We start from the raw sequence: 115,343 nt of genomic DNA, 5'->3' as shown, positions 1-115,343 counted from the left end.
CAGGTGCTAACGTGTTAATTGCTTCCACTGCATCTGCTAAAGTGTCAGCAACATAAATTGCTCCGAATTTTTCTATGGAAGCCCGTGCCACTTCTTGACGTGGTAAAGTCTTCAATTGCTTGTCTACTTCCTCAGCAACCTTTTTCGCTAGTTGTTCCGAAGTCGTTACGAGTATGGCACAAGCTAATACATCATGCTCTGCCTGTGATAAAAGATCAGCAGCAATTTCATCAGGGTAGGCTGTGTCGTCAGCCAACACCGCAATTTCACTAGGTCCCGCAATCATATCAATCGCTACCTCACCAAACACCTCCCGTTTGGCCAGAGCTACGAAAATATTGCCAGGGCCTGTAATTTTATCGACTGGAGCAATTGTTTCTGTACCGTATGCAAGTGCAGCAATCGCTTGTGCTCCACCAACTTTATAGATTTCATTTATGCCTAAAAGATGAGCTGCTACAAGTACACCTGCTGGTAATTTCCCGCTCTGATTAGCAGGAGAAGTAATGACAATACGCTGCACGCCTGCAACCTGAGCCGGAATCACATTCATTAATACCGATGATGGATATGCTGCAGTACCACCTGGAACATACAACCCTACTGCATCCAAAGCAGTCACTCGTTGTCCTAACCAAGAACCATCTCCCAACTCCATATGGTAGCCTGTACGTATTTGTTGTTCATGGTATAATCGAATATTTTCAGCAGCCTCTGCTAAATCGCTATACAGTTGTTGATCAAGAGCATTTACGGCTTCTGCAATTTCCTTCTCTGTAACACGCAAGCTTTCAGGAGCATAGCCATCCCATTTTTCAGTATAGAATCGTATCGCTGCATCTCCCTGTTTCTTCACCTCAGATAAGACTTGTCTCACAACATTTAGCTGTTCCTCATTTCCTCCTTCAAGTGGCCTTTTTAAAGAAATACCTTTTGCAAGCTTTGTTATTTTCATCGAATTAAACCCCTTTAGTCCCTTATATGTAACTAAATTTGATTATTTTTGTGCTCATTCACACATTTTTTCAATCGCTTGACAAGATCCATAATACGCTCACCCTTCATACGATAACTTACAGGGTTTGCTATTAATCGTGAAGAAACGGCAGTAATAAATTCGTACTCTACTAAACCATTTTCTTTTAGTGTACGCCCAGTAGAAACAATATCGACAATACGATCCGCTAAACCAATCATCGGTGCTAATTCAATAGATCCATTAAGTTCGATAATTTCTACTTGCTCTCCAATTCCCTTATAATATTTCATAGCGATATTCGGATATTTCGTAGCAATTCGAGGTGCAATTTCATTCATTGATGTATTTGGCAAACCTGCAGATGCGATATAGCAATTACTAATTTTTAAATCGAGTAATTCATGAACCTCACGCTGCTGTTCTAACAAAACATCCTTTCCAGCAATCCCAATATCAGCAACACCATGTTCAACATAGACAGGAACGTCCATTGGCTTTGATAAAATAAAGCGAATTTTTTCCTCTGGTATTTCAATCATTAATTTACGTGACATTTCTACTTCTGCTGGTAAATTAAAACCTGCCTCTAATAGCATTCGATAGGCCTCTTCAAAGATTCGCCCTTTTGGCATTGCAATCGTTAATTCATTCACTGCCAATTTCCTCCTGTCCTACAACCACCACTTCTGTAAAGTAAGCTAAATAGGCTGCTTCATCTACTAGGCTGCTACGTAACTGTAAAGTAGCCAATTTCCCTGCTGCTCGCAATGCTTTGACCTTTAACAATGCTGCCTCGAATTGTTCTTCCTCAAAGAGCACAACGGTTGCTTCCTGTTGTTTCTCTGACTCCCCATTTAACGTTTCTAATAATCGGTCAACTCGAATGCTAAAACCTGTCGCACCAACCTTTGAACCAAATACCCCTAGCAAGCCATCATAACGGCCACCATTCCCTAACGGAAAACCGCTCCCTACCGCAAATACTTCAAAAAGCATGCCAGTGTAATAGCTCATATGACTCGAAAGTGTGAAATCAAAAGTAACATGTTCAGCTAAGTCAGCCATTTCTAGTAGCTGAGCAAGCTGCTGCATATACTCTAACGCATCATTTTTACGTACATATTTTTCAATATCCCGAATATCCCTTACATTCATTGCTTCTTCTATAAACTGGAGGAGAGCATCGGTTTTAGCTTTTGGCAAATCAAATGACTCCACCGCTTCTTCAAACCCTACATAATTCCGTTGGACAAGCAAAGCTCTTAGTATTGCTTGTTGCTCGTTACTCTCTGTGTAATCTTGTAAAATGCAATGAAGGATGCCTGCATGACCAATTGTCACTTTAAATTCCTCTAATTTAAAATGCTTCAATAGCTCCATTGCTGTAACAATGACTTCTGCATCAGCAAATACGGATTGATCACCTATTAACTCAATCCCCATCTGGTCGAACTCTGCTGGTCTTCCTCCCTCAGCTTCTTGAGCACGAAAAACACTTGCGAAATACGCAAGGCGTAGTGGAATCATTTCTTTCAATAATTTCGATGTTGCTACTCGAGCAATAGGCGTTGTCATATCTGGTCGCAATACTAGTGTGTTCCCCTGACTATCCACCAATTTAAATAAATGAGCATCCGCTATCGCTGAAGCTTTCCCGACCGTATCGAAATATTCCACAGCAGGTGTTTTAATAAACTCATAACCCCTTTTATATAAAAAGTCTCTGCCTGCATGTCTAACGGCTTCAACCTTCTCATAGATTTGCGGGAATGTATCACGCATTCCAAGTGGTTTTTCAAACATTTTTAATGAAGACATATGGTCACATCCTTATATCACACTTTAATTCACTAGAGTATTAGAGAATTAGATTATGAAAGAATTCTAACTTATTTTGCTTAAACAGTCAACGTTATCTTCTCTATTTTCACAATCTTTAAATACTTATTTTTCTGTTAATTATATACATTGTATGGTGTACGAACCCATAACATCATTTCTTTAAATTTAAACAATATGTGTATTTGGACTATATTATGACGAAGCACTTTCATGGACCATCACAATAAAAGCTATGCCTACAAGTGTTCTGGATAGCCTTTATACTAAAAAAACTCACGAAGTATGTCTCCATACAACGTGAGTTTTTCTACTTTTGTGGCGTACTCCACTCTACAACTTCATTACGCTTACGCTCTGCCATTTGTTCAGCAGTATAAATAATTCTCATAGGGTTTCCTCCTGCTAAACAACCTGCTGGTACATCCTTATGTACGAGGGAGGCGGCTGAAACAATAGCACCATCTCCAATTGTTACACCAGGTAAAATCGTTGAATTTGCTCCAATCATGACTTCATTACCAATATAAACATCACCTAAACGGTATTCTTCTATTAAATATTCATGCGCTAAAATGGTCGTATTAAAACCAATTACCGTATTTTCTCCAATGAAAATACGTTCAGGAAACATAGTGTCTGGCATAACCATCAACGCTAATGAAGTTCGCTCGCCAATTGTCATATTTAAAAATGTACGATATAACCAGTTTTTCACACGTAAAAATGGTGTGAAGCGTCCGATTTGAATGACAATGAAACACTTCATCACCTTCCAAAAGGACACCGTGTCATAAATATTCCAAAGCGAATTAGCTCCTTCAACACGGTAACGTTCTGTTTTACGCGCCATCTAACTTACCCCTCTTTCACAATATCAAATAAATCCGTCATATGCTGAAGCATATATTCTGGTTGATATTGCTGTAAGTATGCCTCACCTTTAATCGCCCAAGCAACACCTGCTGCTCTTACTCCTGCACGATGACCCGCTTCAATATCATGCGAATTATCTCCAATCATAATTGCGTCTTCCTTGTCTATCCCTAAGCGCTCCAAAGCTAGTAGGACTGGCTCTGGATCAGGCTTTACATTTTTCACATCGTCTGTGCCAATACGGACATCAAATAGATGTGTAGCACCTAGTATTGAAAGTCCTCGATCAATGGTATCATTACGTTTCGTCGAAACAATGGCCAAGCGAATACCTTGTGCTTTTAATTGTTCTAGCGTTGTTACTACATCAGGGTATTGGCTCACAAGTTCATCATGATGTTCTATATTCCAAGCGCGATATTTTGCTATTAAAGCCTCCTCTTCACCTGGAGCAATGTCATTAAATGTCTGTTTCAGGGATGGACCAATGAATTTCAAGCAGTCTTTTGGCGAATATTGCCCGGGAAATCGCTCATTTAACACATGCATAAATGTTTGAATGATTAAATCATTTGTATTAAGTAAAGTTCCATCAAAGTCGAATAGTAGAGCTTTTACAGCCATATTTTTTACATCCCCTTATTTGTTATCCAAGTATTTCACGGCTGGTTTTACCTTTATTCTGCGATAAATAATCGCTCCAAGTCCAACGATAATCCCAATAATAGATACAACCTGCGCTGAGCGTAAATCGCCTACAAGATACAGACTATCTGTACGCATTCCTTCAATAAAGAAACGACCAATTGAATACCAAATTAAATAACTAAAGAAAATTTCCCCACGATTTAAATTTACTTTGCGTAAAACAAGTAAAATAATAAGCCCAATAAGGTTCCAGACGGATTCATATAAAAACGTCGGATGTACATACGAACCTAATTCTTCGATATACATTTGATTGATAATCCAATCTGGCAGCATGAGATTTTCTAAAAATGCTTTAGATACCTCTCCACCATAGGCCTCTTGGTTCATAAAGTTGCCCCATCGACCAATAATCTGACCGATTAAAATACTTGGTGCTGCAATATCCGCTACTCGTAAAAAGCTTACATTTTTTATACGAGTATATATGTAAGCTGTGACAAATGCCCCGATGAGGGCACCATGAATGGCAATACCGCCATTCCATATTTCAATGATTTTCCCGGGATTTTCACTATAGTAATCCCATCGCATTGACACATAGTAAATACGTGCACAGATGATGGATATTGGCACTGCCCATAATAACAAGTCTGCAAGGAAGTCTTCAGGCAATCCTCTCTTAACAGCCTCTCTCTGCCCGACAACATAGGCTAAAATGATTCCCGACACAATCAGCAATCCATACCAACGCACTGGAATTGGCCCTAAATGGAAAGCAATCGGGTTAATCTGTAATAGTAATAAATCCATCTTCTACCCCTCTCAATATGTCATTAATCATGGATGGTTTGTTTGTATTAATCGTCTAACACATCATTCGACGAAATGACTTCATCTAAGCGTCTTGAAAATTCCTCAGCTGCATTAACCCCCATTTTCTTCAAGCGATAATTCATCGCAGCTACTTCAATAATAACGGAGACATTGCGCCCTGGGCGTACTGGGATTGTTAATTTTGTCAGCTCAGTATCAATTATTTTCATTTTCTCTTCTTCTAAGCCTAATCGATCATAAACTTTTTGCGGGTCCCAAATTTCCAGCTCAATGATCAGTGTAATACGTTTATATGGACGCACTGCACTCGCACCAAATAGTGTCATAATGTCAATAATCCCAATACCACGTATTTCTAATAAATGTTCCAACAAAGGTGGTGGACTACCAATTAATAAGTTTTCCGATTCTTGACGAATTTCTACACAGTCATCTGCTACTAATCGATGACCTTTTTTTACAAGCTCAAGTGCTGTTTCACTTTTACCTACGCCACTTTTCCCAATAATTAAAATACCAATTCCATACACATCGACGAGTACACCATGGGCTGCTGTCATTGGTGCTAGGCGTCCCTCTAAGTAGTTTGTCAATCTACTCGAAAATTTTGTTGTCGTCATATGTGTTTTAAAAACTGGAACATGCTTTTCGTTGGAAGCTTGTATAAGCTCCTCTGGCACTTCTAAATCTCGAGAAATAATAATAGCAGGCGTATCTTGCGAACAAAGCAAACGCATACGCTCTAGCTTGACATCTGCTGGCAGCATTTCAAAAAAAGATAGCTCTGTTTTGCCAAGCAATTGTACACGATTAGCAGGATAATGTGTAAAATAACCTGCCATTTCAAGTCCAGGTCTTGAAATATCACTTGTCACTATTGTTCTGCCGATCCCTTCCTCACCAGCTAATAACTCTAACTTAAATTTCTCCATAACATCTCTTGTTAATACTACGACCAATGAAAAAGCCTCCAATCAATGGATAAGGTTCTCCTTATTTTAGCATGTCTATGTATAAAAGAAATGTATTTACTCTTAACAAAAAAACTAGCGGCTCTCCAGTCCGCTAGTTTTGAATAGTATTATTTCTGAGTAGCTAACCATTTAGCAACTGCCTCAGCATCTGCCCCTTTAACAACTCCAGGAGGCATGCCACCTTTACCATTATTAATAATATCTAAAATTTCTGATTCTGATAAACGAGAACCTACATCGTTTAATGCTGGTCCAGTCGCACCTTGTAGCTCGCCACCATGACAAGAAACACAAGATTTCATAGCAATTGCTTCACCATCCGGAGCAGCGGCACTTTCATTGTTAGTTGCCTCTTTATCTCCGCCGCCACATGCAGCTAAAAAGATTGCTGATCCGAACACTAATGTTAACATTGCTTTTTTCATTAGTACCCCTCCTCATAATAATTATCTTACGCCGCCATTATACCAAAATTATGCACGTTTGAAACCTTCTCCTAATACCTCATACGCATCAGAAACGATAACAAACGCTGATGGGTCAACGCTTTTAATGAGTTGTTTCAGCTTTGTGAATTCTGTTTGATAAACAACAACCATAAGAACTGGTCGTGCTTCTCCCGTATAACCTCCGATGGCTTGTAACTTCGTGACTCCACGATTGATTTCAGCATAAATGGCTTGCCGAACTTCATCTTGTTTCACCGTAATAATATAGACCATTTTAGATTGACTAAAACCTAGCTGAATGATATCAATTGTTTTTGTCGTTACATAAAGTCCAATCAAGGCATACAAACCTTTCTCTAAATCAAAAACAACTGCTGCACTAATCGCAATGATTCCATCTATTAATAGCACACTCGTACCAAGCGATAATCCAGTAAATTTCGTAATGATTTGCGCTAGTAAATCAGTGCCACCAGTTGAAGCATTCCCTTTAAAGACCAGTCCTATTCCTAATCCAACAACAATTCCACCAAAAAGAGCTCCAAGTAAAGAATTATCAGTCCAAGGTTCCCAGCTATTTGTTAACAAGACAATAAACGGTAACGTAATCGTACCGATAAATGATTTAATACCAAATTTTTTGCCCAGCAACAACACTCCAGCAATAAATAGTGGAATATTAAACGCATATTGAACAATTCCCGGATTCCAACCAAATAAACCATGCAAAATCGTACTAATTCCACTGACCCCACCTGAAGCGACTTGATTTGGTAATAAAAAGACATTAAAACCAATAGCTATTATTGCCGCTCCTACTATCACATACACATACTCCACAATGCTTTCTCTCACATCATGCTTCATTTCCCCACGCCCACTTCAACTATCAGAATTTTTTAAAGACGTGATGATTATAGCAAATACTTTTCACATTGAGAACTTCATCTTGATGAAGAAAGCACTGTCTTGTAGACATACAAAAGAAGCTAACTCACCTGAAAATAAGATAGCTTCTTAACAAGAGTACAGTCATTTAAAATGATTTTTCTGCCCATTCCATGGCCTCATAATATAATTGATCAATATCAACTAATTGGATATTCAATTGTGTAGCTAGCTCCTCTAATCGCTCCCAGTCTAATTTACTTAAAGCGATACTAAACTCCAAATAAGGTGTCATGTCCGTTTCATTACCTAATATTGTATTCGTGATATCCTCCGAAAATGGAAGCTGGTGTAGAATAGCTTCCATCGGTCTTTGAAGTAATGTATCAATTAGTGAAAACATGCCCACTAAGAAATATTCCGAGAAATTCTTTTTGTAGGAAAGCTTCGCTAATTTCTCACAGACCTTTGCACGGAATAAAGATGTACACATCACTTCTTTAAATAAATCAGAGTCGGCATCTATATCCATTTCTCGCATAGCCAATAAATAAATCCATTTTCGTAAATTCGAAATCCCAAGGAGGACAATGGCTTGTTTAATAGAGCGTACTTTAGATTTTGAGCGCTTAGAAGAATTATTAATCATTTGTAATAATTTATACGTCAATGAGATGTCCCGTTCAATATTTTCTGCTAGTAGTTGAATATTTGGCTCTTCTTCTTTTAGTAATGAGATGATATGAATGTATTGGATCGTATTCGCTGGAATGTCTGTTGCGTGTATTATTTGAGGTTGTTCAAAAAAATAGCCTTGAAACAATACATACCCAGAGGATTTAGCCACTTCAAATTGATGGCGAGTTTCTACTTTTTCAGCGAGTAATTGAATATGTGGAAATCTTTCCTTTACTTCACTTTCAATCTCCATTCTTTTTACGATAGATGAAGCTAAAAAGTCTACTTTAATATAGTCGACTTGTTCGAACAGTTCATCATAAACTTCTACATGTTCTTCCATAATAAAATCATCTAATGCTATTTGGAATCCATATTTTTTCAGCTCAATCACCCGTTCAACTAACTGTGGGGTAAGCGGAACATCTTCTAATATCTCAATCACAACCTGTGAGGGATTTAAAAATTCATGAATTGAGCTCATCAATAAGTTTTCTGTAAAATTAACAAAACCCGGTTTACCTTTTGTTACTTCTTCAAAACCAATTGAAAGAAATGAGTTCACAAGTACGTCAATAGTTGCTGCATCTGAATCAACCATTGGAAAGGCATTTACGTTTTTGCCACGATATAATAATTCATACGCAACAACCTGCTCATGAAGATTAAAGATAGGCTGTCTGCCAATAAATACTTCCATTTCGATACCCCCATTTCTCCATATTCTAGTAATTCTAAGTATAGCATTTTTTACAACCTGATGCTTATACTTCAATATAATTTAACACGGTCCTACTAATCCAAAAAAAGACAGTCCAAGTGATTTTTTCATCACAAGGACTGTCCTTATTATTTACCAACTTTGGATTTAATGGCTCCGATTACTGCAGGTACAACAGAGATAAAGATAATCAATATAAGTACTATTGAGAAGTTATCTTTGATAATAGGAATATTCCCAAAGAAATAGCCTAGTAATGTACAGCTGAAAACCCATAAAACGGCACCAAGAATATTATAAAGAAGGAAGTAGCTATAGTTCATTTTACTTGCACCGGCTACAAACGGAATGAATGTACGAATAAATGGCATAAAACGGGCTATAACAATCGTTTTCCCACCATGAGTATTAAAGAATTTTTCTGCTGCCTCCATGCGTTCTTTCTTCACAACTCTACCAAGAAGGCTCTTTGGAGGTATAGATGTTCCTACCTTATGACCAATATGATAGTTCATCGTATCTCCTAAAATAGCTGCTGCTAAAAATACAGGGATTAGAATCCACATATCAAAGGCTCCCATTGCAGCTGCTAGTGTACCACTTGCAAATAGCAATGAATCACCAGGTAAGAACGGGAAAATAACAACGCCTGTCTCTACAAAAACAATCGCAAATAAAATAAGATAACTCCAATTGCCAAAATCACGAATAATTTCTTCTAAATGTACATCAATATGGATAATAAAGCTTATTAACTCTTTAATGAGTTCAATCATGTTTTTGTATGCTCTCTTTCAATAGTATTTTTACTAAAAGCTTTGACGTAGCTCCACATCAAAGGGTTCCAAGTTTTGTACGTCTTTTTACATTACTTCCTCACTATATGACAAGCTCTTGAAAAGTATGTAGAAGATTTCACAAGTTTGATTTTATCACTTACAGATAGTTACGCTCAACTGATTTTACTATTATACGAATAATGTACAAAAAAAGAGCTACCATTTTTCAATAGTAGCTTTTCTCGTTTAAACTTTTTCTTTTAATGAACGACGTAGTATTTTTCCTGTCGTGTTCTTCGGAAGTTCGTCTAAAATCTCGATTACTTTTGGAACTTTATACTTTACCATATGCTTAGCACAATAAGAAAGGAGGTCCTCTGTAGACGTGGCTGCTACTTCTTTTAGTACAACATATGCATGAACGGCTTCCCCTAAGTTAGGATCTGGGAACCCTACAACTGCTGCCTCCACAATATTATTATGTGTAAACAAGACTTCCTCCACTTCTCGAGGATAAACATTATAGCCCCCAACAATAATCATATCTTTTTTGCGATCAACAATATAAAAATACCCTTCCTCATCTACTCTTGCTAAATCTCCTGTATAAAGCCAGCCATCCCGTATCGCCATCGCTGTTTCTTCTGGCATTTTATAATAGCCCTTCATTACGTTAGGACCACGTACAATTAGCTCCCCTACTTCGCCAACAGGCACTTCCTGACCGTTCACATCAACCACTTTATTCTCTACATTACTAATGGAAGTACCAATAGAGCCGGCTTTTCGATCACGATCTAGCGGATTAAAGCATGTAACGGGTGAAGCTTCTGATAAGCCATACCCCTCGGACACACGCACATTAAATTTCTGCTCGAAATTATGTAGTAGTGCAACAGGTAAAGAGGCACCACCTGAAATGGCCAAACGAATTGTCGAGAAATCTTCTGGATTGCCCTCAGGTAATTGATATAAGAAATTATACATAGTTGGAACACCAGCAAATACTGTTGCTTTTTGTTCTCTCGCTAGTGCAAAAATTTCTGTAGGACTAAATCTTGGTGTAAGTAAAACTGTAGCTCCGCTTAATAAAGGCGCATTGACTACAACCGTTAAGGCAAATACATGGAATACCGGTAAAGTAGCGATAACACGATCATCCGCCTTAATTCCTAAATAATGGGCAACATCACGAGCATTTGAATAGACATTGCCATGTGTCAGCATGGCACCCTTTGGACTGCCTGTTGTACCAGAAGTATACAAAATGATAGCATTATCGTCATCTGCAACTTCAATAGGCTGTAAAGATTGAGAAGCATTAGTGATAACTTGTGTAAATAAATGTGTCTTTTCTTGTGCTTGTGGTGATAAAGCAGCCACTTTTTCTACTACATCTGGCGTTGTTTCACAAATAACGAATGATGCTACTTGCGGAAAAGCTTGTACACCCTTTTCAACAAGTGGTAGCAAAGCATCCAGCGCAATAACTACTTTTACATCCCCATTATGCAAAATATATGAAATTTCATCAGGTGTATAGATTGGATTGACTGGTATTGCTGTTGCCCCTAAGCGCATTGTTGCATACAAAGCAATTAAATAATGAGGCGTATTGCCGAGTAAAAACGCCACATGATCCCCTTTTTCAACGCCTAAATCTTGTAACCCCTTTGCAAAGCGACCAACTGTAAGCTCAAATTCCCCGTAAGTAGTATCCTTCCCCATAAAATGATACGCAACTTTTTCCGGTTGTTCTGTTGCCTGTTGGTGAACACGTGAAACTAAATTCAATTACACCATCCCCTTATCGTATAAAATGAATCGTTATTCAGTAATATTATATAAGAAATATATCTAAAAGACAATGAGTCTTTTTATTTCATGTCGTAAATTACGTCAAATAATTCATTTTTTGCTCTTTTAAACAAATACATCATGAACGAATATGAGAGATGTAGCGCCAACGAATTAAATAAAAGTAGACGACTTGTATTAACACAAAAAAGCCAAAAGCAAAGAACACTTCTTTTACAATCGAAATATTTGCAATGTCTCTCAAAATGCCTTGAACCATTAGAAAAGCAAAGGCACTATGCATCATCGCAACACCCCATGGTAAGAAGAATTGAGGAAATAAATGACGATTAACAAGCTTTTTAAGCTCTGCATCGGTTAAACCCATACGCTTTAATACATCAAATTTGCGCTTTTCTCGTTCAAGTGACGTATGCAATTTGAAATAGATAAAGCTCCCAGCTGCAAGTAGAAAGACAGTGGCAACTAAAACACCTACTAATGTAAAGAGTGAGTAAGTAGCTAGTATATAAGAATAATTTAATCCAGCATTCTCAAAGTAAAAAGGACTAAATTTATCCTTCTTAATAAAATACAAATTAGACTCTAGATAATCTATATTTTTACCGATTTCCTTAGTCTCCATCCACTGTGGAATCACAAACGTAAATAAATGATAGCTTGGTTGAATAATGTCTTGATCAGCAATTGGACGAACAAGCTTAGCAAAATCTTCATCACTGATGACGATGGAATTGACACTTACAATCGAACCAGGGAATACTATTTTTGGATAGACACTATCAATCGTTATCGGTATATTATTTTCCTCTAGCACGGTATGCACGATTCTATTTTTTAATTTTTTTAGTGAATCCTCTGAATAAGGGATAAACACTGCCTCTCCAGATCCTAAATTCAACAAAGGATAGCTGTAAGAAGAAAGTAAGACATTCATATCGGACTCTCGAAAGACCTCAACCTCATTGCGTGTAAAAGAAGAGGTTTGCTTCACTACAATAAAACGAGAAAGCTGATAGGATAAACCCTTCTCCTCTAATTGTAGCCTTAATGAATTGATATGCTCTCGTTCATATGGATTGTCGACATCCCCTTTATAAACGAGCCCCAATGGATTTAGCCGATCATATTGGGTTGTATAGGAGGACATAGTCGCTAAAACACCAACAGATAAAAATGCAAGGGTTGATACCATCGTTACAACGAAAAACATTTTTACATTATCCATCATAATATGAGTTTGTTCAGCAAGAGATAGTAGACGATACCGCTGCCAATGATATTTGCGTTTTCCCCGGGCTAAATCTAAAAAGCAAGGAACGGAATCACTAAAAAAATAATATGTTCCAAATGTTGCGGAAAATGGGATTAACAGGGTTAAACCGATCAAAGAAGTATGTCCTACAACAAACGCTAAAATATATGTCGTTAAAATTAAAGCAACACCATAGACAGCTCGGATTTTTGAATAGGTAGCTAGGCTATTTAAATAATCACTACCTTTTAAAAGATCACGTAATTTTCGCTCTCGTGTGAAGTACACACTAATAAATGAAATTACTACAAACGCACTTGTGAACACTCCAATTGTCAGTAAAAATGGCTCCCAGGAAACGTAAAGGGGTAAATCATCTAAATGCAAAATTTCTCGTACAATCATAAAAAAGAATTTGGAAAACGAGAAGCCAAACACAATCCCTACAATGATGGAGCCAGATCCAATGATCATTGTTTCTAAAAAAACAAGTCGATTCATCTGGCGCTTTTCCATTCCCAAATGCAATAAAATAGCGAATTCTTGGGATCTAGCCTCTAAAAAGGCACTCATGGAATAATATAAAAAGAATAATGTAAAGAGGACGAGTACAATTTCTGCACCCACCATTCCTATCAGGGATACTTCGCCTAATATCCCTCGTTCAATATCTGGATGAAACATTAACATGGAATAGATAAAAAATACAGCCACCGAAAAAAAGCTTGCCATGAAAAAGGCACCATAGATACGGCTGTTCCGCACGACATTACGGTAAGCGAATTGTCGAAAGGTCACCTACTTGCCCTCCTCCTAGTAAGCTCAAAACATTTAATATGCGTTGGAAAAACATTTGACGACGATCATCACGATAAATTTCATTGAAAAATTCACCATCTTTAATGAATAACACTCGATCACAATAGCTTGCTGCAATCGGATCATGCGTGACCATCACAATCGTTGTTTGTTTCTCACGATTAACTTTCGTTAAAAGTTCTAGCACATCACGTGAAGAATTAGAATCTAAATTACCCGTTGGCTCATCTGCTAAAATAAGGCTAGGATTATGAATAAGTGCTCGCCCAATGGCAGTTCTTTGTGCCTGTCCACCAGAAATTTCATTTGGACGTTTATGAAGAAAAGAAGTTAAGTCTAGCTTTTCAACAATACTAGCTAGACGTTCCTCCATTACTTCTAGCGGCTGCTGATCTAAAGTTAATGGCAGCACGATATTTTCTTCAACCGTCAGCATATGCAAAAGATTGAAATCTTGAAAGACAAAACCGAGCTGTCTTCTTCTGAAGTAAGCAAGCTCTGTTGCATTCAGCTTATGTGGATTCATTCCATCCAGTATGATTTCTCCACTTGTCGGTTCATCAATGGTTGAAATAATATTCAGTAATGTTGTTTTACCGCTTCCTGAAGGCCCCATAACAGCTAGAAACTCACCTTCTTCAACATCAAAGCTCAATTGATTTAAAGCACGGTGCGTGACCTTACCTTCATACACTTTCGTCACATCTTTAATTTGTAAAATAGGCATCCTTCATTCACCTTATTTCTTCATTAATTCTAATGGCTGTGGTAAAAGCCACTCTAATACTACCTCAAAGCCAATTTGAAAATGAGGCTCTATCAATGCTATTACGGACTCTTCCTCTACCAAACTAAAGCAATGTTCTCCAATAATGACATCCCAAGCATCCATTTCTCCATCTACAATCTCACCACATACCGTATAATACCCACTGTACATAATCTTTTGACCTTCGACAGGAAATGCATTCAATAATGTCGGTTGTTGTAAGTTTAACCCAAGCATATTTGAAAAATGCAGTAGTTCTACGCCTAGCTTTTCATTTGCTATGAGAAAATTTTGATAAGCTAATGTATCTCCCTCTTGCATATGAGTCATATAAAGAGCTTTTGTTTTCTCCTTATCAATCGTTAATACCCAATCTTCAATACGTACTTCTACCATTCTAGCGCCCCCTAGTTTGTAAATGTCACAGTCACAATCGTCCCTTTTCCTACCTCTGACGTAATAGCCAAATCATGTCCTAGTTTTTCACAGATTTCTTTGGCTAAATACAGGCCCATCCCAGTAGATTCCCCTGTTTTTCGCCCATTTTCACCGGTAAAAAAGGCCTTCGTCACACGTGACAGATCGGAAGCTGGAATTCCAATTCCCTCATCACAAATGGCTAGCTGTACAAAGTCATCCTTCGTTATGGCAGAAATTGTAATTTTTTTATTAGCTTCAAAGGTATATTTCACAGCATTTGTAATAAATTGTCCTAGAATGAAGCGAAGCCATTTTGAATCACTCGCAACAATAAGATTATCGTCTATATGAATTTCTGGGAAAACTCTTTTCGTAATAAATAAACGTTTATTTTCATTAACAGTTGCAGTAACAATTGCTTTAAGCGCAACCTGCTCAACTTGCATATCGTCCTCAAAATTTTCTAAACGCGCATTGACTAGTACCATGTCCAAGCCTCTACGCAAGCGATCTATTTCCTCCTGTATATTCTTTTTATCAAGAGGTCGGTCATCCTGTAATAATAGCTCCATGACAGAAATTGGTGTTTTCATTTGATGTACCCATTGATTCATAAACTGATCATGTCTCTTTTGACTGGCATATAATGCATGTAGCTCATGCTGATAAAGACGATACAATTCATGCATATATTTCTCAGTTTGCATAGCTTCTGGGGTCTTCGCATTTTTTTGGAGCACATCCTCCATCGCTGTTGGAAGCTGGGTTATTTTCACTAAGTATCGTTGTCGCATTAAATAACGGACAAGTAAAAAGGAAGCTAATAGTACAAGGCTAATACAAAAGGAATATATAGCCGTATCAATATTTCGGAAACCGTCTAGTCCATAGATGACCATGATAAAGCCAACTAATAAAAGCTGGAACACTATAAATGAAGCATAATCACGTAAAAATAATTTCCAGCCCACTACAGTTCACCCGCACTTAATATAAATCGATAACCAGCGCCACGTACGGTTTCAATAGTTGACGATATGTTATAATCGGTTAATTTTTTACGTACTCGGGTCATATTAACATTCAATGTGTTCTCATCAACAAATGCCTGATCGTCCCACAGCTCCTCTAAAAGTTGCTCACGTGTCACGACTTTTGGCGCATTCCCCATCAGTAATTCTAGAATGATACATTCTTTTTTCTGAAGTGGAATTTCTAAATCATTTTTATGTAGCTCCATTCTTTCTAAATGAAGTACAAGCTGTCCTTGCTTAATTGTCCGCTCCTCTTGCCTTGCTGCATACTCACCATATGTACGGCGTAGATGACTGCGAATTTTAGCTAAAACAATCTCATAGTTGAACGGCTTTGTAATGAAATCGTCTCCCCCATTTTCAAGTGCGAAAATTTGGTCCATTTCTCCTGAGCGAGCAGAAATAAAAATAATTGGGCACGTTGTATGCTGGCGTAGCTGACGACACCAATAGTAGCCATCATAGGCTGGTAAATTTATATCAAGCAGCACCATATGTGGATTAAATGCTGTAAATTCTTCAATAAGATGATCAAATTCTTGAATTGTTGCAACTTCGTATTGATATTTTCTAAGCGTTTCCGCTAGTAACGATGCAATTTTAATATCATCTTCGACTATGAATATTCGATGCTTTTCCATATCAACACTCCTTTCTTTCTATATTGTATCAAAAAAAGGTTCGACGACATAATTGTCAGCGAACCTTTAGGCTAAAATAGTACACGAAACCGAATTTTCCTTAATAAATTAATTGTAAAAAGTCCTCAGTTGAAATTCCACCAAAATATGTAGGAATATCAATGTCTGCTAATACATTAGCAATGGCCGCTCGATCATAGTTTGTCCCAATTAGGCGCTGCTCTATATCAGCCATATCACCTACACCAAAGAAATCACCAAAAATATGTGCTTCTTCAATTACTCCATGGTTCACTTCTAGGCGGATGTCAATACCACCTGTTGGGAAACGATGTGTTTTTTGAATGTTAAAGCGCGGTGATTTCCCAAAGTTCCATTCCCATGTTTGATAACGCTCTGCTGATAGCTTGTGAATATTTGCCCAATCTTCCTCTGTTAACTCATAATAACGAATATTTTCTTCTCCACCGAAAATGGATTTCAAAATCTCAAGGCGAAACTCTTCTATCGTCATGTTCTCCTTTAAAAACTCTGAAATGTTTGCTACTCGGGAACGTATAGATTTAATACCTTTCGATTCAATCTTATCCTTTTTGACTTTTAATGCAGAGACAACCGCATCAATTTCTGTATCGAACATCAATGTGCCGTGGCTGAACATACGCCCTCTTGTAGAAAACTGAGCATTTCCAGAAACTTTACGCCCCTCTGCAAGAATGTCATTGCGTCCTGAAAGCTCTGCATTCACACCCATTTTTGCTAGAGCATCTACCACTGGCTGTGTGAATTTTTTATAATTCATAAAACTATTGCCATCATCATTTGTAATAAAGCTGAAGTTAAGATTCCCTAAATCATGATAAACAGCTCCTCCCCCTGATAAACGGCGCACTACAATAATGCCATTGTCCTCTACATAGTCTGTATTGATTTCCTCAATTGTATTTTGGTTTTTCCCGATGATGATGGACGGTTGATTGATGTAAAAAAGAAGCACAGGCTCTTTCTCAACGTCCATTGTTTTTAACAAATACTCCTCAATAGCAAGATTAATACGTGGATCATGGATCCCTTTATTATCAACGAAAATCATAGTTTACGTTTCCTCCTTCACAAAATATCCATTTTAATTTTAACGTAAATTAGGCATTTTGTGTTGACGAAACGCATCTGTTATAATACACTAGAAAATATAGAAACAGTAATAGTACAGATGAACTTAAAGGAGGAGTCCACAATGTTAGAAAACGTAGTTGAATTTTTCAAGAATTTACCTGCAAAGCAATGTACTGAGTGCGGTGAAAAGATGGAAGAACAAAGCGAATGCTACAGCAACACTTGTGAAAAATGTAACCACCTATAAGCATTTGCCTATTCTGTAATTGTCATATACGTGCCCCACACGTAGCAATATTGACACCCTTCATCATATTTTGATGAACCCTTAATTAAATCTCTTACACTTACAAAACACCAGCTGATACGCTCATATCAGCTGGTGTTTTATGTTGTCGATAAGATTCATTGACAATCCTTTAACATGAACAAAAAGCACTCACCAACTTTGGTGAGTGCTTTATGAATTAGTTTTCTTCTGCTACTTTAGAGTAACGTTTATTGTGAAGTAGCATGAAGTAACCGAAAGTGATTGCTAAGAATGCTACTAAGAATCCAGCTAGAACACCATAGTTTTGCATTAAGAATGATGTATCGCCAGTAGAAATGCTTGATTTAAATGCTTGAACCGTATATGTCATCGGTAATAGCTTGTTAAATACTTGTAATGGTGATGGGATTAATTCTAGTGGGAACGTACCTGCACTTGTTGTTAATTGTAAAATTAACACGACAATTGCCATGAAACGTCCAGGGTCACCAAAAATTGAAACTAGCATTTGAATTAAAGCTAAGAATACATAGCTAGTTAATAATGCTGTTACGATAAAGTAGCCCATGTTATTCACTTCAAGTCCTAGACCCCATTTAACAATAACTACCGTTAACAATGTTTGTATTAAACCTACAACTGCTAATACAGTTACTTTACTTGTAAACCAAGTTGCTCCATTTTTTGGGCGAATTGCTGGTTCAACAAGTGGGAACACAATCGAAATTAATAATGCTCCTACGAATAAGCCAAGAGAAATGAAGTATGGTGCGAAACCTGTACCATAGTTAGGAACATGGTTAACAGATTCTTTTTCAACTTCAACTGGACTACCTACCATATCATAAGTGTCTTGATTTGCTTTTACTTCATTTGCTTTTTCACTTGCTTCACCTAATTTGCCAGATAAAGTAGATGTACCATCTGCTAATTCAGTAGAACCATCTGCAAGTGTTGCTGAACCCTGTGCTAGCTCACCAGATTTTGACGCAAGTGTAGAAGTACCTTGATTTAATGTTGTTGTACCACTCGCTAATTCATTTAATCCTGATGCTAACGTTTTTGAACCTGTTACAGCTGTATTCACACCTGCGTGTAATTCACCTAATTTTGCCGCTAATGTCGCATTACCTGCTTGTAAGCCTTTGGCACCTTCCATTAAAGCACTGCTTTTCGCTGTTAATGCATTAGCCCCTGCTAATACTTCTGCTTGACCTGCTGCAATTTGACTTGCACCAGAGCTTACTTGATTAGCACCCGCTTGAAGTTTTTCTGTTCCAGCAGATAATGATGATAAACCATTATGCACACTAGCACTTCCTGCTTGTAGTTCTGTTAATGTTTGTTTTAATACAGCTGCTTGCTCTTCAGGCATTGAAGCCATCATACCTTGTAATTGATTTGCTAAAGCTGTAATACCTTCTTCAACTTTTGCAGAACCAGCTGTAAGTTGATTTGCTGCACCGTTTAAGGCACCTGCATTTTCAGCAATAGATGCTGCCCCTGCACTAATTTGTTGTTGTTTGTCGTTTAAAGTGTTTAAACCTGCACCAACTTTTGCAACACCTTGTGTGTATTGCGATAACCCTTGTTCTAGACTAGAAGCACCATTTGCTGCTTGCTGTGCACCTTGTTGTAATTGAACAGTACCATCTTGTAGTTTGACTAAACCACTAGATAAATCATTCGCACCTTTTGCAGCATCTCCAGCACCTTTTGTTAGTTTATCTGTACCATTAGATAATTCAACTGTACTTGATGCCAATTGCTCTAAGTACCCTTTTAAATCTTTTGCACCATTTGCTACTTTTTGTGCACCCTCATCTAGCTTATGGGAGCCATCTGCCGCCTCTGTAAAGCCATCTCCAAGTGTTGCAATAGAATCAAATAATTTTTCAGCATAAGTCGCTGATACTTGTGCATTTACTTCTGCCCGTACACGATCCATGGCTGTTTCACCAATTTGAGCACCAAGGAAGTTTAGTCCCTCGTTTGGAATGTAATTCATCACTAATTTTGATGGTTTGTCATCTAATAGCGTTGTAGCATGTTCAGAGAAATTTGTTGGAATTTCTAGAATCATATAATAATCACGACCATTTAAACCTTTTTCAGCCTCATCCTTTGAAACTTCTATAAAGTTAAATTGTTCGCTATCCATCAACTTATCGACTAAGGTGTTCCCTAAATCTAATTTAACGCCATCCATCTCAGCACCAGTATCTTCATTTACAACAGCTACTGGTAGATTAGGCAGCCCTGCATAAGGATCCCAAAACGCCCATAAAAACATACCCGCATACATTACTGGGATAAAGAGCACAGCAATGATTGAGACAAGCATTTTTCTCGTTTTAAAGATCTTCAGCCATTCAGCTTTAATCATATAATATCCTCACTCCTAAACTATTTGACCGAAAACGTCATTTGGTCATTTTCATTCAAAAAAAATAATCAACCTCAACAATTTTGCAAAAACTTACTGGATTCAATATTTCTTTATCTGTTAATAATCGAATCAATTTACAATTAAGCCTCGAAAAATGGTTTCCTTAAAAAGATTAAGAATCCTCTCTTCAGGAATCACATCACCGTGTAACTCATGCCAATCGACAACAAAAGCAAGATATGCCTTTAACAATAAGTAACTAACAAGCTCTGCGTCACATTCTCTAATTTCACCTTTATTAATACGTCTTTGTATTAACTCTGCAACATACGATAAAATTTCTGTCTCTATCTGTAGTAGCACCTGTTTAACAGCTGGTGTTCGTAATTCTTTTTCTTCTTCGATAAGCTTTGCAAATAAAAGATGTTTTTCACGGAACTGTAGCATTTTCATTAAAGCATTATGCGCATTATCCATAAAGCTTGCTGATGCATCCAACACTGCATCCGCTTCCGCCTTCATTTCACGTACAAGTGACATTGCAATCTCTTGAAATAAAATTTCTTTATTTGCAAAGAATGTATAAATCGTACCTTTACCGACATTGGCAATTTTCGCCACTTGCTCCATCGTCGTAGCCTTGTAGCCAAACAATGTAAAAGACTTTGCAGCTGCTTCAATAATTTCCTGCCTACGATCCATTAGTAACATCCTTTCTTGTTGGGTTATGTACATCTAACGTACACTTCATAAAAATGACCAGAAAACCATTTCGGTCATCTGGTCATTATCATATTCCTATTTTATAAAAAAAGCAAGCATTTAATGATGATTTTTTTCATCTTTTTTTTCGTCATCATGTTCTGTATTATCTGACGAATTATTACTATGATTCATCATGTTATTATCAATGCTGTTATTGGATTTTTCATCCTCTGGTAAAACCTGTGTCATATCAGGGCTTCCAGCAATAATTTGTTGCTTTGGCATATTATGAACACCGTTTGCTGTAGTATGTGCATACATATAGTAAACACCGTCATGATCAAATGTTGTCGATGCTTTATAAACACCATCTTTTTCTAATTTCCCATTAATCATTTGTCCTTCATCACGTTTCCCTGATTCCCAAACCTCAAACTCTACCACAGCATCATCAACATTTTGCCCACCTTGTTCTACATGTGCTGCCAGCTCAATTGTTTCATTAAGCGATACTTCTTTTGGTGTTAAAATTTCTACATCTGGAATTTGCGGCACTTCTGGTTCTGGTAAAGCCTCTTTTTTTTCTCCACATCCTACTAATAATGTAGGTACTGCAATTAGTGCGAATAACCATCTTTTCATCTTTTAATCCTCCATTAATGGCAACTGTATCTTAACAGTTGTGCCTTTTTCTACAACACTTTCAATTTCTAACGATCCCTGTAACTGCTTTAGTAGCTGCTCAACAATGGATAATCCTAATCCACTACCACCGTCTGCACGACTCCTTGCTTTGTTAACTCGATAAAATCGCTCTGTGACATGTGCTAAATCCTCGGACGGGATACCGATACCATAATCCTTAATGGTAATGAGTGCACTCCCCGTCTTTTCAACAGCAACAATTTCCACAATAGAATTTTCATGTGAGTAATTAATCGCATTTTCAATAATGTTAATAAAAATTTGCTTTAGCTTTACTTCATCAGCTTCAATAATTAGCGCATCATCTACATCCACATGTAATGTTATGTTCTTTTTATCTGCTTGATGTGTTAGTATTTTTTGAACTTCCCTTAAAGTCTCACCAAGCGGAATAGGATATAAAGCAATGTCGGTTTGTTCATTTTCTGTTCTTGCTAGTTGAAGTAATTCGTTTGTTAACCTCTCCATTCGATTCGCCTCACGGACAATCAACTGAATAGTTTCTTCTTTTTTGCTTTCTGTAATAATGCCATTTTGCATAGCTTCACTATAGCCTTTAACATAGCTTATTGGTGTCCGTAATTCATGCGAAACTGTTGCCAGAAATGTTTTTTGGGCTTCATCCTCTAGCTGAATCGACTCTGCCATTTTATTAAAGGTACTAGATAATTTACCGATTTCATCCCGTGAATTGACAGGTACACGTGTCTCATAATTCCCGTGGGACATCTGTTCTACTGCACGTTGTAAATCGTTTAATGGTCGCATAATATGTCGAATACCTTTATAAATCAAATAGCTAGCTACCACTAAAAATATAAAGGCACTAATGAACAGGAGAATAACTCCACTATTAGCTAACTCACTAATTTTAGCTAGCGGGAAGTAAATATAAATAATACCCTCTAATCGATTTTGATCAACGAGTGGTATCACTACTGAAATTAGTTGTCGATCAAACCTGGGCTCATAGCCAATTTTTTGCACGTATTTTCCTGATAATAATTTCTGTCTTTCTTCTGGTCCAATCAGTGTCTCATAATCTATATCAAACGGAACACAGGCACTTAACTCCCGAGGATTTCTTACTGCAAATATATTTAAATTTGAATAATCGTTAAATTGTTCAATATCTGCAATAAATTCATCCGTAACCTTGCCATTGTTATACATTGTCTGTAGCTTCAAGCCAACTTCCACCATTGTCTCTTCAGTATCTTGGACATATAAACGTTGATACAAAAAATTTGTGAGAACGTACATAAATACAACGGTAATGATGAGAAATGCGAAAATCAACAACCAAATGCGAGTAGCAATCTTTTTCATTCGCCAGGATCAAAGCGGTAGCCCACTCCCCAAACGGTTTGAATATGCGCAGCCGCATCCTTTCCAAGCTTTATTCGTAAAGTTTTGATATGGGTATCAACGGTGCGCGTACCACCTACATAATCAATATCCCAAATACGTTCTAATAATTGCTCTCTTGTATAGGCATTACCCGGATTTTTCATAAATAAATGCAACAATTCAAATTCCTTTAAAGTAAGTGGAATACTCTTACCATCAACAGATACTTTACGTGCAATCTCGTCTATTTTAATAGGACCAAAAATTACGTACTTTTGCTGTAGCTCTGTAATATTCGCCCCACTTCTTCTTAAAACAGCATAAATCCTTGCTACAAGTTCATCATGTGTAAATGGCTTAACTATATAGTCATCTCCACCAAGTGTAAGGCCTTTTACCTTATCCTCATTGGCATCACGTGCTGTTAGAAAAATAATCGGTACATTGGACATCGCACGAATACTTTGACAAACAACAAAGCCATCCTCATGGGGCATCATGACATCGAGCAATACTAAATCAATTTTTTCTCGTACGATCACATCATATGCCTCTGTACCATTTGCGGCTGTAAATGTCTCAATATCAGAGTTATTGAGCATCATTTCTATTAATTTACGCATATCCTGCTCATCATCGACTATTAATACAGTTGTCATCATTGTTCCTCCCTTACTAACAGCTGAAAAGCACCTTTTCCTACATCAACTGTTTTTTCCTTCTGGCCGTCCTTTATAAAGTACAATGTATGATCATCATAGCCAGCGACAACAATATAGTTTTTAAACTGGTTTACTACAAATGGATTTGCGCCAACCTCTTGATGCCATTTGATCTGGCCATCAAAACTAGCAACATATAACTCATTATGACCATGACTAACAACAAGGACAGCATCTTTTGTCTTTTTTAATCCTACAGGCATCAGAGGCATGTCAATCTCTCCATGCAGTTGGCCAGTAGATAAATCATATTTTTTAACAGAACTATTTGGCTTACTGCCTTCTCCATGTCCACCAATCCACAGCTCATGTGCTTCTTCAAGAATGGCTATTCCATGTGAGGATTTTTGAATGGGCCATTCCTGTTCAATGGACAAATCCTTCATATTTAACACCGATAATTTTGTATCTTTAAAATTTATAACATACAGTTTATCTTTATACGATGCCATAGACATAGGATAATTGCCAAGCTGCTGTGAACCAAGCTCATTTCCTTCTCGATCAAAGCTTGTCACTGTATTGGTTTTACTATTTGTTATAAAAAATTGTTGGATGTTGTCATCATAGTATACATTTGTTGTACCTATCTCTACTTTTTTTGAATAGAGCTTTTCTCCGGTTGATATTGTATAGACGTCAATATTATTTAATTGGTGTCCATACAATAATACTTGATCATTTCCTAATAGTATTGCCCCTGAATAAGCTTTATCAAATAACCATGTTGCAAAAACATTCCCATCCTCATCAATAAAATCTAATGATGGTTCTTGTATGTTTAATGAAGCTATAAAATTTCGATCTCTCTCAATGGGTTCATATGATTTTTCAGCGCAACCCGCTAACCATATTATTTGTAGTAACGAAAAAATGAAGAATGCCCATTTTTTCAACTTTATCACCTCTGCCCCTCTACTATACTTCACAATTGTGAAATTCGGGTGAAACTTGGAAGGTGAATTTATGACAAACCATAAAAATACATTTCACATTTTTTGCGTCGATTCCCTCCGTTCAATCATCTAACCAATTTTTTCTTTGTTACATATAGTACTAAGATAATGGTAAGGAGGTATAACATGATTTCCATCAGCTTATGTATGATTGTAAAAAATGAAGAAGATGTTATTGGTAGATGTCTTGAATCCGTTAAAGATTTAGTAGATGAAATTAATATCGTTGATACGGGCTCAACGGATAGCACGAAACAAGTCGTTGCACAATTTACAGATCGAATTTTTGACTTTAAATGGATTCATCATTTTGCAGCTGCACGGAACTTTTCCTTTCAGCAAGCAACAAAGGAATATATTCTCTGGCTAGATGCGGACGATGTTTTATTAGAGGAAGATCGAGAAAAATTTAAGGCGCTAAAAGAATCTCTGACTTCTGATATTGATGCTATTTCAATGAATTATCATTTAAGTTTTGATCATGAAGGTAATGTAGACGCCTTAATAAGAAGATATCGCCTTGTAAGAAGAGATAAGAAATTTCAGTGGATTGGAGCAGTGCATGAATATTTAGAAGTGGGTGGTATGCTGTTTGATAGTGATGTCGCCGTAAGTCACTTACCATTAACGCATGATCATACACGTAATATTGAGATTTATAAACAACTAGTCGAATCTGGAGAAACATTATCACCACGAGATACATTTTATTTTGCCAATGAATTACTAGATCATGGTTATTATGAAGAAGCCATTCATTATTACGAATTATTTTTAACCTCAAAATTAGGCTGGGTGGAAGATAATATTCGAGCTTGTTTCAAATTAGCAGATTGCTTTTCTCATTTAAACGATACTGAAAACAACTTCAGTGCTATTTTACGAAGCTTTGAATATGATGTACCTCGCCCTGAAGCTTGCTGCCGATTAGGTTATCATTTCATGGAGCAAAATAGAAATGATGAAGCCATTTTTTGGTACGAACAAGCACTTGTCATTAAACAAAAACCAAACGCTCCTTTTCAAAATAAAAGCTATACTACTTGGCTCCCCCACTTACAGCTTTGTGTGCTTTATGACCGTTTGCAACAATACGAATTAGCAAACGCACACAATGAATTAGCTAGCTCCTTCATTCCGAATGACCCTAAAATTTTACACAATAAAAGGTATTTCGAAAGTATTTTAGCTAATGGACTAGACGATATCTAAATTACACTAGATACTCTAACTTAAGAAATTTAGGCAAATTGTAGCTAAGCATTCTAGTAGAATACATGCTGTTAAAAATAACTCTCGAAGTTTTAAAAATAACTCTATGTTTTAAAGGGAATAAGTAGTTATGTGTCTACCTCCTCTCTCATTCACAGAATACGATACTTGAGAGAGGAGGTGAAACTATGCATTTTGGGAAATTTCTAGATCGAGTTTGTAATAAATGCCATTCCTTTCCCTGTTGTTGTAAAACAGGGCCTATACCAGGTTGTCCAATTTGGCCGGTAAAACCTACCGGACCTACTGGATGTATTACAGGACCAACTGGACCTACGGGTATGACAGGTGTTACAGGTGTTACAGGTGTTACAGGGGCTACTGGGGCTACTGGGGCTACTGGGGCTACTGGGGCTACTGGGGCTACTGGGGCTACTGGGGCTACTGGACCTGCCGGCGTGACTGGACCTGCCGGCGTGACTGGACCTACTGGTGCAATTGGACCGGCTGGCGCTACTGGGGCTACTGGCGTTACTGGGGCTACTGGCGGTATCGGGCCTGCCGGCGTGACTGGGCCTACTGGGGCTACCGGAGCGATTGGACCTGCCGGCATGACTGGGCCTACTGGGGCAATTGGACCGGCTGGCGCTACTGGGGCTACTGGCGCTACTGGTGAGATCGGACCTACTGGCGTAACTGGACCTACTGGTGCCATTGGGCCTGCCGGCGTGACTGGGCCTACTGGTGCCATTGGGCCTACCGGCGTGACTGGGCCTACTGGGGCTACCGGAGCGATTGGGCCTGCGGGCGTGACTGGGGCTACTGGTGCCATTGGACCTGCCGGCATTACTGGTGCTACTGGTTCGACTGGTGCTACTGGTTCGACTGGTGCTACTGGTGCTACTGGACCTGCGGGCGTGACTGGGCCTACTGGGGCTACTGGCGATATCGGGCCTGCCGGCGTGACTGGGCCTACTGGGGCTACCGGAGCGATTGGACCTGCTGGCGTAACTGGACCTACTGGGGCTACTGGTTCGACTGGTGCTACTGGACCTGCCGGCGTGACTGGGTCTACTGGGGCTACCGGAGCGATTGGACCTGCTGGCGTAACTGGACCTACTGGCGCTATTGGTGAGATCGGACCTACTGGCGTAACTGGACCTACTGGTGCCATCGGACCTGCCGGCATTACTGGTGCTACTGGGGCTACTGGACCTGCCGGCGTGACTGGGCCTACTGGCGCTATTGGACCGGCTGGCGTAACTGGACCTACTGGCGCTACTGGTGAGATCGGACCTGCCGGCGTGACTGGGCCTACTGGGGCTACTGGGCCTACTGGGCCTACTGGGCCTACTGGCGATATCGGGCCTGCCGGCATTACTGGTGCTACTGGTTCGACTGGTGCTACTGGACCTACTGGCGCTACTGGTGAGATCGGACCTACTGGCGTGACTGGGGCTACTGGTGCCATTGGACCTGCCGGCATTACTGGTGCTACTGGTTCGACTGGTGCTACTGGACCTGCCGGCGTGACTGGGCCTACTGGGGCTACCGGAGCGATTGGACCTGCGGGCGTGACTGGACCTACTGGCGTAACTGGACCTACTGGCGCAATTGGGCCTGTGGGCGTGACTGGACCTACTGGTGAGATCGGACCTACTGGCGTAACTGGACCTACTGGTGCCATTGGGCCTGCCGGCGTGACTGGGCCTACTGGCGCTATTGGACCTGCCGGCGTGACTGGGCCTACTGGGGCTACCGGAGCGATTGGGCTTGCTGGCGTAACTGGACCTACTGGGGCTACTGGTGAGATCGGACCTGCCGGCGTAACTGGACCTACTGGCGCTATTGGTGAGATCGGACCTACTGGCGTGACTGGGGCTACTGGTGCCATTGGACCTGCCGGCATTACTGGTGCTACTGGTTCGACTGGTGCTACTGGACCTGCCGGCGTGACTGGGCCTACTGGCGCTATTGGACCTGCCGGCGTGACTGGGCCTACTGGCGCTATTGGACCTGCCGGCGTGACTGGGGCTACCGGAGCGATTGGGCCTGCTGGCGTAACTGGACCTACTGGTGCCATTGGACCTGCCGGCATTACTGGTGCTACTGGGGCTACCGGAGCGATTGGGCCTGCTGGTGTGACTGGACCTACTGGGGCTACTGGACTTGCCGGCGTGACTGGGCCTACTGGGGCTACCGGAGCGATTGGGCTTGCTGGCGTAACTGGACCTACTGGCGCTACTGGTGAGATCGGACCTGCCGGCGTGACTGGGCCTACTGGGGCTACTGGCGATATCGGGCCTGCCGGCGTGACTGGACCTACTGGGGCTACCGGAGCGATTGGGCCTGCTGGCGTAACTGGACCTACTGGCGCTATTGGTGAGATCGGACCTACTGGCGTGACTGGGCCTACTGGCGTGACTGGGCCTACTGGCGCTATTGGACCTGCCGGCGTACCTGGACCTACTGGCGCTACTGGTGATATTGGACCTACTGGCGTAACTGGCGCTACCGGGGCTACTGGTGCCATTGGACCTGCTGGTGTGACTGGACCTACTGGACCTACTGGGGCTACTGGTGCTACTGGACCTGCGCTTACCGAAGGATTCTCAGCATTTAAAAACACACTAACTGTTAATGCTTCTACCTCTATTGCTGACTGGAGTGTAGCATCACCTTACTTTACAACGCCTGCTTTTAATCCAGCAACGGGGATTTTCACTGTACCAACTACAGGAAGATACTCCTTTGAAGCAACTATAAATTACTCTACTACTGCGGCCATTAGTGTTACTTTAGGGGGTGGAATCAATCCTTCATTTGCAATACGAAGAAATGCAACAACAAATCTAATTAGCGGCTTGTTCCCTGTATTGAATGTAAACGTCGCACTGGTATTAACTTTACGTGCAATACTTGGAAATGGTACTATCACTTTGGCAGGTGAAGTAGAATTAGTAGCTGGGGATACAATTGACTTGTTCTATGAAGCCAATGGTTTGACAATTGGACTTACGCTAGGTGGAGCTAACTCCGGTGGTATCGTTTGGTCATGTCATCGAATATCTTAAGTCTAATTATCTATTAGCTTTTTAAAGCAATTAGTAATCGAAATAGCAAACTATCTATATTAGTTTGCTATTTCTTATTCATCATTCAAAACATACATAAAAAAATAGTACAAACATTGATAGCTCATGTTTTGTACTATTTCTTTTTATTGCTGAAACATTTCCCTTACCACATCTTCTGCAATATGTTTCCCTTGCTGCACACATTCTGGTATAGATATTCCTTCAAATGAGCTTCCTGCAAGTTTTACAGTTGGAAAATGTTCATACAATTCCTGTTTTATTCGCTGGACCTTGGCTTCATGTCCTACTGTATATTGTGGCATTGCATTTTTCCAACGAGTTACTACTGTCATCATTGGTTCGCCATTTACCCCAATGGTTTTATTTAAATCCTGAAGTACAGTTTTTTCTATTTCAGTATCAGATAATGCTACAATGGCTTCGTCTCCAACACGCCCAATATAGCTACGTAATAATACATAATCGTCTGGAGAGGTACCTGGCCATTTTCGGTTCATCCAAGTACAAGAAGTAATTGAAAAATCACTATTTCGAGAGACATAAAAAGAAAGTGCATCCAAATCGCCAAGCTGTTCCTTTTTAAAGGCCATTGTGACAGTTGCAATGGTTGCTGCCTTCATCGTCCCTAATTCATTTAACAGACTATGCTTACTAAACATTTTTTCTGCCACATTAAATGGTGTAGCGATAATAACAGCATCTGCTTTTATATGGGAAAAATTGTTTAACATCACTTGAACGGTTCCGTCCTTGCCATGTTCAATTTCCTCCACTTTCACACCCTTCATAACTGTCCCTGGAAGTAGTGATTCTTCTATACTTTCAATCAGTGTTTCAAGGCCATTACTAAAGGTCTGAAAAATCCCTTTATTTTCATCAATCAAATGATTGCTTAAGAAATTTGTTCCTGCCTTTTTCATGCCGATTAGTAAGCTACGATATTTTTGCTCTAAACTGTAAAGCTGCGGGAAAGTGGAGCTCATACTTAATTGCTCGATATCACCTGCAAATGTACCTGCCAGTAAAGGTTCTACTAAGTTTTCCACGATCTCTGCACCAAATCTTCTTCTAAAAAAGGCACCTAACGGTTGATCGTCATCTTGTGCTGAACGGGGAATGAAAAAATCCCCCGCAGCACGCACTTTTCCGCTAAGTGAAAATAACCCTGATGTTATGAATGACGAGATATGAGGCGTTTCTCCAGATAAAAGTTGACTAGGAATAGGGTATAACTGGCTACCTACTGCAACATAAGTCGGTCCTGCATTACTCGTTTGTATTTTCTGCTCGATACCGAGATCCTTTGCTAAAGCACTAACATAGTTTTCACGATCAAAAAAAGATTCTGGCCCGCGCTCAATAATAAAACCATCTTTTCTCAATGTTTGAATTTTTCCGCCAAGACGTAATGACGACTCGACAAGTACGATATCTAATGGCAATTCTTTTGCGCTTGCTTCTTTTTGCATATAGAACGCAGCTGTAAGGCCTGTAATGCCAGCGCCTATGACAACTACCTTTCGTCTTTTCTGAGTCACCAACATCATCACTTTCTTTTCGCTTAGCTTAATTTTTTATGAATTGCATCTACCATCGCATCGATAAATAATGGGTGTGTATTTGGCATCGCTGGGCGATAGTATTTTGCGTCAAGTTCATCACAAACAACTTTACACTCAAAATCATTATCATATAATACTTCTAAATGCTCCGTTACAAAACCTACTGGTGTATAAACAAATGAACGGTAACCTTTTTCTTCAAATAGTTCACGAGTTAAGTCTTGGACATCTGGACCAATCCAAGGCTCTGGTGTTTGCCCTGCTGATTGCCAGCCCACCTCAACATTTTTTAAACCTGTTGCTTCTTGAATAAGTCGAGCTGTTTCGATTAATTGATCCTCATAAGGATCTCCTAAATCTTTAATCTTTTCAGGAAGTGAATGTGCTGACACGATTAAACATGCTTTTTCACGTTCTTCCTCAGACATAGACTCAAACGTAGCATTCACTTGTTGTTTCCAATACTCGATGAATTTTGGCTCATCGTACCAAGACTCTACAGAAGTAATCGTTAAACGATCACCTGCCGCCTCTACAGCACGACCGTTATAGGATTTAATAGAGAACGTAGAGAAATGAGGAGCTAAAACAATAGAAACCGCTTCTTTGATGCCCTCTGCCACCATTTGCTCAACTGCATCTTCAATAAATGGATGAATATGCTTTAAACCAATAAACAATTTATATTCCACTGTATCTTGAACTTCATTTAACCGTGCACATAAAGCTTCAGCTTGTGCCTGTGTTGCTGCTGCTAATGGTGATAAACCACCAATTGCTTCATAGCGGCTACGAAGATCTTCTAAATGCTCTTCAGAAGGTTTGCGGCCATGACGAATATGTGTATAGTAAGGTTCGATATCTTCTTCTTTATAAGGTGTTCCGTATGCCATTACCAATAAGCCTTTAACTTCTTTCATTACCCATTCACCTCAAAAATTGTTTTATATTTTATACATTATGTGATAAAAAGAAGCTGCCCAGTCTTTCATATTGGACAGCTCCCTTTCTATGATAAAATCATTCATCCATAGAAAAGGGATTTTCACATTTAATTTGTTTGTTATTAGGAACGTGCTTGAATTTGCTGTGCACTATACTCATGAATAAATGTAGTCAGACGTTTTAATACATCTGGATCTACTTCTGGGAAAACTCCATGCCCCAGGTTAAAAATATGTCCTGGCATTTCTAAGCCTTGGTCAATAATATCTTTGGCTCTTTTTTCAATAACAGACCAATCCGCAAGTAATAGAGATGGGTCTAAGTTACCTTGAACAGGTTTTGTAATGCCATTTGCACGTGCCTCTTTAATAGGTAAACGCCAGTCTAAGCCAACAACATCAATCGGTAAATCATTCCATTCTTTTGCTAAATGGCTAGCACCGACACCAAATTGAATTAATGGCACATTTTCTTTTTGCAACTCTGCAAAAATTCGCGTCATAATTGGTTTTATAAACACACGGTAATCTTCAACATTTAATGCACCAACCCAAGAATCGAAGACTTGTATTGCTTTTGCACCCGCTTTAATTTGAGCAGTTACATCTGCAATAATCATATCAGCTAGTTTATCCATTAATGCAAACCATGCTTGAGGTTCTGATACCATAAATGATTTTGTTTTATTATAGTTTTTTGACGGACCGCCTTCAATCATGTAGCTTGCAAGTGTAAATGGTGCGCCAGCAAAACCGATTAAAGGAACATTTAATTGCTCTTCTGTCAGCAACTTAATCGTTTCTAATACAAAGGGTGTATGCTCTTTAGCATTAAATTCACCTAATTTTTCTACATCCGCAACTGAACGAATAGGATTTGAAATAACAGGACCAACGCCTGCTTTGATTTTTACATCTATCCCAATGCCAGGAAGAGGTGTGACAATATCTTTGTATAAAATAGCAGCATCGACATTGTAATTTTCTACAGGTAGACGAGTGACATACGCACATAGCTCAGGTTGATGTGTAATTTCCTCTAAGGAATATTTTTCTTTTATAGCACGGTATTCTGGCTGTGAACGTCCTGCCTGACGCATATACCATACTGGCGTGTGTGCTGTCCTTTCTCCACGTGCAGCTCGCAGAAGTGTATCATTAAAAGTTGTCATGAAATTTCCTTCCCCTCAAAAAATCATTTTTCTCCTTTATACCTGTTGTTTCACTTTCGGTACAAAAAATATTTGGTGAATCAAGTTAAAAATGTCTTGTTTATTCCTTTATTATTGATATCCGTTTCCAATAGTAAACGCTTCCTCTGTTATTGTATAGTTTTCCTAGTGAAATGTCATAAAATTGTTCTTTCTCGGCAGATTCTTTTTGGTCAAAGCGTTAGACTTATGCTTAAAAGGGTATAATCACGCTATAATTAATAAGATTCATAAGGGGGATAAATTGATGTATATTTATTTAACTTCTGGTACTGGTGATTTTTTAGAACAGGTAAAAAATAAGTATCCAAATGAGCATATGATCTTAATCCACGGAGACGGAAACTCTGTCTTGATACATGAAACAGAAGGAAAAACAGTGTTTGCAACGCCTCGTAAATTCGAAGTTTTGGATTCAGTAAATGACCTAGAGGAACGAGGCTTCTTTGTTTTTAATAATATTCCTGTGACAGACGAGGGACGTCCTGTATTCGAACACCGCTTTTTAGAGCGTTCGCGAGCCATTGAGGAGGAGCCGGGCTTTGTTGCCTTCCGTTTATTAAGACCCATCAAGAGTGATACTTACATTGTCATGACACAATGGAATGGGCCACATTCATTTGAAGCATGGAAGAGTTCTAAAGCCTTTGAAAATGCCCATGCTAAAAAAGATGATTCAACTGGAGTACGCCAGCAGAACATCTTTTCAGCAGCTTCTTATGTAACAACCTATAGCGCAATACCGAAGGAAGAAGATTCACAATAAGCCTAAATAATTAAAAGCTCATTTATCCAACAATAGCATTGGGTGAATGAGCTTTTTAATTTATCAATAGTATTCTATTCTACTTAGAAACCTTCGATGTCAATTCACTAATAACCAAAACAACGATGACAGTAATATAAAACATTGGTTGTGTCATGGCACATAAGCCCACAATAATAGCTTGTGTAATCATTGCTAAACGCACAACCTGCTTCACAGCTAATGGACGGGCATTATCGGGTAATGGATAGAGCATATCCATTCGAAATTCACCGCTTGATAGTAATGCTTGCTTTAACTGAATGGTTGTCGCAAAGCTCAGTGCACCAGCAGCAATCCATGTAACGACAGGAATGTCTACAAATGCAGCAATGATTGCTGAAATAGCTGTAAGACGAAGCCATAAATAGAAATGGTCATCTGTTCGAACAAAGGTACGAAATACCAGATACTTTTGAGCATTGCCCTTACCGTATGGTACAAATTTATAGAGCCAGTCCATCCAACTACGGCGACGGATGCTTCCATGTAAATGGGGTACGTCTGTAAAATAATTAGCAAAACGGTAAAAGCTCATCATACGATTCTGTTCAAGCTTTACAAAATGTTCATAAGGCACAGGTTCACCGGTCGATTTTTTTCTAAAGACAATGATATAAATAACGCTGATAACTGTAACGACTACTGCTAATAGGAGCTGAGCATGGAGTCCCAAATAGATTGCAGCTGCAAATACGATAGCTCGAATAAGCCTGTCCACCCAGACCATATTGCCTCGTTCACTATAACGATAGTTGAATTCTCCTTGAACACTTATATATTTCAAAACAATGACAAGTAAAAATACAGTCCATATGTCGATCGTTGTTAATTCCGTTACTGCTTTTAATAATGGAATACAAACAATATAGACAATCGCTACTATCCACACTTGAGACCAATAAGTCCAAGCCAATGCCTTATTAAAATACTGTGATATTTTTGATTCTAAAGGCAATAGGTATACTTGGTCTGGCTCTCTCAAGAGCGTAGTAGGGCGGCTAAAGGCCAATAAAATCCCTACGATTAGAGCAATGATGATTTCTGCTGGAAAGTCTGTTTGTACAACTTTCAGCCATTCACTATATTGATAGCCCCCAGCTCCAATAAGAAAAACAAGTACAATCGCAATATGCCCTGTAAATATAAATTGCATATATTTTTGTACTTCTCCTATATAATGCATGAAGCGAGAGGACCATACATCACGCAAGTTCTTCATGGTCCCGCTCCTTTGTCATGGCAATATAGAGATCGTCCAATGTCGCATTCGGCATTGCAAACGATTTGCGTAAATCAGCCATTGTTCCCTGCGCTCGAACTCTTCCTTCGTGCAATAAAATAATTCGATCACAATGCTTTTCAGCTGTCGATAGTATGTGTGTAGACATTAATATAGAAGCACCTTCTTTTTTCTTTTCATCCATCTGGTCTAATAATGATTGAATACCTAGGGGATCTAAGCCCACAAAAGGCTCATCAATAATATAAAGACTTGGATTCACTAAAAAGGCACACATAATCATGACTTTTTGACGCATTCCCTTTGAAAAATGCGAAGGGAACCAATTTAATCTTTTCTCCATTCGAAATTCTTTTAATAGCACCTCTGAACGAGCATCAAGGGTTGCCTTATCAATACCATATGCCATCGCTGTTAACTCTAAATGCTCTCTTAATGTAAGCTCATCATATAGCACAGGGGTTTCGGGAATATAGGAAAAGGCTGTTCGATACTTGTCCGTATCTTCCTTTAATGTTACCCCGTTTAGTCGAATGTCCCCTTCCTTTGGTAACATTGTTCCTATAATATGTTTAATTGTTGTACTTTTACCAGCTCCATTTAAACCGATTAAGCCAACTAATTCCCCTTTTCCAATAGTAAAAGATAAATCTTTAATAACAGGTTTTCTAGTATATCCACCCGTCACATGCTGTACCTCTAATACTGACATATCCTCACTCCTCTTCTTGTTTTATATTTTATCAAAAATTAGCAAATGATACAGGTTTGAGTATGATAGAATGTATTTACACATACGTTAAGGGGGAAATTCTCATGAGCGATTGCCTATTCTGCAAAATTATCGATGGATCCATTCCAAGTACAAAAATCTACGAGGATGACCATGTCTATGCCTTTACAGATATTTCACCTGTTGCTAAAGGCCACACATTATTAATACCAAAGCATCACTGCCAAGATCTATTTGAAATGCCAGAGGAAGTGGCACGTAATCTATATGCTGTTGCACCAAAAATCGCCAATGCTATTAAAGTAGCATTTCAGCCGATTGGTTTGAATACGATTAATAATAATGGCGCTGCAGCTGGACAGACTGTTTTCCACTACCACTTACATTTTATTCCGCGTTACGACGAAAAAGAAGGGCTTGGCCTAATTTGGCAAACGCAAAAATATTCAACAGAGCAGTTAGCTGAAGTAGCAGAAAGTATTAAAGCGAATCTGTAAAGGATTGGAATTTTTAACACAAAAAGATTCAGAATATTGTATTGCAAATAGAAACATTTTAGCGTACAATCACAAATAAGTTTCGCTAACGGTCAGGAGGACACGTTAGGTGACAAATAGATTAGCTTAGCTGAGGAGAGATTCAAATGAATACGAAGAATTTAGTTTTAATGGCACTATTAGTTGGTGTCGGTGCAGCCCTTTATGTGGTTACACCAGGAATGGTAAATGGTATGAAACCTGATTTCATGTTAACAATGATGTTTATTGGAATATTATTGTTCCCGACTGTGAAAGAAACGTTCTTACTATCACTTTCAACAGGTGTACTTTCAGGTTTATTTACAACATTCCCAGCAGGTCTTGTCCCGAATATTATCGATAAAGCTGTTACAGGCTTTGTATTTTTAGCCTGTTTATTGATTCTAAAAAAAATGGCAAGTCATTTCGCTTTTTCTGCTGTTTTAGTTGGTTTAGGTACTATTCTATCAGGAACTGTATTTTTAAGCGTCGCGCTTTTTGTATTCAATGCAAATGTCGGTGCAACCTTTACAATGCTATTTATTGGCGTTGTCCTGCCAGCTGTTGCATTTAACGTCGTTGCTTTTGCTGTCATTTATCCAATTGTCGCAAAATTAGTAAAGCGCTCTAAATTCAATACAGCTATTTCTCAAATTTCATAAATACTCACTTTAAATAATCAAAAGAAACTAAACCGTGATAGTAAATCACTCGTTTAGTTTCTTTTTTCTTTTTGTATTCGGGCATTTCATGGTTTAATAGTAGATAAACATGACTAGAAATGAGGTAAACAATATGAAAGCAAAACCATTTTTACTTGGACTAACAACAGGGATTATAGGTGGGACAATCGCTGTGCTTTTCTCAACACCACAATCAGGGCAACAAGTACGTGCTACTCTTAAACAAAATCTTGACCAAACAAAAGGTATGCTCCTTGATGTAAAACAACAAGTAGGGACTGTTAAGCACTCGGTCAATACTTTAACAAATGAAGTGAAAAATAATATCCCACAAATAATAAATGATTTAAAGCAAACAATCACAACTTTTACTGAAGAAATCGAACCAACGAAAAATAATTTACAACAAGAATTAGATGCTTTACAGAATTCGATTAGCGAAATCGAGAAAAACATTGCACAAATCACCGAAAACAAGAAAAAACCGCAAGAAAAAGTTAGCGACTAAAGTCCTTTCAAAGCAGTTAAAAATCTATTTTTTTACCAAAAATTATTGCTATAATATTATTTTTTAACCACTTTTCAATTTTTTAATTTTTCTAACTTTAAACTTTTTTCTCTTTACTGCTATAATATTTTTAAAAATGTGAAAGAAAGCAGTAGGTGATGGCTTTGTCAGAGGAATTATACACACAAAAAGAAGCGATGCTTTATAGTCAAAGAATCGCACAATTATCAAAGGCGCTATGGAAAGCGGTTGAAAAGGATTGGCAACAATGGATTAAACCCTATGATTTAAATATTAATGAACACCATATTTTATGGATTTCTTATCATTTAAAAGGGGCTTCCATTTCTGATGTAGCAAAATTCGGAGTGATGCATGTTTCTACAGCATTTAACTTCTCCAAAAAATTAGAAGAGCGTGGCTTCCTTAAGTTTTCGAAGCGTGATGACGATAAACGAAATACGTATGTTGAGCTTACTGAAGCTGGTACAGAGCTTATTGTAGAGATGAATAAGAACTACCATAATACGTATCATTCCGTACTGGAGGGATCCCTTGCCTTAAAAGATTTATATGGCCGTTTCCCAGATTTTTTAGATGTAATGGCTGTTATTCGCAATATTTATGGCGAGGATTTCATCGATATTTTCGAACGCTCCTTCCAACATTTCCGTGATTCCTTTGACACGCTAGAAGAAAGAACACCTGTAAAGGGATAGGACGAAGCTTCAAACTACTCGTAATTTTTTCTGGATGAACGATTTAGTATTCCTGCTCATTCGAATGTAAATCATGTGAAAGGAGGTATTTCAGAAATATTTCTGAAGTACCTCCTTTTTCTTGCATTCTAACATAATTCAATTTACATTAAATAGGACACTTCCTATTTTGGAGTTGATATAAAACCATGCATTGTTGGAAAATTTTAAACTTAGAACATCATTATGGTACGACGCGTATTATTATAATGGGTGTTATTACTTTTCTATTGGTCTTTTCTGTTTCATATGTAATGTTTAATTTATTTAACGAAGAGCATTACACAGATCGGTTATTCTGGCTTTTTGTAATTGCTGTACTCACTCTTTATCCAGTTCATAAATTTTTGCACTTTCTTGCACTATATGATTTGCGCCAGCATTTAAAATTACGTGTACGTACCCAATTTTATATAATTCCTGTTTTGCATATGCGAATTCGTGAACCTTTATCTAAAAATCGTTACATCTTAGCATTACTTACGCCTTTTATCGTTCTAAACACAAGTATTATAGTAGGAACTTGGCTATTACCAGCCTATACACACTACGGAACATTGCTGTTAGCTTATCACTGTAGTTTATGTTTGATTGATATCCTTTACGTGAAATACTTACTAAATTCACCTAAAAACTCCCAAATAGAAGAAACACCTAAAGGCTATGAAATTTTAGTTCCACCAACTGTTCACTAAAATGCTTGTACTTGTTTTTTATTGGCGTTCTTTGTTATGCTATTACTATTGAAAGAGGGGAGGAATAGACTTGCTATTAATGATTGTAGTTCTATTCTCGGTATTCTATTTATTTCAAATTAATCGCATGACATATGCTTTATGCATGCGACGTGAAATTCCCGAAGAAAACCAACCAAAAATATTCCGAACTATAAATATACTAATTACCATTTTACTTGTCTCATTTTATGTGGAAATTTTATATGCAGTTTAATGGAAGTATCCTTTACGCCTCGGCGTAAAGGCATCCATATCGGTTCAAAACATTGACAAAATAAATTGAAAGACATCCGCGTTCGTCCGCACACTCAAAATAAGTTGAGCCCCCCATGCAACAACTTTTTCTAACCAATAAATTTGGTAGAACTAAGCTTGCGGCGCGAATGTCTACCATTGTTAAGAAAAGCTAAGAGTTGAGCTCTTAGCTTTTCACTGTTTTATTAATTAGTATAGGTACGCTGCGCCAACAATAATTAATAAAATAAATAACACAACTAATAAAGCAAAGCCTGAGCCGTAGCCACCGCCACCGTATCCTCCGTTGCCCATAACTTCACCCCCTTTCTTTTCTATATCCTATGCGCTTCAAAATTTGAAATATAGGCAATACTCAAGGGGGAACCATTTTGTTTTTAAAACGTTTATGTTATAGTAAAAAATGGACGAAACCATGTTAGGAGAGAATATCCACTATGAAAAAAACAGTTTTATCTTTAACTTTAGCTGCTTCTGTATTAGCTCTTGGTGCTTGTAGCGGCGGAGATAGCAAAGCAATCGTTACTTCTAAAGTGGGCGATATATCAGTAGCTGATTTTAATGAAAAGGCAAAAGCTTTAACAGGCTCATATGTAATGCAACAACTTGTGACTGAAAAAGTTTTAGCTGACAAATATGAGGTAACAGATAAAGAAATTAAAGAAGCTTACGACACTACAGCATCACAATTTGGTGATGGCTTTACACAAGCACTTGCTGAAAGTGGTTTAACAGAACAAGGCTTTAAAGATTCTTTACGTGTTCAGCTTCTTCAAGAAAAAGCTTTAAAAGATCAAGCAATTAAAGAAGAAGATGTGAAAAAATACTACGAACAAATGAAAACAGAACTAAATGGTCGTCATATTTTAGTAGCAGATGAGAAAACAGCGAAAGAAGTCATTGCAAAAATTAAAGGCGGTGCTAAATTTGCTGATGTAGCGAAAGAATATTCTACAGATACAGGTTCTGCGAAAAACGGTGGAGAGCTTGGATGGTTCTCTGTTGGTTCAATGGTTGATGAATTTAACGATGCTGCTTACGCTCTTGAATTAAATACATTAAGCGAGCCAGTAAAATCAAGCTTTGGATATCATGTTATTGAAATTACGGACAAGCGTGACGTAAAAGGTGTTGGTGAATTTAAAGATGAAGAAGACAACATCCGTTCAACAATGATAAACAAGCTAAACCAAACTGGTGAAGCGCAAACGATTTTAAAAGACATCGTTGCAAAAATGGCAAAAGATGCAGATGTGAAAACATCAGATAAAGATTTAAAAGAATCACTTAAATTCTTTACAACAACAAGTGAAGAACAAGCCAAAGCGGCTGAAGAAGCAGCTAAAAAAGCAGAAGATAATGCTGCTAAAGATTCTGAAGACAAAGCAGAAGATACTGACAAGGAATCTAAATAGTCTGGATAAATATTAGTTCATCTTATAATGACAGTATCCTCAGCGAAAAGGAGCATCTGATTTTTCAGATGCTCCCTTTCTTTTTGCATTATTCTTTATGCCTGAAGACCGTTTTTGAACTACTATCTATATGAATTTACTTTTTCTATATAGTTGGTTTATAGAACGAGCGGTTATCCAGCGGGAAGAGTCGCTCTGTAAATTCCCCTGGAGCTGTTTTCCCTAATGCCCTTGTGAGCATATTCATTTTTGCATCTATGTTATCAATATAGTGCAAGATTTCCGCTTCTTGGAGCATAGGTTTTTTCGGGCTACCCCACTCTTCTTTTCCATGATGAGACAGAACCATATGTTGTAATAGCATGACTTCTTCCCCATCAATTTCAAGTTCACTAGCAATTTTAGCAATTTCATTCACCATAATCGTAATGTGTCCTAATAAATTACCTTCAACTGTATACATCGTGGCAACTGGACCAGATAACTCTACAACCTTGCCTATGTCATGCAAAATAATTCCTGCATATAATAAATCGCGATTAAGCGTTGGATATAAATCGGCAATCGCTTTACCTAGTTTTAGCATAGATACCATATGATCTAATAAACCAGATGCATAGTCATGATGGTTTTTCGTTGCTGCTGGGAAGACTAAAATAGCATCCTGATGCTTTTTAATAGCTGCTCTCGTAATACGTGAGATATTTGGATTTTTAATATCAAAGAAAAATTGTGTCAATTCTTCATATAGTTGTTCTTTGGGCGTTGCTGAGGAGGGAACTAAATCATGAATTGCGATTCCTTCCTCTGGCTTTGCAACACGTATCGATTTAATACGTAATTGATTTTTTCCTCTATAGTCATGAATCTCTCCGCCAACACGCACAATCGCTTCAGCATGATACATTTTTTCATGATCCTCATTCGTGTCCCATAATTTTGCCTCAATATCCCCACTTTTATCTTGTAATAATAGCGACATAAATGGCTTTCCAACGGTTGTAACACCTTTTGTCGCTTGTTTTATCAATAAAAATTGATCTACTGCTTCTCCAACTTGAAGCGTCGTAATCCCTTTCATGTTGACGCCACTCCCCTTTCATTTGCTAGTGCTCCGATATCGACAATTTGCTCTTTCTGCCAATGTTCGAGCATTGCGTCATGACAAGTAAAATATAAAATTTGACGTTCATATCCTACTTCTTTCATCAATTGTACCATTTTGTCTGTACGGTTTCGATCAAAATGGACAAATGGATCGTCCATAATGATTGGAAATGGGGCAGAGTCCATCAGTGTTTTTGCAAGGGCCATACGTAATGCAATATAGGCTTGCTCTTTTGTCGCCTGTGACAATTCAATCATTTGGTAACGTATTCCTGCAACATCTTGTGCAACAAAATAGCCTTCATCATGAATCGAAATTCTCTCATATCGTCCACCTGTCAGTAAACTGAATATCGCATTCACCTTCGAAAGAACATGAGGTAATTTTTCTTCTCGAAGGCGGAATAATGCTTCATGAATGGCAGTAGCTACAGCCTTTTTAGTTGCCCATTGCTCAATCAGCTGCTGTAATTCTGTTTTCTCCTGCTCAAACTGTTGAAGTAATTGCCCATACTTTTCATCATTTAATAGCTGCTCTTTTTCAATAAGCAATGAAGCACGGTGTTCAAGACATTTGTCTATCTCTTGCTGTAACGAGCTTTGCTCCAGTTCCAAAGCATGTAGAGCTTCTATAATAGAATCCTCCATCAGATTTTCTTGCTGTGGCAGGTTGAGTGAAGCCAATTGTGCTTGAACCGTTTGCAATTCTGCTATGATTTTTCTTTGTTGCTCAAACTGTTCATATATTTCATAATAAGCTTGCTCGTTTTGCACTTGTGCCTCACTAAATAACAGAGCTATTTCAGATGTATATTGGTCAATTCTAGATTGGCCACCCTCTAGTTTTATTTTAAGGCTGGCTAACTGGTCCTTCGTTTGTTGTACTTGTTGTTGATGCTTTTGTGCTTCCAGGTAGGCTGTTCGTAAATACATATATATTTCATGTTCATTGTAGGCTCCATCTAAGACCTGTTGGAGCTGTTCATAAATACTGTTCTTTTCCATCTGAGCTTCTTGTAGAAGGCTCAGTGTACTATTCCTTTTTGCTGCAAGCTCTTGAACGCCACGAATTCGCATAAATAACTCAGGCATTAAAGTTCTGGCTATTGATCCTTGTAATCGATAACGCTTTAAAAAAAGCTGAAGTGCCTGTGTGGCCTCTTCACTCTCTAACTCTGCTTGTTGAATTTTATATTCAAGTTGAACGTATTGCTGTTCTTTTTCTTTTTGCTGTTCATTGACATGTAACCAACGATCCTCATATCGTTGCTTTTTTAATAGCACAGCTTGTACTGTCATTTCTTCTTGTTCTAACTCTCGTAGGAGATAACTTTGCTCTTTATTTATAGGCTCCTCTGCTTGTTTACTATGTCTCATATACAAAATGCTAAGCAATGACAAAAATGCTCCGACAATGATCACAACCACATTCTTTTCAAACACTCCATAAGCAAATGACAATAAACCAATTAGTAGTATAAGCCAGATAAAATACAAAGGTTGTGTTTGCTTATTTCGTAGTGACTTAGCAGCACGTAATTGCTCAAGCCTTCGTTTTTGCTGGGGCCACTGTGCTAAAATATGTTCTTCTTCACTTGTTAATGATTCCTGTACAATCCGTTGCTTTTGTTTAGCAATTGCATCTATTTCTAGATGTATTTGTTCAAGGGATCGTAAATGAAACTTAAGCTCCTCCTCTGCATCCTGCAGCTTACTTAATTGAAATTGAAACTGCTGTTCCTGCTGAAGTGAAACAGTCTCCCCAAGAAGATTTTCCTGTTCCTCTTTTTCTTGAACGCCTAATAAACGAAACTGTGCTTCCATTTCTTGTTCAAGCATAAAGAGATCATCTTGTAAATTTTGCACCTTCACCAGCAATTGATGCCAGGTTGCCTCTTTTTGTATAAGGCGAGCCATCTCATTAACCGTTTGCTCATTCACTGATGCTAGTACTTTATCTTGTAACGTTTGAAATTGCTCTTTTAATTGCAACAGCTGTTGGTTTTCATGCATTAGTCGATCTTTTAACTGTTCATATCGTCTAATACCTTCTGGTGGAAATTGTATATCTTGATAGTTGGCTAAAGTTTGTTGCAAAGCCTGTTGCTGCTTCATTAGAGGTAGTGCTTGTTTTTGTATAGTTAGCTGTTGCCACTGTTGTTGTTGCATTTTTTGTGTCTCATAAAGCCGCTCTAAATTTTGCTCTAGGAGTTGTAGCTGCTTTAATTTATCTTCAAAGGTTTGAATTTTCCCTTGTTCCTGTTTAATCGTTCGTTCAAGCTGCTTTAAATGCTCTATTTTTTGATTAATTACTGGAACTTTACCGGTTTTCCTAAATAATTCATTTGCCTCTTTATCCATTTTCTTCTCAAGGGTCGATAAATGTTGAATACCTGTCGTACCAGAGGCTAGTAGCAAATGTGTTAGTTCCTCCTCTGACATTTTCTCAATCCCTTGTAGCTCATGTAATGAAAATGAAAAAATAGACTCAAAGCTGGCTCTTGAATAGCCATATAATAGTTTTGCTAACAGTTCCTCTTGTCCAGTTGTACCATCCTCTAAAAAGACAGTAACATCGCCCGTTGCCTTCCCTTTCACACGTTCAATGGTACATTGGCCATAAATCGGATGCTTGAGTATCAGCTGACCACCATACTTTGTCGAAGCTTTTGGTTCATATTTGCGCTGTGTCTGCTGCCTCGTGGGGAAACCAAAAAGCATTTGTAGAATAAATTGCTGAATTGTTGTTTTTCCCGCTTCATTTAATCCATAAAAAATGGTAACACCATCGCTTAACGAAATGGTCATATTTTCATGCTTACCAAAGCCATAAATTTGGATTTTTTGTATTGTCAGCATGTGATCACGCCCTTTGAATTTCTTCTGCCAATAATGCCTGTGCGCTATTCGTTAAATTCTCTATATCCTTGTCTGTAAGTGGCTCTATCAGCCTTGCGCCCCCAGCATATTGGTATAAATCTTTAAGTATATCCTTCCATTCATTACTATCCCATTGTTCCATTAAGCTGACAACTGATTGAGTTGTTGCAGTATGTTCATAAAATTTCCTAGTCTTCTGCAACACCAATTTTTGTACCCAACACATTGGCTCAATGCCTTCTTCAGCTTCCCGAACGGTCTCTAACCATGCATCTACTGTGGCATGCTCAAATAATGCTTCTGTTTGTTCATCAATATTTTGCAAATGAAGCTCTATAACTGATGCACCATACTTTGTTCTATTGACTGTAATTGCTTCTGCACATCTTTTGAGTAATTCATTAGCATGGATTACATTTTTACAATCCACTTCAACTGTACTATAAACTACAGTTGAAGTTGGAATAAAATCTAGTTCAGCCGAAGTTCGGGATAAAGTTACATCATAATAGCCTTTCAAACCTTGCTCTTTACGATGGCGACTTTGTATATTGCCTGGATAAACAATTGGAGGATTTTGATGTAAAAGCTGTCGTTTATGAATATGGCCTAAAGCCCAATAATGGTAGTTTTTCTCTAGCAATTGTTGCTTAGTAAAAGGAGCATACACATCATGAGTCGTATTACTTGCCTCACTTCCGTGTAGCATACCAATATGAATGGTTTGTTGATTTTGTGCAATGGGATAGCTTTCGATAACCGATTCCCTCAAGTGGCGTTCATGATAACTGAAACCATATATATTGACTTGCTGATCCCGAATTTTTAATTGAACAACACTCGTTTCAGCTGGTAATTCATAGACATTACTTGGCAAAGAAAAGCGTGTCCAAGTACCATTTAAGTGATCATGATTTCCATAGCTCACAATCACAGGGATATTATGTTGGAAGAGCTTTTCCATTGCATCTTGAAATCTACGTTGCGCTTGCAAACTACGATTTTCACCATCATAAATATCTCCAACAATTAGCAAAAAGTCAGGCTTCTCTTGAATTGCTTTTTGAATAATTTTGTCGAATGCATCAAAAGTACTTGACCGAATGTTCTTTAAAATGTGTTCAGATAAACCAAATAAACCCTTAAATGGACTATCTAAATGTAAATCTGCCATATGGAAAAAACGAATTGCTGTCATCCAATCACCTCAAATAGTAGATAATTCTTAACTTGGTACTAATCAAAGTAGTACGAGTTCACTTTTCAAAACCGAATATTTGTTCTATTTTATCATACTTCATCTTTTATGAAAAATGGTATGAAGGAAAATACTTGACCGCCTTACTTTTTCCACAATTTTCGTAATTTATCAAAAAAATCACTAGTTTTACCGTGAAGTTTATAAATCTTCTATGTATAATAGAAATATATTTTAGTAAAAGGGTGGGGTTTGCATGGAGAATTATCGTTTTACAGCTTTTGAAAAAACAGGGGAAACATTGTTTGATGAAACATGGACATTTGAAAATGATGAGGCTGCTAAACTAAATGGACAACAACAAATTGAGGAAAAAGGTGTTGCCGACAAAACTCATCGACTTGTAAACTCTTCAGGTAAATTAATATTATTCCATGTTTAATAGCGAGTAAAAGGCACGTAGACAATGCTGCTACGCGCCTTTTTACTATTTATTTCCCTACAAATACCGGTGTTCTTTTCTCTACAAATGCATGAATACCCTCTATATGATCTGTTGTTTTACGCATAGCAGATTGTCCTTCTGCTTCCAATGCTAGAACATTTTCTAGCTGTGATAAATTTTGAGCATGGAGAATTTTTTTCGTTGTAATCATCGAAGAGATAGGTGAAGCAAGCATTTTACCTACAAGCTGGTCAGCCATTGCAGATACTGTACCATCAGGTGCAATATAATCAATTAATCCTGCATCCAATGCTTCTTTTGCAGTTAATACCTTCCCTTCCCATATCATTTGTTTCGCTTTTACAGTCCCCACACGTTCTTTCATAAAGAAGTGACCACCTCCATCTGGAATCAGTCCTATTCCTATGAAGTTCATAGCTAGTTTACTATTTTCACAGGCTACAACAATATCTGCACCAAGTGTCAAACTAAATCCTAGGCCTGCCGAAGCACCATGAACTGCCGCAATAACAATCATCGGTAGCTGATAATAGGCCCTCACAATACGTGTTAGATAAACCATTGCCTCATCTATATTTAGTGGTTTGTTTTCATCGAGCATTGCCTTAATATCGCCACCCGCAGAAAAGACCTTTCCTTCTCCACGAATAACAAGTACCTGTATATCTTTTTCTTGTTGTAGAGCTTCAAAGCATTCTGCAAGTTCACGCATCATGTCACCATCCATAGCATTCATTGCCTGTGGACGATTCAATGTTAACGTTGCTCGACGTTCTAATTTTTCTAAAGTAATCGTTGAAAATTCCATCTCTCTTCCCCCCAATATGAATAGTCATTCACTATGTACTATTCGAGTTTTTTTAGAAAACTCCTCCTACTCTAAGCAAAATTACTGTTGTTGTGCTATATTAAATGACGAACATTGTTATAAAGGTGGTTACGTATTTTGACACAAAAAGACTATCGTGTATTACTTTATTATAAATATATTACGATTGAAGACCCAGTAGCCTTTGCAGAAGAACATTTAGCATTATGTAAAGAAATTGGACTTCTTGGTCGTATTTTAGTAGGAAATGAAGGTATTAACGGAACGGTTTCAGGGACCATTGAGCAAACAGAAGCTTACATGAACCATATGAAGGCAGATGCTCGTTTTAGTGATATTATGTGGAAAATTGATGAAGCTGAAGGGCATACCTTTAAAAAAATGCATGTACGCCCGCGACGAGAAATTGTTCATTTAGGTTTAGAGGATGATATCAACCCATTAGAAATCACTGGTGATTATTTATCTCCTAAAGAATTTATGGAACAAATGCAAGAAGATAACACCGTAATCATCGATGCACGTAATGACTACGAATATGATTTAGGTCATTTCAGAGGAGCAGTTCGACCTGATATTGAAAATTTCCGTGACTTGCCAGCTTGGATGGAAGCTCATAAAGAAGATTTTGCAGATAAAAAGATTTTAACTTACTGTACAGGTGGTATCCGCTGTGAAAAATTCTCTGGCTGGCTAAAACGCGAGGGCTATGGTAAAAGTGTAGGTCAATTACACGGTGGTATCGCCACGTATGCAAAAGATCCAGAAGTAAAAGGCCAGTTATGGGATGGTCAAATGTTTGTTTTTGACCGTCGTCGAAGTGTACCTATTAATCAAGTGGAACATGTCGTCGTTGGGAAGGATTATTTCACAGGTGAACCTTCTGAACGTTATACAAACTGCGCAAACCCTGAATGTCATAAATTAATGCTTTGCGAGGAAAAGCATGAGGCATTTTATATGCGTAGCTGCTCAGACGAATGTCGTCGTGCACCACGTAACTTCTTCGTTGAAGAACATGGTTGGTCGAAAGAACAGGTTGAAGAGCAAATTGCTAAAATAGCAGAGGCTCAAAAGTCAAAGTAAGTATGCTTGATATAAACGGTATGGGTCCTTTTGTAAAAGTGAATGGAAACCCTTGGAGACACCGATTCTATCAGACTAACTAAAAGAGCATCGTTCGTTATGACGATGCTCTTTTATGTTGTTAAAAAATCAGACAAATCAATTAGCATTTTAGGCGAGAAAGGCTTTCCATCCCACAATAGTGTTTATTTTGAGTTTTCAGAGAAATGAATTTGTTTACTACTCTAGAACGAACGTAGTGAGTAAAGTGGCTCATTGGACGTCCCCTGGAAAGTACGCTGGCGGAACGGAAATCAATCCTGCTTTGCAAAACTTTTATTTCTGCTACTTACATCATATTTTATTTTTCTTGAGCTAAATAACGCCCGACCTGCCGTCCACTAAATAGACAGCCTCCAACAAATGTGCCTTCCAAAGCACGGTAGCCATGAACACCACCGCCACCAAAACCACTTACTTCACCAGCTGCATATAAACCAGGTATTGGCTGACCATCCATTCCTAACACCGCACCATTCAGATTTGTTTGTAAGCCACCTAAAGTTTTTCGTGTTAAGATGTTTAATCGTACAGCAATTAATGGCCAATTTTTAGGATCTAACATTTTATGTGGTTTGGCAACACGCACCAATTTATCGCCAATATAATTCCTTGCTCCATGAATGGCATTAACCTGTAAATCCTTCGTAAACTTATTGTCCATTTCTCGGTCTCTTGCCAAGATCTGCTCTTTAATTTTCATGAAATCTAGTAGCTCATTTCCTGCCAGCTTATTCATACCATCAACAAGCTCTTTCAAATCATGAGCAATCACAAAATCCTCACCATGATTTTTAAAGGCTTGGATTGGAGCAGGTGGACCTGGCATGATTCGTTTCAAAACATCTCCAATGCTTTTGTTTGTTAAATCTGGATTTTGTTCTGAGCCAGATAGTGCAAATTCCTTCTCAATAATTTTTTCAGTTAAAATGAACCACGAGTAATCATAGCCTGTTTTTTGAATAGCCTCTAATGTGCTAAGCGTATCGAATCCTGGGAAATTTGGTGCATGAAATCGATTACCCTCTGCGTCAAACCATAAGGAGGAAGGCCCCGGCAAAATTCGTATTCCATGATTGGGCCAAATAGGATCCCAATTTTTTAACCCCTCTGTGTAATGCCACATTCGGTCCCGATTCACAATGCGACCCCCTACATGCTCAGTGATTTCTAGCATTCTCCCATCAACATAAGCTGGCACACCGCAAACCATATTTTTAGGTGGGGTCCCCAATCGTGCTGGCCAATTTTTTCTTACTAAATCAAAATTAGCCCCAATCCCCCCACTTGCCACAATTACAGCATCTGCTTCGTAGTTAAATTCTCCAATTCCTAGTCTTGAGCTTTTTTCACCTCTATTGATAAAAGTTTCCGCTAGTACAGTCCCACTAATACCAGTAATTTTTCCGTTTTTTTGCAAAAATTCATCTACACGATGTCTTGGTTTAAAATCAATATATCCTTCTTTGATCCCCTGTTTTACTTTATCAACAAATGGCTTAACAATGCCTGGACCAGTTCCCCATACAATATGAAACCTTGGTACTGAATTACCATGTCCCCCCGCAAGAGAACCACCTCGTTCTGCCCAGCCAACAACAGGGAAAAATTTGATGCCCTTTGATTTTAACCAATCATATTTTTCACCCGCCGCAAAATCAACATAAGCTTTAGCCCATTTATATGCCCAGGAATCCTCATCCTCTAATCGATCAAAGCCAGCTGTCCCTTGCCAATCTTGCCATGCAAGCTCCTTACTATCTTTAATTCCGAGCCTTCTTTGCTCAGGAGAGTTCACTAAAAAAATCCCACCAAATGACCAATATGCCTGTCCCCCCATTGAATTTTCAGGCTCCTGATCAACTAAAACAACTTTTTTCTTTGCGTCGATTAACTCACAAGCTGCAACTAGCCCTGCAAGTCCAGCACCAATTATTGCAACATCGTATTTCATTACTACACCCCCAAATCAAATCATCCTTAACTAACATTCTTCCCTAACAGGCTGTTTACCTTCTAAAAAAACATTTTTTGTCTAAATTGTGACAGAGAAAAATGTTCGCTTTCTACACTTGAAACTACCATGGACTTGTATGAAACAGCTAATTTATTCCAGTTAATTCCCATATAATTTTTTCTTCTCAAACTACATAGAAACCTAGTATTATCGGACTTTTCAAATATCGTTAGCGCTTTCATTGTATTCTCCAAAAAGACGTACAATATAATTGTTTAACAAAAAGATTGTTCGTGTTTGGTTATTATTCAGACTTTCGAAGTCAATATTTTTAAAGTATTTTAGAAATATCGTTGACAAAGGTGAACAATAGGGATTATGATGTTAACAAATTTAATCACACAAAATATAACGACGGAGACACACTAGTCGTAAGAAAATCCCAAGAGAGCTGATGGTTGGTGTAAATCAGTGATTTCTACGATAATAGTTCCACTCCCGAATAGATAGGCCGAACAACCCTAAGTAAGCTTATCCGTCACATGCACGTTACGCATATAGCTAAGACTGCAAGAATAATTTTTTCTAGTAGTAATTAAGGGTGGTACCGCGAACCAATGTTTATTCAGCCTTTCGCCCCTTACAACACAATAACTGTGTTTGTAAGGCGTGGAAGGCTTTTTATTTTGTTCTCGATCTAGTAGAAAGGAGATTGTTTGCATGCTGTAAGATGTTCGAATTTTACAACTTCCAGACTCTCATTGGTAAGACCACAATCATTTTTATTAAAAAGGAGCTAATTATAATGACTACTGCAACAAAAACAATTAACGTATTTATCGCTGATCCACTAAGTGAAGATGGTATTTTCCCACTACGTCAGGAACAAGACTTAGATTTAAACATTATCGTGGACACTGGTCTAGCACCAGAAGAATTAATCGCAAAAATTGCCGATGTAGATGTGTTACTTGTGCGTTCTCAAACAACTGTGACACGTGAGGTGATTGAAGCAGCTAAAAACTTAAAATTGATCGGTCGTGCTGGTGTGGGTGTTGATAATATTGACCTTGCTGCTGCAACTGAACATGGGATTATCGTTGTCAATGCACCAGATGGTAACACGAACTCTGCTGCTGAGCACACGATTGCGATGATGACATCACTTGCTCGTCATATTCCACAAGCTTTTAATACTTTGAAAAATGGAAAATGGGATCGTAAATCTTATGTCGGGGTAGAGCTAAAAAATAAAACTTTAGGTGTTGTAGGATTTGGACGTATTGGTGTTGAAGTAGCTTATCGTGCAAAGGGTCAACGTATGAATGTTATGGCATATGATCCTTTCCTTACAGATGAACGAGCAAAAGAGTTAGGTGTAACAAAAGCGACAGTTGAAGAAATTTGCGCAGCAGCAGATTTCATCACAGTACACACTCCTCTTCTTCCTGAAACACGTAATCTTATTAATAAAGAAAAATTCGCAATCATGAAAGATGGCGTACGTATTATTAACTGTGCACGTGGCGGTATCATTAATGAAGACGATTTATATGATGCGATTGTAGCAGGTAAAGTTGCTGGTGCAGCCCTTGATGTATTTGTCTCTGAACCTGCAACAGATCATAAACTACTGACGTTACCGCAAGTTATCGCAACGCCTCACTTAGGTGCATCTACTATTGAAGCACAAGAATCTGTAGCAGTTGATGTATCAAATGACATCATTAAGTTCTATAAAACAGGTACTGTAACAAATCCAGTGAATATGCCATCTATTCCGAAAGAACTTCTTGCACAAGTGGAACCTTTCTTTGAGCTAGCAGAAAAACTTGGTTCTTTTTTATCACAGGTAACAACAGAGCCTGTAAAAGAAATCAACTTATCTTATGCTGGTGAAGTAGCAAACTATGATGTTCGTCCATTAACTTCAAACGCATTAAAAGGTTTATTATCTAAAAACCACGGTAATCATGTAAATGATGTGAATGCTCGTTACTTGTCTGAACGTATTGGCATGAAAATTAATGAGCACAAAACAACGACGGCAAAAGGCTTTACAAGTTTAATTACAATTGAAATTATTACAGCTAATGAAACACATACAGTAGCTGGTACGTTATTAAATGGTTTAGGTGCACGTATTGTTAAGGTGGAAGACTATGTTGTGGACGTTATTCCTCAAGGTCACCTGCTTTACATTAAGAACACTGATAAACCAGGTGCCATTGGCCGTGTAGCAACAAAGCTTGCAGAAAAAGATATCAACATTGCCACAATGCAAGTTGGTCGTGCGCAAGTTGGTGGGACAGCAGTTATGATGCTTACGATTGATAATGTAGTAACAGAAGAAGATTTAGTATTCGTGTCTCAACTCGAAAATATTGATGAGGTAAAAGCCATTACCCTATAGTAATGACTAACGTAAGCAGGGAGTTTCTACTCTCTGCTTTTTCTTTTTGGAAAAATGATACTTTTTAGTACCTTAATCGTCTTTAAAGGAAAGGGGGTGTATGGAATGAAAGTAGAAAAAATATTTCACTTACATAATCAAACCATTTTTAAATACTTATATTACTTACTGAATGACGAAACATTAGCAGAGGATTTTACACAGGAGACCTTTGTTCGTTATTTTAACTATCAACAATCAATTAAAGAAGGAGCCCAACTCGCTTGGCTTCGTTCCACTGCTCGTAACCTTGCCTACGATCATTTTCGACGGAAGAGGCTTATACAATTTGTCCCTTTTTTACAACAGCATGAAAAACAATCCTCGCCCTCCCCACATGAATGGTTAATGCAACAAGAAGATGCCAAGATTCTGTATCTTGCCATTAGTAAACTAAAAATTACATATCGTGATGTCATTATTCTACGGAAAATTGAAGGTCTATCAATCGAAGAGACCTGTGAAGTACTCGGTTGGAACGAAGGAAACGTAAAAAATACATTAAAACGAGCACTCGTTGCATTAAAAAAACAGCTTGGAGGTGAGATGGATGAAGAATTATAAAAAGGGATGGCAGCATTTACATGATTTGAAATTAACCGATCAGCAAGAACAATATTTATTGCGTCAAATAACAGCCCCTTCCTCAACGAGAAAAAAATCGTCTACGACTATGTGGAGGATTCCATCTGTGGCATTGTTATTTGTAGTAGTTCTCTCTATATTACTTTTATCCTTTATTCAAGAGCCTACTACTGCTCCTAGATCAACAGACTCTACTAAAATGATCGATCGAATTTATGTAAAGGACAATAAAAATACAGAGAGTTTTCTACCAAAGGGTACTTGCCTTTATGTACCGCAACAATGCTACCTAGATAAAAAACGACTAACTCAGTTACAAGAAAAAATGAAGGAGGCTTCCCCTATTTCGATTACTAGTGGACAATGGGAAAGCAATGATTACTTTACACCTTATGATTTATTCATACTGTATACAGATGGTTCTCAAGAGAAATGGAAGGTACTCAATAATGATATTCTCTTCAATGTTGAAACTCAGCAAGCCTTTTTAATCGAAGAATCAATGGACTCACTTATATATTTTTATGATGACAAGCGGTCAACCAAATTGATCATTGGTAATATATTTATCTTTCTTACGCATTTCATATTATGGATTGCTAAAAAAAGAATGCCTCATACCGAGCGTCGCTTTTTTGCTGTGACAGTTGAGCATGCTATTGCCAATTTAATTATGCTTTTATTGTTTGGAGGTATTTTATTTAGTATTTATCTTGTCCAACATACTATTCATGCAACAATTATTTATAGCTTTTTCTTACTATACTCAATCATGCAAATCCTTTATCGCAAAAAAGCTGGTGAACCTCATGATTTCTTGATTGCTAGCGCTTTTGTTCAGCTTTGTTTAGCTATAGCTTTTACAAGTTTATACCTTGCACTGAATGTCTATTTTTAATAGATGGATCGAAAAATAAAAAATGTACTGACCACAAGGGACAGTACATTTTTTCATTATAGCTTATTTATAAGTTCTAACAATGCTGTCAAAGAGTCTACTTCATAGGTTGGTGTGACAGCTCCATTGGCAATATTGTTTTCACGATTAATCCATACATTGCGCATTCCGACACGGGAAGAACCTAAAATATCAGTATTAAGATTATCGCCAACCATGATTGCCTCATCTGCTGTAATACTTGCTTTCTCCATAACAAATTCAAAAATAGATGCATCAGGCTTACCCTTGCCAAAGTCTCCCGAAATAATAATATGATCAAAATACGGGGCAATTTCAGGTGTGATTTCTAGCTTCAAGTTTTGTAGACTTGGTGCTCCATTTGTGAGTAATACAAGCTGATACTTTCCTTTTAGTTGATCTAATACAGCAAATGTATCTTCATATAAAAATGGTGATACTTTACGCTCAGCCACAAAGCGCTCTCCTAGCTCAGCTCCGAACTGCGCATCATCAATATTAAGAGCAGCTAACCCTTTTGTCCAAGCTTCTGCACGATAGCCAGGAACAATTTCTTTCATCTTTTGGAAAGAATCTGTCGTATCATCAAACGTCCCCCAAAGACCTTCGAACGGGTTAATACCTATTAAGACTGTATAATCATATGTTTCATACCCCTCATACAGGGCGCGTGCCTCTCGACGAACAGCCTCCTCTAGTTTAACAGGATTCACATTATGTACTGTTGCTGCATAATTACAAGTTTTTTCAAAGGCTGTTTTGACTGATTTTTTATCCCATAGCAGTGTATCATCTAAATCAAAAATAATTGTACTTATCGACATTTTGTCCGCTCCTAGCTCCCGGTTAATACTACTATTTTAGCATATTTTCAAAATATTTAGGATAACAAATTATGCATAATTCCTTTCATTAAAACAAGCTGTGCGTCAATTTCTCACAGCTTGTCATCCATTATTTTTGTTTATTACGTAAACGGTTCATAAGGCGTTGAATATCCGCTTTTTTTTGATCAGTTTCTTCCTTTAAAATTTCTATATGGTAATGTCCGTCTTTTTCTTCAATCTCCACACGATCTCCTACTTGCACAGGCTCGTTTATGGCTGATTGTATAATAATTAGTTGTTCCTCTTCATCTGGAAACTTTAAGAAAATAGCATAACCATCTTCAATACGGTCTAACGTGTATTTAGTCGAGCTCACTTAGCAGTTCCCCTTTCTCATTACGTAATTGAGCAGCATCTCCTTCGTTTAACCAAATCTGCTTCGTTGTCCATTTTAAATAATTTTGCCCTTCTCGTGCATTGGCTCCGCTTGTAATATAAATCGTTTTTCCTGGCTGCAATGATAGATTTGGAAAATTAAAAACTTGATTACCTTCAATAGAGATAAGCTGCCAATCTTTTAACGAAACTGCTTGCTGTCCATTATTTTTTATACCTACAATTTCACCAACTAAATCCTTGCTCGTGATTTCAATAGCGGGCGTCAGCGGAACTACTTCAGATGTTTTTTCAGTATTCGCCACAGAGGTTTCCTTCCCATTCACCGCATAGTTTACCCCATCTGTTGTCACAGTAATCGTTCCTATATCAGCCGTGGCATAGATTTTACTACCAATCTCCTTCAATCCATCTACCACTTCCGCATGTGGATGTCCATATTTATTATCTTTCCCATAACTTAATATCGTGACCTCTGGCTTTACAGCACGAATGAAATCCTCTGAACTACTAGTATTCGATCCATGGTGACCGGCTTTTAAAACTGTTGCTGACACATCATATTGCATCATTTCTTTTTCTAACGCTATTCCAGCATCACCTGTTAATAAAAAGGAGACATTGCCATAAACTATTTTTAACACAATCGAAGCATCATTATTATCTGATGCCTGCTCATTTGCATTTAAAACTTTCACAGTGACATCCTCATCAAACTTAATATTGTCACCTGGCGTCGGTACATCATAAGGAATATTTTTTTCATCAATCAGCGTCAACATTTCTTCAAATGTTTGAGATGTATGTACTTTTCCTGAATCGTAAAATTGCTCAATTGTCATTGAGTTTAATACAGGAATGAGCCCACCAATGTGATCAGCATCAGGATGTGTCGCCACTACTATATCGAGCTTACTCACCCCAAGTTCCCTTAAATAAGAAACTACTTGCGGGCCAGCTCCTTTTACACCTCCATCTACAAGCATTGTTTTACCATTTGGTGACTCTATTAATATAGAATCCCCTTGACCTACATCAATAAAATGAACGCGCATATCATGGCCAGCCGTTACAGGGATTTTTTCTGTCTGGATTGCTTCCGTACAGCCTGCTAATAAAAAAATACAAAGGAGCAATACTATTATTTTTTTCATCTACTAACTTCCTTTCTATTTTTTCATTATACAAAAAGAGAGCTAGCCATGGGCCGCTCTCCTTTTTTTAAACGAATATCCACCATAATATCATCGTAATAATTATTGTCACTAGACCTTGTAATAAGGTTGCAGCCGTTTGTGCTTTGTAGGCTTGTGTGACTTCCATACCGCTATACTGTGTAATTACCCAGAAGAAGCTATCATTGACATGGCTAACTGTCATTGCGCCAGCACCAATTGCCATTACCACTAATGCTAAAGGTACCGCCCCTTCAATTCCAAGTGTCACAAGCATTGGTGCTACTAAAGTAGATGTGATCACAAGGGCTGTTGTGGAAGAGCCTTGAGCTGTTTTTAATGCTGCTGCTACAATAAACGGTACAAGAAGGAATAAAGTACCTGATGCAAACACTCCTAAATCCATTTCCTGTAGAAGTTCTCCGACTCCAGCATTCTTAATAACGGTCCCAAATGAACCGCCAGCACCTGTAATCAGTAAAATAGGAGCCGCTTCTTTTAAACTCTCACCAATCCAACCAGTTAATGTCGTTTCATTGATTTCAGGAAGTAATAAAAATGCCGCTGCTACCCCTAAAAATAAAGCTACTGTAGGGGAGCCTAAAAATTTAAAAACTGTATTGAATGTCGACTCTGTATCACCCACTAATGCTGCGATCGAACCTAGACCAATCAAGACAATTGGCAGAACGATTGGTAAAAATGCTTTAAAAGTTGATGGCATTTTGCCAAAGGATTTAATAACTTCCTCATAATCCAATGCCTCTACCTCATCCTCAGGTACTCGAATTTTTGTCGCTACTTTTACCGACCATAGATAGCCTACAAATGTCGCTGGTATCGCTACTAATAAACCAATAACAATAACTGTACCTAAATAATCTGCTGCACCAATATTCCCTGCAGCTGCAATAGGACCAGGAGTTGGAGGTACTAATACATGTGTCGCAAATAAGCCTGTCGCTAAAGCTACTGCCATTGAAGCAATGGTTACATTTGCTCGCTTTGCTAAAGACTTCTGCAAGCTGGATAAAATAATAAAGCCAGAATCACAAAATACTGGAATGGACACAATGTAACCGATTAAAGACATCGCTAATTGCGGACGCTTTGGACCTACAATTCGTAATACCACTTCTGCCATTCGATAGGCAGCCCCTGATTTTTCTAATATTAAGCCGATAATCGTTCCAGCGATAATGACTAGTCCAATACTTGTCATCAAGCCACCAAATCCAGTATTTATACTTTCAACTACTGTTAATAATGGCATTCCTGAAGCAATCCCAACGAAGAAGGCACTAATTAATAGCGCTAAAAACGGGTGAAGCTTTAATTTAGCCGTCCCCAATACTACAAACAATACCCCTATTAAAATAATGATGAACAACATCTAGTCATCCCCCTTTTGTATGTAACACTCAATGATTTTCTTTATTTTTAAGCGAATAAAGTGAGCAGGTTCTTGCATGGCCTGCTGAACAGTGACCTCTTGATCTACTAATGACTCCACAACTGAAAAATACTTTTGCAATGTCCCCTTTGCCTTTACATCAATCCCACCAGACAATAATATTGCCTCTACGTTTGCTTGCTTAGCAGCTTTCGCCACCCCTAATGGAGCCTTACCATGTAATGTTTGTAGATCGGATTTTCCTTCCCCCGTAATCACTAATTGCGCATCTGCTAAATGGCCCTGTAACTTGACAGCACCCAAAACAATTTCAATTCCCGCATGAAACGTTCCTTTTAAAAATGCAATTAAAGCTCCTCCCATTCCCCCTGCAGCTCCCGCACCTTTATAATCATGAAGTCGAATGGAAAATTGTTTTTCTACAATATCTGCAAAATGTTTTAAACAATTATCAAAATGTACTATTTGATGTTTTTTGACACCTTTTTGAGGACCAAAAATGGCTGTTGCCCCACGTTCACCTATGAGCGGATTATCAACATCACAAGCGATCGTAAATGTGGCATCTGCTAATCTAGCATCCATCTGTCGAATATCAATAGTAGCTAATTTCTCTAAATTTAACACGCCATTCTCAAGCTCTGAACCATCCGTTGCTAATAATCGCACTCCTAATGCCTTCAGCATGCCAATCCCCGCATCATTTGTGGCACTTCCTCCAATGCCGATAATAAACTTTCTAAAGCCTTGATCGAGTGCAGCTTTAATTAATTGACCCGTTCCATATGATGTGGCAAGATTAGGATTTTTCTCATTGTCTTGTAACAGCATAATCCCAGATGCTTGAGCCATCTCTATCACACACGTCTCTTGATCTCCTAATACTCCATATTGAGCCTGGATAGCTCTTCCCAATGGATCTAATACATTTACTGAAAAATATTGACCCTCAGTAGAGGTGATAAGCGATTGCAGTGTGCCCTCTCCACCATCTGCAACTGGTAATATCATTGTTTCAATCGATTGATCCGCATCCAAGATCCCTCTTTGCATTGATTTTGCCACTTCCACAGCTGACAGCGTACCCTTATAGGAATCTGGACTAATTATGACTTTCATGCTCTACCTCCACTTTTGTCGTCCCTTGATATTTAAATTTTTTCTTAGTTAAGCGCTTACAATTTATTATAATGACAATAAATTCAGAAAACATTATAATAGGTGTACAATTTAACTGTCCTATAACAGAGTTTTTTTATGCGAGGTGTATAAACATGTTGACGAAAAAATTAGCAGAAGAAATCGTACACCAAACGATGTTACGCTTACGTCACAATATAAATGTCATTAGCCCAAGTGGAGTCATTTTAGCCTCTGGCGATAAAATGAGGGTGGAAAAAATTCATGAAGGTGCACTTTATGTGGCACAAACAAAAAAGACATTGATTATTAATGAAGAAAATATAGAGCTGTATCCAAATACGAAACCAGGCATTAATATGCCTATTATGTATCAGGATGAAGTGGTGGGTGTTATTGGCATAACAGGAGAATCAGATGACATGCTTGATATTGCCAATCTTGTGCAACTAACAACAGAAATCATGACACATCAAGCAATTGTTGAATCAAAAAGCGAATGGCAACGGAAAAATAATGATTACATATTTGAAGCGCTCGTTCACGGCAGTAAGCTCGATGCTGCATTAAATGAACGAATTCAGAAACTCCCCTTTTCACTACTAGCACCCTTTCAAGTGATTTTAGTAAGCTTAAATGAAACGTCATACGCCGAAAATACAATCCCTTTCTTTTTTGAGGATTTATTTTACAAACAGCCTATTCTTGCGGGACATAGCCAATTACAGGAATATTATATCTTACTGTCAAATTATGGAGAACAGAGTTGTCGCCCCATTATTAAAGCACTACGCAAGCAAAAACAGAAGCTACCTTCGCTTCAAATAGGAGTTGGTCCTGTTGTCCAACATCTATCACAGCTTCCTTATAGCTACCAAGGCGCTAGAACTGCGCTTGAATTTGCTACAATCCAAAATGAATTAACCTTTTTTGAGGACGTCGAGTTATTTTCCCTTTTTAAGCCTCGAGAATCAGATGAAGTACAAGCCTTTCAACATCGCATTCTTAAAAACTTAGATGCTAAACAGCTAGATACATTACAATTATTTTTTGACTGTAATTTACAGCTGAAGCTTTGTGCACAACAATTAAACATTCATCGTCATACACTTACTTACCGCTTAAATAAAATAAGAGAAATAACAGGCTATGATCCAACCTATTTTGAGGATGCCGTTATTCTAAAAATGGCCTGTACATTACAAAAGCTTCAAACAATAAAGGCAATCTGAACAACTCAGATTGCCTTTATTTTATCCATTATATAATTCATCTAAAAACTCTAGTTTTTTCCCAATCGCATCTTCAAAGGTCATAATATAGGCTGCTGGATCTTTCGGATTATGGAATTGTGTGATTTTTCCCGTCTTAGGATGAACAAATTTAGAAGAGGCTCCACAGCCTATTCCTAAAATCGTTTGTACTTCTTCCATAATGACAATATTATAGATACTTTCTTCACCAACTTTACTATAGCCGACATTTTCTAAATTACCTAAAATATTTTTTTGACGATATAAATAGTAAGGAACATAGTTATTTTCCTTTGTCCAAACCTGTGCCATTTCCATCATTTCAGCCACCGTATTACGATCTGCTACTTTATATTTATCCTTATTACGAGTCATCTCGGACGCACGTTTGAATGATAATGTATGAACCGTTAACGACTCTGGCTGCATTTTAGCAGATTCCTCTAATGAATGCTGGAATTCCTCAATTCCCTCATTCGGTAACCCAATAATTAGATCCATATTAATATTATTCATTCCCGATTCTCTTGCAAGCCAAAACTTATCAATTGTTTCTTGCACCGTATGATGACGACCAATTGCTTTTAATGTTTCATCTGTATAAGATTGTGGATTAACACTAATACGATCAATGCCCCATTTTTTAAGTACTGCTAATTTTTCAGGTGTAATCGTATCTGGTCTTCCCGCTTCAACTGTAACCTCACGAATTGTTTCTGGATTTGGGAATGATTCATACATCGTTTGATATAAGGCATCCATTTCATCTGCCTCAATTGAAGTTGGTGTACCGCCCCCCCAATAGATAGAGGTAATTTTCATATTATTGTCCTTCAGCCATTTACCCATTTCACGCAATTCAATGTGTAAGCCGTCTAAAAAGGTAGTCACACGACCTTGCTTACGGTTGCTACCAATGGCGTAGGCTGGGAATGTACAATAGGCACATTTCGTTGGACAAAATGGAATACCGATATAGACACTGATTTCCTGACCAATTTCATCAATATCAGGAATGGTTACTAATTGTCGTTCTACAATTTCCTTTAAAAGTGCCACCTTGTCTTCTGATAAACGAAAATCACGAATAAGAAGATCGGCAATTTCTTGCTCCGTTTTGCCTTCTTTTCTAAATTTATGATATAGCTTAGTTGGGCGCACACCTGTTAAAATCCCCCACTGTTGATGCATCCCAGTATATTGCTCCAGAACATCTAAAAACACGTGTGACAATGCACGTTTAATGCGAATATTTAGCTCACGACCAGTTGCAGCTGATTCGTATTGTATGCTGTATTCATTTTTATATTGCTTTCCATCTACATTCAGAACTGCTTTTGTGGATATGGAAAAATTGTCATCAGTTAGATAATCAAATGAAGCGGACATATCTGCTCCATTTGAATCAACCTTCAGCTTTGAATCCTCAAAAAATAAATTCGCTATATGATTTAGTACGCGAATCCAATCTTCAGGATATTTTTGATCTATGTGAATAATTTTCATTTACTTTCGCTCTCTTCTTTTCTTATTCCTGATATATTGCAGATTTAAGTTTAACAAATTTCTATGACTTTAAGCAAAGTTACAATGAGAAACTTATAAATAACAGAATATTCAGTTTAAAATAGACAATCTATTTATTTGTCATTATAATTTTTACAAAAGGTGGTGTTGATAGTGTTTATTTTAAAAAATAGCAACCGTACAGCCATTTCGAGCTTTATTCATCAAATAGAAGTAATATTCCACCAGTTTGATTTAGATCGTTGTGATGAAAAAACATTATATGTGACTGTCTTATTTAAATACGGTACACATAAAGCTCTGTGTGATTTTATCTACATTATTGACCAGCAAGAAATATATGGTGCAATTTCTATCAACAAGCACTACGAAAAAGTAAGAGATTTTATTCAACAACACTTCCAGCAATTTGTGCTGTATTCAGATGAAATGACATTAGCTAAAACCTTTATGAAGACAGTATCCTTTAAGGAATGTCTTCAACAATTTGCCAAAAGGTATCCAACCTACTTGTCCTCGAATAAGTCCATATGCCTTGAGAATTGCTGAATGACAGGTAAATTAAAAAATAGTATGCCAGGAAATCCTGGCATACTACTATTTCTTTTATTTTAAATAATCTTCAACAAATTCAACAGGTACATATGTCTTTGTGTTTTTTAGTGTTGGTGCTACGGTTAATGTACGCAATGCTTTGTTATAACCAAATGTTTTGTCTCCACGAGTTAGTGTGTAAGACATATTTCCTTTTGAAAGAATAGCCCCTTTACTTGTAGACTCCACTTTATATCCTAGCTTTTCAGCAATGACACGTAATGGCACCATTTTTGTTCCAGCTAAATCATAAGAATCTAATGCGATGATGCTCTCAATTTCTTCATTTACTGGATTTGTCGTATTTGCTGAATTATCATTAAGAACAATCACTTTAGATGGTGTTGTTTGGGCTGGAATACTTTTAGTAGATGCCGTATAGAAAACAACTAGATGCTGCTCTGCTAAATCTTTAACGTCTACCTTTTCACCTTCTACATTGAGTAGCTCTGTCTCTTTCCCAATATTTAATTTTAGAATATCATACGTATTAGTTAAATCTTCAAAGAAATAATCCACTTCAACAAAGCCCACTTTTTCAGTTTCAACAATAACAACCTCAGGATTAAATTGCGGTGGATAAATATATTTTTGAGGCTTATTAGCAAATGTATAAGCGATCACTTTATCACCTTTTTGAAGCGCTACTTTTTTTCCAGTATTATCAAATACAAGCGTATCTTTAGTAATTTCTAATACATTTGTTTGCTCGCCATCTTTGACTGTGTAATATGTAATGTTTTCTCCAACACGAATATCATCAACAGTACCGCGAGTATTATTGAAAATATGTACTGGATCTATTTGGATTTGTGGAACCTCCGCTGTCGTTGTATGTTCATTTGCTGATGCTACTGGCACAACGGCACTTCCAACTAATAATGCAGTCATGGCTACAGGTGCAAATTTTTTCATGTTCATAAAATCTCTCCTTATTGTTTGGATTCATAGGAGTAGTAGTTTTAACATGGAAAAAGTTTCATCGAAAACTGAAAAATACATTATAGATACTACATAAAATAAACTAAAAAGAGGAATTAAACAATATTATATTATTTTTTCTAATATGTTATATTCTTACTTGATTATTATTATAAGGAGATGTTGTATTGAAAAAGTTAATTATACCTATTTTACTATTTAGCCTTTTATTATTTGCTTGTGAGGCTCAACAAACAGAAGAACATTTTGTCCCAGAGCCTGCCAATTCTTCTAATGAAGAAGATTTAAATTTTTCTACTGATGAGTGGCAACAATTAGCATTTGATAGTTCATGGTATCGTAATCTGAATATTAATAGTGAAGATACATATTCTAAAATGGTAGATTTTGAAGGAGATCAAGTACCTGAAATTTTCATAGGTTATAATGGAACACACTATGGTTATATCATAGGTAAATACAATAAAGAAAACAAAACATGGTCGTTATGGACTTCCCTACAAGAAGAGACACCTATTCATGGAGAAGTACGTTTTAAAGGCTATTTGAAGGAACAAGACAATAAGGAGATACCCTTAATTACAGTTTTTAATGCTAATGCATCTAACTATTCTGAGGTGCTTCACTTACTAAAAGTTTCAAATGACAACAACAAAATTATTAGCGGTCAAACTTATAACCTCTCAATGAATAGAGAGTTAGTAATAGACAGTGCTAATTCATTTAGTATCCAAGCAGAAAGTTATTCAGAACACTATAAACTTCTAGACCATACAATTATAAATGAATATGGTACAACTAAGCTTTTTTCTGGATTACCTATTATTCAAAATGATAGCTTACTTACTCTTCTAAATCATAATTTCTTTCAAACTGGCATTATTTTTGGAGATTCTTATCCTACTGCCAAGATTAAAGCGGGTACTCCAAATTATGAAGACTTTTATGAAGGAGGCCTATGTTCTTTCTACGAAGATTATTTCTTTTGCCTAGGTGAAGATGAAATCCCAATTAGCCATTTTTATTTATCGAATTTTAGAAACAACGTAACAAAAGCAGATCTGGAACAAGCTGTTGGTCAAGGCATTCAAATTAGTTCATTTGAAAGATTTGAAAATCCTGATGATATTGTTTATTATGCTGATTTTGAATTCGATAACGTTTATTTTCATGCGGAGTTCAATCATAATCAAAGTGATGCAACTTTAGTGAATCTAACATTAAGCTTAACATTGCATAATAGCTAGAAGCGATAAACCACCAGTGAAAATTTACTGGTGGTTTCATCATTTGTTATTCTTTAACAATCTCACTCAAACCAGTAATATCGATACCATTTAATGCTTGGGTTGCTAGGCGGTCCGTTTCTGAATTGTCCTTACGTGAAATAAGCTGGTATTCCGCTTGGATGCTAAGCTGCTCTAACTTAGCATCAATTTTATCTGCCCAACTTGCTAATTCCTTTTCTAATGCTGGCCATTCGCCACTTAACTGATTGATGACCACCTGCGAATCTCCTATAAAGCGTACAGGTATATGGTGAACATGTAATAATTCTAGCTCCACTAAGCCTAAATAGAGCGCTGCATATTCCGCTTCATTATTTGATTTTAGCTCTGATGAAAAGGCATTTCTTCTTAAACGATAAGGCTTACCGTTTTGTTCATAATATATGGCACACCCTAGCCCCGCCTGCCTTGTCCCCCTGTCAAAGCCTCCATCAAAATAGACCGTAATATTATGGGGCTCTGTATCTATTTCCTTTAAATATGCTTTTAGTTCTTTTAATGTCCAATTTGTATTTTGTCGATCAATACAATGAAGGGACTTAACTCTTCCCGTTTTCTCCATATCCTCTGCAAGTAATAAAGCTTGAGCAGCTGGCATTTCTTCAGAACGTAAAACAGTTGTAGCTCCTTTAGGTGTTTTATAGGTCCATTCAATGAGTACATGCATAAGATTAACCTCCAATACGCTTGATTGAAACATAAAGTAAAAACGTGCACCGACCACTTGCGGATACACGTTTTTTTACTTACTTGTTATATGTGCAATTCTTAGGACAATTATTCCTTTTTAAATTGCTAATATCTTATTGAATTCCCTCATATAAACCTTGGATCGGTTTTATTAAAATACGATTCACTTCTTCGATCACCTTGCTTAACTTCATTTCAGCTTCAAGCATAGTTGATATTTTTTCATTTTGCTGTGCGAGCTGTGCCGCCTTTTGTGCATAGACAAGCTCATCTTCCAAAATATCCTCACCAGCTAGTTGTTTTTTCTGTAAATCGATTTGGATTTTACGGAAGTTTTTAAAGACATTTAATGCCTCTTCATCATTTTTTACAACTTCAACAGCAGCCTTTAAAGCTTCAAACTCAGAAGTTTTACGGAATGTTGCCTCAAGCGCATTAATGTCATTATAAATATTAATCATTTATACAATCTCCTTTTTAAATAAAGTAAACAATTAACCCTTGCACAATCCCAATCAATCCACCAAGAACTGCACCTAATACGGTAATCATTTTAAACTCACGTTTTGAAATACCTAATACAAGCTCCTCTAATTTTGCTACCGGGAAGGAATCTACCTGTTCTCGAACAACTTCTTGTAGATTTAAACGTTTTAATACATCCTCAAGTTTTTCCTCTGCTTTCACAAAAGCTTTGTCAATAACTTGTGGAATTACCGTATATTTGGCCCACTCATTTCCTTCAGGCCAGTAATAAGAAATCGGTTGATTTAAACGTTCAGAAATAGCTAATTGCTCTTTTACATACACTTGTAATTTCGATAAAATCGGCTCAAATTGAATATCTTGTAAAAAGTCCATTGCTGGTCGATCTTTTAATTTTTCCCATTCCTGTGTAAATATTTTCGTTAGTAAAGTTGAAGTTCCTGGTGCTTGTAGAAACTTCACAAGCTCACGTTGAACTTTTCCAACTAGTGAGGAGGAATCACCTAAAAACATGTTGATCATACCACCAAGAGACCCCTTGGATGATAAGAAGTCATCAATCATTGCCTTAATCGTCATTTCGCCTTCAGGTGATAAAAAATAATCCTCACCCTTTTCCAAAATATGATGTACGGCTACAGGAATTTTTGCATCAATTGTATTTTGAATATCTTCAGACAACAGTGTACGAATTGATTTTGTTGATAGTGTATTCTTTACTGACGCAAATTGTCCCTCAACAATCGCTTCAACCTTCTGCTCAATGGTACTGGGCATGTGTGAAAAGCCCGCTAAGTTTAGCCAATCTTGAATTGTTTTATCGTTTGTAAAGATTGTTTCTTCAACCTTTGTTTGCACAAAATGTTCTACTTTGTCCTGGATATCCTTTGAGAAAAATTTCTTTCTAAATGTTTCAGGCGTTAATAAATAATTCACGACTGTAAGGCCAAGCTGCTTCGCCAATTCATCACGTCTTTTTGGAATAAGTCCTGGTGTAAATGGTACACGCCAATTTTTAATATATATCGCATTATGTGGGCGAAAAAGCATTTTAATGGCCAAATGATTTGTTACGCCCCCAATAGCAGCCCCAATAATTGCCATAAAAAGTAATGTCACTAGAAAATTGTCCATTAGTATCCTCTCATTTCAATTGTATTCATGATTGGCGTAATTTGTCGCCTTCTGCACTCATTATAGCAGAGCAATGTTTTTCAACGAAAGAAATACCCTCTTTAGAATATCAAACTTATTCTATTACTATCTATGAAAAGCGAATAGTTGCAAAAATACCGTTATCCTTGAATAATATGAACTACATAGTACAGAAATGGGGTTAAATGATGATTCAGCATTTCAGTTTTAAACCTTTATTTGAAAATACTCAACTTCCAGGATGGTCCATTTCGTTTTTTTATCTGCGAGAACGATATGCAGCTGAGTATTTAAAGGACGGCACAATTCAATGGATAGGATCCATTCCTCCAAATGAGGAAGATGTTAAAAAAATGATTCATGAGCTTATGCTTTTCCACGTATACGAGTAACAAAAATAGTCATTTTTTCATGATACCCCCGCATAAAAATACCTATATTTACTATAAATAGCACGCCCTTTAAGCTAATTATGTTGATTCATGTTGAAATTTGTATATTTTTCTTATACATTTAGGGTATTAATTTAATAGTAAATGTTTTTTATGCAGGGGGCCATTTTAATGAGTAAAGTCGCACTTTCAGATGATCTAAACAGCTATAATTCCAAAGCGTTAATTCGTACAAAAGTAAAAGAATTATTTTCAGAATTTTCCACCAAAATATTCGAACTAGCCGATGAAGCTGGTGCTATTAACAGTAAAAAATTTGAAGCTCTTTCTGGCTTTAAAAGCGACTTTTATAATGAATATTGTAGTCAATTAAAGGGCTTTTTTGATTCTTCTGCTAGTACTTTCGGTAAGAAATCAATCAAAACTTTATATTTAACGTATAATGGTAAAAACTATATCCTCACACAACAGGGCATTACGGAAAAAGCGCCTGTATCCATAGCACCTTTTACTGAAGAAATACCTGTAAAGGAAACCATTCATGATGTTGAAAAGGCATGTTTAAAATTACGCTTCCAACAAGAATAAACCAGAAAGCATTTTTAAGTACGTAGAAAAGAGAGAGTCTCAAAAATGAGACTCTCTCTTTAGCTATAAAAAATAATTCATTTAAAAAAATCCGCAAGCTAAAGCACTCTTGAGATTTTTGACGTGTCGTATTATATGAGATGCAAAATGCTTCTTTCCCTAAACAAACTATCCTTTGCTCTTTTTTAAATTAGCATATAGTATTGGCAATTACAATCTTTTGGTATTTGAATCTAGTGACTTTTTTCGAAAAGCCACTTGAAAAACAAGCGAAAAAGTTGTTGTCAATATTTGTGTTTTTCTTTTAAATAATTTATGATTGAAACATCCAACAATTTTTTAAATCATAGGAGGTGTACACTTTGTTTACTTCCCTCATTCGGGCGGGAACAAAGGAATTATTTGGACGGAGACATATTGGAGATAACCATTAGGTTGGCGGCATTCGCCCTACTAATTATAATGACAGGATTTTTCGTTGCAACTGAATTTGCAATCGTAAAAGTGAGATCTACCCGCATTGATCAATTGCTCGCTGAAGGGCATAAAAAAGCGAAAAATGCTAAACGTGTTGTTTCAGATTTAGATGAATACTTATCTGCGTGTCAGCTAGGTATCACCATCACTGCACTCGGTTTAGGTTGGTTAGGTGAACCTACATTCGAAATTATTTTGCACCCAGTGTTTGAATTTCTAAATTTGAATGGTAGTATTACATCTATCCTTTCATTCATACTTGCATTCTCTATCGTAACGTTTATGCATGTTGTTATTGGGGAATTGGCGCCAAAAACATTAGCCATCCAAAAAGCAGAATTTGTCACATTAAACTTTTCTGGCCCATTAATTTTATTCCACAATATAACATATCCAATCATTAAGTTATTAAACGGATCTGCCCGCGGATTAACTGGTCTTTTCGGCTTAAAAATGATGTCAGAATCTGAAGTAGCTCATACAGAAGAAGAGCTGCGCATGATTTTGTCGGATAGTTTAAAAGGTGGGGAAATTAATAACTCAGAATATGAATATGTTAACAGTATTTTTGAGTTTTCAGATCGTCTTGCAAAAGAAATTATGGTTCCTCGAACTGAAATTGTTGGCATTGATAAAGAGCTAACAATTAAAGAAGTATTTGATTTAATGGGTGTTGAGCAATATACTCGTTATCCAATTCTTGATGGAGATAAAGACCATATTATCGGCTTAGTCAACATGAAGCATTTATTAACCGCTTACATTAAAGACTCAAAGAATGGTGATAAACCAGTTATTGACTATATGCAGCCTATTATTCGAGTAATGGAAACAACGCAAATTAACGATTTATTACTAAAAATTCAACGAGAACGTATTCATATGGCCATTTTAATGGATGAATATGGCGGAACATCTGGTTTAGTAACGATTGAAGATATTATTGAGGAAATTGTCGGCGATATTCAAGATGAATTCGATGAAGATGAGATCCCAGAAGTACAAGAAATTGCAGAAAATCACTTTATTTTAGATGCCAAGATGCTTCTTGAAAATGTGAATGATATGCTAGGTACTGACATAGAAGATGATGATATTGATACTATTGGCGGTTGGTTCATGACAAAGCGTTTTGATGCAGTCGAAGGAGACAGTATTCAGGAGCAAGGTTTTGAATTTATCGCAAAGGAATTAGATGGACACCATATTTTATACTTAGAAGTTCTGAAATTACCTGAAAGTGATTTATCAAATGAATTAGACGCTGTCACTGACTAAAATTGAATTGCCTTATTGAACTTGTCGTGGTACTATTAAAAGCACGCTTGTTTATTCAAGGCTATAAATATGGTTGTTCCTTCACACCTTATAGGTGGGAGGAATTCCGTAAGAAATAGATGAAAACGACTCCCTTTTCAAAAGGGGGTCGTTTTCTAATGTCCGAAAGTTTTGCGAGGAGGAAACAAAATGGAGCTCTATACAAATTTACGTCAAGGGGAAAAAGGTGCCTGGTTATCCATCGGTACATATCTAATTTTAAGCTCCATTAAGCTAACGATTGGCTATATTGGTACGTCGGAGGCATTAAAAGCAGATGGCTTAAATAATACGACAGATATTATCGCGTCTATCGCGGTATTAATTGGCTTACGTATTGCTCAAAGACCGCCTGATTCCAATCATCAATATGGACATTTACGTGCTGAAACAGTTGCCTCTTTGGTAGCATCATTCATTATGCTCGTTGTGGGTCTTCAGGTACTAATCAATTCTTTACAAAGTTTATGGGAACCCACTGGTACAACCCCATCCCTCTTAACAGCTTATGTAGCAATAGGAAGTGCTGTAGCTATGTATGTTGTTTATCGCTATAATTTAGCACTATCTAAAAGAATTAAAAGTGCTGCTGTTAAAGCTGCTGCCTTTGACAATCGCTCAGATGCACTTGTCAGTATTGGAACAGCAATCGGTATTTTCGGAGCTATATTTGGCTTCCCTATTATCGATTCTCTTACAGCCCTAGTCGTAGCCTTTTTAATTATTAAAACTGCAGTCGAAATCTTTTGGGAAGCTGTGCAAAGTCTTACTGATGCATTTGACATTGATGAGGTCGAGACTTTATCAGTCTTAATACGTAATGTTGATGGTGTAATCGAGCTCTTGGATTTTAAAGGTCGAGCACATGGTAATATGTACTTTATCGATATAACCGTAACAGTTGACCCTTACCTCAATGTTTTTGAAAGCCATCGTATTACCGAGGAAATAGAACGTACCATTTTACGTGAAAATCGTTTTTGCCAGGTTCTCGTGCATATCGAGCCGCATATCGAAATGATTCTCCCACAAAACGACGACAAGTCTCCTACCAATTGATTGGTAAGAGACTTGTTTTTATTTTACCGCTATATAGATTTCTACCTGAGCTTCCTGTGGATTCGCACAACGTTCATCATACAATTCAAAATCTCCTGTATACGTTCGTTCTACGCCAGAGTTGGCAAACCATGCCCAAATGTCTTGCCATGTTTGTATGACAACGTCTGGTAACGCTCCTTGATTTGATGTAAAAACTAAATATTTAGCTGCTGGTACGGTTTTAACAGTTAAACCAGCTGGTATGTCACCATCAAGACTATTTAACATTTGTACTCCTAGTGTAATGAAGTATTCCCCATTTACATCCGTCTCGTAATCCGAATATAAACCATAGATGTTTGCATTTTTTTGATTAGCTATTTGCTCTATAATATTTTGCTGATAAAAATCATTCCATAATTGCGGGATTTTAGCTTGTGACGTTATTTCTTTTGCATTGCTTGTTTGGGCTGATATTCCTACGATTTGAAATGAATCCCTTTCCACCATTTTCGGGTCCTTCCATTCGCCTTTTCTCCATCTTTTTAAGCTAGGTAAAAAAGAATTAAGCATACTACGTGCTTCATTTTCAGGCATACCCTCTTCCTTTAGATGCTGCACACAAAGGTCAATCATCCCTTCTACGGTTAATTGAGGTTGTGTAAATTTGCCTTCCTCATAACAATAAGCACAATACTCCTGACTTTTGTGACCACCTTTTTCAGTTCCTAATAATGCCTCTTCTATTAATGGCATTCCACAGCTTTGACAATAGCTCTGCATGTTTACTCCACCTTTCGCTTTAGTTGTCCTAACTATAGCAAAGGAAACCTGACAACTGTCTGTCATCAATTGTTTTCATTTTTATATAAATAAACAATTTCTTGTGCTCGTTTTTGAATAATATCTCTTATATACAATGGTTCTATAATTTTTATACGATGGCCAAAACTAAGTAAAAAGCCATAAAGCCATTCATCTTCGGGTATCGAGATATGAATCATGGACTGCTCATGATCAATATGCTCTGCACCAAACGATTCTTCCACCAATGTCGTGATCTTTTTATCAAAAGAAATAACTAAATTGACTAAGTTTTGAGGTTGATGCCATTCTTTACCCCAAGGGAGTTCACTTAAATTAACTTTCTTACGCTCAAATGTGGAATCCTCTTGAATTATATTTTTCATTCTCGCCAGTTTAAACAAACGAAAATCCCTTCTTAAGACGCAATAGCCATATAAATACCATGTCTTTCCTTTTTGAACTAACGTATGCGGTTCAACTACTCGATTTGTTTGTTGACCATATGTAGTGGAATAGCTGAAACTTACACAATGCTTACTTGCTATTGCTTTCTTTAACGTTGTAACAAGCTCTTTAAAAACAGTGTTTGGTCCCCATGGACTAAGATCTACAAATAGGTGATCAATCGATTGTTTTACTTGGCTATCCGCAATACTTGTTAATTTCTCAAGAACTGCTTCAGCATGTGAATCCTCATAGGTAGTCAAGGCACTTTTAATAGCGATGGAAAGTGAAGTAAGCTCATCTTTTGTCAAAACTTGTTTATCGACACGATAGCCTTCAATTAAACTAATACCTCCATTAACACCTTGTTGACTAATAACAGGTACACCTGCACAGCTAAGTGTTTCAATATCTCGATAAATCGTACGCACTGACACATTAAATAGCTCTGCTAGTTCTTGAGCTTTAACCTTTTTACGATTAATTAAAATCATCGTCATGGTTAATAGACGCTCTAATTTCATGCAAAATCTCCTTTCAGATATATCCCATAGTTCCTATACTCTATTACATCTTAGTTACTAACAAACTATCCTTTTAAGTATTTTTTAAGTACTTTTTGAGTTTTATTTAAGACAAATGTACTATAATAACGCCTAATTAACAATTACAATGATTATACTATTTTTACAATATAAGATAACAATGCATCTGGCTACACGACAGCTTTATTTCTCAATACAATATTGTTTTATTTTTTTATAAGAATAGTTTCAAAATTTAAACGCCTAAACAATTATTTCAATTCTCTTACACAACATAAAAAACTTCTAACTTCTATATAATGAACGGCGGGTACTTTCTATGAAGGGAATCTCAACACACCACAGGATCTACTACTCTCGCCTGTGATAGATTTACCCCTAAGATTGCTTTTTTCTATTAGCAAATTTTTAATAGAAAAGATTTGCTTTTCTCCCCCCTTCATTATATAGAAGCCTTTTCACCCAAAATAAACTAGTTTAATGGTTTTCAATTTAATTGTAAAAAGGAGAGTTTGATGGGATTCGAGCCGTTTTAATAGACAATGAACCTTTAGCTTTACACTACTTCCAAAATAAACTACACGCCTTTCAACAAATACAGGTTATTCAAACCTTTACAAGTGTAGAAAAATTTCTTAATGAGTTGCCAAACATAGAGTTTGACGTCATGTTTTTAGAGATAAAACTCCAAGAATTATCTGGACTTGAAGTAGCAGATATTATTAAAACAGAACGTCCACAAGTCAGCGTTATTTTTATTACCTCCTATCATGAATTTGCTTTACAAGCCTATGAAATCGGAGGTCTCGATTATTTATTAAAGCCTATTAGTCATACTCGTTTAGAAAAATCGATAGCCCGTATTGAGCATGAATTTTCTATACAGCAAATGCTACAACAAGCAACACAAACAGTCTTAAACGTACAATGCTTTGATCAATTTGCTGTCTATAGCAATAATAGCTTAGTGGCATTTAAAACTGAAAAGACGAAGGAATTATTTGCTTATTTTATTTTGCACCCAAACATACCGATACATCGAGATAATTTAATTGATATTCTATGGCCAGATTTAGATTATGTACGTGCCAAATCAAATCTTCATACAGCTCTTTCTTATTTAAGAAAAACGTTAAATACAATAGGCTATGACAACTGTATTGTTTTTTCAAACAAATACTATGTTTTTGAAAAACCAAATATTGTGTGTGATTTATATGATTTTCAAAAACTTCATGAAGAATTTTCACGTTTGGAATTTCCCTCTATTTCATTGATTCATCAGTGTCTTTCTATTTATAAAAATGGCCTATTTGTTTTCGATGATTATGAATGGTCAACTGCCTACAAAGATAGATTAACGAAATCATACATAGAGTTACTAGAAAAAGGGTTTCAACTAACGATTTTTTCAGATACTGAAAAAGCAATTGAATTTTTACACGCTTTATTAGATTATGATCCATACAATGAACAAAAACTTGAGCACTATTTGTATACGTTAATACAGGCAGGACTTCATGAACAGGCACACAAAATATTCCAAGCATATAAGCAAAAACTAAAGGAAGATTTAGCACTAACACCAAGCCCTTCCTTACTAGAAATATCCAAAAAATTAATTGTTTACAATAAATAGTTTTAAAAACGGCGAGTACTACTAATTTGTAGGTACTCGCCGTTTAATTATCAACTTATATTTGCTGTACGTCTTTAAGTGCCACTACCCTCTGTTAGGCCATGCTTCACTGCATAGAGCGCAGCCTGTGTACGGTCTTGCACTTGTAGCTTTGTAAAGATATTTGAAATATGCGTTTTAACCGTTTTTTCAGTAACAAAAAGTGAGGATGCTATTTCTCGATTACTCTTTCCTTTTGTAAGCTCTGCTAGCACATCTTGCTCGCGAGGTGTTAACGGATTTAATAAATGTGGTGCATTTTGTGATTCTTGTCGGTCCATTTCAAGCGTTGTGGTTGCATCTGGATGCAATGTATTTTCGCCACGCATTATACGTCGAATGGATAATACTAATTCATCTGGCTCAATATCTTTTAACTGATAGCCAGCTGCTCCCGCCTCCATTGCTGGAACAACATGATCTCGATCAGAAAAGCTAGTGAGCATTAAAATTTCTATTTGTGGATATTTGGCTTTGATGCGTTTAGTTGCCTGAATGCCATCCATTTCTGGCATGACTAAATCCATTAAGATAATATCTGGTTGGATACTTTCTGCTAATGATACAGCTTCAAGTCCATTTTTCGCCTCTCCGACAACCTCAATATCTTTTTGTGTCTTTAAGAAAAACAAAAGTCCACGACGAACCACATGATGATCGTCTGCAATTAATACTCGTATCATGTCCTCTCCCCCTTAATATGGTAAGCGGATTAGCAGCTCCGTACCTTTGCCTATTTCACTTACCCAGTCAGCGGTGCCACCCACTGATTTAGCACGATCTTTTATAGATTGTAAGCCCATTGACAGCAACTTTATATTATTGTCGATTACAAATCCCCGTCCCTCATCACGAATAACCAATAAAATATCTGTAGGTGTCACAGTAATATATAATGCTGCTTCTAGCACACCAGCATGGCGACGCACATTATTTAATGCTTCTTGAGCTACTCGAAATAATGTTTCTTCAATACGTGAGGGGAATTGTAGTACACCTGACACCGTAACATGTAATTTTAATCCTAGCATTTCAGCATATACCTTTATGGCTTCAAGTAAACCATTTTCTAATCCCTTAGGGCGCAATTGCCAAATCAACGCACGCATCTCTGTTAGGGCATCTTGTGTTAAGTGCTGAATCTCTTTAAAGGTTTCTTTCACCTCATGGTCCTCTGTCATTTCAATACCAGCTCTCGCTGTTAATGTTACGGAGAATAGAAGTTGATTGACAGAATCATGTAAATCACGCGCTAGACGGTTCCGTTCCTTCACAAGGGCCATTTCTTGCTCTTGTTTTGTTAATAAAATTCGTTTAATCGCCGACCCCATCTGAAATGCCACCGATTCTAGTAAGGCAAGATCTTCCTCTGAAAAACGTACAGTGTCCTTCGATGCAACATTTAACACCCCAAAACGTTCTTGTCCAGATTGCAGGGGTACTGTGGCATGATGTGTAATCCCTTCATGGTCTCCAACATTTGCTGCGATAGCACTTTCAATACGTTGACACTCGATAATATTTGAAGCTTTTTTCAGTTCCTCATTGCGATAACGGGAGACACACCAACAGCCACCCTTATTTAAATAATGACAATTTTTATATTCCAATGCTTCTGGTAAATTTTCATGGACAACAAGCTCAGAGCGCCCCTTTGCATCAATAAAAAAAATCCAACCTGTTTCAAATTTGGTGCCATTTAAAAATTTGATGAGTGCACCTTTTAGCATTGTGACAATTTCAGTTTCTTCATTTAATAGTTCAGCAATTTCTTTTAAAATACCGATATTGGAATGCTCATTCTCCCTCACGAAAACACCTCTTCTTTAGCATTACTACTACTAATGATACCATTAAGGAGTTAGAGTCGTCTGCTTCCGTCATTCATACTTTAGACTGAAATTAAAGGCATACCTTATTTTGCGTAAGTTGATTTACATATAAAACTAGAACATCTATAATCGTACAAGTACATGGTTTTATGAAGGGAAGATTGGAAATGTCTAAAAAAGAGGAAAATGGCTTATTATTTATTTGGATTGTTTCTGCAGTAGCGACATTAGGTTCATTATACTTTTCCGAAATTCGTCACTATGAGCCTTGTAAATTATGTTGGATTCAACGTATTTTTATGTACCCAATTGTCATTATGACAACTGTAGCATTTATTCAAAAAAATGCTCGCATCGCTGTCACAACGGCCGTTTTTTCTGTCATCGGAGGCTGTATTTCACTATACCATTACGGCATTCAAAAGCTTAGCTTTTTAGCTGATAATGCTCCTTCCTGTGGCGCGGTTTCTTGTACAGGACAATATATTAACTGGTTAGGATTTATTACTATTCCGTTTCTAGCATTAACTGCATTTATTTTAATCGCAGGGGCAAGCTTTTATATAATAAAGGCTGCTAAAGCTGCAAAATAATCGAAAGACCGTGTTCTACCATTGGAATACGGTCTTTTCATCGGAGGATATAATCTATGTTTCTTTATGAAATGAATGAAGATAACTTAACTATTGAAAAGCTATTGCGTAATCAGTGGAGGCTTGGGAAAAAGCTAGTCCATGAATTACGTATGGCTAAAGCAATCACATTAACAAATGATGAGCTTATTCAATGGAATACACCTTTACAGACAGGTACGATAATCAAAATTACGTTTCCTATTCCAACATCTAGCTACAAACCAACACCTGTTTGTGCTATTGACGTTGTCTATGAAGATGACCATTGTTTAATCGTATCGAAGCCAAAAGGTATGGCAACACACCCTAATGATGAACGTGATACGCATACTTGTATGAACCATGTTATGGCACACATAAAAGAACATGGTGGCATTTATGCAGAGCATGTCCATCGTCTCGATAAAGGAACACAAGGGTTACTGCTTGTAGCAAAGCATCCTTTAGCAAAATCTATTTTTGATCGGATGATTGAGGAAAAATCTATTATTCGTACGTATGCTGCAGAAGTCCAAGGAAATTTAAGGTCTTCCACTGGAACTATTTCTGAGCCAATTGGCAAAGACCGACATCATGCTACAAGACGTGTTGTGTCCAAAACTGGTCAGCATGCTGTAACTCACTATGAAGTTGTGGCTCGCTACAAAAATTCCTGTGTTGTCCATCTGATTCTTGAAACTGGACGTACACATCAAATACGTGTTCATTTAGCCTATATCGGCCATCCGATTATCGGCGATACAATGTACGGCGCACGAGAAACGGCAAGCGGTGACTATGAGCTCCATGCCATTCAATTAGAATTTGAACATCCATTTTTAAATCAACGAATTATCGTTAAGGACGAGCAATAATCAAAAAAATCCCGCTTCTCTCCTCTGAGAGCGGGATTTTTACTTATTAGAAATCAAATTTAAAATGATCAGGATCTTGCCCAAATCGCTGATTACGATTTAATGTTGCCATCTTCTCCATTTGTTCCTGTGTTAATGCAAAGTCAAAAATCTCTGCATTTTCCTCAATTCGACTCGGAGTCACTGATTTAGGTATAACAAGTGTATCATTTTGTAAATGCCAACGTAGCACTACCTGAGCAGGCGTTTTACCGATTTCTTTCCCTATTTCAACAATGGTAGAATCAGTAAGTACGCCTCCACGACCTAGCGGTGACCAAGCAGTAACCGCAATTTGGTGTTCACTGCAAAATGCACTTAATGCTTGTTGCTGTAAATAAGGATGTACCTCCACCTGATTAACCATCGGAGCGGTATTTGCCTTAGCCAATATTTTCTCTAAATGGTGCTCATGATGATTTGATACACCCGTTGCACGAATTAGTTTTTCGTCATATAGGCGTTCAATCGCGCGATATGTTTCTTCAAATGTTTCTGGGACAGCCCAATGTGTTAAATATAAATCTAAGTAATCCATATTTAATTTCTTGAGTGAAACCTCAAAAGCACGTAATGTTGCGTCATATCCTTGGTCATTATTCCATACTTTAGTCGTCACAAAAATATCTTCACGTCGAATACCTGAATGACGAATGGCTTCTCCTACTTCTACTTCATTACCATACAATGATGCTGTATCAATCGCTCGATAACCAAATTTTAATGCTTTGTCGATGGCCTGTAATGTCTCTTCACGTTCTGTCATTTTATAAACACCTAAGCCGAAGCGAGGCATTTCTACACCATTAGATAATGTTTTTGTTGATTGTAAATGCAAGAACTACAACCCCTTTCTTTTCCTAGTACCATTATACAAAATATTGGATTTAAGAAAAATAAAGAAGGTTCCATAACACTACTCTTTCTTTAATTCAACATCTTCCAATTGTATCGGATCAGCAATACGCTCATCCTCTGCCAACTCCAGACCGTCTCGTAAATGCTCCATCTGCTTTCCTAAATCTTTTAATTCCTTCATATCTCTTGCCATCGTACCATTTTCAATGTTTGGCACCTTTTTTTCCATAATGATCACCTCATTTATAGTTTTCCCTATATCGATATGTTTGAACCATTTCTGACATATTTTATTCAGCTATGTCGTTTCATTTTTATAATAGATAGGCTATACTAAAAAGAGATGTCTTTATAAACATGAGGAGGGTACTTCCATGAAATTATTATTAATTCTTGGTGTAACAATTGCTTTCTTATCTGCTATTTTCACTGCTGGTTACGAAGGCGACTACAAAGCTGATAAATAAAACCTCAAGAAAATCACTAAGCATAGAAAAATGCTTAGTGATTTTCTTTTTTTATGGAACAATATAATTACTTGACTTTCCTTTATTTTTAAAATAAACTAACTTACATAAAGTAACTAGATAAAAAAAGATAACTAACCGGAGGTATCCACATGCATTTTCATGAAAAACCGAATACTTATGTCACAAATGTTGAATTAAAAGTAAGTGATCTACAACGCTCTTTAACATATTATCAAGATGTCATTGGCTTCAAAGTTTTACACCAAGAATCACATAAAGCTACTTTAACAGCAGATGGACGTACAGCTTTATTGACAATTGTTCAACCTGAAACAGTGGAAGAAAAGCAACGAATGACAACTGGCCTTTATCACTTTGCTCTACTATTACCAACCCGTCGTGATTTAGCAAATATTATTACTCATTTTCATGAAAAAGGCGTATATCTTGGAGCTTCCGACCACGCTGTGAGTGAAGCACTTTATTTAAATGATCCTGACCATAATGGCATTGAGGTTTATGTGGATCGACCTGAAAGTGAATGGACATGGTATGTCGATCAAGTGCATATGGTAACGGAGCCATTAAATATTCAATCAATCTTAGAAGAGGGCAATGGAAACTGGAGTGGTCTTCCAGAAGGAACAGTAATGGGACATATTCATTTATCTGTCTCCAACTTAGCAGAGACTGAGCAATTTTATACAAAGGGCTTAGGTTACGATATTGTCTCACGCTATGGCACACAAGCATTATTTATTTCTACAGGTCGATATCACCATCATATTGGTTTAAATACTTGGCATTCTGAAAATGCTCCAAAGCTTGGCGAAAATCAAGTGGGCCTAAAGACATTCTCGCTACGTTTAGACAATGAAGAACAAGCATCTTTTATGAAAGCAAACTTACGTGCAATGGGTGCACCTGTCATAGATATTGACGGTGGGTTCCAAACTGAAGACCCTGCAGGGAATGTTGTATTATTGAAATTTTAATCATATGTAAAAAGCAATTCTCACATATAAGTTGCCTATTCATGGGCAGCCCTATATAGAGAATTGCTTTTTTAATGTAATCCTGGATATCCTTGTTGACGTAATGCCTCATAAATTACAATAGCAGCCGTATTAGATAAATTAAGAGAACGGACATGCTCACTTTGCGGAATACGTAAACACATATCTCGACGTTCATAAGCAAAGTCCTTTGGCAAACCTGTTGTTTCTTTTCCGAACATAAAGTAAATATCTCGGTTTTGATCACTAAAATCATGTGTCGTAAATGGCTCTTCACTATATGTTTCGATTAAATATACATCTCCATTTTTAGAGTATTCTATAAAATCATCAAGTGAGTCATGATAGACCACATTAACACTATGCCAATAATCTAAGCCCGCACGTTTAAGCATTTTATCATCCGTCGAAAAGCCAAGTGGACGAATTAAATGTAACGATGTATTAGTGCCTGCACAGGTGCGAGCAATGTTCCCTGTATTGGCTGGTATTTCTGGTTGATACAAAACGATATGCAATGGCATAACGGTACACTTCCTTATTAAGAATTTCTTTAAATCGGTTTAAGAGGACTGCGAAACTCATTTAGAGGGCAACTCTCACTTTTGGAGCGGTTGCCATCTCTTTTCGAGCGACTTCACTCACTTTTGGAGCGGTTGTCACCTCTTTTGGAGCGACTTCACCCACTTTTGGAGCGACTTCACTCACACTTGGAGCGGTTGCCACCTCTTTTGGAGCGGTTGCCATCTCTTTTCGAGCGACTTCACTCACATTTGGAGCGGTTGCCATCTCTTTTCGAGCGACTTCACTCACTTTTGGAGCGGTTGCCACCTCTTTTCGAGCGACTTCACTCACTTTTGGAGCGGTTGCCATCTCTTTTCGAGCGACTTCACTCACTTTTGGTGCGGTTGCCATCTCTTTTCGAGCGACTTCACTCACACTTGGAGCGGTTATCACTGCATTTGGAACCGCCACACCCACCTGGAGCGGTTGCTACTCCTCTAAAGTGACCCCCTCTTTAATTTAGTAGAGAAAATCGACCTCATTACTGAAAAAACTGCAATCCTTTGTTAATTTCAGCAAGCACATCTTCGTCCTGCTCTATAAGATCCGCTTCTTCTAAGGCGACTTTGGCCTGTTCTCCACCTATCTTTCCCAAAGCCCATGCTGCGGTGCCCCGGATGACTGGACGATCATCGTTTTTTAGTAGGCCGATTAAATCCGGTATGGCGGCTTCTTCTTTAAAATGAGCAAGTGCCAAAATGGCATTGCGTTGAATGGGCTTTTTGCCCCGCCAGGAACCTGATACGTGGCCAAACTTTGTCTTAAACTCTCGATTTGAAATGGTTAAGAGCGGTGTCAGTAGTGGCTTAGCAAGTTCTGGATCTGGTTTGAATTCTTCATGTATCCAATTGATTTTCCCTTTATTTTTTGGGCAAACTGTTTGGCATGTATCACAGCCATATAAACGATTACCGATATGACTACGAAACTCATCTGGCAATGTTCCCTTTGTCTGGGTTAGAAAGGCGATGCAGCGCTGGGCATTTAATTGTCCTCCTTCGATTAATGCGCCCGTTGGACATACATCCAAGCACAAACGGCAATCTCCACATTCATCCTCCATTGGCTTATCTGGTGCAAATGGAATGTTTGTGATGAGCTCACCCAAATATACATAAGAGCCAAACTCTGGCGTTATAATCGAGCAGTTTTTACCGCTCCAGCCAATGCCTGCACGTTCTGCTACTGCACGATCTACAAGAGCACCCGTATCAACCATTGATTCAATACGTACACCCTCCACACGTTCCTCAAGCCAAATAGATAATAGCTTTAAACGTTCACGTAATGCTGTATGATAATCGACACCCCATGAAGCACGGCAGAAAATTCCCCGCCTTGCACCTCTTTTACCAGTAGGTGCATTTTCCATACGTGATGGATAGGCAACTGCTATTGCGACAATGCTCTCTGCTTCATTCAATAATTGAAGGGGTTCGGTACGTTTTTCAATATCACTTTCTTCAAAGCCAGACTGATAGCCTAGCTCCTGCTGACGACGCAGTCTGTTTTTAAGTTCTGTAAAGGGAGCTGCTGTGGTAAAACCTATTTTATCAACGCCAATGGACATGGCATATGCCACAAAGTCACGTTGTAGGTCATCTAAGTTCATTTTATTTCCAACTCCTTACATGGTACAATAGTAGAAATAGATAAAGTAGGTGAAGTTCTTTGGAAATTTCCATTAACCAATCTCTATTAGCACAACATCCCGAGCTAAAAATCGGCATTATTCATTATACCAAAATTGTCGTTGCAGAATCCCCTCAAATGATTAAAGGTAGAATGCAATTGTATCAGGAAAACCTTTATTTAGAATTGCAGGATCATCCTGTTACTCAGCTAGAGGGTATTGCTGAATGGCGAAAGCTATGGAAAAAACTCGGTGCTGATCCAAACCGTCATCGTCACTCAGCAGAAAGCTTAATGCGCCGAATTAGTAAACAAAATTATTTAACACCTCTTCATTCAGGTGTTGATTTGAATAATTTTTTCTCTCTCCAATACGAAATGCCAATTGGTCTATATGATGTCTCGAAAATCAAAGAGTTTGTAGAAATTACTTTAGGTCATGAAGAAGTTGGCTACGAAGGTTTAAATGGTCGTTTTAATACATTAAAAAATATTCTCTACAGTCGTGATGAGGTAGGTGGATTTGGTTCACCTTTCGTAGATTCTACACGTACAGCTGTTACAGAAGAAACAACTGAGGCGTTACAGCTATTTTATCTTCGACCATCCTTAACAAATGAAGCTGCAAACGACCTTCTTATGTCAGCAGGAAAAATGTTTAATCAAATTCATGGCGGTGACTATCAAATCGCTCTCTTGTCTAACGATGCACCATCTACAACACTATAAAAAGGACGTGTTTTCGTGATTAACCTTGCAGAAGCTGTTAAATTAAAAAGTATATTAGGAAAGAAAACTCAAGAACTTGTGAGTGAATTACATCGCAGTGCTTTTGTAACAGTAGAAAAAGGACAAGCTCCTAAAACAAGTTATCGTGCGATGCCGCTAATTGAAGCTGAATTAGCACAGGTTCGTTTAGATGCACGCACATTAGATCGTTTAGTATATGAAGCGAATATCCAAAACTCAGTAGATTTTAAAGGGCAAAAACTAGCTCTGGTGGAAGCCATTGAACTAGCAACACAGCTCCGTGCCGAGGCTGAACTTTGTAAAGAATTCAGCATGCGTGAAAAAGAAAGTGTCCGATTTGGCTATGGTGAAAATGCGTTGTTATACGAAATCGCCATGTATGAACCCGACGACTATCGAGAACGTGCGATTAAACTTGAAAAAGATGCACATAAATTATCCAATCTTATTAATTCGAAAAATTATAGTATACAAATTAATTTTGATGACTCTCGTTATTTCTAGACTCGGGGCGGTGAGACTCCAAACCGAGGTTGGATGTGCTGTTTTCAAATTAGCTTTTTCTGCTAACTTAGTTTAAACCAATTCCAAGTGACCTGTTACTGTATGACCGATGACTAATGACCAACCATAGGCAAAAGCCATACTCAAAACAACTTGATTCCGTTTGAAAACGCCATCCGAAGCTCTCCTACATTTATGTAAGGAGAGCTTTTTTATTGGCTCACACAATAGGCTTAGATTTTTAATGTCTAGTTTGCCCCATTCAAGGACAAAATGGAAGTATCTATAGGAAAGGGGTCATACTATGACAAAGCAAAATGATTCAACCCATGAGCAAGATACAACATTGACAAATCGACAGGGTCATCCGATTACAAACAACCAAAACCTAAGAACAATCGGTAATCGTGGTCCAGCAACTCTTGAAAATTATGATTTTCTAGAGAAACTGAGTCACTTTGACCGAGAAAGAGTTCCAGAGCGAGTTGTCCATGCTCGTGGTGCAGGGGCACATGGCTATTTTGAAACGTATGGTGTTGTTGGTGACGATCCGATTTCTAAATATACACGTGCCAAAGTCTTTCAGGAAAAAGGGAAGAAAACGCCTGTCTTTGTACGTTTCTCAACCGTTATACATGGTGGACACTCCCCCGAAACATTACGTGACCCTCGAGGCTTTGCGGTTAAGTTTTATACAGAGGATGGAAACTGGGATTTGGTAGGCAATAATTTAAAGATTTTCTTCATTCGCGATGCCATTAAATTTCCAGACATGATTCATGCTTTTAAGCCTGATCCTATTACGAATATACAGAATGTTGAACGTTTCTTTGATTTTTGTGCGAGCTCGCCAGAAACATTCCATATGGTCACTTTTGTGTACTCCCCTTGGGGCATTCCAGCTAACTATCGGATGATGCAAGGCTCTGGCGTTAATACGTATAAGTGGGTTAATAATGAGGGGAAAGCAGTACTCGTTAAATACCATTGGGAACCGCTTCAAGGTATTAAAAATTTAACACAAAAGGAAGCAGAAGAAATTCAAAAGAAGAATTTCAATCATGCCACACAGGATTTGTATGACGCGATTGAACGTGGGGAATATCCTGAATGGGAGCTACATGTGCAAATTATGGAGGACGGCCCACATCCTGAGCTTGATTTTGATCCACTGGATGATACAAAGCTTTGGCCAAACGATCAATTCCCATGGTATCCGGTCGGCAAAATGGTGTTAAATAAAAATCCTGAAGATTATTTTGCAGAGGTGGAACAAGCTACTTTCGGCACAGGGGTACTTGTCGATGGCTTAGATTTTTCGGATGATAAAATGTTGCAAGGTCGTACTTTCTCTTATTCCGATACACAGCGTCATCGTGTAGGAGCCAACTATTTGCAATTACCGATTAACGCACCTAAAAAACGGGTTGCAACCAATCAACATGGTGGGCAAATGATGTATAAGCGTGATTTGGCACCTGGTCAAAATCCACATATTAATTATGAACCATCCATGTTGAATGGTTTAAAGGAAGCCACACAGACAGGCAAGGAATATACACCTTATGTAGAAGGAAATCTTGTTCGAGAATCGATTGATCGTCAAAGTAATACGAAGCAAGCAGGTGAAACCTACCGTAACTTTGAGCAATGGGAACGTGATGAGCTTCTTGAAAATTTAATTCGTGACTTAGCTGTCTGTCATGAAGATATTCAAAACGCCATGATAGCTCTTGCGGAAGAAGCGGATGAAGAATATGGACGCTTACTAAAAGAAGGATTACAAAAGGCCAGAGAACATTCCTCTACTTCTAAGCCACTTGGCAATATTGATGGCAATCAAGCGCCTCAAGATGCAATAAATAAAGGTCATGATGCTGAGCCTTATTAAGAAAGCAAAAAAAGACATTACATTTTTTGTAATGTCTTTTTTGTAGTATTGATATGCTCTATACCAATGATAGGGCTGTATTTCTTTCAATGATTTAAATAGTAATTCACCATCTGGGTTGGTAATAGCTGCTTTGACATTCTCTCCCCAATAAAAAAGTCTTTCCTGGCAAACCTCACATGGTGTAAGCACTACAAACTCTGATTTTTCATTTTCTCGAGCTACACAAATCGAATGCGTAACCTTTACATTAAATTTATGTGCCTCTAGTATAGCACCTGTTTCCATACATAGTTCAGTAGCTGCATTGATTACCTCTGGTGCAACACTTGTTAAAATCTGTCCATTTTCGGTATATAACGCTGCAGCTCCTCCCCATCCAGAGGGGTATCTTTTTTCTGCTAATGCTATTGCAGCCTCATAGAGTACTTTTTCAATAGCCATCTTCATCCCCCTCTCATTCATGCACGCCAGGTAAAATCCGCAACACCTTTTCCTGCGCATCTAAAATAGCATCTACTCCGAACGGGATGGCAATATTCGTTGTTTCATGTCCAATCTTAAAGCCAGCCACAACTGGAATGCCTAAATCCCCAAAATATTCCTTCATTAATAGATGTAATGCCATTTCATCAGATTTCGTCTGTGTAAATGAGCCAATGACAACACCTGCGAGCTGTTCTAACTTTCTTGCTTGTTTTAATTGCTGAAGCATCGAATCAATTCCTGAGATCGTTTCCCCCATTTCCTCTATTAATAAAATACGGCCCTCTGTTTGCACTTCAAATTTAGTTCCTAATGTGCTGACAAGACGATTGAGATTACCTCCGATCATTTCACCTCGTGCCACACCACCAGCAATCGTTGTTAAGGGAGAGATCGCCTCTGTATACTGAATTTCGATCGGAGAAAATAATTGTAAGAACATTTTCTTCGATAAATCATCTATCTTACTAGCTGACATCAACATTGGTCCGTGAAATGTCACTAGATGAGCATACTCATTTATCGCACAATGTAAATATGTAAGATCTGAAAACCCCCAAAATATTTTAGGATTTTCTTCTAATAAAGCATAATCAATTTTTTCAGCTATTCGTGCAGAGCCGTAGCCCCCCTTTGCACAAAAGATTGCTTTGACCTCCGGATTTTTCACCATTTCATGCAGGTCACTTAATCTCGTCTCATCATCCCCAGCCAAATAATCATGTTTGGCATGGATCGTATCACCGATAATATAGCGAAGACCCAATTCATCTAAAAATGCTAATGCTTCCCCTAGCTTTTCAGGTTCTACAACACTTGAAAGGGCAACAACACCAACTAGATCTCCCTTTTCTAAATGTGGTACGGTACTTTTCAACACAATCCCTCCTCTGTTTTCCTAATTCTAGCATACCAATACTCTGCAAGCATTGAATAGTCTCCTGAAAGGTAATGATATCTTCTGCTCTATTGATGCACGAGGTTTGCTCCAAGATTAGGTGAACCCGCTCATAGTAGCATGAGATCCGCTCCTAGATGGAATGAAGACGCTCAATAAGAGAAGAGAATCGCTCTTAGCTAAGGGGAAAACGCTCAAAAACGGGTGCGATCCGCTCCAAAGTAGTGCGAAGGCGCTCAGAAACCAGTGTTATCTACTTTAAGCTAAGTCATTAGTAGTGTATTTTCCAGAAAAAAACAAAAAGCAAAGACCTCAATCATAAGAAGTCCTTGCTTATTATGTTTATTTTGTTCCACCAAAGATAATTGTAACATTTGGATGGTTTAATAATTGACTTGCAGGGAATTCTTCCGTCACATGACCACTTTTTAATTTTTCAATAGCATCAAGTTTCTTTTCCCCAAAGGCAATAAGGACAATTTCTTTGGCCTTCATAATGGATTGAATCCCCATTGTAATTGCATGTGTTGGTACTTCAGAAGGATCATTAAAATAAATAGCATTTTCTGTTCTTGTAGACTCAGTTAATTCTACAATATTGGTCATAGAATCAAACGGAGTACCAGGCTCATTAAAACCTATATGTCCATTTACCCCGATTCCCAAAAGCTGTAAATCTATTCCCCCTGCTTCTTTAATTCGCTCATCATAAGCTACACACTCAGCAGTTAAATCTGCTGTCTTACCATTTGGCAAATGAATATTCTCCGGCTGTATATCCACAAAATTAAATAAATTCTCATGCATAAATGTCCAGTAGCTTGCAGGACTAGTTTGTTCAAGACCGACATATTCATCCAAGTTAAACGTTTGAATATTCTTAAATGATAAACGATCTGCTTGATGTCGTTTCACTAATTCCTTATACATGCCTACAGGTGAACCGCCTGTTGCTAATCCTAAAATGCTATCAGGCTTCTCTTGTATTTGTTTGGAGAAAATATTCGCGGCAACTTCGCTCATTTCCTCATATGTATTCACTTCTATCCATTTCATTATGCTTACCATACCTACCTTACCTTCATTATTATTAACTAAAATGTAAAATATTTCACTTTATAGTAGCTAATATATTAATTTTACTAGTTATATAACTATTTTTCTATCATTTCCATGTTAATATTATGCGTGTAATCTTAGGCTGTTTCGGTTATGTTATTAGTATGGAAGTGAGGCGATTTTATGAATTCACAGATTCAGCTATATTTACAGCAAATTCAATTTCAAGGATCTTTGGAGCCAACCATCCAATTACTTGGAAAGCTCCAAACTAAGCATCTGTTGACCATTCCCTATGAAAATTTAGATGTGGCCTTGAACCGTGGTATCTCCTTCGCTATTCCTGATTTATTTCAAAAAATAATTATTAATCGGCGTGGCGGAAATTGCTTTGAACTCAATATTTTATTTAGTTGGCTCTTACGGGAGCTTGGCTTTTCCGTAACCAATCGCTATGCTCAATTTTGGCGCAACGTGGCAGAAAACACTCCTGTAGAAGAGATTCCCATGCATCAGCTTTTATTAGTAAATGACGCTGGACAATCCTATATATCAGATGTGGGTGTAGGTGCTTTAGCCCCCTGTAAGCCTGTACCTTTAATTGCAGGACATCAACACCGTGAAGGCCGTGAGTTATATAAAGTAGAACGGGATGAAATAAATGGTTGGATGCTTTTCGAGCAAGCAAAACAAAACTGGCGTTTGCTCTATAGTTTTCGTGACGATGCAAATGATGCTATGTTTGCTCCCAGACTCTCTAAGCAGAAAAATAAAATTGCTATGATTCGAACGGCTCATGGACGTCATACTATGATGAACAACGAATTTAGAATCTATGAAGGATCCTCCTTAACAACCTATACAACACAGAATGATAAGGAATGGCTACAAGCACTTCAGCGGTTTTTTCATATAACTTTACATGCTTAAAGCAAGCCCACTTTAAAAAGGAGGCTTGCTTTCTGTTTATTTCATTGTACGATTAAGTAACTCGTAAACGACAATATCATTGTGTAGCTCTTTGACTAAACCAATCTCATCGACAAAATAATAAGTTTTTACTACATCACTATAAATTGATTTTTCTTCAAGTATTATCACACCTGAAAATTGCACATCACCCGCCTGAACAGTACCGTTAGTTGTTTTAACTGTCACTCGTACACCAGACGAAACTCCAGGATCATCTTCATGTAACATGACACCTATTCTAAGAGGTAGTTCCAAATATAAGTCGTAATGTGTGTTAGCCTTATCAGCAATAGCCTGACCATATATACGATCATGACCATACAACAGCTCATTAGGAAATGTTTGAGCTGAACTTAAATTTTGAACCGTCCATACATCATTTTTACCGTCATGATGATGATACTGGTAGTTTAACGTATAACGTTTATGATCATTTAAAGAATAATAGGCATACGTATAAACAAAAGTAGGATCTTTTAATAGGTTAGGTCTAGCCAGGGTCATCGCTCGTGCCAAAAACGCTGAGAAATGGGCTCGTGTAACAGGTTTATTTGGCTGAAATGACCCATCCTCATAGCCCCTTACTAAATGATTATGAGCCAGTGCTAAAATTTCCTTATACCCTGGTGTCTGTTCCGTTACATCTGAAAAATAATAGGAATCGGTGCCTTTTAATTGGAAAGCCCGTTGCAGCACAATAGCCATTTGTCCCCTGGTAATCATTGAATCTGGATTAAATTTATCAGCTGAATCAAAAATACCCTTATTTTCTACTGCAGCTATTTCTTTATAATACTTATGCGCTGTCGTTACATCCTGAAAGTTTGGATTTTCTACATTAATTGTATTTAAACCCAAAGCACGAGTTAACATTACAGCTACCTGTGCTTTTGTAACATTTTCATTCGGTTTGAATAAGGTTTTGGAGTAGCCTTTTATAATATCCTGCTCCACCAAATAATCAATTTCTGTCATCAATGTATCATCAGCTATATCTATAAAACTAGCCGCCTTTGCTTCCTTAGGTAATATGCCAATAGTTATCAGGATTAAACATACTATTTTCAATAGGTTTTTCATGTCATTCCTCCTCCATCGATTCTTTACCCTAAAAACTACTTCTTAAAAATTAAAAAAGCCTCTTCTTTAAGAGGCTTTTTTATTTATATTGAATTAATCCTATGCCTATTCCAGTCGGATCAACCAAATAGGCAAGAAAAAAATTATCAAATTCCATTTTATCTCGCAAAATAGAAGCACCATTGTTTTTTGCCTGTTCAATCACTTCATCAATGGCATCTACTTCAATTTGAATACGAGTACCATGTGGAAAATCGCTTGGTCCTTTACCTATTCCACCATCAATCCCTTTTATCTCTTCGTTCCCTGTCGTAACTTCTCTATAATCCCAAAAGGGGGGTGCCACCTCCCAGCCAAACACCTTATTATAAAACGCAGCTGCTTTCTCTGGATCTTGACTATTTAATTCAAAACCGACCACTCTTCCCATATATATCCTCCTCTACATATTGAAGCATAATGTTTAGTTCAATAAACTAGATAAGATTTCCTCTTTATTTAATTAAAAAATGACATTAATATTTAGTTTTATCAATTAGTGTTAGCCTAAAAACTTACTGTATGGTTTGTAATACAATTCCATCATTCATTTTAACAATACGGTCTGTATAAGCTAACATTTCTTCATCATGCGTCACCATCAACGTTGTAATCTTTAATGTTTTGGTTAATTCTCTGAGTAAAAACATAATTTCTTGAGAACGCTGGGAATCTAAGCTAGCTGTTGGCTCATCAGCAAATAATACTTTAGGTTGATGGATGATCGCACGTGCAATTGCAACACGCTGTTTTTCCCCACCTGATAATGAAGAAGGATAAGCTTTTTTACGATGAGCCATTCCCACCAATTGTAATAAGCGATTCACTTCATACTGCTGTTCATGACTCTTTAATGGAGATTCAGCTACATCTAGCATTAATAGCAGCTGCTCCTCCACTGTAAGAAAGGGTACGAGATGCGCGAATTGAAAGACAAAGCCAAATTTACTAGCACGCAACTTTCGTATCTGTTCAGTGCTCATCTTTGTAAGATTTTGTTCCTCAAAGAGTACTTGCCCTTCAGTTGCTTTCTGCAATCCAGCTGCTATCGTTAACAATGTACTTTTCCCTGAACCAGAGGCACCAACCAATGCCGTAATTTCTCCCTCTTTTAATGAAAGATTAATGCCTTTCAAAATTTCTTCTTCGACTTCGCCATTTTTAAACGTTTTTCTTACTGCATCGATTGTAAATAACGTCATGATTAAGCCTCCCCTTGTTGTATAGCTTGTAACGGTTCAATTTTTTTAATTTGTAGCCCTGACAATGTCGCTCCGATAAAACCAATGATGAGGAACACCATGGATAATTGTGTTGTTGTACCAAATGTTAAGGTGAAGGGCATTCCTTTGGGAGCAACTACATTGAAAACCTGGCTAAGACTGACTGATACCACAAGTGATAGAGCTGTAATAATAACCATTTGAGTCCAAATCATTTTGAACAACCTACTTGTTTTTAAACCAATTGCTTTTAAAATGCCGTACAAACCAATTTTTTGTACATTCATCATATAGAAGAAAATAGCGAATAGCATGCCGCTAATCACAACTAAAAACCAAATGATCATGTTTAAGGACAACTGTTCCGCATTATAGCTAGGAATAGTATTGAGAAATTCTTTATTGCTATATGCCTGAAGCTCATTAATGTCCTCTGCTCCGCTGTTTGGTACAAAAATTAGCTGCATATCTTTTACTCGGTACATTTCCTGGTAGGCCTCTTTACTAATATAAGCGACAGGCGAATGACTAAATTTCTTTTGCTCTACAAACCCTTTGACAATAAATTCTCCACTGTATTGATTATTCGTCAATACGTCACCAATCTGAATCCCTTTTTCCTGCAACGAGCTATCTAAAATAACCTCACCTTGATGTACATTTTTAAACAGTGTGGATTCCGTAGATGAAACAAAAGCAACACTCTGCTGTTTATCGTCCTTATCATTTAAAAAGCCCATTTGAATCGAAAAAGCCACTGCCTCTTTCTCTTTACCCATTACCTCCTGCTGAAGATTGCTATCGATTCTCGAAAGATTAAACGTACCCTCTGCATCCTCAGCCATGTAAAAATGTCCCTTTGGTAAATCTTTAATTAATGCTGCATTATCTTGTGACAGGCCATTTGCCAAACCTGAAATAATAAATGTTAAAAAGCTTACTAGAAAAATAATGGAGCCCAAAATTAAAAACCGTACTTTATTCTTCTTTATTTCCTTCCAGGCAAGATTCATCCTTAACCCCTCCATTTCGTTGATACCCATATCTTAAAATTGTTAAATGAACGGAGAATGAACTAATATAAAAAAAGAAATAGAAAACAAAAAACCACTCATTAGAGTGGTTGAAGATTTATTAATTTAAAAAAATTCATATAAACCATTTTTAAAATAGTTGTATTCACTATCGTTTATTAACTTTACGCCATACCCTTCATAGAAAATTTGTTTATCTATTTCTGTTTCAAATGCCCGTGGCTTAGGACGAATTGCTAAAGCAACATCATATCGTGGGTCACCCCATGCTCCAGCGCTCCAATCAATTATTCCCGAAATCCTCCCATTATGTACAAGTACGTTATCAATTGTGAAATCACCATGTATAAAGGTTTGCTGAGTCATCTTTGGTTTGTGTCTCTTCAACCTACTTAACAATTCAGCTGTGCCATCTACTTTATAATTTTTTAAATTAAACTCAGCTTGTCCCAGCATATCGTCTATCCATACTGTGTCCTTTACTAACTCCTTTGGACATGGAGTTGAATGAATGGCAGATAGCACCCTTCCAAAGTTAAATAGTATTTCATGTCTATTTTCTGTATTATCTTCTTTTTCTAGGGCACTTCTAACGGTGTCGCCTTCTAAATATGTCATTAATGCCCATGACTGATTTTGTATTGGTTGTTCGATAAAATAATATAGCCTCGGAGTAGGTAAGGCAGATGCTGCTAGATTTTTAAGTATCCATGCTTCTTTCGATAACCAAGTACAGAATGGCTTTCCTTTTGCTCTTTTTAAAACGAATGTCCCTCTTTTAGAATTAAGAATTCCTACATCGGATGTATGTCCCTGTCTAGGAAAATGAATATTAATAACTGCTCCGACATACTCGACGATCTCTTTAGGTATTTCATTTAGTTGTATGGGTTTCAAAATTTTCAACACCTCAGCTTTGATGTATTAACTTCTACTTTACCATCTATAAATTCAATTCTTTGTTATCTTTTCCTTTCTATGCAACAACATTTTTGTATGGTCCACAATGTTAGAGTTGTAATTGAAAGAATAATTATTGGGATAGTTAATTATCATATAAAAATAAGAGGATCCTTTTGAATAGAAGGTTAAAGTGTAGCGAGTATAAGGCTTCTTAAAAGTAATATGTAAACTTTCCTTTTATATAAGCATTGCTGCTTCCTCATAAGCTCTTGGTGGAAGTCGCTATCTCAAAATGTTTTTTAGCATTTCAATTATTTTCTTTTAACTATGCATTTATAGTTTCATAGCGTTTTTATATACTTTATGAGGTTATCAATATTTTGCGAATTATATTCCTCCTCTGACAAAAGATAGTAACCACTTTTTGAAAAATCAATGTGACTAAGTAAACTTTTTAAATATGGAGAAATCAAAACTAATACGCCATCATTTTCTAATAATTCCTCTGGAGATTCATACCCATGAGTTACTTCTACATTAAAAGTACTCAAATTATTTTCTTTTAGTGAATCTTCTATGGTTTTTTTCAGTCTCGATGACCTTTTTTTCAAAAAGAATCCTTCTCGATCTAAACCAGTTGCAAATCCTCTAAACCCCATTGCTAATTTTGGATAAATATAAATCGTTTTCATTATAATCATCCTTTCAAAAAAATTATAATCCTTTTAATACTAATCATAAATTTTCTCCAACTTCTATTTTATGTAATATTCATTCATATATTCATCATATTTCCATTTTATTATATCATGTATAGAACATTAGAGACATGATTATAGCTGTGTTAAGTAAATTCATACTGTCCCTTAAATAGCTCTCTTGCTTTTACTAGGTTTAAAATCTAGACTAAGATTAGAAGAATTGTTGGAACCTCTCATAAAACCTTTTTTTAGATAATGAGCTTGTGTAAACATAATCAATTCTACTCGTTTTCGATCGTATTCCTAGGAAATACAAAAAGCTCACAAACCTTGATAGTACAAGGTTTGTGAGCTTTCTAAACTTACTAAATGTAACGTATATATAACGTAATGATACCGGTGGTCGGGGTCGAACCGACACTCCAAAGGAACACGATTTTGAGTCGTGCGCGTCTGCCAATTCCGCCACACCGGCATAATGGAGATAAAAAAAATCGGATAAACCGATTATCAGATAAAATATGGAGGCGGCAACCGGATTTGAACCGGTGATAAGGGTGTTGCAGACCCGTGCCTTACCACTTGGCTATGCCGCCATCATATTGGAGCGGAAGACGAGGTTCGAACTCGCGACCCCCACCTTGGCAAGGTGGTGTTCTACCACTGAACTACTTCCGCAAAAATGGCTGGGGTACTAGGATTCGAACCTAGGCATGACGGAATCAAAATCCGTTGCCTTACCGCTTGGCTATACCCCAACAATGGGGCGACTGATGGGAATCGAACCCACGAATGCCGGAACCACAATCCGGTGCGTTAACCACTTCGCCACAATCGCCATTGTATTATGATGTTTATTAATTTTATATTTGATGGGGCGACTGATGGGAATCGAACCCACGAATGCCGGAACCACAATCCGGTGCGTTAACCACTTCGCCACAATCGCCATAAAATTAATTGGCAGGGGCAGTAGGAATCGAACCCACACCAAAGGTTTTGGAGACCTCTATTCTACCGTTGAACTATGCCCCTATAGTAAAAAAAACTGGTGGAGGGGGACGGATTCGAACCGCCGAACCCTAAGGAGCGGATTTACAGTCCGCCGCGTTTAGCCACTTCGCTACCCCTCCGGGAAAATGGTGCCGGCTATAGGAATCGAACCCACGACCTACTGATTACAAGTCAGTTGCTCTACCTGCTGAGCTAAACCGGCAAAAAAATATGGTGGGTCAGGACGGAATCGAACCGCCGACACTTAGAGCTTCAATCTAATGCTCTACCAACTGAGCTACTGACCCATATTTAAAAAAATAAATGGCGGTCCCGACCGGGATCGAACCGGCGATCTCCTGCGTGACAGGCAGGCATGTTAACCGCTACACCACGGGACCATTTGGTTGCGGGGGCCGGATTTGAACCAACGACCTTCGGGTTATGAGCCCGACGAGCTACCACTGCTCCACCCCGCGATAATACTATGTTGTTATAAAAAATATGGTGGAGGATGACGGGCTCGAACCGCCGACCCTCTGCTTGTAAGGCAGATGCTCTCCCAGCTGAGCTAATCCTCCATCTGGGTATTTAAATGGTGACCCCTACGGGATTCGAACCCGTGTTACCGCCGTGAAAGGGCGGTGTCTTAACCACTTGACCAAGGGGCCTTCGTTTGGAATAAATCAAAGTGCTGGCGGAGAGTAAGGGATTTGAACCCTTGAGACAGTGTTAACCGCCTACACGATTTCCAATCGTGCTCCTTCGGCCACTCGGACAACTCTCCAAGAATGGCTCCGAAGGCAGGACTCGAACCTGCGACAACCTGATTAACAGTCAGGTGCTACTACCAACTGAGCTACTTCGGAATAATTTTAGTATATAGCCTAGCGACGTCCTACTCTCACAGGGGGAAGCCCCCAACTACCATCGGCGCTAAAGAGCTTAACTTCCGTGTTCGGTATGGGAACGGGTGTGACCTCTTTGCCATCATCACTAGACTATTTGAAAGACAATACCTATTATAACATATTTTATCAAAATTACAAGTATATTATAATATTTTATTCTTTCAAAACTGGATAAACGTACATTGACTGCTTCAAACAATTTGGTTAAGTCCTCGATCGATTAGTATTCGTCAGCTCCATGTGTCACCACACTTCCACCTCGAACCTATCTACCTCATCGTCTTTGAGGGATCTTACTTACTTGCGTAATGGGAAATCTCATCTTGAGGGGGGCTTCATGCTTAGATGCTTTCAGCACTTATCCCGTCCACACATAGCTACCCAGCGATGCCTTTGGCAAGACAACTGGTACACCAGCGGTGTGTCCATCCCGGTCCTCTCGTACTAAGGACAGCTCCTCTCAAATTTCCTACGCCCACGACGGATAGGGACCGAACTGTCTCACGACGTTCTGAACCCAGCTCGCGTACCGCTTTAATGGGCGAACAGCCCAACCCTTGGGACCGACTACAGCCCCAGGATGCGATGAGCCGACATCGAGGTGCCAAACCTCCCCGTCGATGTGGACTCTTGGGGGAGATAAGCCTGTTATCCCCGGGGTAGCTTTTATCCGTTGAGCGATGGCCCTTCCATGCGGAACCACCGGATCACTAAGCCCGTCTTTCGACCCTGCTCGACTTGTAGGTCTCGCAGTCAAGCTCCCTTGTGCCTTTACACTCTACGAATGATTTCCAACCATTCTGAGGGAACCTTTGGGCGCCTCCGTTACCTTTTAGGAGGCGACCGCCCCAGTCAAACTGTCCGCCTGACACTGTCTCCTGCCCCGCTAAGGGGCATGGGTTAGAATTTCAATACAACCAGGGTAGTATCCCACCGACGCCTCCTTCGAAGCTGGCGCTCCGAGATCTCTGGCTCCTACCTATCCTGTACAAGTTGTACCAAAATTCAATATCAGGCTACAGTAAAGCTCCACGGGGTCTTTCCGTCCTGTCGCGGGTAACCTGCATCTTCACAGGTACTATAATTTCACCGAGTCTCTCGTTGAGACAGTGCCCAGATCGTTACGCCTTTCGTGCGGGTCGGAACTTACCCGACAAGGAATTTCGCTACCTTAGGACCGTTATAGTTACGGCCGCCGTTTACTGGGGCTTCAATTCGCAGCTTCGCTTGCGCTAACCACTCCTCTTAACCTTCCAGCACCGGGCAGGCGTCAGCCCCTATACGTCACCTTACGGTTTTGCAGAGACCTGTGTTTTTGCTAAACAGTCGCCTGGGCCTATTCACTGCGGCTCTCATGCGCTTGCACGCTCAAGAGCACCCCTTCTCCCGAAGTTACGGGGTCATTTTGCCGAGTTCCTTAACGAGAGTTCTCTCGCACACCTTAGGATTCTCTCCTCGACTACCTGTGTCGGTTTGCGGTACGGGCACCTCTCACCTCGATAGAGGCTTTTCTTGGCAGTGTGAAATCAGGAACTTCGTCCATACGGACTCGCCATCACAGCTCAACGTTACAGTGTGCGGATTTGCCTACACACACGCCTTACTGCTTGGACGCGCATAACCAACAGCGCGCTTACCCTATCCTACTGCGTCCCCCCATTTCTCAAACGGTGAGGAGGTGGTACAGGAATATCAACCTGTTGTCCATCGCCTACGCCTGTCGGCCTCGGCTTAGGTCCCGACTAACCCTGAGCGGACGAGCCTTCCTCAGGAAACCTTAGTCATACGGTGGACGGGATTCTCACCCGTCTTTCGCTACTCATACCGGCATTCTCACTTCTAAGCGCTCCACCAGTCCTTCCGGTCTGACTTCAACGCACTTAGAACGCTCTCCTACCACTGACATCGTAGATGTCAATCCACAGCTTCGGTGAATCGTTTAGCCCCGATACATTTTCGGCGCAGCGTCACTCGACCAGTGAGCTATTACGCACTCTTTAAATGATGGCTGCTTCTAAGCCAACATCCTGGTTGTCTGTGCAACGCCACATCCTTTTCCACTTAACGATTACTTTGGGACCTTAGCTGGTGGTCTGGGCTGTTTCCCTTTTGACTACGGATCTTATCACTCGCAGTCTGACTCCCGTGTATAAATATCTGGCATTCGGAGTTTGTCTGAATTCGGTAAACCGGGATGGCCCCCTAGTCCAAACAGTGCTCTACCTCCAGTATTCTCATCACGAGGCTAGCCCTAAAGCTATTTCGGAGAGAACCAGCTATCTCCAAGTTCGATTGGAATTTCTCCGCTACCCACACCTCATCCCCGCACTTTTCAACGTGCGTGGGTTCGGGCCTCCAGTAAGTGTTACCTTACCTTCACCCTGGACATGGGTAGATCACCTGGTTTCGGGTCTACGACCACGTACTATTTCGCCCTATTCAGACTCGCTTTCGCTGCGGCTCCGCCTTCTAAAGCTTAACCTCGCACGTAATCGTAACTCGCCGGTTCATTCTACAAAAGGCACGCTATCACCCATTAACGGGCTCTAACTACTTGTAGGCACACGGTTTCAGGATCTCTTTCACTCCCCTCCCGGGGTGCTTTTCACCTTTCCCTCACGGTACTGGTTCACTATCGGTCACTAGGTAGTATTTAGCCTTGGGAGATGGTCCTCCCGGATTCCGACGGAATTTCACGTGTTCCGCCGTACTCAGGATCCACTCAGGAGAGAACGAACTTTCGACTACAGGGCTTTTACCTGCTCTGGCGGACCTTTCCAAGTCGCTTCATCTAACTCGCTCTTTTGTAACTCCGTATAGAGTGTCCTACAACCCCAAGAGGCAAGCCTCTTGGTTTGGGCTCTTCCCGTTTCGCTCGCCGCTACTCAGGGAATCGATTTTTCTTTCTCTTCCTCCAGGTACTTAGATGTTTCAGTTCCCTGGGTCTGCCTTCAAGACGCTATGTATTCACGTCAAGATACTACGCGATTAAACGTAGTGGGTTCCCCCATTCGGAAATCTCCGGATCAAAGCTCACTTACAGCTCCCCGAAGCATATCGGTGTTAGTGCCGTCCTTCTTCGGCTCCTAGTGCCAAGGCATTCGCCGTGCGCCCTTAATAACTTAACCTACAGCTTTCAATACACATCGCATTTCGTTGTCAGCTTCACTCGTTCAATCAGTTACGTACTGAAGTACGCTCCTTCATTCACTCGATTGCTTCCTAGAACTGCTTGTGTCTTGAAACCTTACTAATGTTATTAAGCCTATAAAAAAACTTAAAAAATAAATGTGTTTGTTACAATTTCAATGTCGTTTTATCCAGTTTTCAAAGAACAAGTTTTGAAGTATTTCATTCGGAAGAATGAACCTTCAAAACTGAACGCAAAACGTAATCTTACAAACCCTAGGTTTGTATTCCGAAATAATCCTTAGAAAGGAGGTGATCCAGCCGCACCTTCCGATACGGCTACCTTGTTACGACTTCACCCCAATCATCTATCCCACCTTCGGCGGCTGGCTCCAAAAGGTTACCTCACCGACTTCGGGTGTTACAAACTCTCGTGGTGTGACGGGCGGTGTGTACAAGGCCCGGGAACGTATTCACCGCGGCATGCTGATCCGCGATTACTAGCGATTCCGGCTTCATGTAGGCGAGTTGCAGCCTACAATCCGAACTGAGAACGACTTTATCGGATTAGCTCCCTCTCGCGAGTTGGCAACCGTTTGTATCGTCCATTGTAGCACGTGTGTAGCCCAGGTCATAAGGGGCATGATGATTTGACGTCATCCCCACCTTCCTCCGGTTTGTCACCGGCAGTCACCTTAGAGTGCCCAACTAAATGATGGCAACTAAGATCAAGGGTTGCGCTCGTTGCGGGACTTAACCCAACATCTCACGACACGAGCTGACGACAACCATGCACCACCTGTCACCGTTGCCCCCGAAGGGGAAACTATATCTCTACAGTGGTCAACGGGATGTCAAGACCTGGTAAGGTTCTTCGCGTTGCTTCGAATTAAACCACATGCTCCACCGCTTGTGCGGGCCCCCGTCAATTCCTTTGAGTTTCAGTCTTGCGACCGTACTCCCCAGGCGGAGTGCTTAATGCGTTAGCTGCAGCACTAAGGGGCGGAAACCCCCTAACACTTAGCACTCATCGTTTACGGCGTGGACTACCAGGGTATCTAATCCTGTTTGCTCCCCACGCTTTCGCGCCTCAGCGTCAGTTACAGACCAGAAAGTCGCCTTCGCCACTGGTGTTCCTCCAAATCTCTACGCATTTCACCGCTACACTTGGAATTCCACTTTCCTCTTCTGCACTCAAGTCCCCCAGTTTCCAATGACCCTCCACGGTTGAGCCGTGGGCTTTCACATCAGACTTAAAGGACCGCCTGCGCGCGCTTTACGCCCAATAATTCCGGACAACGCTTGCCACCTACGTATTACCGCGGCTGCTGGCACGTAGTTAGCCGTGGCTTTCTAATAAGGTACCGTCAAGGTACAGCCAGTTACTACTGTACTTGTTCTTCCCTTACAACAGAGTTTTACGATCCGAAAACCTTCTTCACTCACGCGGCGTTGCTCCATCAGGCTTTCGCCCATTGTGGAAGATTCCCTACTGCTGCCTCCCGTAGGAGTCTGGGCCGTGTCTCAGTCCCAGTGTGGCCGATCACCCTCTCAGGTCGGCTACGCATCGTCGCCTTGGTGAGCCGTTACCTCACCAACTAGCTAATGCGCCGCGGGCCCATCCTATAGCGACAGCCGAAACCGTCTTTCAGTGTTCCGCCATGAGGTGGAACAGATTATTCGGTATTAGCCCCGGTTTCCCGGAGTTATCCCAAACTATAAGGTAGGTTGCCCACGTGTTACTCACCCGTCCGCCGCTAACGTCGAAGGAGCAAGCTCCTTCTCTGTTCGCTCGACTTGCATGTATTAGGCACGCCGCCAGCGTTCGTCCTGAGCCAGGATCAAACTCTCCATAAAAGAAATTTGATTAGCTCAAATTGTTTTGCTGGCATCAATTTTGATGTCCAAAATTTTGTTTTGTTCACTAGCCGAAACTAGTTACTTAAAACTTTATTGATTACGTTTTGCTTGTTCAGTTTTCAAGGTTCATTTTTTAAGTCGTTTTTCAGCGACTTCTTTATATTAACATCTCACTCAAATCATGTCAACTACTTTTTAAAAAAGTTTTTTGTGTTTTTCATTGAGTTTTTGTTATGTCTTAGCGACAATTAATATAATACAATACCAAGATATTATTCGTCAACTATTTTTCTAAAAAAATATCGAGGTATTTTTAAATACCTCGATTACAAGCATACTACAGTCATAGCTCCATTTCTAGAGCTTCTTTATTTACCTTGTAATGACGGTGAAAAATCATATCACTTTTCGCAGCAATTGGTTCTATTTGAATATAGCCTTTATCCACTAAATACTCTACAAACACTTCTAAATCTACTGAGTAATTCATGAGCTCATGATGATCATGCAATTCCTGAATAGTCCACATTTCTTTTGTTTGCATGACTTCTAAAATATGCTGTGCTCCATCACGTGTACGAGAATGTATTAAAAACTCACTTGCTAAAAATAATAACTCTAAGCGCTTTTCTATCGGCTCATTACTTGTGACAAGCTCTTCATATAATTTATAGATGGCTGGCTCGATTTTTTTTACCTGTGCCCAGACCGTTACTTCAGGGTACAATCCACTATCTATAATAGAGAGACGGCCTAAATGATGTAGGGAATCAACCACATGATTATAAGCATCCAAGTAACTCCCTTTATCAAAGTACTCTTTCCCTTCTAGATAACGACGAATCAACTTCGAAAATTGGATACCAGTTTTAATTTTACGTCCACTGTAAGGGAATTCCTGCAATTCTATTTTTAATTTATGCAAAAATTCATTACGATCAAATAAAACTCTTCCAAAGAAAATCCAATCGACTACCTTCTTATTAGAACCAATAAGCAACCATTTTCTTATTAATTTCTCCGTAACAGTATGTAGAGCAACTTTATTTCCTTCATATAGGTAATGTTTCGAAAAGACAGGCTGCTCTGCTTCTTTTACGATAATTAGTAATACTGTATCAAAAGTATCTGTAACGTTACTTTTTTCCTCACGCTTTTCCACTAAAATGACGCCTAGTGTGTTCGACTGACTTGCACGTTCTTGGTATATTGGACGCAAGACTTGCTCCATGTTCAGCCCCCCTTTTTCATGTAGATTCCATTGTTCCGTTAAAAATTCGACATACTCTAAAAGTATTCCTTCTTTCAACCTTCTCAAAGCTAAAATACTTTGCCCTTATATGTTATAGTAGATTTTAGATTGGGAGGCAAGATGAAAAATGAAACCTTATAAAAGTAAAATTAATAAAATTCGTTCATTCGCATTAGCACTAATCTTTATCGGTTTTATTGTTATGTATGGAGGTATTTTCTTTAAAAATAGCCCGATACTAGTTTTAATTTTTATGACACTTGGGGTTTTATGTATTATCGGAAGTACAGTTGTATATGCATGGATAGGATTATTGTCAACAAGAGCTGTACAAGTTGAATGCCCGAATTGTCATAAACACACAAAAGTATTAGGTCGTGTAGATATGTGCATGTACTGCAATGAACCTTTAACACTTGATCCTTCTCTAGAAGGTAAAGAGTTCGATCAATCCTATAATCATAAAGCAAAAAAATCCTAGCCCATTAAGAGCTAGGATTTTATTGTATTTTAGCAGTTACTTCTTTACATGATGGACAAGTGCCGTATATCTCTAAACGATGCGAGTGCACATCAAAGCCAGTTACCTGAGATGCAAAATGCTCAATTTCGTCGAGTCCAGGATAATGGAAATCGACAATCTTGCCACAGCATTCACAAATCATATGATAATGATCATTTGTCACGAAATCAAAGCGACTTGAAGCATCTCCATAAGTCAGCTCTTTCACAAGACCCACCTCACGAAATACGCGCAGGTTGTTATAGACAGTCGCTACACTCATATTAGGAAACTTGCCCTCAAGTGCTTTATAAATTTCATCGGCAGTAGGATGTGCCATTGATTGAATCAAATATTCCAAAATAGCATGACGCTGAGGAGTAATACGTACACCAGTTGTTTTTAACGTGTCCAGTGCATCCTGTAAATGCGTTGCAGACATCGTCATGCACCTCTTCCATAAGTATTATTAATTTATAATTGTTATAATTAGTGTATCCAATTCGCACTACTTCGTCAACAATCACATACTCTTTATCCTTCTTCTAACAATGGCTATCCCTTAATATCCCCTTGATAAATCCATAACATTTTCTAAATCAGTATCGCCCTTCAGCCATTTTATCAGACTTGGCTTAAAGATCTCTAAGCTTCGTTCAACATAACGAGAAGAATGACTTGAAATATGTGGCGATACAATAACATTTGAGAAGGACCATAATGGACTATCCGATGACAAAGGTTCTACTTCAAATACATCTAAAACAGCGTAGCCAATTTGCTCTGTTGCAATTGCTTGAATAAGCACCTTCTCATCAACCAAGTTCCCTCGACCAAAATTCATGAAAATAGCACTGCTTTTCATGGCAACAAAATGCTCTTCTTTTAATAAATGCGTTGTTTCTGGTGTTTTTGGTAACACAGAAATGACGATATCTGCATTGGGTAAGGCTTCTTTTAATTGGGCAAAGCTAATCATACTATCCATATAGGCCGCTTCTTTCCCCGAACGGTTGCAGCCAATCGTCGTTACTCCAAAAGCCTGCAATAAACGTCCAACTTCCGAGCCAATAGCACCTGGCCCTAAAATTAGCGCTGTGCTATCTCGTAATTCGGTTTGCTTTGCTTTTTTGGACCATTCACTTTTCTTTTGTTGCTCATACATCCAAGGCAAAGCACGTTTAATCGCTAAAATATGGGCTAGCATTGATTCTGCCATTGGTGTTTTATGAATTCCCCGTACATTGGAAACTAAAATACCACGTTCCATAATAGCTCGGGCTGGCATTTTTTCTATACCTGCTGAAGCAACGAAAATCCATTTCAACTTAGTTGCATATTGGATATTCTCTTCTGTTAAATCTTCACCATATGTAACTAAAATATCAGCTTGCTGAAGCTCTTCATTTGATAATCCACTGTCAAATACAAAATCAAGCTGTGGAAAATCGGTTAGCAACGGCTCACGTAAATCCGGTCTAGGTTCAAATGTAAAATAAACTCTCATTTCTCTGCCTCCCGTTCTGCTAAATAGGCATAAACTTCTTCAATATGATTTTTCACACGTACTTTGCGCCAAGCTTTTACAAGCTTACCCTCCGTATCAATTAAAAACGTTGAACGCTCTATGCCCATAAATTCCCGACCATACATTTTCTTTAAAACCCAAACACCGTATGCTTCAGCAACTGCATGATCCTCATCCACTAATAGTGAGAACGGTAAGCCGTGCTTATCAATAAATTTCGTATGTTTAGTTGCATCATCTGGACTTACTCCAAGAACAGCAGCATTTAAATGACTGAAGTCCTCAAACTTATCTCGAAAATCACATGCTTCTGTCGTGCAGCCTGGTGTCATATCCTTTGGGTAGAAATATAAAATAACATTCTGACCTTTAAAATCAGATAAATGCACCATTTCCCCCTTTTCGTTCATTAGAGAAAAATTTGGCGCCTTTTGTCCTTCCAGTAAAGTCATAACAATCTCCTCCTTTGTAGGTTCTATTTTACTCTAAGTAACAAATCAAGTCATATCTCTTAATTTCTTTGGATTTCTTACAACGATAGGTCTACAATAGATTACGTATAAAAAGTTAGGAGGCAATACAATGAATCACGCAAAATCTGAAGCAGTACACGCAGAGGCGTTACAGCACATCGTTGGTGGTGTAAACAGCCCTTCTCGTTCATATAAAGCAGTAGGTGGCGGTTCTCCTGTGGCAATGGCTCGAGGAAAAGGTGCTTATTTTTGGGATGTAGATGGCAACCGTTATATTGATTATCTAGCCGCTTATGGCCCTATCGTGACAGGACATGGTCACCCACATATTGCTAAGGCAATTACACATGCTGCAGAAAACGGAACACTTTTCGGAACCCCAACTGAATATGAGGTTACATTCGCTAAAATGCTTAAAGAAGCTATTCCTTCTATGGATAAAGTACGATTTAACAACTCTGGTACAGAGGCAGTTATGACAACCATTCGTGTTGCTCGTGCCTATACTGGTCGTACAAAAATCATGAAATTTGCAGGCTGCTACCATGGTCACTTCGATTTAGTATTAGTAGCTGCTGGCTCTGGTCCTGCAACATTAGGAACTCCTGACTCTGCAGGTGTGACGACTTCTACAGCAGAGGAGGTTATTACAGTACCGTTTAATAACCCAGAAGCTTTTACTGAGGCAATGAATAAATGGGGCGACCAAATTGCGGCTATCTTAATCGAACCTATCGTAGGGAACTTTGGAATTGTAGAACCAAACCCAGGCTTCCTTGAATTGGTCCATGCTACCGCAAAAGAAAAAGGAGCATTGACGATATACGACGAGGTTATCACTGCTTTCCGCTTCCACTATGGTGGAGCTCAAAATTTACTTGGCCTCACACCTGATCTGACTGCACTTGGTAAAGTTATTGGTGGTGGTTTACCAATCGGTGCTTATGGTGGTCGTAAAGAAATTATGGATACAGTTGCACCACTTGGCCCAGCTTACCAAGCAGGGACAATGGCTGGGAATCCTGCCTCAATGCAAGCTGGGATTGCCTGCCTAGAAGTCCTACAAACACCAGGTATTTACGATGAGATGGATCGACTAGGTGGTATTTTAGAAAATGGTATTTTAACGGCGGCTAAAAAACACGGTGTAACTATTACATTAAATCGTCTTAAAGGAGCACTAACTATTTACTTTACAGATGTGAAAGTAGAAAACTATGAGCAAGCTGAAAACTCTGACGGTGAAATCTTTGGGCGCTTCTTTAAATTAATGCTAGAACAAGGTATTAATTTAGCGCCATCTAAATATGAGGCTTGGTTCCTAACAACTGAGCATACAGAAGCAGACATTCTTGAAACCATTAAAGCTGTAGATTATGCTTTTTCTCAATTGTCATAATGTGTCAATAAAAAGGCGACTTACGAGTTAAGTCGCCTTTTTCTTATTCATGCATGCAAATCTATGTATTTTATGTGCACTTCCTTCTATAATGTAAAGAAACTAAAAAAATATTAGACAGAAAGGACATCTTTATGAAATTAGGTGCCCGTGTATTTAAAACTGGTGTTGCTATCGTTTTTGCCCTGTTTATTGCAGAGTTATTAAAACTACCTTCACCTGTTTTTGCTGGAATTGCAGCCATTTTTGCGATTCAGCCTTCTATTTATCGTTCTTATCAAACCATTGTAGAGCAAGTACAAGCAAATATTATAGGAGCGACAATTGCCGTCATTTTCGGCTTACTTTTTGGCCATCATGTTGTAGCCATTGGTATAGCTGTCATAATTGCTATTGGTTTAATGTTAAAGTTTAAACTTGAAAAATCACTTTCGCTGGCATTGGTGTCAGTCGTAGCTATTATGGAGTTTCAAGGCGATGACTTTTTAACGTTTGGTTTAATACGCTTTGTGACAATCTTGGTTGGGGTGTTGGCAGCATTTGTTGTAAACCTATTTTTCCTACCACCAAAATACGAGGTAAAACTATTCCGCAAAATCTATATTTTACAGGATGATATTATTCGTTGGACACGACTTGCTGTACGTCAGGCTTCTGAACATACCTCTACAAAGGCAGCATTAAGTAAATTTAAAAGTCGTATGTTACGAGTTGATACATTGTACGATTTATATAAGGAAGAACGAAATTACTTAAAAAATAAAAAGTATGTGAAAGCACGTAAACTAGTGGTCTATCGTCAAATGATTTTAACTTCCAAAAAAAGTTTAGAACTGCTTCAGCGGTTGCATAACCATGAAAATGAACTAGCTCAGCTACCTACACAATTTCACTTAATGATTCAAGAGCGACTTGATTCCTTGTTAACTTACCATGAGCAATTACTCTTAAAATATACAGGGAAACTTAAGCCTGAGCATTCAGAGTGGAGCAAAAGCATTGACTATGTCCAACGTAATGAGCTAATGGAAATTTTCATCAAGCAAATTAACTTTGCTCGCGAAGAGGGCGATACAGAATTTTCTAGCTATCATTTACTTTATATTTTATCGCGCATATTAGATTATGAAGAAAATCTAGAACATCTAGACACGCTTATCGTGTCTTACCAAAGCTACCATGGACATGAAATTAATGTAGAATTTGAAGAAGAGTTCATCTAGTTAGCATTTTAGGGTGGTAGATTATTTTATTCAGCGGGTTTTGAACACCCGCTGAAAACCTCGCCCTCTAGAAAAAGAAATCTGTTGTATTTACATACAAAAAATCCCCAAGTAGTAATCTACTTAGAGGAAGTGAATTAATGCCGCAATGTTAACAGTTGTTGCTCTGCTTGCTGACGCTTAATGGTTTGCTCATCACGTAAATGCTGATATTTTGCAATACCTGAAACAATAATATCCCACATTTCTTCTAGGCTCTGCGTTGTGCTAGATTGTTGAGCCATAGCAGTACTTAATTGAACCGCTTCCTTGCTGGCTCCCCCAAATTGCTTCATACGGTCTTCAAAGGCAGATGCTGATTGACTTTGTAATTGTTGACGTCTTTCATTAACTGCATTCATCAAACCCATTTTAAAAACAGGAATGGTTTTAACAAAAGCCCCATTAATTTGTTCAATCAACTCACTGTTACCATTTCGCAGCATGTCAATTTGAGGGGCAGTTAAAATGGCCACCATACGCGACTTTTCCAACTCGTCTATTTTCTGCTGGAGTAACTCGGCAATAGCTTGCAAACGATTCAGCTCCATTTTTGCTACCTGATTGCCTGCCTCTCCCTGTTTTTCATACATAGGGATTAATGTTGTTTGTACTTCATGTAATTTCATATCTGTTGCTACGATATATTTTTCCAGCTCTAGATAGTACGTTAAATCTTCATTATATAATCGTGCAAGTATTCGATTATCCTTAGCTAATTCTTCTTCCATAAGCACAAATTGATAATGAATTTTCTCAATATCTCTACCAAGTACATTGTATTTTTCAAATAGATCGTCATCATTTTTAGGTTTACGTGCAAAGAGCTTTTTAAAGAACCCTCTTTGCTCAGCAAAATCTTTTTTGTCAAATGACAACATTAAAGTTTCAAGCTGCTTAAATAATGTATTTGATTCAAAAGAGGCAGAGCGGGTAACGATATCTAATAGTTGATCAGAGAACTTTGCTAATTTTGTCGCTGGTTCTTTTCCCAATGCCATTAGCTCTACCTGGTTTTTTATATTGATTTGATTGGCAATTTGCTGTATCTCTACATGGTCTCTTAATTGTTCTTTAACGGCTGCTGCTGTTTCAGGTGTTAGCTGTTCCAGCGATAACGAGATATTTGACATTTGTGCTGCCTCCTTCCTATCATCAGAAAAAACGATTAAAGAGCTTTTTGATGATTTTGTCGGGTGCCTTTTTTTGCTGCTTAGGTTCCTCATAGTGCAAGTCAAACAGCATATGTTCTAAACGATGTACATCGTAAGTATCATCTTGCAAATGCTTTTCTAAGTCTAACTGTCCTGTTGGATTATATAAGATAATATCCATACCAAAGCGATTTAAAAATGCTAATAATGCAATATCTTCACGCGATAATGCTGGTTGTTGAGGCGCCTGGAATAACACGATTTTTGGTACCTCTTGTGAATAATCAAAGCCTTGCAGTAACCGTAAGATATCTTGAGGAATCATCGTTAGTTGTTTAAATATAAATAACTGTAAATCATATAACGTTTCATTTGGCTGTTGTTTTAACATTGGTTGTTCACATGACGTTTTTATTGTGTGGGCAATTGCATGCTGTAGCTCGAATGTTAATTCACCATATTGCCACCAATCGCTTTGCATAATGCGCTCTACAGATAGTTCACCATTCACGAGACAATGCTTATAGTGAAAATGAAAATTGGCCCTGCTCGTAGTTGTAAAAGGGAAGTCCTGTACAAAAACAGTTTGTGGACTTGCTAGTAACTGATGCATATAATGCCAATACTCTTCTCGTTTACTCGAAACCCCACTTATTTTTGCAAAGATGACTGGAATGACTACCTCGTTGCCAATTACCTCAAATTGTGGTCGAACCAATGCTTTTTCTTTAGCATAAATAAAAATATCATCATATGTCATCCGTAATGTTAATGACCGTGGCATAAAATCCTTAAACTGCCAAGGCTTATAAACACCTGATTGCTGATCATGCATTAATTGCTCGAAATGCTGACTAGAACGATAACCTACAGTTGACTGGCGATCACGGAGCTTGTCAGGAAATGGCTGTAAAGTTGTTTGGTTGGGATATGAGTATGTGATGGAAAACGACTCTGTAGGATCAATTTCAGCGAACTCATCTATTTTAGCTGGATGAAAAATTAATACATCACATCCAAGCTCCATTAAAAGTAATAAAAAATAACGTTGGCTGACCGTTGTGTCCCCATACCAAACAACTTTTGGAAAATTATCTGTTGGATTCATTGTTTTTGTCCATTGAATCCAATGATTTTTTAACCATTTCACCATATCAATTAAAAAACGGCGAAATTCATTTGATAGCAGACCTAGTGATTGTTGTTCTTGAAAGAGCTCCACAACTTTAATAGTTGCTAGCTGTAAATGTCGATTCATTACGCTATCATCATGTTTGGGAATTAACTGATGGCCATACATCATCGCCACTAAACGGTTAATTGATAGCCCTTTTGGCGTTTGTTGATGCTGCGATAAAATGTTTTGTATAGCCTGAAAATCCTTTTGCTCAATATGCTTATTTAATTCTTCACTTAAAATATGGATCTGAGGGTTTTGTGACAATGTAAATAATGAATTAAAATAATCATCTTCTTCGATTGGTACGCCTAATACACGAACCGCAATCCTGCTAAAACTCACTTGCTGTGCTGTTTCCTCATAAAATGCACGATCCCTTGGTGAATCTTGAAACGCCTGTAGCCAATCATCAGGGTGACGCTCCAACACTGATTTAATTGTGATTGTTTGCATACAAACGCACCTCCTCAAAATCATCCTCAGCATATGCTGAGGATTTCAATTGTCATAGGACGACTCTACCTTATGACTACAAAAAATATTTGAATAACCTATACAACGGTTTGGTGTGAAGCTATTTGCAAGACCATTTCTAGCAAGTCCTTTGTAAATGCTTCACCGTTGTGAGCCGAGTAAGTTGTATTTTGTAGAATTTTTGGCTGTTTATCCTTTAAATCTCCGTGGTTCGGTGTAAAAGCTACATCAGCTATTGCCAGCATTCCATAATCCATAATAGAGTCACCCGCTGCTATATGCACATCGTATGTACAGAATTCTTTTATATATTCGATAGCCGCTTCCTTTGTCAGTACCTTTGGCATAAAATACAGTTTTTTACCTTGTAGAAGAACATACCAACCATGAGCATCAAACTCTTGAATTATAGCTTGTAATTCATCGTGGGGTAAAACTTCAATATCCACATGATGGACGTAAAAAAGATCATCTATATACAAAGTACGTTGTAGCCATGTTTCAGATTGAATGGTATAAAAATGCTTTAACATATCCTCACGAGGAATAGAGGAATCCTCGATACGTCTGCTTAAGATTTTCGTCCATTTTTCATATGGCTGACCCTTTTCTAATATTGTACCCCCATTGCTTGCAATTGCAAAAGTAGGACACAAATCATTAATAAAATGGATTCTCTTATATTGATGTAACGCCCTAGTCGTAACAGGTACAAAGAGTGTTTGTTGATGTACCTGATGTAATAGTGTTGCGGTTGCCTGCGTCATCATACTCATTGCTTCCTCAGCTTTGTGTTCAACTACCAATGTCTCTGTAGCAGGTGGAAACAGTTTCATCATATGTTTAGAATAAATAAGTGTTCTATCTAAATCCGATGTAAATAGTATCATCTTAATCTCCTCTATATTTCTTTTATTAAACCACAACATGCATAGGACATATTAGAATATTCTTCTATTACTATATGTTTTTCTTGGGCAAGAAATAAAATATGTTGCAGTTCATCCATGTACCGCGGATTAATTAAAATTTTCCAAGGTAAACGTCGCAGCAAAACTCTTGTCGTCTCACCAACACCCGGTTTGATAAAATGAATATTATCAATACAAAAATCTCGTTGAATATTTTGCACAGACTTCATGCCCTCCCAAGTAATTGGAGATTCGTCCTGCTTTTGTAATTGTTGCATAATTGTACTCTGCACCTGTTCAAAGCATGTGACAATACGTTCTATGTACAGATTGGAGACGTCTAGATCCTCTAATTCTTTATAGTATTTAGCACCATGAAAGTCGTTCGCATCCATAAATTGTCGATTTAAAACCGTTCTACTCACCAATCCCGATACAGTCGAATTTAAACAAGCAGATGGTATTAAAAAGTCTTCTCGAGTACCATAAATGGCTGCACAATGCCCAGGATCGGCCAATACAGCTAAATTGGCATTCAATTGCCCTTGGTATTGCGCATTAAATTTTTGACAGGATTGAATTAATTCATTGGTAATTGCCCCTTTACCAGTCCAACCATCGATAAATTGAAGACAGCCGAGAGGATGCTGTGTCAAAATGAAACGAATGGCTGTTTCATCAAAACCGCGACCGCGCAAAATAGAGATGGAGTAATGCGGAACATTCACCCTATAACGCATAGATATATAGCGTTTGATTAAAATGCCGATAGGTGTACCTGCTCGGGCTAAACTAACAAGAATTAAATTGTCTAACCCCCTACTTTCGATTATTTGCTCTGCCACTACGCCAACAGCAATTGCAATTCTTTCTGCATAAGCGTCTAACGTTTTATAAAAAAGATTCATATACGTATCGGATGGTTGCTTCTCTATTGGTAGCATTTCTGAATAATGTGTGCCTGATTGAATAAGCTGCTCACGTTTCTCATTATCCATTTCAAGAAATACATTTCCTATATCACGCAATAAAAAAGTAACGTCCTCTGGCGCATAGCTGCCCATTTTATCTAGCTGTAAAGTCGATATCATCATTCAACCTCCTATTCATGCATACAAATCACATATATTGTAGCGCTACTAACTTCTTGTAGTGCCTTTACCATACGGGCAACTACCTCTTTACTTGCTATACGTTCCACCACAACAAAAAGTTCCGTGTAGGACTGACTTTCAACATTATATAAATAATTTTGAACCCCATTATTTTCTGGACTCTCAAAGGCAATTTTTTCTGTAATCACATACCCAACATCATCCGAGCAATAAATTGGACTGCGCGTGGTTGATTGAAAATATACATCGTTCCCTAAGTAAGAGGCAATTTGCATAGGAACATACATAAACTCACCTGTTCCAATGACAAGTGCTGGTCCATCTGTACGTAGCCCTTTTAATTGCTGGGCGATTGCTTGTAGCATTTCCTTTTGTTGAACATGTTGTTTTGAAGTAAGCATAAATCTTCCTGTTGCTACTAAATAAGGTTGTTTGTTTACTAAACCGTTCTCTGCAACTGATTGGAAAGTTTTGCGATCAGCAGACACTTGAATTGGCCACAATGTCATATCCTGTGCACTCTGTGTTTGTACGCTTGGCTGTATGCTTGTTAAGCTGGGAGTCCCTGAACAACTAAAATGTCCACACATGATTGCGATGAACTCAATAGAAATATCCCACTGATCCTCTAAATTTTTAAAGAGCATTTGCTGCTGCTCGGAACGCCAATCTAAAATAGATAACACAGCATATTGCCTAACTAACGGAAATTTCTTTCTTAACGTTTGAATAATGTTAATGACCGTATTACCAGTAGTAATCTCATCATCAATTAACACGATGCGTTTAGCTTGCAGTAAAGCTTCAGGATCTTCCGTATAAATTCTATGGCTTGTCGCATGTGAGTGTTCTTCCTCAAATGTAATAAATGGCTCTAAATCAGGAAGAACTTCACGTGTTGTGTGGATGTACATAGCGTTTGAATGGAACGCATTAAATACTGCATGTCCTAGGGCAGTAGCCGTCTCAGCAAATCCTATAAACAATGTTTCTTGTGCTAACTCTATGCTGCCCTCAACGGAATTTTGAACCTCATCGAACCTATTCCCATCTTTTAAAGCTTTTACAACGGCATCCGAAGTCATTGCTTTATCTCCAGTAAGATTCTCATGATACATCAAGGCTAAAAGAGCTCCAGTCAGTAAAGGGACTTGTGGGCGTACAGCTAAATGTTTACCTAGAACGGTGCTTACAAACAAAAATTGCCTTTTCTTATTAATACGGGCTGCCATTTTAAATAAATCAGTTAGTTCAAATTGGTGCGGATTGGAGGTAATTTCAATATCGATTGAATAATCCGGTAAAATACTTAATTTACTCATTTGTTGTTGCATAAATACTACCACCTATATCAGAGTTTAATAAGAGGGAGGCAAAATCAACGGATTCATGATATACGCCATAGACATGTGCCTGTTTTACTATTCGCTGTGCCCATCTCATATGTGGTTTGATTTCATTCATTTTATTAGCATGATGGCTTTTCATCACACCTTTACGGCCATCATTATTTTCTATAATACTTAGCGCATCTAGATATTCTTCAAAGGAAATCGCATATAATGCATGCACGACTCGAATATGACTAGGATGAATAATCGTTTTACCCACAATGCCATTTTGTTTGTCCATGAGAACTTCTTTCATTAATCCATCTAAACAATCGTCTAATAATGCTTTCCTCGTATCAAGTGCACCCTTCTCGCTAAATGGTGTTTCTCTTAATGCAGGCTTTAATACACGCTGATTACTAAAATACTCCCACACTGGCCCAGATATAACAAAGCCATCTTCCTCGCGACCAAGGATATTAACAATATCTGCAATACAATCTCGAATTACACTAATATCATAAATAGTAGAGTCCATGCGGCGGCGAATACCGTAAATACCACAGAAATCAGTTGCACCAATACGTACATTTAATACACGGTTTCTGTATTGATGTAGAACTTCTTTAATGCCTAATAATGCTTCCATGCGAGATTCCTTATAGAGGACCTCATGACTCTCTAAAATCGGCATACCATATAAAACTAAATCATTCTCTAAAATTGTTTGTTCTAGAATTTCAAAATAACAGGCGCCTTTTGCTGCTGTAAATTTCGGGAAAACATAGCCAGTTAGGATTTCTTGCTTTTTTCCTAAAGCAGTCGTTAAATAACGAAATTGTTCAACATGACGTACACGAATAAAAAGCAATGGAAGATCTTCAAGTAGTAGTTGTTTTTGTTGGTAGAGCTCGTATAACTCGCTCATATCCTCAATCAACTTTGCTTCACAATCTACTAATTCTATATCCCCTACTGCATCCTCCAGATCAATAACGAGTGATGTGAGTTCTTTATATTTTTGTGATTGAATCAAACTCACAATTGTAGGCATGGAAGCAGGCATATATAAAGTAGCGCCTAGGGCATATGACAAAATATCTGGCGATTCCCATTTTGTAAAAGGCTGTGGCTTCTTATAAAAAATAGTCTCTGCTTCTGTTGCAAAGTGTTGCATCGTATCCTCTCCCCAATAACTATGCCTTTTGTGAAAAAAGCACTGTATCAGCCTGTTTCATACAGACCAATACAGTGCCTTGTTTACACTGCTGTTTTCTTATTCATCTTGTGTGCAACAAATGTCAATAAGAATGCAGCAATTAATAAAGAAAAATTTCATTTGAAAGATGGTGCCAAATATAGTAGCAATTTTCAGTGCAATACGATAAGGCTTCAAGATACAGAATCTGTAAAACTGGTCACCTCACAGTTCTTCACATCACCCAAGACCCTTCAGCGTATACCTACCCTACTCTTTACTGTAGGCCATATGCGTTGATTAATGCTGCTAGTCCACCTTGATAGCCTGAGCCTACTGCAGCAAATTTCCACTCACCGTTATGACGGTACAGCTCACAAAAAACTACAGCCGTTTCAATACTAAAATCTTCGCCTAAATCATAACGTAATACCTCAGATCCAGTCTCTTCATTCGTCAAACGAACATAGGCATTTAAGACTTGTCCAAAGTTTTGATGGCGCCCCTCTGCATCATAAATGGTAACCGTCACCACAATCTTTTCAATTTGAGGAGACACTTGCTTTAGGTTCACAAGGATTTTCTCATCATCCCCATCACCTTCACCTGTCCGGTTATCACCAGTATGAACAACAGATTGGTCTGCACTTGCTAAATTATTGTAAAAGATAAAGTCCTGCTCATTACGACACTTGCCTGATGCATCTAATAAAAATACAGATGCATCAAGGTCAAAGTCTTGCCCACCATCGAATTGCTTAACGTCCCAGCCCAAGCCAATTCCGATGCTGTTTAAACCAGGATCTTGCTTTGTTAAATCAATTCGTTGCCCTTTACTTAATTGAATAGCCATTCAAAATCTCCCTTTCTGTCCAAAGATGAAATTTTAGTTTACGCTCAAGCCATAGTCATTACATAAAGCAGCTAGGCCACCCTGATAGCCAGCACCAATTGCGTTAAATTTCCATTCACCGTTATGACGATATAATTCACCGACTACAATAGCTGTTTCAATACTGAAATCCTCACCTAAATCATAGCGAATAATTTCTTCATTGGATGCAGCATTTATAATACGAATATAGGCATTCGATACCATTCCAAAGTTTTGACTGCGAGATTCCGCATCATGAATAGTTACCGTGAATGCTAGACGTTGAACATGAGCAGGAACTTGAGTTAATGCGACTTTCACCACTTCATCGTCACCTTCACC

General features: G+C 38.2%; 108 protein-coding genes, 16 tRNA genes, 3 rRNA genes, 1 pseudogene and 1 other annotated feature (2 of these 129 cut by a window edge). Of the genes and pseudogenes, 34 read left to right on the top strand and 94 right to left on the bottom strand.

Annotated elements, in window-relative coordinates; genetic code table 11:
* From hisD to SJW71_RS04645, 18 genes are all read right to left on the bottom strand, one after another.
* A protein-coding gene (hisD, locus tag SJW71_RS04730; RefSeq protein WP_341386826.1) for a histidinol dehydrogenase crosses the window boundary here: on the bottom strand, nucleotides 1-955 show its 5' portion. The gene continues 320 nt to the left of window position 1, outside the view; 955 of the gene's 1,275 nt are visible here — the first part of the coding sequence; it begins with the start codon at nucleotides 953-955; the stop codon falls past the left edge of the window.
* A gap of 32 nt (nucleotides 956-987) precedes the next feature.
* The gene (hisG, locus tag SJW71_RS04725; RefSeq protein ID WP_274794397.1) at nucleotides 988-1,632 is read right to left on the bottom strand and encodes an ATP phosphoribosyltransferase; all 645 of its coding nucleotides are present in this window, start codon (nucleotides 1,630-1,632) and stop codon (nucleotides 988-990) included.
* Nucleotides 1,625-2,797 carry an ATP phosphoribosyltransferase regulatory subunit gene (locus SJW71_RS04720; RefSeq protein ID WP_274794398.1) on the bottom strand — a complete coding sequence of 391 codons (1,173 nt, stop codon included), beginning with the start codon at nucleotides 2,795-2,797 and terminating at the stop codon, nucleotides 1,625-1,627. Before SJW71_RS04720 ends, hisG begins: the two co-directional genes overlap by 8 nt.
* 331 nt (nucleotides 2,798-3,128) lie before the next feature.
* Nucleotides 3,129-3,671: an acyltransferase gene (locus SJW71_RS04715; RefSeq protein ID WP_431811795.1), complete on the bottom strand. Its 543-nt coding sequence runs from the start codon at nucleotides 3,669-3,671 to the stop codon at nucleotides 3,129-3,131.
* A 5-nt stretch (nucleotides 3,672-3,676) separates the two neighbouring features.
* Nucleotides 3,677-4,318 carry a pyrophosphatase PpaX gene (ppaX, locus tag SJW71_RS04710; protein WP_274794400.1) on the bottom strand — a complete coding sequence of 214 codons (642 nt, stop codon included), beginning with the start codon at nucleotides 4,316-4,318 and terminating at the stop codon, nucleotides 3,677-3,679.
* Nucleotides 4,319-4,333: 15 nt separating this feature from the next.
* On the bottom strand, nucleotides 4,334-5,155 hold the full coding sequence (gene lgt / locus SJW71_RS04705; protein ID WP_274794401.1) for a prolipoprotein diacylglyceryl transferase: 822 nt from the start codon (nucleotides 5,153-5,155) through the stop codon (nucleotides 4,334-4,336).
* Between the two features lie 47 nt (nucleotides 5,156-5,202).
* The gene (gene hprK / locus SJW71_RS04700) at nucleotides 5,203-6,138 is read right to left on the bottom strand and encodes an HPr(Ser) kinase/phosphatase (protein ID WP_274794402.1); all 936 of its coding nucleotides are present in this window, start codon (nucleotides 6,136-6,138) and stop codon (nucleotides 5,203-5,205) included.
* 122 nt (nucleotides 6,139-6,260) lie between these two features.
* Nucleotides 6,261-6,578: a cytochrome c551 gene (cccB, locus tag SJW71_RS04695; protein ID WP_274794403.1), complete on the bottom strand. Its 318-nt coding sequence runs from the start codon at nucleotides 6,576-6,578 to the stop codon at nucleotides 6,261-6,263.
* Nucleotides 6,579-6,626: 48 nt separating this feature from the next.
* The gene (locus SJW71_RS04690) at nucleotides 6,627-7,469 is read right to left on the bottom strand and encodes a YitT family protein (protein ID WP_274794404.1); all 843 of its coding nucleotides are present in this window, start codon (nucleotides 7,467-7,469) and stop codon (nucleotides 6,627-6,629) included.
* Nucleotides 7,470-7,638: 169 nt separating this feature from the next.
* Nucleotides 7,639-8,868, bottom strand: coding sequence for an EAL and HDOD domain-containing protein (locus SJW71_RS04685; protein WP_431811794.1), 1,230 nt, complete (start codon nucleotides 8,866-8,868; stop codon nucleotides 7,639-7,641).
* 149 nt (nucleotides 8,869-9,017) lie between these two features.
* A complete protein-coding gene (locus tag SJW71_RS04680) occupies nucleotides 9,018-9,662 on the bottom strand; it encodes a VTT domain-containing protein (RefSeq protein ID WP_274797377.1) in 645 nt (214 codons plus the stop codon).
* Nucleotides 9,663-9,914: 252 nt separating this feature from the next.
* Nucleotides 9,915-11,462, bottom strand: coding sequence for a fatty acid--CoA ligase family protein (locus tag SJW71_RS04675; RefSeq protein ID WP_431811793.1), 1,548 nt, complete (start codon nucleotides 11,460-11,462; stop codon nucleotides 9,915-9,917).
* Between the two features lie 142 nt (nucleotides 11,463-11,604).
* Entirely contained in the window at nucleotides 11,605-13,539 is a 1,935-nt protein-coding gene (locus tag SJW71_RS04670; protein WP_274794407.1) for an FtsX-like permease family protein, read from the bottom strand.
* Complete coding sequence (locus SJW71_RS04665; RefSeq protein ID WP_274794408.1) at nucleotides 13,511-14,287, bottom strand: ABC transporter ATP-binding protein; 777 nt, start codon at nucleotides 14,285-14,287, stop codon at nucleotides 13,511-13,513. The genes SJW71_RS04670 and SJW71_RS04665 overlap by 29 nt, the downstream gene beginning before the upstream one ends.
* Nucleotides 14,288-14,299: 12 nt before the next feature.
* Nucleotides 14,300-14,725, bottom strand: a complete 426-nt coding sequence (locus SJW71_RS04660) for a hypothetical protein (protein WP_431811792.1) — start codon at nucleotides 14,723-14,725, stop codon at nucleotides 14,300-14,302.
* An 11-nt stretch (nucleotides 14,726-14,736) separates the two neighbouring features.
* Nucleotides 14,737-15,720 carry a sensor histidine kinase gene (locus tag SJW71_RS04655; RefSeq protein WP_431811791.1) on the bottom strand — a complete coding sequence of 328 codons (984 nt, stop codon included), beginning with the start codon at nucleotides 15,718-15,720 and terminating at the stop codon, nucleotides 14,737-14,739.
* On the bottom strand, nucleotides 15,720-16,424 hold the full coding sequence (locus SJW71_RS04650; protein WP_274794411.1) for a response regulator transcription factor: 705 nt from the start codon (nucleotides 16,422-16,424) through the stop codon (nucleotides 15,720-15,722). The genes SJW71_RS04655 and SJW71_RS04650 overlap by 1 nt, the downstream gene beginning before the upstream one ends.
* A gap of 100 nt (nucleotides 16,425-16,524) precedes the next feature.
* Nucleotides 16,525-17,517, bottom strand: a complete 993-nt coding sequence (locus SJW71_RS04645) for a lipoate--protein ligase (RefSeq protein WP_312506041.1) — start codon at nucleotides 17,515-17,517, stop codon at nucleotides 16,525-16,527.
* A gap of 144 nt (nucleotides 17,518-17,661) precedes the next feature.
* Between SJW71_RS04645 and yhfH the strand changes: the two genes are divergently transcribed.
* On the top strand, nucleotides 17,662-17,787 hold the full coding sequence (yhfH, locus tag SJW71_RS04640; protein WP_004230455.1) for a protein YhfH: 126 nt from the start codon (nucleotides 17,662-17,664) through the stop codon (nucleotides 17,785-17,787).
* Nucleotides 17,788-18,007: 220 nt separating this feature from the next.
* Here the strand turns inward: yhfH and SJW71_RS04635 are convergent, their stop codons facing one another.
* From SJW71_RS04635 to SJW71_RS04610, 6 genes are all read right to left on the bottom strand, one after another.
* The gene (locus SJW71_RS04635) at nucleotides 18,008-20,197 is read right to left on the bottom strand and encodes a YhgE/Pip domain-containing protein (protein WP_274794413.1); all 2,190 of its coding nucleotides are present in this window, start codon (nucleotides 20,195-20,197) and stop codon (nucleotides 18,008-18,010) included.
* A gap of 132 nt (nucleotides 20,198-20,329) precedes the next feature.
* Nucleotides 20,330-20,902: a TetR/AcrR family transcriptional regulator gene (locus SJW71_RS04630; protein WP_431811790.1), complete on the bottom strand. Its 573-nt coding sequence runs from the start codon at nucleotides 20,900-20,902 to the stop codon at nucleotides 20,330-20,332.
* Nucleotides 20,903-21,022: 120 nt separating this feature from the next.
* Nucleotides 21,023-21,547, bottom strand: coding sequence for a FixH family protein (locus SJW71_RS04625; RefSeq protein ID WP_431811789.1), 525 nt, complete (start codon nucleotides 21,545-21,547; stop codon nucleotides 21,023-21,025).
* Nucleotides 21,548-21,550: 3 nt separating this feature from the next.
* Nucleotides 21,551-22,939, bottom strand: coding sequence for a sensor histidine kinase (locus SJW71_RS04620; RefSeq protein WP_431811788.1), 1,389 nt, complete (start codon nucleotides 22,937-22,939; stop codon nucleotides 21,551-21,553).
* Entirely contained in the window at nucleotides 22,936-23,619 is a 684-nt protein-coding gene (locus tag SJW71_RS04615) for a response regulator transcription factor (RefSeq protein WP_274797378.1), read from the bottom strand. The genes SJW71_RS04620 and SJW71_RS04615 overlap by 4 nt, the downstream gene beginning before the upstream one ends.
* Nucleotides 23,619-24,587 (bottom strand): YncE family protein, encoded by a 969-nt coding sequence (locus tag SJW71_RS04610; RefSeq protein WP_431811787.1) that lies wholly within the window; start codon nucleotides 24,585-24,587, stop codon nucleotides 23,619-23,621. The genes SJW71_RS04615 and SJW71_RS04610 overlap by 1 nt, the downstream gene beginning before the upstream one ends.
* Nucleotides 24,588-24,764: 177 nt before the next feature.
* Here SJW71_RS04610 and SJW71_RS04605 point away from each other — a divergent pair, with 177 nt between their 5' ends.
* Together SJW71_RS04605 and SJW71_RS04600 are read left to right on the top strand one after the other, a co-directional pair.
* Nucleotides 24,765-25,850, top strand: coding sequence for a glycosyltransferase (locus tag SJW71_RS04605; protein ID WP_431811786.1), 1,086 nt, complete (start codon nucleotides 24,765-24,767; stop codon nucleotides 25,848-25,850).
* A gap of 188 nt (nucleotides 25,851-26,038) precedes the next feature.
* Nucleotides 26,039-28,924 (top strand): beta strand repeat-containing protein, encoded by a 2,886-nt coding sequence (locus SJW71_RS04600; protein ID WP_431811785.1) that lies wholly within the window; start codon nucleotides 26,039-26,041, stop codon nucleotides 28,922-28,924.
* Nucleotides 28,925-29,070: 146 nt separating this feature from the next.
* On the opposite strand, the gene hemY is transcribed toward SJW71_RS04600, so the two are convergent.
* From hemY to hemE, 3 genes are all read right to left on the bottom strand, one after another.
* The gene (gene hemY / locus SJW71_RS04595) at nucleotides 29,071-30,495 is read right to left on the bottom strand and encodes a protoporphyrinogen oxidase (RefSeq protein WP_312507335.1); all 1,425 of its coding nucleotides are present in this window, start codon (nucleotides 30,493-30,495) and stop codon (nucleotides 29,071-29,073) included.
* 14 nt (nucleotides 30,496-30,509) lie between these two features.
* Complete coding sequence (hemH, locus tag SJW71_RS04590) at nucleotides 30,510-31,430, bottom strand: ferrochelatase (RefSeq protein ID WP_431811784.1); 921 nt, start codon at nucleotides 31,428-31,430, stop codon at nucleotides 30,510-30,512.
* A gap of 146 nt (nucleotides 31,431-31,576) precedes the next feature.
* On the bottom strand, nucleotides 31,577-32,626 hold the full coding sequence (gene hemE / locus SJW71_RS04585) for a uroporphyrinogen decarboxylase (protein WP_431811783.1): 1,050 nt from the start codon (nucleotides 32,624-32,626) through the stop codon (nucleotides 31,577-31,579).
* 286 nt (nucleotides 32,627-32,912) lie between these two features.
* Between hemE and SJW71_RS04580 the strand changes: the two genes are divergently transcribed.
* A complete protein-coding gene (locus SJW71_RS04580; RefSeq protein ID WP_274794422.1) occupies nucleotides 32,913-33,431 on the top strand; it encodes an antibiotic biosynthesis monooxygenase family protein in 519 nt (172 codons plus the stop codon).
* Between the two features lie 79 nt (nucleotides 33,432-33,510).
* Here SJW71_RS04580 and SJW71_RS04575 read toward each other — a convergent pair whose 3' ends face one another.
* Entirely contained in the window at nucleotides 33,511-34,692 is a 1,182-nt protein-coding gene (locus SJW71_RS04575; protein ID WP_274794423.1) for an ABC transporter permease, read from the bottom strand.
* Nucleotides 34,676-35,425: an ABC transporter ATP-binding protein gene (locus tag SJW71_RS04570; protein ID WP_274794424.1), complete on the bottom strand. Its 750-nt coding sequence runs from the start codon at nucleotides 35,423-35,425 to the stop codon at nucleotides 34,676-34,678. Before SJW71_RS04570 ends, SJW71_RS04575 begins: the two co-directional genes overlap by 17 nt.
* A 104-nt stretch (nucleotides 35,426-35,529) precedes the next feature.
* Between SJW71_RS04570 and SJW71_RS04565 the strand changes: the two genes are divergently transcribed.
* The 6 genes from SJW71_RS04565 (at nucleotide 35,530) to SJW71_RS04540 (ending at nucleotide 38,864) form a co-directional block, all read left to right on the top strand.
* A complete protein-coding gene (locus tag SJW71_RS04565; RefSeq protein WP_431811782.1) occupies nucleotides 35,530-35,943 on the top strand; it encodes an HIT family protein in 414 nt (137 codons plus the stop codon).
* Nucleotides 35,944-36,089: 146 nt separating this feature from the next.
* A complete protein-coding gene (locus SJW71_RS04560; protein WP_431811781.1) occupies nucleotides 36,090-36,626 on the top strand; it encodes a tryptophan transporter in 537 nt (178 codons plus the stop codon).
* 133 nt (nucleotides 36,627-36,759) lie between these two features.
* A complete protein-coding gene (locus SJW71_RS04555; RefSeq protein WP_274794427.1) occupies nucleotides 36,760-37,155 on the top strand; it encodes a YtxH domain-containing protein in 396 nt (131 codons plus the stop codon).
* Nucleotides 37,156-37,313: 158 nt separating this feature from the next.
* Nucleotides 37,314-37,874 (top strand): HTH-type transcriptional regulator Hpr, encoded by a 561-nt coding sequence (locus SJW71_RS04550; protein ID WP_016992097.1) that lies wholly within the window; start codon nucleotides 37,314-37,316, stop codon nucleotides 37,872-37,874.
* Nucleotides 37,875-38,062: 188 nt separating this feature from the next.
* Nucleotides 38,063-38,608: a DUF3267 domain-containing protein gene (locus SJW71_RS04545; protein ID WP_274794428.1), complete on the top strand. Its 546-nt coding sequence runs from the start codon at nucleotides 38,063-38,065 to the stop codon at nucleotides 38,606-38,608.
* Between the two features lie 70 nt (nucleotides 38,609-38,678).
* On the top strand, nucleotides 38,679-38,864 hold the full coding sequence (locus tag SJW71_RS04540; protein WP_274794429.1) for a hypothetical protein: 186 nt from the start codon (nucleotides 38,679-38,681) through the stop codon (nucleotides 38,862-38,864).
* Nucleotides 38,865-39,094: 230 nt separating this feature from the next.
* Here SJW71_RS04540 and SJW71_RS04535 read toward each other — a convergent pair whose 3' ends face one another.
* Nucleotides 39,095-39,199 (bottom strand): YjcZ family sporulation protein, encoded by a 105-nt coding sequence (locus SJW71_RS04535; RefSeq protein ID WP_274794430.1) that lies wholly within the window; start codon nucleotides 39,197-39,199, stop codon nucleotides 39,095-39,097.
* Nucleotides 39,200-39,342: 143 nt separating this feature from the next.
* Here SJW71_RS04535 and SJW71_RS04530 point away from each other — a divergent pair, with 143 nt between their 5' ends.
* Nucleotides 39,343-40,320, top strand: coding sequence for a peptidylprolyl isomerase (locus SJW71_RS04530; protein ID WP_274794431.1), 978 nt, complete (start codon nucleotides 39,343-39,345; stop codon nucleotides 40,318-40,320).
* Between the two features lie 145 nt (nucleotides 40,321-40,465).
* Here SJW71_RS04530 and yhaM read toward each other — a convergent pair whose 3' ends face one another.
* The 3 genes from yhaM to SJW71_RS04515 are packed head-to-tail and all read right to left on the bottom strand — an operon-like array spanning nucleotide 40,466 to nucleotide 45,505.
* A complete protein-coding gene (yhaM, locus tag SJW71_RS04525) occupies nucleotides 40,466-41,401 on the bottom strand; it encodes a 3'-5' exoribonuclease YhaM (RefSeq protein ID WP_274794432.1) in 936 nt (311 codons plus the stop codon).
* Nucleotides 41,398-44,286, bottom strand: a complete 2,889-nt coding sequence (locus SJW71_RS04520) for an AAA family ATPase (RefSeq protein WP_429978523.1) — start codon at nucleotides 44,284-44,286, stop codon at nucleotides 41,398-41,400. Before SJW71_RS04520 ends, yhaM begins: the two co-directional genes overlap by 4 nt.
* Before the next feature lie 4 nt (nucleotides 44,287-44,290).
* The gene (locus tag SJW71_RS04515) at nucleotides 44,291-45,505 is read right to left on the bottom strand and encodes a metallophosphoesterase family protein (RefSeq protein WP_274794434.1); all 1,215 of its coding nucleotides are present in this window, start codon (nucleotides 45,503-45,505) and stop codon (nucleotides 44,291-44,293) included.
* Nucleotides 45,506-45,761: 256 nt separating this feature from the next.
* Here SJW71_RS04515 and SJW71_RS04510 point away from each other — a divergent pair, with 256 nt between their 5' ends.
* A complete protein-coding gene (locus tag SJW71_RS04510; protein WP_274794435.1) occupies nucleotides 45,762-45,947 on the top strand; it encodes a YhzD family protein in 186 nt (61 codons plus the stop codon).
* A 49-nt stretch (nucleotides 45,948-45,996) separates the two neighbouring features.
* On the opposite strand, the gene SJW71_RS04505 is transcribed toward SJW71_RS04510, so the two are convergent.
* Complete coding sequence (locus SJW71_RS04505; RefSeq protein ID WP_312507310.1) at nucleotides 45,997-46,779, bottom strand: enoyl-CoA hydratase; 783 nt, start codon at nucleotides 46,777-46,779, stop codon at nucleotides 45,997-45,999.
* 138 nt (nucleotides 46,780-46,917) lie between these two features.
* On the opposite strand from SJW71_RS04505, the gene SJW71_RS04500 reads away from it, so the two are divergent.
* Nucleotides 46,918-47,886 (top strand): rhodanese-related sulfurtransferase, encoded by a 969-nt coding sequence (locus tag SJW71_RS04500; RefSeq protein ID WP_431811780.1) that lies wholly within the window; start codon nucleotides 46,918-46,920, stop codon nucleotides 47,884-47,886.
* Between the two features lie 340 nt (nucleotides 47,887-48,226).
* Here SJW71_RS04500 and SJW71_RS04495 read toward each other — a convergent pair whose 3' ends face one another.
* Nucleotides 48,227-49,879 (bottom strand): FAD-binding dehydrogenase, encoded by a 1,653-nt coding sequence (locus SJW71_RS04495; RefSeq protein WP_274794438.1) that lies wholly within the window; start codon nucleotides 49,877-49,879, stop codon nucleotides 48,227-48,229.
* A gap of 405 nt (nucleotides 49,880-50,284) precedes the next feature.
* Nucleotides 50,285-50,526: a binding site (T-box leader), on the top strand.
* Between the two features lie 161 nt (nucleotides 50,527-50,687).
* Between SJW71_RS04495 and serA the strand changes: the two genes are divergently transcribed.
* The 3 genes from serA to SJW71_RS04480 all read left to right on the top strand — a co-directional run bounded on the left by serA (nucleotide 50,688) and on the right by SJW71_RS04480 (nucleotide 53,817).
* Entirely contained in the window at nucleotides 50,688-52,295 is a 1,608-nt protein-coding gene (gene serA / locus SJW71_RS04490; protein ID WP_274794439.1) for a phosphoglycerate dehydrogenase, read from the top strand.
* A gap of 105 nt (nucleotides 52,296-52,400) precedes the next feature.
* On the top strand, nucleotides 52,401-52,898 hold the full coding sequence (locus SJW71_RS04485; protein ID WP_431811779.1) for an RNA polymerase sigma factor: 498 nt from the start codon (nucleotides 52,401-52,403) through the stop codon (nucleotides 52,896-52,898).
* A complete protein-coding gene (locus SJW71_RS04480) occupies nucleotides 52,885-53,817 on the top strand; it encodes a hypothetical protein (RefSeq protein WP_431811778.1) in 933 nt (310 codons plus the stop codon). Before SJW71_RS04485 ends, SJW71_RS04480 begins: the two co-directional genes overlap by 14 nt.
* A gap of 56 nt (nucleotides 53,818-53,873) precedes the next feature.
* On the opposite strand, the gene SJW71_RS04475 is transcribed toward SJW71_RS04480, so the two are convergent.
* From SJW71_RS04475 to SJW71_RS04455, 5 genes are all read right to left on the bottom strand, one after another.
* On the bottom strand, nucleotides 53,874-54,662 hold the full coding sequence (locus SJW71_RS04475) for an HAD family hydrolase (protein WP_312507315.1): 789 nt from the start codon (nucleotides 54,660-54,662) through the stop codon (nucleotides 53,874-53,876).
* 130 nt (nucleotides 54,663-54,792) lie between these two features.
* Entirely contained in the window at nucleotides 54,793-55,041 is a 249-nt protein-coding gene (locus SJW71_RS04470; RefSeq protein WP_274794443.1) for a DUF3006 domain-containing protein, read from the bottom strand.
* Nucleotides 55,028-56,215, bottom strand: a complete 1,188-nt coding sequence (locus SJW71_RS04465; protein WP_429978519.1) for an MBL fold metallo-hydrolase — start codon at nucleotides 56,213-56,215, stop codon at nucleotides 55,028-55,030. The genes SJW71_RS04470 and SJW71_RS04465 overlap by 14 nt, the downstream gene beginning before the upstream one ends.
* A 67-nt stretch (nucleotides 56,216-56,282) precedes the next feature.
* Nucleotides 56,283-57,629 carry a GntP family permease gene (locus SJW71_RS04460; protein WP_274794445.1) on the bottom strand — a complete coding sequence of 449 codons (1,347 nt, stop codon included), beginning with the start codon at nucleotides 57,627-57,629 and terminating at the stop codon, nucleotides 56,283-56,285.
* Entirely contained in the window at nucleotides 57,630-58,769 is a 1,140-nt protein-coding gene (locus SJW71_RS04455; protein ID WP_274794446.1) for a glycerate kinase, read from the bottom strand. It abuts the gene before it with no gap.
* A gap of 155 nt (nucleotides 58,770-58,924) precedes the next feature.
* On the opposite strand from SJW71_RS04455, the gene SJW71_RS04450 reads away from it, so the two are divergent.
* Nucleotides 58,925-60,022, top strand: a complete 1,098-nt coding sequence (locus SJW71_RS04450; protein ID WP_431811777.1) for a CdaR family transcriptional regulator — start codon at nucleotides 58,925-58,927, stop codon at nucleotides 60,020-60,022.
* 21 nt (nucleotides 60,023-60,043) lie between these two features.
* Here the strand turns inward: SJW71_RS04450 and SJW71_RS04445 are convergent, their stop codons facing one another.
* Nucleotides 60,044-61,549, bottom strand: coding sequence for a coproporphyrinogen III oxidase (locus tag SJW71_RS04445; RefSeq protein ID WP_322605821.1), 1,506 nt, complete (start codon nucleotides 61,547-61,549; stop codon nucleotides 60,044-60,046).
* A gap of 174 nt (nucleotides 61,550-61,723) precedes the next feature.
* Between SJW71_RS04445 and SJW71_RS04440 the strand changes: the two genes are divergently transcribed.
* Nucleotides 61,724-62,119, top strand: coding sequence for a hypothetical protein (locus tag SJW71_RS04440; protein ID WP_322605820.1), 396 nt, complete (start codon nucleotides 61,724-61,726; stop codon nucleotides 62,117-62,119).
* A gap of 57 nt (nucleotides 62,120-62,176) precedes the next feature.
* Here SJW71_RS04440 and SJW71_RS04435 read toward each other — a convergent pair whose 3' ends face one another.
* Entirely contained in the window at nucleotides 62,177-63,085 is a 909-nt protein-coding gene (locus tag SJW71_RS04435; protein WP_274794450.1) for a copper amine oxidase N-terminal domain-containing protein, read from the bottom strand.
* 188 nt (nucleotides 63,086-63,273) lie between these two features.
* Here SJW71_RS04435 and SJW71_RS04430 point away from each other — a divergent pair, with 188 nt between their 5' ends.
* A complete protein-coding gene (locus SJW71_RS04430; protein ID WP_274794451.1) occupies nucleotides 63,274-64,353 on the top strand; it encodes a hypothetical protein in 1,080 nt (359 codons plus the stop codon).
* Nucleotides 64,354-64,399: 46 nt separating this feature from the next.
* Here SJW71_RS04430 and SJW71_RS04425 read toward each other — a convergent pair whose 3' ends face one another.
* The 3 genes from SJW71_RS04425 to SJW71_RS04415 all read right to left on the bottom strand — a co-directional run bounded on the left by SJW71_RS04425 (nucleotide 64,400) and on the right by SJW71_RS04415 (nucleotide 66,705).
* A complete protein-coding gene (locus tag SJW71_RS04425; protein WP_431811776.1) occupies nucleotides 64,400-65,062 on the bottom strand; it encodes a ribonuclease H family protein in 663 nt (220 codons plus the stop codon).
* A 136-nt stretch (nucleotides 65,063-65,198) separates the two neighbouring features.
* Entirely contained in the window at nucleotides 65,199-65,546 is a 348-nt protein-coding gene (locus tag SJW71_RS04420) for a YlbF family regulator (protein ID WP_274794453.1), read from the bottom strand.
* A gap of 16 nt (nucleotides 65,547-65,562) precedes the next feature.
* Nucleotides 65,563-66,705 carry a DUF445 domain-containing protein gene (locus SJW71_RS04415; protein WP_274794454.1) on the bottom strand — a complete coding sequence of 381 codons (1,143 nt, stop codon included), beginning with the start codon at nucleotides 66,703-66,705 and terminating at the stop codon, nucleotides 65,563-65,565.
* Between the two features lie 209 nt (nucleotides 66,706-66,914).
* On the opposite strand from SJW71_RS04415, the gene SJW71_RS04410 reads away from it, so the two are divergent.
* The 4 genes from SJW71_RS04410 to SJW71_RS04395 all read left to right on the top strand — a co-directional run bounded on the left by SJW71_RS04410 (nucleotide 66,915) and on the right by SJW71_RS04395 (nucleotide 70,559).
* The gene (locus SJW71_RS04410; RefSeq protein WP_274797379.1) at nucleotides 66,915-67,118 is read left to right on the top strand and encodes a YheE family protein; all 204 of its coding nucleotides are present in this window, start codon (nucleotides 66,915-66,917) and stop codon (nucleotides 67,116-67,118) included.
* 171 nt (nucleotides 67,119-67,289) lie between these two features.
* Nucleotides 67,290-67,706, top strand: coding sequence for a hypothetical protein (locus SJW71_RS04405; protein ID WP_274794455.1), 417 nt, complete (start codon nucleotides 67,290-67,292; stop codon nucleotides 67,704-67,706).
* A gap of 435 nt (nucleotides 67,707-68,141) precedes the next feature.
* On the top strand, nucleotides 68,142-69,461 hold the full coding sequence (locus SJW71_RS04400; protein ID WP_274797380.1) for a hemolysin family protein: 1,320 nt from the start codon (nucleotides 68,142-68,144) through the stop codon (nucleotides 69,459-69,461).
* 189 nt (nucleotides 69,462-69,650) lie between these two features.
* A complete protein-coding gene (locus tag SJW71_RS04395) occupies nucleotides 69,651-70,559 on the top strand; it encodes a cation diffusion facilitator family transporter (RefSeq protein ID WP_274794456.1) in 909 nt (302 codons plus the stop codon).
* An 18-nt stretch (nucleotides 70,560-70,577) separates the two neighbouring features.
* On the opposite strand, the gene SJW71_RS04390 is transcribed toward SJW71_RS04395, so the two are convergent.
* Complete coding sequence (locus SJW71_RS04390; RefSeq protein WP_274794457.1) at nucleotides 70,578-71,324, bottom strand: effector binding domain-containing protein; 747 nt, start codon at nucleotides 71,322-71,324, stop codon at nucleotides 70,578-70,580.
* A gap of 65 nt (nucleotides 71,325-71,389) precedes the next feature.
* Nucleotides 71,390-72,316: a helix-turn-helix transcriptional regulator gene (locus tag SJW71_RS04385; protein ID WP_274794458.1), complete on the bottom strand. Its 927-nt coding sequence runs from the start codon at nucleotides 72,314-72,316 to the stop codon at nucleotides 71,390-71,392.
* 541 nt (nucleotides 72,317-72,857) lie between these two features.
* On the opposite strand from SJW71_RS04385, the gene SJW71_RS04380 reads away from it, so the two are divergent.
* The gene (locus SJW71_RS04380; RefSeq protein ID WP_431812190.1) at nucleotides 72,858-73,976 is read left to right on the top strand and encodes a response regulator; all 1,119 of its coding nucleotides are present in this window, start codon (nucleotides 72,858-72,860) and stop codon (nucleotides 73,974-73,976) included.
* Nucleotides 73,977-74,050: 74 nt separating this feature from the next.
* Here SJW71_RS04380 and SJW71_RS04375 read toward each other — a convergent pair whose 3' ends face one another.
* Both SJW71_RS04375 and SJW71_RS04370 read right to left on the bottom strand, forming a co-directional pair.
* Nucleotides 74,051-74,698, bottom strand: coding sequence for a response regulator (locus SJW71_RS04375; protein WP_274794460.1), 648 nt, complete (start codon nucleotides 74,696-74,698; stop codon nucleotides 74,051-74,053).
* A 12-nt stretch (nucleotides 74,699-74,710) separates the two neighbouring features.
* Nucleotides 74,711-75,826, bottom strand: a complete 1,116-nt coding sequence (locus SJW71_RS04370; protein WP_274794461.1) for a GAF domain-containing sensor histidine kinase — start codon at nucleotides 75,824-75,826, stop codon at nucleotides 74,711-74,713.
* Between the two features lie 188 nt (nucleotides 75,827-76,014).
* On the opposite strand from SJW71_RS04370, the gene SJW71_RS04365 reads away from it, so the two are divergent.
* Together SJW71_RS04365 and SJW71_RS04360 are read left to right on the top strand one after the other, a co-directional pair.
* On the top strand, nucleotides 76,015-76,440 hold the full coding sequence (locus tag SJW71_RS04365; RefSeq protein ID WP_274794462.1) for a disulfide oxidoreductase: 426 nt from the start codon (nucleotides 76,015-76,017) through the stop codon (nucleotides 76,438-76,440).
* Between the two features lie 56 nt (nucleotides 76,441-76,496).
* Nucleotides 76,497-77,336 (top strand): RluA family pseudouridine synthase, encoded by an 840-nt coding sequence (locus SJW71_RS04360; protein ID WP_431811775.1) that lies wholly within the window; start codon nucleotides 76,497-76,499, stop codon nucleotides 77,334-77,336.
* Between the two features lie 46 nt (nucleotides 77,337-77,382).
* Here the strand turns inward: SJW71_RS04360 and SJW71_RS04355 are convergent, their stop codons facing one another.
* Nucleotides 77,383-78,213: an aldo/keto reductase gene (locus tag SJW71_RS04355; RefSeq protein WP_274794464.1), complete on the bottom strand. Its 831-nt coding sequence runs from the start codon at nucleotides 78,211-78,213 to the stop codon at nucleotides 77,383-77,385.
* Nucleotides 78,214-78,291: 78 nt separating this feature from the next.
* Nucleotides 78,292-78,462, bottom strand: coding sequence for a hypothetical protein (locus tag SJW71_RS04350; RefSeq protein ID WP_274794466.1), 171 nt, complete (start codon nucleotides 78,460-78,462; stop codon nucleotides 78,292-78,294).
* A 390-nt stretch (nucleotides 78,463-78,852) separates the two neighbouring features.
* Here SJW71_RS04350 and SJW71_RS04345 point away from each other — a divergent pair, with 390 nt between their 5' ends.
* Complete coding sequence (locus SJW71_RS04345) at nucleotides 78,853-79,698, top strand: VOC family protein (RefSeq protein ID WP_431811774.1); 846 nt, start codon at nucleotides 78,853-78,855, stop codon at nucleotides 79,696-79,698.
* Between the two features lie 71 nt (nucleotides 79,699-79,769).
* Here the strand turns inward: SJW71_RS04345 and trmL are convergent, their stop codons facing one another.
* From trmL to queG, 3 genes are all read right to left on the bottom strand, one after another.
* Complete coding sequence (gene trmL, locus SJW71_RS04340) at nucleotides 79,770-80,243, bottom strand: tRNA (uridine(34)/cytosine(34)/5-carboxymethylaminomethyluridine(34)-2'-O)-methyltransferase TrmL (RefSeq protein WP_274794468.1); 474 nt, start codon at nucleotides 80,241-80,243, stop codon at nucleotides 79,770-79,772.
* Nucleotides 80,244-80,304: 61 nt separating this feature from the next.
* Nucleotides 80,305-80,694, bottom strand: coding sequence for a hypothetical protein (locus SJW71_RS04335; RefSeq protein ID WP_431811773.1), 390 nt, complete (start codon nucleotides 80,692-80,694; stop codon nucleotides 80,305-80,307).
* 70 nt (nucleotides 80,695-80,764) lie between these two features.
* Complete coding sequence (queG, locus tag SJW71_RS04330; RefSeq protein ID WP_407134977.1) at nucleotides 80,765-81,895, bottom strand: tRNA epoxyqueuosine(34) reductase QueG; 1,131 nt, start codon at nucleotides 81,893-81,895, stop codon at nucleotides 80,765-80,767.
* 59 nt (nucleotides 81,896-81,954) lie between these two features.
* On the opposite strand from queG, the gene SJW71_RS04325 reads away from it, so the two are divergent.
* The 3 genes from SJW71_RS04325 to SJW71_RS04315 all read left to right on the top strand — a co-directional run bounded on the left by SJW71_RS04325 (nucleotide 81,955) and on the right by SJW71_RS04315 (nucleotide 85,060).
* The gene (locus tag SJW71_RS04325) at nucleotides 81,955-82,644 is read left to right on the top strand and encodes a B3/B4 domain-containing protein (protein ID WP_431811772.1); all 690 of its coding nucleotides are present in this window, start codon (nucleotides 81,955-81,957) and stop codon (nucleotides 82,642-82,644) included.
* 15 nt (nucleotides 82,645-82,659) lie between these two features.
* On the top strand, nucleotides 82,660-83,169 hold the full coding sequence (locus SJW71_RS04320; protein WP_274794472.1) for a hypothetical protein: 510 nt from the start codon (nucleotides 82,660-82,662) through the stop codon (nucleotides 83,167-83,169).
* Between the two features lie 304 nt (nucleotides 83,170-83,473).
* Nucleotides 83,474-85,060 (top strand): catalase, encoded by a 1,587-nt coding sequence (locus SJW71_RS04315; RefSeq protein ID WP_274794473.1) that lies wholly within the window; start codon nucleotides 83,474-83,476, stop codon nucleotides 85,058-85,060.
* A gap of 48 nt (nucleotides 85,061-85,108) precedes the next feature.
* Here SJW71_RS04315 and SJW71_RS04310 read toward each other — a convergent pair.
* From SJW71_RS04310 to nagB, 3 genes and pseudogenes are all read right to left on the bottom strand, one after another.
* A pseudogene (locus tag SJW71_RS04310) lies at nucleotides 85,109-85,504 on the bottom strand (cytidine deaminase); the annotation flags it as partial.
* Nucleotides 85,505-85,517: 13 nt separating this feature from the next.
* The gene (locus tag SJW71_RS04305; RefSeq protein ID WP_431811771.1) at nucleotides 85,518-86,423 is read right to left on the bottom strand and encodes a S66 peptidase family protein; all 906 of its coding nucleotides are present in this window, start codon (nucleotides 86,421-86,423) and stop codon (nucleotides 85,518-85,520) included.
* Nucleotides 86,424-86,786: 363 nt separating this feature from the next.
* Complete coding sequence (gene nagB, locus SJW71_RS04300) at nucleotides 86,787-87,500, bottom strand: glucosamine-6-phosphate deaminase (RefSeq protein WP_274794476.1); 714 nt, start codon at nucleotides 87,498-87,500, stop codon at nucleotides 86,787-86,789.
* A 186-nt stretch (nucleotides 87,501-87,686) separates the two neighbouring features.
* Between nagB and SJW71_RS04295 the strand changes: the two genes are divergently transcribed.
* On the top strand, nucleotides 87,687-88,433 hold the full coding sequence (locus tag SJW71_RS04295) for an arylamine N-acetyltransferase family protein (RefSeq protein WP_341386851.1): 747 nt from the start codon (nucleotides 87,687-87,689) through the stop codon (nucleotides 88,431-88,433).
* Nucleotides 88,434-88,469: 36 nt separating this feature from the next.
* On the opposite strand, the gene SJW71_RS04290 is transcribed toward SJW71_RS04295, so the two are convergent.
* The 26 genes from SJW71_RS04290 to SJW71_RS04165 all read right to left on the bottom strand — a co-directional run bounded on the left by SJW71_RS04290 (nucleotide 88,470) and on the right by SJW71_RS04165 (nucleotide 101,579).
* Nucleotides 88,470-89,555, bottom strand: a complete 1,086-nt coding sequence (locus SJW71_RS04290; RefSeq protein WP_431811770.1) for an S-layer homology domain-containing protein — start codon at nucleotides 89,553-89,555, stop codon at nucleotides 88,470-88,472.
* A gap of 79 nt (nucleotides 89,556-89,634) precedes the next feature.
* A complete protein-coding gene (locus SJW71_RS04285) occupies nucleotides 89,635-89,985 on the bottom strand; it encodes a VOC family protein (protein WP_312507331.1) in 351 nt (116 codons plus the stop codon).
* A 124-nt stretch (nucleotides 89,986-90,109) separates the two neighbouring features.
* A complete protein-coding gene (locus SJW71_RS04280) occupies nucleotides 90,110-90,796 on the bottom strand; it encodes an ABC transporter ATP-binding protein (RefSeq protein ID WP_274794480.1) in 687 nt (228 codons plus the stop codon).
* 2 nt (nucleotides 90,797-90,798) lie between these two features.
* The gene (locus SJW71_RS04275) at nucleotides 90,799-91,830 is read right to left on the bottom strand and encodes an ABC transporter permease (RefSeq protein ID WP_274794481.1); all 1,032 of its coding nucleotides are present in this window, start codon (nucleotides 91,828-91,830) and stop codon (nucleotides 90,799-90,801) included.
* A 126-nt stretch (nucleotides 91,831-91,956) separates the two neighbouring features.
* On the bottom strand, nucleotides 91,957-92,748 hold the full coding sequence (locus tag SJW71_RS04270; protein WP_431811769.1) for a phosphotransferase family protein: 792 nt from the start codon (nucleotides 92,746-92,748) through the stop codon (nucleotides 91,957-91,959).
* A gap of 347 nt (nucleotides 92,749-93,095) precedes the next feature.
* Complete coding sequence (locus SJW71_RS04265; RefSeq protein ID WP_274794483.1) at nucleotides 93,096-93,446, bottom strand: hypothetical protein; 351 nt, start codon at nucleotides 93,444-93,446, stop codon at nucleotides 93,096-93,098.
* Between the two features lie 403 nt (nucleotides 93,447-93,849).
* Nucleotides 93,850-93,930, bottom strand: a tRNA-Leu gene (locus SJW71_RS04260).
* 47 nt (nucleotides 93,931-93,977) lie between these two features.
* A tRNA-Cys gene (locus tag SJW71_RS04255) sits at nucleotides 93,978-94,051 on the bottom strand.
* A gap of 7 nt (nucleotides 94,052-94,058) precedes the next feature.
* A tRNA-Gly gene (locus SJW71_RS04250) sits at nucleotides 94,059-94,133 on the bottom strand.
* Between the two features lie 5 nt (nucleotides 94,134-94,138).
* Nucleotides 94,139-94,213: transfer RNA gene (locus SJW71_RS04245), tRNA-Gln, on the bottom strand.
* 4 nt (nucleotides 94,214-94,217) lie between these two features.
* A tRNA-His gene (locus tag SJW71_RS04240) sits at nucleotides 94,218-94,293 on the bottom strand.
* Between the two features lie 35 nt (nucleotides 94,294-94,328).
* Nucleotides 94,329-94,404, bottom strand: a tRNA-His gene (locus SJW71_RS04235).
* A 12-nt stretch (nucleotides 94,405-94,416) separates the two neighbouring features.
* Nucleotides 94,417-94,490, bottom strand: a tRNA-Trp gene (locus SJW71_RS04230).
* A gap of 14 nt (nucleotides 94,491-94,504) precedes the next feature.
* A tRNA-Tyr gene (locus SJW71_RS04225) sits at nucleotides 94,505-94,588 on the bottom strand.
* A 7-nt stretch (nucleotides 94,589-94,595) separates the two neighbouring features.
* A tRNA-Thr gene (locus SJW71_RS04220) sits at nucleotides 94,596-94,671 on the bottom strand.
* A gap of 9 nt (nucleotides 94,672-94,680) precedes the next feature.
* Nucleotides 94,681-94,756: transfer RNA gene (locus SJW71_RS04215), tRNA-Phe, on the bottom strand.
* A gap of 17 nt (nucleotides 94,757-94,773) precedes the next feature.
* Nucleotides 94,774-94,849: transfer RNA gene (locus SJW71_RS04210), tRNA-Asp, on the bottom strand.
* Nucleotides 94,850-94,852: 3 nt separating this feature from the next.
* Nucleotides 94,853-94,927, bottom strand: a tRNA-Met gene (locus SJW71_RS04205).
* A 26-nt stretch (nucleotides 94,928-94,953) separates the two neighbouring features.
* Nucleotides 94,954-95,029 (bottom strand) — tRNA-Val (locus tag SJW71_RS04200).
* A 15-nt stretch (nucleotides 95,030-95,044) separates the two neighbouring features.
* A tRNA-Glu gene (locus SJW71_RS04195) sits at nucleotides 95,045-95,119 on the bottom strand.
* A gap of 24 nt (nucleotides 95,120-95,143) precedes the next feature.
* Nucleotides 95,144-95,235 (bottom strand) — tRNA-Ser (locus SJW71_RS04190).
* 5 nt (nucleotides 95,236-95,240) lie between these two features.
* A tRNA-Asn gene (locus SJW71_RS04185) sits at nucleotides 95,241-95,317 on the bottom strand.
* Between the two features lie 16 nt (nucleotides 95,318-95,333).
* A 5S ribosomal RNA gene (gene rrf / locus SJW71_RS04180) occupies nucleotides 95,334-95,449 on the bottom strand.
* Between the two features lie 110 nt (nucleotides 95,450-95,559).
* Nucleotides 95,560-98,487 (bottom strand): 23S ribosomal RNA (locus tag SJW71_RS04175).
* Between the two features lie 306 nt (nucleotides 98,488-98,793).
* Nucleotides 98,794-100,345, bottom strand: a 16S ribosomal RNA gene (locus tag SJW71_RS04170).
* Together the 16S, 23S and 5S rRNA genes with 16 tRNA genes alongside form the textbook arrangement of a ribosomal RNA operon.
* Before the next feature lie 346 nt (nucleotides 100,346-100,691).
* The gene (locus SJW71_RS04165; RefSeq protein WP_312507515.1) at nucleotides 100,692-101,579 is read right to left on the bottom strand and encodes a nucleotidyltransferase-like protein; all 888 of its coding nucleotides are present in this window, start codon (nucleotides 101,577-101,579) and stop codon (nucleotides 100,692-100,694) included.
* Between the two features lie 148 nt (nucleotides 101,580-101,727).
* Here SJW71_RS04165 and SJW71_RS04160 point away from each other — a divergent pair, with 148 nt between their 5' ends.
* The gene (locus tag SJW71_RS04160) at nucleotides 101,728-102,081 is read left to right on the top strand and encodes a YgzB family protein (RefSeq protein ID WP_274794485.1); all 354 of its coding nucleotides are present in this window, start codon (nucleotides 101,728-101,730) and stop codon (nucleotides 102,079-102,081) included.
* A gap of 19 nt (nucleotides 102,082-102,100) precedes the next feature.
* On the opposite strand, the gene perR is transcribed toward SJW71_RS04160, so the two are convergent.
* The 3 genes from perR to bcp form a co-directional block, all read right to left on the bottom strand.
* Nucleotides 102,101-102,544 (bottom strand): peroxide-responsive transcriptional repressor PerR, encoded by a 444-nt coding sequence (gene perR, locus SJW71_RS04155; protein WP_274794486.1) that lies wholly within the window; start codon nucleotides 102,542-102,544, stop codon nucleotides 102,101-102,103.
* A 120-nt stretch (nucleotides 102,545-102,664) separates the two neighbouring features.
* Nucleotides 102,665-103,609, bottom strand: coding sequence for a D-2-hydroxyacid dehydrogenase (locus SJW71_RS04150; RefSeq protein ID WP_312507514.1), 945 nt, complete (start codon nucleotides 103,607-103,609; stop codon nucleotides 102,665-102,667).
* Complete coding sequence (gene bcp / locus SJW71_RS04145) at nucleotides 103,606-104,082, bottom strand: thioredoxin-dependent thiol peroxidase (protein WP_274794488.1); 477 nt, start codon at nucleotides 104,080-104,082, stop codon at nucleotides 103,606-103,608. Before bcp ends, SJW71_RS04150 begins: the two co-directional genes overlap by 4 nt.
* A 130-nt stretch (nucleotides 104,083-104,212) precedes the next feature.
* Here bcp and SJW71_RS04140 point away from each other — a divergent pair, with 130 nt between their 5' ends.
* Both SJW71_RS04140 and SJW71_RS04135 read left to right on the top strand, forming a co-directional pair.
* Complete coding sequence (locus SJW71_RS04140) at nucleotides 104,213-105,502, top strand: glutamate-1-semialdehyde 2,1-aminomutase (RefSeq protein ID WP_274794489.1); 1,290 nt, start codon at nucleotides 104,213-104,215, stop codon at nucleotides 105,500-105,502.
* A gap of 134 nt (nucleotides 105,503-105,636) precedes the next feature.
* On the top strand, nucleotides 105,637-106,725 hold the full coding sequence (locus tag SJW71_RS04135) for an FUSC family protein (RefSeq protein ID WP_274794490.1): 1,089 nt from the start codon (nucleotides 105,637-105,639) through the stop codon (nucleotides 106,723-106,725).
* 137 nt (nucleotides 106,726-106,862) lie between these two features.
* Here the strand turns inward: SJW71_RS04135 and SJW71_RS04130 are convergent, their stop codons facing one another.
* The 8 genes from SJW71_RS04130 to SJW71_RS04095 all read right to left on the bottom strand — a co-directional run.
* The gene (locus tag SJW71_RS04130; RefSeq protein WP_431811768.1) at nucleotides 106,863-107,897 is read right to left on the bottom strand and encodes a toxic anion resistance protein; all 1,035 of its coding nucleotides are present in this window, start codon (nucleotides 107,895-107,897) and stop codon (nucleotides 106,863-106,865) included.
* A 22-nt stretch (nucleotides 107,898-107,919) separates the two neighbouring features.
* Nucleotides 107,920-109,551: a YceG family protein gene (locus tag SJW71_RS04125; RefSeq protein WP_431811767.1), complete on the bottom strand. Its 1,632-nt coding sequence runs from the start codon at nucleotides 109,549-109,551 to the stop codon at nucleotides 107,920-107,922.
* A gap of 98 nt (nucleotides 109,552-109,649) precedes the next feature.
* Nucleotides 109,650-110,462: an HAD family hydrolase gene (locus SJW71_RS04120; RefSeq protein ID WP_431811766.1), complete on the bottom strand. Its 813-nt coding sequence runs from the start codon at nucleotides 110,460-110,462 to the stop codon at nucleotides 109,650-109,652.
* A gap of 11 nt (nucleotides 110,463-110,473) precedes the next feature.
* Nucleotides 110,474-111,574, bottom strand: coding sequence for a cysteine protease StiP family protein (locus SJW71_RS04115; protein ID WP_431812189.1), 1,101 nt, complete (start codon nucleotides 111,572-111,574; stop codon nucleotides 110,474-110,476).
* A gap of 11 nt (nucleotides 111,575-111,585) precedes the next feature.
* Nucleotides 111,586-112,932 carry a phosphoribosyltransferase family protein gene (locus SJW71_RS04110; protein WP_431811765.1) on the bottom strand — a complete coding sequence of 449 codons (1,347 nt, stop codon included), beginning with the start codon at nucleotides 112,930-112,932 and terminating at the stop codon, nucleotides 111,586-111,588.
* Nucleotides 112,913-114,106: an HpcH/HpaI aldolase/citrate lyase family protein gene (locus SJW71_RS04105; protein WP_274794495.1), complete on the bottom strand. Its 1,194-nt coding sequence runs from the start codon at nucleotides 114,104-114,106 to the stop codon at nucleotides 112,913-112,915. The genes SJW71_RS04110 and SJW71_RS04105 overlap by 20 nt, the downstream gene beginning before the upstream one ends.
* A 298-nt stretch (nucleotides 114,107-114,404) precedes the next feature.
* A complete protein-coding gene (locus tag SJW71_RS04100; protein ID WP_274794496.1) occupies nucleotides 114,405-114,980 on the bottom strand; it encodes a TerD family protein in 576 nt (191 codons plus the stop codon).
* Between the two features lie 33 nt (nucleotides 114,981-115,013).
* Nucleotides 115,014-115,343: the 3' portion of a TerD family protein gene (locus SJW71_RS04095; RefSeq protein WP_274794497.1), read on the bottom strand. It continues 252 nt past the right edge of the window; the window shows 330 of its 582 coding nt (coding positions 253-582); its start codon lies beyond the right edge, outside the window; the stop codon is at nucleotides 115,014-115,016.

Source organism: Lysinibacillus sp. FW12 (assembly GCF_050817245.1).
GTDB lineage: Bacteria > Bacillota > Bacilli > Bacillales_A > Planococcaceae > Lysinibacillus > Lysinibacillus irui.
This window is presented reverse-complemented; position numbering and strand designations above follow the sequence as displayed.

Bases quoted from the DNA above. Each gene is read 5' to 3' on its own strand.
- SJW71_RS04645 (WP_312506041.1), bottom strand. From the start codon at position 17,517: ATGATTTTCGTTGATAATAAAGGGATCCATGATCCACGTATTAATCTT.
- SJW71_RS04135 (WP_274794490.1), top strand. From the start codon at position 105,637: ATGAAATTAGGTGCCCGTGTATTTAAAACTGGTGTTGCTATCGTTTTT.
- nagB (WP_274794476.1), bottom strand. From the start codon at position 87,500: ATGAAATGGATAGAAGTGAATACATATGAGGAAATGAGCGAAGTTGCC.
- SJW71_RS04465 (WP_429978519.1), bottom strand. From the start codon at position 56,215: ATGAAAAAAATAATAGTATTGCTCCTTTGTATTTTTTTATTAGCAGGC.
- SJW71_RS04650 (WP_274794411.1), bottom strand. From the start codon at position 16,424: ATGGAAAAGCATCGAATATTCATAGTCGAAGATGATATTAAAATTGCA.
- SJW71_RS04275 (WP_274794481.1), bottom strand. From the start codon at position 91,830: ATGAATCTTGCCTGGAAGGAAATAAAGAAGAATAAAGTACGGTTTTTA.
- SJW71_RS04600 (WP_431811785.1), top strand. From the start codon at position 26,039: ATGCATTTTGGGAAATTTCTAGATCGAGTTTGTAATAAATGCCATTCC.
- SJW71_RS04140 (WP_274794489.1), top strand. From the start codon at position 104,213: ATGAATCACGCAAAATCTGAAGCAGTACACGCAGAGGCGTTACAGCAC.
- SJW71_RS04385 (WP_274794458.1), bottom strand. From the start codon at position 72,316: ATGAAATTAGAGCGTCTATTAACCATGACGATGATTTTAATTAATCGT.
- SJW71_RS04685 (WP_431811794.1), bottom strand. From the start codon at position 8,868: ATGGAAGTATTTATTGGCAGACAGCCTATCTTTAATCTTCATGAGCAG.
- perR (WP_274794486.1), bottom strand. From the start codon at position 102,544: ATGTCTGCAACGCATTTACAGGATGCACTGGACACGTTAAAAACAACT.
- SJW71_RS04125 (WP_431811767.1), bottom strand. From the start codon at position 109,551: ATGCAAACAATCACAATTAAATCAGTGTTGGAGCGTCACCCTGATGAT.
- yhfH (WP_004230455.1), top strand. From the start codon at position 17,662: ATGTTAGAAAACGTAGTTGAATTTTTCAAGAATTTACCTGCAAAGCAA.
- SJW71_RS04520 (WP_429978523.1), bottom strand. From the start codon at position 44,286: ATGCTGACAATACAAAAAATCCAAATTTATGGCTTTGGTAAGCATGAA.
- SJW71_RS04285 (WP_312507331.1), bottom strand. From the start codon at position 89,985: ATGGGAAGAGTGGTCGGTTTTGAATTAAATAGTCAAGATCCAGAGAAA.
- trmL (WP_274794468.1), bottom strand. From the start codon at position 80,243: ATGCCATTGCATATCGTTTTGTATCAACCAGAAATACCAGCCAATACA.
- SJW71_RS04425 (WP_431811776.1), bottom strand. From the start codon at position 65,062: ATGCATGTACTCATTGAATGGACCTATAAAACACCTAAAGGAGCTACA.
- SJW71_RS04475 (WP_312507315.1), bottom strand. From the start codon at position 54,662: ATGTCGATAAGTACAATTATTTTTGATTTAGATGATACACTGCTATGG.
- SJW71_RS04485 (WP_431811779.1), top strand. From the start codon at position 52,401: ATGAAAGTAGAAAAAATATTTCACTTACATAATCAAACCATTTTTAAA.
- SJW71_RS04605 (WP_431811786.1), top strand. From the start codon at position 24,765: ATGATTTCCATCAGCTTATGTATGATTGTAAAAAATGAAGAAGATGTT.
- SJW71_RS04105 (WP_274794495.1), bottom strand. From the start codon at position 114,106: ATGCAACACTTTGCAACAGAAGCAGAGACTATTTTTTATAAGAAGCCA.
- queG (WP_407134977.1), bottom strand. From the start codon at position 81,895: ATGAACTTAGATGACCTACAACGTGACTTTGTGGCATATGCCATGTCC.
- cccB (WP_274794403.1), bottom strand. From the start codon at position 6,578: ATGAAAAAAGCAATGTTAACATTAGTGTTCGGATCAGCAATCTTTTTA.
- SJW71_RS04455 (WP_274794446.1), bottom strand. From the start codon at position 58,769: ATGAAAGTCATAATTAGTCCAGATTCCTATAAGGGTACGCTGTCAGCT.
- SJW71_RS04545 (WP_274794428.1), top strand. From the start codon at position 38,063: ATGCATTGTTGGAAAATTTTAAACTTAGAACATCATTATGGTACGACG.
- SJW71_RS04435 (WP_274794450.1), bottom strand. From the start codon at position 63,085: ATGAACATGAAAAAATTTGCACCTGTAGCCATGACTGCATTATTAGTT.
- SJW71_RS04480 (WP_431811778.1), top strand. From the start codon at position 52,885: ATGAAGAATTATAAAAAGGGATGGCAGCATTTACATGATTTGAAATTA.
- serA (WP_274794439.1), top strand. From the start codon at position 50,688: ATGACTACTGCAACAAAAACAATTAACGTATTTATCGCTGATCCACTA.
- SJW71_RS04510 (WP_274794435.1), top strand. From the start codon at position 45,762: ATGGAGAATTATCGTTTTACAGCTTTTGAAAAAACAGGGGAAACATTG.
- SJW71_RS04350 (WP_274794466.1), bottom strand. From the start codon at position 78,462: ATGGAAAAAAAGGTGCCAAACATTGAAAATGGTACGATGGCAAGAGAT.
- SJW71_RS04165 (WP_312507515.1), bottom strand. From the start codon at position 101,579: ATGGAGCAAGTCTTGCGTCCAATATACCAAGAACGTGCAAGTCAGTCG.
- SJW71_RS04615 (WP_274797378.1), bottom strand. From the start codon at position 23,619: ATGACAACTGTATTAATAGTCGATGATGAGCAGGATATGCGTAAATTA.
- SJW71_RS04315 (WP_274794473.1), top strand. From the start codon at position 83,474: ATGACAAAGCAAAATGATTCAACCCATGAGCAAGATACAACATTGACA.
- SJW71_RS04160 (WP_274794485.1), top strand. From the start codon at position 101,728: ATGAAACCTTATAAAAGTAAAATTAATAAAATTCGTTCATTCGCATTA.
- SJW71_RS04620 (WP_431811788.1), bottom strand. From the start codon at position 22,939: ATGAAAAAGATTGCTACTCGCATTTGGTTGTTGATTTTCGCATTTCTC.
- SJW71_RS04120 (WP_431811766.1), bottom strand. From the start codon at position 110,462: ATGATACTATTTACATCGGATTTAGATAGAACACTTATTTATTCTAAA.
- SJW71_RS04660 (WP_431811792.1), bottom strand. From the start codon at position 14,725: ATGGTAGAAGTACGTATTGAAGATTGGGTATTAACGATTGATAAGGAG.
- bcp (WP_274794488.1), bottom strand. From the start codon at position 104,082: ATGACTTTACTGGAAGGACAAAAGGCGCCAAATTTTTCTCTAATGAAC.
- ppaX (WP_274794400.1), bottom strand. From the start codon at position 4,318: ATGGCTGTAAAAGCTCTACTATTCGACTTTGATGGAACTTTACTTAAT.
- SJW71_RS04665 (WP_274794408.1), bottom strand. From the start codon at position 14,287: ATGCCTATTTTACAAATTAAAGATGTGACGAAAGTGTATGAAGGTAAG.
- SJW71_RS04690 (WP_274794404.1), bottom strand. From the start codon at position 7,469: ATGAAGCATGATGTGAGAGAAAGCATTGTGGAGTATGTGTATGTGATA.
- SJW71_RS04395 (WP_274794456.1), top strand. From the start codon at position 69,651: ATGGAGCTCTATACAAATTTACGTCAAGGGGAAAAAGGTGCCTGGTTA.
- yhaM (WP_274794432.1), bottom strand. From the start codon at position 41,401: ATGAAAGGGATTACGACGCTTCAAGTTGGAGAAGCAGTAGATCAATTT.
- hemE (WP_431811783.1), bottom strand. From the start codon at position 32,626: ATGACAACTTTTAATGATACACTTCTGCGAGCTGCACGTGGAGAAAGG.
- SJW71_RS04505 (WP_312507310.1), bottom strand. From the start codon at position 46,779: ATGGAATTTTCAACGATTACTTTAGAAAAATTAGAACGTCGAGCAACG.
- SJW71_RS04115 (WP_431812189.1), bottom strand. From the start codon at position 111,574: ATGATATCGACTTTACAGCTAGATAAAATGGGCAGCTATGCGCCAGAG.
- SJW71_RS04405 (WP_274794455.1), top strand. From the start codon at position 67,290: ATGAGTAAAGTCGCACTTTCAGATGATCTAAACAGCTATAATTCCAAA.
- SJW71_RS04110 (WP_431811765.1), bottom strand. From the start codon at position 112,932: ATGCAACAACAAATGAGTAAATTAAGTATTTTACCGGATTATTCAATC.
- SJW71_RS04280 (WP_274794480.1), bottom strand. From the start codon at position 90,796: ATGACGTTATTTACAATCGATGCAGTAAGAAAAACGTTTAAAAATGGC.
- SJW71_RS04450 (WP_431811777.1), top strand. From the start codon at position 58,925: ATGTTGACGAAAAAATTAGCAGAAGAAATCGTACACCAAACGATGTTA.
- SJW71_RS04295 (WP_341386851.1), top strand. From the start codon at position 87,687: ATGAATTCACAGATTCAGCTATATTTACAGCAAATTCAATTTCAAGGA.
- SJW71_RS04360 (WP_431811775.1), top strand. From the start codon at position 76,497: ATGTTTCTTTATGAAATGAATGAAGATAACTTAACTATTGAAAAGCTA.
- SJW71_RS04375 (WP_274794460.1), bottom strand. From the start codon at position 74,698: ATGATACGAGTATTAATTGCAGACGATCATCATGTGGTTCGTCGTGGA.
- SJW71_RS04290 (WP_431811770.1), bottom strand. From the start codon at position 89,555: ATGAAAAACCTATTGAAAATAGTATGTTTAATCCTGATAACTATTGGC.
- SJW71_RS04560 (WP_431811781.1), top strand. From the start codon at position 36,090: ATGAATACGAAGAATTTAGTTTTAATGGCACTATTAGTTGGTGTCGGT.
- SJW71_RS04265 (WP_274794483.1), bottom strand. From the start codon at position 93,446: ATGAAAACGATTTATATTTATCCAAAATTAGCAATGGGGTTTAGAGGA.
- SJW71_RS04365 (WP_274794462.1), top strand. From the start codon at position 76,015: ATGTCTAAAAAAGAGGAAAATGGCTTATTATTTATTTGGATTGTTTCT.
- SJW71_RS04390 (WP_274794457.1), bottom strand. From the start codon at position 71,324: ATGCAGAGCTATTGTCAAAGCTGTGGAATGCCATTAATAGAAGAGGCA.
- SJW71_RS04555 (WP_274794427.1), top strand. From the start codon at position 36,760: ATGAAAGCAAAACCATTTTTACTTGGACTAACAACAGGGATTATAGGT.
- SJW71_RS04720 (WP_274794398.1), bottom strand. From the start codon at position 2,797: ATGTCTTCATTAAAAATGTTTGAAAAACCACTTGGAATGCGTGATACA.
- SJW71_RS04415 (WP_274794454.1), bottom strand. From the start codon at position 66,705: ATGGACAATTTTCTAGTGACATTACTTTTTATGGCAATTATTGGGGCT.
- SJW71_RS04150 (WP_312507514.1), bottom strand. From the start codon at position 103,609: ATGAGAGTTTATTTTACATTTGAACCTAGACCGGATTTACGTGAGCCG.
- hemH (WP_431811784.1), bottom strand. From the start codon at position 31,430: ATGAAAGAAGTTAAAGGCTTATTGGTAATGGCATACGGAACACCTTAT.
- lgt (WP_274794401.1), bottom strand. From the start codon at position 5,155: ATGGATTTATTACTATTACAGATTAACCCGATTGCTTTCCATTTAGGG.
- SJW71_RS04570 (WP_274794424.1), bottom strand. From the start codon at position 35,425: ATGTCAGTATTAGAGGTACAGCATGTGACGGGTGGATATACTAGAAAA.
- SJW71_RS04460 (WP_274794445.1), bottom strand. From the start codon at position 57,629: ATGTTGTTCATCATTATTTTAATAGGGGTATTGTTTGTAGTATTGGGG.
- SJW71_RS04580 (WP_274794422.1), top strand. From the start codon at position 32,913: ATGTATATTTATTTAACTTCTGGTACTGGTGATTTTTTAGAACAGGTA.
- SJW71_RS04100 (WP_274794496.1), bottom strand. From the start codon at position 114,980: ATGGCTATTCAATTAAGTAAAGGGCAACGAATTGATTTAACAAAGCAA.
- SJW71_RS04530 (WP_274794431.1), top strand. From the start codon at position 39,343: ATGAAAAAAACAGTTTTATCTTTAACTTTAGCTGCTTCTGTATTAGCT.
- SJW71_RS04565 (WP_431811782.1), top strand. From the start codon at position 35,530: ATGAGCGATTGCCTATTCTGCAAAATTATCGATGGATCCATTCCAAGT.
- SJW71_RS04550 (WP_016992097.1), top strand. From the start codon at position 37,314: ATGGCTTTGTCAGAGGAATTATACACACAAAAAGAAGCGATGCTTTAT.
- SJW71_RS04495 (WP_274794438.1), bottom strand. From the start codon at position 49,879: ATGAAATACGATGTTGCAATAATTGGTGCTGGACTTGCAGGGCTAGTT.
- SJW71_RS04625 (WP_431811789.1), bottom strand. From the start codon at position 21,547: ATGAAAAGATGGTTATTCGCACTAATTGCAGTACCTACATTATTAGTA.
- SJW71_RS04630 (WP_431811790.1), bottom strand. From the start codon at position 20,902: ATGGATCGTAGGCAGGAAATTATTGAAGCAGCTGCAAAGTCTTTTACA.
- SJW71_RS04410 (WP_274797379.1), top strand. From the start codon at position 66,915: ATGATTCAGCATTTCAGTTTTAAACCTTTATTTGAAAATACTCAACTT.
- SJW71_RS04635 (WP_274794413.1), bottom strand. From the start codon at position 20,197: ATGATTAAAGCTGAATGGCTGAAGATCTTTAAAACGAGAAAAATGCTT.
- hemY (WP_312507335.1), bottom strand. From the start codon at position 30,495: ATGATGTTGGTGACTCAGAAAAGACGAAAGGTAGTTGTCATAGGCGCT.
- SJW71_RS04715 (WP_431811795.1), bottom strand. From the start codon at position 3,671: ATGGCGCGTAAAACAGAACGTTACCGTGTTGAAGGAGCTAATTCGCTT.
- SJW71_RS04445 (WP_322605821.1), bottom strand. From the start codon at position 61,549: ATGAAAATTATTCACATAGATCAAAAATATCCTGAAGATTGGATTCGC.
- SJW71_RS04345 (WP_431811774.1), top strand. From the start codon at position 78,853: ATGCATTTTCATGAAAAACCGAATACTTATGTCACAAATGTTGAATTA.
- SJW71_RS04130 (WP_431811768.1), bottom strand. From the start codon at position 107,897: ATGTCAAATATCTCGTTATCGCTGGAACAGCTAACACCTGAAACAGCA.
- SJW71_RS04515 (WP_274794434.1), bottom strand. From the start codon at position 45,505: ATGACAGCAATTCGTTTTTTCCATATGGCAGATTTACATTTAGATAGT.
- SJW71_RS04420 (WP_274794453.1), bottom strand. From the start codon at position 65,546: ATGATTAATATTTATAATGACATTAATGCGCTTGAGGCAACATTCCGT.
- SJW71_RS04535 (WP_274794430.1), bottom strand. From the start codon at position 39,199: ATGGGCAACGGAGGATACGGTGGCGGTGGCTACGGCTCAGGCTTTGCT.
- SJW71_RS04575 (WP_274794423.1), bottom strand. From the start codon at position 34,692: ATGAAGAACTTGCGTGATGTATGGTCCTCTCGCTTCATGCATTATATA.